The 115,343-nt window shown below is 42.7% G+C and carries 102 protein-coding genes, 1 tRNA gene and 5 pseudogenes (2 of these 108 only partly in view); 58 read left to right on the top strand and 50 right to left on the bottom strand.

What is annotated here, in order from left to right:
• Together grpE and dnaK are read left to right on the top strand one after the other, a co-directional pair.
• Nucleotides 1–404 carry the 3' portion of a nucleotide exchange factor GrpE gene (gene grpE, locus V7K84_RS23045; RefSeq protein WP_334841438.1) on the top strand. It extends 343 nt beyond the left edge of the window, so 404 of the gene's 747 nt are visible here — the last part of the coding sequence; the start codon falls outside the window, past its left edge; its stop codon occupies nucleotides 402–404.
• Between the two features lie 227 nt (nucleotides 405–631).
• The gene (gene dnaK, locus V7K84_RS23040; RefSeq protein ID WP_334841437.1) at nucleotides 632–2,590 is read left to right on the top strand and encodes a molecular chaperone DnaK; all 1,959 of its coding nucleotides are present in this window, start codon (nucleotides 632–634) and stop codon (nucleotides 2,588–2,590) included.
• Between the two features lie 250 nt (nucleotides 2,591–2,840).
• On the opposite strand, the gene V7K84_RS23035 is transcribed toward dnaK, so the two are convergent.
• Entirely contained in the window at nucleotides 2,841–3,101 is a 261-nt protein-coding gene (locus V7K84_RS23035) for a hypothetical protein (RefSeq protein ID WP_334841435.1), read from the bottom strand.
• 167 nt (nucleotides 3,102–3,268) lie between these two features.
• Here V7K84_RS23035 and dnaJ point away from each other — a divergent pair, with 167 nt between their 5' ends.
• The 6 genes and pseudogenes from dnaJ (at nucleotide 3,269) to V7K84_RS23005 (ending at nucleotide 9,041) form a co-directional block, all read left to right on the top strand.
• On the top strand, nucleotides 3,269–4,399 hold the full coding sequence (gene dnaJ / locus V7K84_RS23030) for a molecular chaperone DnaJ (RefSeq protein WP_094347888.1): 1,131 nt from the start codon (nucleotides 3,269–3,271) through the stop codon (nucleotides 4,397–4,399).
• Nucleotides 4,399–4,656 (top strand): sulfurtransferase TusA family protein, encoded by a 258-nt coding sequence (locus V7K84_RS23025; RefSeq protein ID WP_099102520.1) that lies wholly within the window; start codon nucleotides 4,399–4,401, stop codon nucleotides 4,654–4,656. Before dnaJ ends, V7K84_RS23025 begins: the two co-directional genes overlap by 1 nt.
• On the top strand, nucleotides 4,653–5,774 hold the full coding sequence (rsgA, locus tag V7K84_RS23020; protein ID WP_334841434.1) for a small ribosomal subunit biogenesis GTPase RsgA: 1,122 nt from the start codon (nucleotides 4,653–4,655) through the stop codon (nucleotides 5,772–5,774). Before V7K84_RS23025 ends, rsgA begins: the two co-directional genes overlap by 4 nt.
• A 93-nt stretch (nucleotides 5,775–5,867) precedes the next feature.
• Nucleotides 5,868–6,175 (top strand): annotated as a pseudogene (locus V7K84_RS23015) (Uma2 family endonuclease); the annotation flags it as partial.
• A 39-nt stretch (nucleotides 6,176–6,214) separates the two neighbouring features.
• Complete coding sequence (locus tag V7K84_RS23010; RefSeq protein WP_334841433.1) at nucleotides 6,215–6,784, top strand: Uma2 family endonuclease; 570 nt, start codon at nucleotides 6,215–6,217, stop codon at nucleotides 6,782–6,784.
• Between the two features lie 667 nt (nucleotides 6,785–7,451).
• Nucleotides 7,452–9,041 carry a glycoside hydrolase family 57 protein gene (locus tag V7K84_RS23005; RefSeq protein ID WP_334841432.1) on the top strand — a complete coding sequence of 530 codons (1,590 nt, stop codon included), beginning with the start codon at nucleotides 7,452–7,454 and terminating at the stop codon, nucleotides 9,039–9,041.
• A 57-nt stretch (nucleotides 9,042–9,098) separates the two neighbouring features.
• Here V7K84_RS23005 and V7K84_RS23000 read toward each other — a convergent pair whose 3' ends face one another.
• From V7K84_RS23000 to petC, 5 genes are all read right to left on the bottom strand, one after another.
• Nucleotides 9,099–9,785: a Uma2 family endonuclease gene (locus V7K84_RS23000; protein ID WP_334841431.1), complete on the bottom strand. Its 687-nt coding sequence runs from the start codon at nucleotides 9,783–9,785 to the stop codon at nucleotides 9,099–9,101.
• Between the two features lie 99 nt (nucleotides 9,786–9,884).
• The gene (locus V7K84_RS22995; RefSeq protein WP_334841429.1) at nucleotides 9,885–10,055 is read right to left on the bottom strand and encodes a hypothetical protein; all 171 of its coding nucleotides are present in this window, start codon (nucleotides 10,053–10,055) and stop codon (nucleotides 9,885–9,887) included.
• A gap of 64 nt (nucleotides 10,056–10,119) precedes the next feature.
• Entirely contained in the window at nucleotides 10,120–11,070 is a 951-nt protein-coding gene (locus V7K84_RS22990) for a pentapeptide repeat-containing protein (protein WP_334841428.1), read from the bottom strand.
• 368 nt (nucleotides 11,071–11,438) lie between these two features.
• Nucleotides 11,439–12,440 carry a cytochrome f gene (gene petA, locus V7K84_RS22985; RefSeq protein ID WP_292734102.1) on the bottom strand — a complete coding sequence of 334 codons (1,002 nt, stop codon included), beginning with the start codon at nucleotides 12,438–12,440 and terminating at the stop codon, nucleotides 11,439–11,441.
• Between the two features lie 106 nt (nucleotides 12,441–12,546).
• On the bottom strand, nucleotides 12,547–13,086 hold the full coding sequence (gene petC / locus V7K84_RS22980; protein ID WP_292774200.1) for a cytochrome b6-f complex iron-sulfur subunit: 540 nt from the start codon (nucleotides 13,084–13,086) through the stop codon (nucleotides 12,547–12,549).
• A gap of 229 nt (nucleotides 13,087–13,315) precedes the next feature.
• Here petC and V7K84_RS22975 point away from each other — a divergent pair, with 229 nt between their 5' ends.
• Both V7K84_RS22975 and V7K84_RS22970 read left to right on the top strand, forming a co-directional pair.
• Nucleotides 13,316–13,624, top strand: coding sequence for a DUF3067 family protein (locus V7K84_RS22975; protein WP_179063611.1), 309 nt, complete (start codon nucleotides 13,316–13,318; stop codon nucleotides 13,622–13,624).
• Nucleotides 13,625–13,758: 134 nt separating this feature from the next.
• Complete coding sequence (locus tag V7K84_RS22970) at nucleotides 13,759–14,316, top strand: hypothetical protein (RefSeq protein WP_334841426.1); 558 nt, start codon at nucleotides 13,759–13,761, stop codon at nucleotides 14,314–14,316.
• Between the two features lie 248 nt (nucleotides 14,317–14,564).
• On the opposite strand, the gene V7K84_RS22965 is transcribed toward V7K84_RS22970, so the two are convergent.
• The 5 genes from V7K84_RS22965 to tatC form a co-directional block, all read right to left on the bottom strand.
• A complete protein-coding gene (locus tag V7K84_RS22965) occupies nucleotides 14,565–14,891 on the bottom strand; it encodes a hypothetical protein (protein ID WP_334841425.1) in 327 nt (108 codons plus the stop codon).
• Nucleotides 14,878–15,249, bottom strand: a complete 372-nt coding sequence (locus V7K84_RS22960; RefSeq protein ID WP_334841424.1) for a hypothetical protein — start codon at nucleotides 15,247–15,249, stop codon at nucleotides 14,878–14,880. The genes V7K84_RS22965 and V7K84_RS22960 overlap by 14 nt, the downstream gene beginning before the upstream one ends.
• Before the next feature lie 46 nt (nucleotides 15,250–15,295).
• On the bottom strand, nucleotides 15,296–16,510 hold the full coding sequence (locus V7K84_RS22955; protein ID WP_334841423.1) for an Nramp family divalent metal transporter: 1,215 nt from the start codon (nucleotides 16,508–16,510) through the stop codon (nucleotides 15,296–15,298).
• The gene (locus V7K84_RS22950) at nucleotides 16,507–16,935 is read right to left on the bottom strand and encodes a hypothetical protein (protein WP_334841422.1); all 429 of its coding nucleotides are present in this window, start codon (nucleotides 16,933–16,935) and stop codon (nucleotides 16,507–16,509) included. Before V7K84_RS22950 ends, V7K84_RS22955 begins: the two co-directional genes overlap by 4 nt.
• Before the next feature lie 189 nt (nucleotides 16,936–17,124).
• Entirely contained in the window at nucleotides 17,125–17,919 is a 795-nt protein-coding gene (gene tatC / locus V7K84_RS22945) for a twin-arginine translocase subunit TatC (RefSeq protein ID WP_334841420.1), read from the bottom strand.
• Nucleotides 17,920–17,979: 60 nt separating this feature from the next.
• On the opposite strand from tatC, the gene V7K84_RS22940 reads away from it, so the two are divergent.
• The 3 genes from V7K84_RS22940 to V7K84_RS22930 all read left to right on the top strand — a co-directional run bounded on the left by V7K84_RS22940 (nucleotide 17,980) and on the right by V7K84_RS22930 (nucleotide 19,689).
• Entirely contained in the window at nucleotides 17,980–18,219 is a 240-nt protein-coding gene (locus tag V7K84_RS22940; RefSeq protein ID WP_334841418.1) for a hypothetical protein, read from the top strand.
• A gap of 331 nt (nucleotides 18,220–18,550) precedes the next feature.
• Nucleotides 18,551–18,781: a hypothetical protein gene (locus tag V7K84_RS22935; RefSeq protein WP_334841416.1), complete on the top strand. Its 231-nt coding sequence runs from the start codon at nucleotides 18,551–18,553 to the stop codon at nucleotides 18,779–18,781.
• 50 nt (nucleotides 18,782–18,831) lie between these two features.
• Entirely contained in the window at nucleotides 18,832–19,689 is an 858-nt protein-coding gene (locus V7K84_RS22930) for an SDR family NAD(P)-dependent oxidoreductase (protein WP_334841414.1), read from the top strand.
• Nucleotides 19,690–19,783: 94 nt separating this feature from the next.
• Here the strand turns inward: V7K84_RS22930 and V7K84_RS22925 are convergent, their stop codons facing one another.
• Nucleotides 19,784–20,437 carry a PEP-CTERM sorting domain-containing protein gene (locus V7K84_RS22925; RefSeq protein ID WP_334841412.1) on the bottom strand — a complete coding sequence of 218 codons (654 nt, stop codon included), beginning with the start codon at nucleotides 20,435–20,437 and terminating at the stop codon, nucleotides 19,784–19,786.
• Between the two features lie 810 nt (nucleotides 20,438–21,247).
• On the opposite strand from V7K84_RS22925, the gene V7K84_RS22920 reads away from it, so the two are divergent.
• Both V7K84_RS22920 and V7K84_RS22915 read left to right on the top strand, forming a co-directional pair.
• Nucleotides 21,248–22,579 (top strand): P-loop NTPase fold protein, encoded by a 1,332-nt coding sequence (locus tag V7K84_RS22920; RefSeq protein ID WP_334841411.1) that lies wholly within the window; start codon nucleotides 21,248–21,250, stop codon nucleotides 22,577–22,579.
• The gene (locus V7K84_RS22915; protein WP_334841409.1) at nucleotides 22,555–27,738 is read left to right on the top strand and encodes an nSTAND1 domain-containing NTPase; all 5,184 of its coding nucleotides are present in this window, start codon (nucleotides 22,555–22,557) and stop codon (nucleotides 27,736–27,738) included. Before V7K84_RS22920 ends, V7K84_RS22915 begins: the two co-directional genes overlap by 25 nt.
• A 42-nt stretch (nucleotides 27,739–27,780) precedes the next feature.
• Here the strand turns inward: V7K84_RS22915 and V7K84_RS22910 are convergent, their stop codons facing one another.
• Both V7K84_RS22910 and V7K84_RS22905 read right to left on the bottom strand, forming a co-directional pair.
• Nucleotides 27,781–29,556 carry an ABC transporter substrate-binding protein gene (locus V7K84_RS22910; protein ID WP_334841408.1) on the bottom strand — a complete coding sequence of 592 codons (1,776 nt, stop codon included), beginning with the start codon at nucleotides 29,554–29,556 and terminating at the stop codon, nucleotides 27,781–27,783.
• Between the two features lie 3 nt (nucleotides 29,557–29,559).
• Entirely contained in the window at nucleotides 29,560–30,252 is a 693-nt protein-coding gene (locus V7K84_RS22905) for a hypothetical protein (RefSeq protein WP_334841407.1), read from the bottom strand.
• A gap of 382 nt (nucleotides 30,253–30,634) precedes the next feature.
• Between V7K84_RS22905 and V7K84_RS22900 the strand changes: the two genes are divergently transcribed.
• The 5 genes from V7K84_RS22900 to psb35 all read left to right on the top strand — a co-directional run bounded on the left by V7K84_RS22900 (nucleotide 30,635) and on the right by psb35 (nucleotide 35,187).
• Nucleotides 30,635–31,258, top strand: coding sequence for a Uma2 family endonuclease (locus V7K84_RS22900; protein WP_334841405.1), 624 nt, complete (start codon nucleotides 30,635–30,637; stop codon nucleotides 31,256–31,258).
• 558 nt (nucleotides 31,259–31,816) lie between these two features.
• Entirely contained in the window at nucleotides 31,817–32,977 is a 1,161-nt protein-coding gene (locus V7K84_RS22895) for a KamA family radical SAM protein (RefSeq protein ID WP_334841404.1), read from the top strand.
• A 227-nt stretch (nucleotides 32,978–33,204) separates the two neighbouring features.
• Nucleotides 33,205–33,591: an SET domain-containing protein gene (locus V7K84_RS22890; RefSeq protein WP_334841402.1), complete on the top strand. Its 387-nt coding sequence runs from the start codon at nucleotides 33,205–33,207 to the stop codon at nucleotides 33,589–33,591.
• Between the two features lie 39 nt (nucleotides 33,592–33,630).
• On the top strand, nucleotides 33,631–34,671 hold the full coding sequence (locus V7K84_RS22885; RefSeq protein WP_334841400.1) for a D-alanine--D-alanine ligase family protein: 1,041 nt from the start codon (nucleotides 33,631–33,633) through the stop codon (nucleotides 34,669–34,671).
• A gap of 288 nt (nucleotides 34,672–34,959) precedes the next feature.
• Nucleotides 34,960–35,187 (top strand): photosystem II assembly protein Psb35, encoded by a 228-nt coding sequence (gene psb35 / locus V7K84_RS22880; protein ID WP_099102136.1) that lies wholly within the window; start codon nucleotides 34,960–34,962, stop codon nucleotides 35,185–35,187.
• Nucleotides 35,188–35,528: 341 nt separating this feature from the next.
• Here the strand turns inward: psb35 and V7K84_RS22875 are convergent, their stop codons facing one another.
• Nucleotides 35,529–35,945 carry a cyclic nucleotide-binding domain-containing protein gene (locus V7K84_RS22875; RefSeq protein ID WP_094347260.1) on the bottom strand — a complete coding sequence of 139 codons (417 nt, stop codon included), beginning with the start codon at nucleotides 35,943–35,945 and terminating at the stop codon, nucleotides 35,529–35,531.
• Between the two features lie 568 nt (nucleotides 35,946–36,513).
• Here V7K84_RS22875 and V7K84_RS22870 point away from each other — a divergent pair.
• From V7K84_RS22870 to V7K84_RS22860, 3 genes are all read left to right on the top strand, one after another.
• Nucleotides 36,514–37,188, top strand: a complete 675-nt coding sequence (locus V7K84_RS22870; protein ID WP_334841397.1) for a cadmium resistance transporter — start codon at nucleotides 36,514–36,516, stop codon at nucleotides 37,186–37,188.
• Nucleotides 37,189–37,427: 239 nt separating this feature from the next.
• Nucleotides 37,428–38,096, top strand: a complete 669-nt coding sequence (locus tag V7K84_RS22865) for a pentapeptide repeat-containing protein (protein ID WP_334841502.1) — start codon at nucleotides 37,428–37,430, stop codon at nucleotides 38,094–38,096.
• Nucleotides 38,097–38,322: 226 nt separating this feature from the next.
• Complete coding sequence (locus V7K84_RS22860; protein ID WP_334841396.1) at nucleotides 38,323–38,448, top strand: hypothetical protein; 126 nt, start codon at nucleotides 38,323–38,325, stop codon at nucleotides 38,446–38,448.
• A gap of 610 nt (nucleotides 38,449–39,058) precedes the next feature.
• Here the strand turns inward: V7K84_RS22860 and V7K84_RS22855 are convergent.
• Nucleotides 39,059–40,744, bottom strand: coding sequence for a SulP family inorganic anion transporter (locus V7K84_RS22855; protein WP_334841395.1), 1,686 nt, complete (start codon nucleotides 40,742–40,744; stop codon nucleotides 39,059–39,061).
• 228 nt (nucleotides 40,745–40,972) lie between these two features.
• On the opposite strand from V7K84_RS22855, the gene V7K84_RS22850 reads away from it, so the two are divergent.
• The 10 genes from V7K84_RS22850 to V7K84_RS22805 all read left to right on the top strand — a co-directional run bounded on the left by V7K84_RS22850 (nucleotide 40,973) and on the right by V7K84_RS22805 (nucleotide 49,686).
• A complete protein-coding gene (locus tag V7K84_RS22850; protein WP_334841393.1) occupies nucleotides 40,973–41,236 on the top strand; it encodes a type II toxin-antitoxin system HicB family antitoxin in 264 nt (87 codons plus the stop codon).
• Nucleotides 41,237–41,333: 97 nt separating this feature from the next.
• Entirely contained in the window at nucleotides 41,334–41,567 is a 234-nt protein-coding gene (locus V7K84_RS22845; protein WP_334841391.1) for a hypothetical protein, read from the top strand.
• Between the two features lie 186 nt (nucleotides 41,568–41,753).
• Complete coding sequence (locus V7K84_RS22840; RefSeq protein WP_334841390.1) at nucleotides 41,754–42,164, top strand: hypothetical protein; 411 nt, start codon at nucleotides 41,754–41,756, stop codon at nucleotides 42,162–42,164.
• A 260-nt stretch (nucleotides 42,165–42,424) separates the two neighbouring features.
• Nucleotides 42,425–42,592, top strand: coding sequence for a hypothetical protein (locus V7K84_RS22835; RefSeq protein ID WP_334841388.1), 168 nt, complete (start codon nucleotides 42,425–42,427; stop codon nucleotides 42,590–42,592).
• The gene (locus V7K84_RS22830) at nucleotides 42,580–44,172 is read left to right on the top strand and encodes a DnaJ domain-containing protein (RefSeq protein WP_334841386.1); all 1,593 of its coding nucleotides are present in this window, start codon (nucleotides 42,580–42,582) and stop codon (nucleotides 44,170–44,172) included. The genes V7K84_RS22835 and V7K84_RS22830 overlap by 13 nt, the downstream gene beginning before the upstream one ends.
• A 51-nt stretch (nucleotides 44,173–44,223) precedes the next feature.
• Nucleotides 44,224–44,841: a Uma2 family endonuclease gene (locus V7K84_RS22825; protein ID WP_334841384.1), complete on the top strand. Its 618-nt coding sequence runs from the start codon at nucleotides 44,224–44,226 to the stop codon at nucleotides 44,839–44,841.
• Nucleotides 44,842–45,507: 666 nt separating this feature from the next.
• Nucleotides 45,508–46,959, top strand: coding sequence for a glycoside hydrolase 100 family protein (locus V7K84_RS22820; RefSeq protein WP_334841500.1), 1,452 nt, complete (start codon nucleotides 45,508–45,510; stop codon nucleotides 46,957–46,959).
• Nucleotides 46,960–47,063: 104 nt separating this feature from the next.
• Nucleotides 47,064–48,500: a 16S rRNA (cytosine(967)-C(5))-methyltransferase gene (locus V7K84_RS22815; RefSeq protein ID WP_334841382.1), complete on the top strand. Its 1,437-nt coding sequence runs from the start codon at nucleotides 47,064–47,066 to the stop codon at nucleotides 48,498–48,500.
• Between the two features lie 57 nt (nucleotides 48,501–48,557).
• The gene (locus V7K84_RS22810) at nucleotides 48,558–48,980 is read left to right on the top strand and encodes a tellurite resistance TerB family protein (protein ID WP_334841380.1); all 423 of its coding nucleotides are present in this window, start codon (nucleotides 48,558–48,560) and stop codon (nucleotides 48,978–48,980) included.
• Nucleotides 48,981–49,347: 367 nt separating this feature from the next.
• Entirely contained in the window at nucleotides 49,348–49,686 is a 339-nt protein-coding gene (locus tag V7K84_RS22805; protein ID WP_334841379.1) for a hypothetical protein, read from the top strand.
• Between the two features lie 166 nt (nucleotides 49,687–49,852).
• Here V7K84_RS22805 and msrA read toward each other — a convergent pair whose 3' ends face one another.
• Entirely contained in the window at nucleotides 49,853–50,344 is a 492-nt protein-coding gene (msrA, locus tag V7K84_RS22800; protein ID WP_334841377.1) for a peptide-methionine (S)-S-oxide reductase MsrA, read from the bottom strand.
• Between the two features lie 562 nt (nucleotides 50,345–50,906).
• A complete protein-coding gene (locus tag V7K84_RS22795; protein WP_334841375.1) occupies nucleotides 50,907–52,331 on the bottom strand; it encodes a cobyrinate a,c-diamide synthase in 1,425 nt (474 codons plus the stop codon).
• Nucleotides 52,332–52,567: 236 nt separating this feature from the next.
• Here V7K84_RS22795 and V7K84_RS22790 point away from each other — a divergent pair, with 236 nt between their 5' ends.
• Nucleotides 52,568–53,203 carry a glutathione S-transferase family protein gene (locus tag V7K84_RS22790; protein ID WP_334841374.1) on the top strand — a complete coding sequence of 212 codons (636 nt, stop codon included), beginning with the start codon at nucleotides 52,568–52,570 and terminating at the stop codon, nucleotides 53,201–53,203.
• Nucleotides 53,204–53,304: 101 nt separating this feature from the next.
• Nucleotides 53,305–53,487, top strand: a complete 183-nt coding sequence (locus V7K84_RS22785) for a hypothetical protein (RefSeq protein ID WP_334841372.1) — start codon at nucleotides 53,305–53,307, stop codon at nucleotides 53,485–53,487.
• 304 nt (nucleotides 53,488–53,791) lie between these two features.
• On the opposite strand, the gene opcA is transcribed toward V7K84_RS22785, so the two are convergent.
• The 5 genes from opcA to V7K84_RS22760 all read right to left on the bottom strand — a co-directional run bounded on the left by opcA (nucleotide 53,792) and on the right by V7K84_RS22760 (nucleotide 60,261).
• Nucleotides 53,792–55,168, bottom strand: coding sequence for a glucose-6-phosphate dehydrogenase assembly protein OpcA (gene opcA / locus V7K84_RS22780; RefSeq protein ID WP_334841370.1), 1,377 nt, complete (start codon nucleotides 55,166–55,168; stop codon nucleotides 53,792–53,794).
• A 167-nt stretch (nucleotides 55,169–55,335) separates the two neighbouring features.
• Nucleotides 55,336–56,865 (bottom strand): glucose-6-phosphate dehydrogenase, encoded by a 1,530-nt coding sequence (gene zwf / locus V7K84_RS22775; RefSeq protein WP_334841368.1) that lies wholly within the window; start codon nucleotides 56,863–56,865, stop codon nucleotides 55,336–55,338.
• Nucleotides 56,866–56,992: 127 nt separating this feature from the next.
• On the bottom strand, nucleotides 56,993–58,138 hold the full coding sequence (gene tal, locus V7K84_RS22770) for a transaldolase (protein WP_334841498.1): 1,146 nt from the start codon (nucleotides 58,136–58,138) through the stop codon (nucleotides 56,993–56,995).
• 333 nt (nucleotides 58,139–58,471) lie between these two features.
• Nucleotides 58,472–59,521 carry a class 1 fructose-bisphosphatase gene (gene fbp / locus V7K84_RS22765; RefSeq protein WP_194043026.1) on the bottom strand — a complete coding sequence of 350 codons (1,050 nt, stop codon included), beginning with the start codon at nucleotides 59,519–59,521 and terminating at the stop codon, nucleotides 58,472–58,474.
• A 476-nt stretch (nucleotides 59,522–59,997) separates the two neighbouring features.
• Nucleotides 59,998–60,261: a hypothetical protein gene (locus V7K84_RS22760; RefSeq protein WP_334841366.1), complete on the bottom strand. Its 264-nt coding sequence runs from the start codon at nucleotides 60,259–60,261 to the stop codon at nucleotides 59,998–60,000.
• Between the two features lie 324 nt (nucleotides 60,262–60,585).
• On the opposite strand from V7K84_RS22760, the gene V7K84_RS22755 reads away from it, so the two are divergent.
• The 3 genes from V7K84_RS22755 to recR all read left to right on the top strand — a co-directional run bounded on the left by V7K84_RS22755 (nucleotide 60,586) and on the right by recR (nucleotide 62,324).
• Complete coding sequence (locus V7K84_RS22755) at nucleotides 60,586–61,074, top strand: DUF1499 domain-containing protein (RefSeq protein ID WP_094347241.1); 489 nt, start codon at nucleotides 60,586–60,588, stop codon at nucleotides 61,072–61,074.
• Nucleotides 61,075–61,422: 348 nt separating this feature from the next.
• Nucleotides 61,423–61,494 (top strand) — tRNA-Val (locus tag V7K84_RS22750).
• Between the two features lie 272 nt (nucleotides 61,495–61,766).
• A complete protein-coding gene (recR, locus tag V7K84_RS22745; protein WP_322638705.1) occupies nucleotides 61,767–62,324 on the top strand; it encodes a recombination mediator RecR in 558 nt (185 codons plus the stop codon).
• A gap of 32 nt (nucleotides 62,325–62,356) precedes the next feature.
• Here the strand turns inward: recR and V7K84_RS22740 are convergent, their stop codons facing one another.
• From V7K84_RS22740 to V7K84_RS22730, 3 genes are all read right to left on the bottom strand, one after another.
• A complete protein-coding gene (locus V7K84_RS22740) occupies nucleotides 62,357–62,929 on the bottom strand; it encodes a 2OG-Fe(II) oxygenase (RefSeq protein WP_334841363.1) in 573 nt (190 codons plus the stop codon).
• Between the two features lie 97 nt (nucleotides 62,930–63,026).
• The gene (locus tag V7K84_RS22735) at nucleotides 63,027–66,269 is read right to left on the bottom strand and encodes a hybrid sensor histidine kinase/response regulator (protein ID WP_334841361.1); all 3,243 of its coding nucleotides are present in this window, start codon (nucleotides 66,267–66,269) and stop codon (nucleotides 63,027–63,029) included.
• A 283-nt stretch (nucleotides 66,270–66,552) separates the two neighbouring features.
• Nucleotides 66,553–68,502, bottom strand: coding sequence for an amino acid transporter (locus V7K84_RS22730; protein ID WP_334841360.1), 1,950 nt, complete (start codon nucleotides 68,500–68,502; stop codon nucleotides 66,553–66,555).
• Nucleotides 68,503–69,021: 519 nt separating this feature from the next.
• Between V7K84_RS22730 and V7K84_RS22725 the strand changes: the two genes are divergently transcribed.
• On the top strand, nucleotides 69,022–69,807 hold the full coding sequence (locus V7K84_RS22725; RefSeq protein WP_334841358.1) for an Rpn family recombination-promoting nuclease/putative transposase: 786 nt from the start codon (nucleotides 69,022–69,024) through the stop codon (nucleotides 69,805–69,807).
• A 67-nt stretch (nucleotides 69,808–69,874) separates the two neighbouring features.
• Here the strand turns inward: V7K84_RS22725 and V7K84_RS22720 are convergent, their stop codons facing one another.
• Nucleotides 69,875–70,951: a PIN/TRAM domain-containing protein gene (locus tag V7K84_RS22720; RefSeq protein ID WP_289797317.1), complete on the bottom strand. Its 1,077-nt coding sequence runs from the start codon at nucleotides 70,949–70,951 to the stop codon at nucleotides 69,875–69,877.
• Nucleotides 70,952–71,356: 405 nt separating this feature from the next.
• Between V7K84_RS22720 and hemW the strand changes: the two genes are divergently transcribed.
• Nucleotides 71,357–72,538 (top strand): radical SAM family heme chaperone HemW, encoded by a 1,182-nt coding sequence (gene hemW, locus V7K84_RS22715; RefSeq protein ID WP_334841356.1) that lies wholly within the window; start codon nucleotides 71,357–71,359, stop codon nucleotides 72,536–72,538.
• A gap of 10 nt (nucleotides 72,539–72,548) precedes the next feature.
• Nucleotides 72,549–73,436 (top strand): UTP--glucose-1-phosphate uridylyltransferase, encoded by an 888-nt coding sequence (locus V7K84_RS22710; protein WP_334841355.1) that lies wholly within the window; start codon nucleotides 72,549–72,551, stop codon nucleotides 73,434–73,436.
• 291 nt (nucleotides 73,437–73,727) lie between these two features.
• Here V7K84_RS22710 and V7K84_RS22705 read toward each other — a convergent pair whose 3' ends face one another.
• Nucleotides 73,728–75,119: a hypothetical protein gene (locus V7K84_RS22705; protein ID WP_334841353.1), complete on the bottom strand. Its 1,392-nt coding sequence runs from the start codon at nucleotides 75,117–75,119 to the stop codon at nucleotides 73,728–73,730.
• A 274-nt stretch (nucleotides 75,120–75,393) separates the two neighbouring features.
• Here V7K84_RS22705 and V7K84_RS22700 point away from each other — a divergent pair, with 274 nt between their 5' ends.
• The 3 genes from V7K84_RS22700 (at nucleotide 75,394) to V7K84_RS22690 (ending at nucleotide 78,039) form a co-directional block, all read left to right on the top strand.
• Entirely contained in the window at nucleotides 75,394–76,518 is a 1,125-nt protein-coding gene (locus tag V7K84_RS22700) for a THUMP domain-containing class I SAM-dependent RNA methyltransferase (protein WP_334841351.1), read from the top strand.
• Between the two features lie 553 nt (nucleotides 76,519–77,071).
• A complete protein-coding gene (locus tag V7K84_RS22695; RefSeq protein ID WP_334841349.1) occupies nucleotides 77,072–77,338 on the top strand; it encodes a hypothetical protein in 267 nt (88 codons plus the stop codon).
• 434 nt (nucleotides 77,339–77,772) lie between these two features.
• The gene (locus tag V7K84_RS22690) at nucleotides 77,773–78,039 is read left to right on the top strand and encodes a hypothetical protein (RefSeq protein WP_334698352.1); all 267 of its coding nucleotides are present in this window, start codon (nucleotides 77,773–77,775) and stop codon (nucleotides 78,037–78,039) included.
• Here the strand turns inward: V7K84_RS22690 and V7K84_RS22685 are convergent.
• Nucleotides 78,025–78,246 carry a hypothetical protein gene (locus V7K84_RS22685; protein ID WP_334841348.1) on the bottom strand — a complete coding sequence of 74 codons (222 nt, stop codon included), beginning with the start codon at nucleotides 78,244–78,246 and terminating at the stop codon, nucleotides 78,025–78,027. The genes V7K84_RS22690 and V7K84_RS22685 overlap by 15 nt on opposite strands.
• A gap of 42 nt (nucleotides 78,247–78,288) precedes the next feature.
• Here V7K84_RS22685 and V7K84_RS22680 point away from each other — a divergent pair, with 42 nt between their 5' ends.
• Both V7K84_RS22680 and V7K84_RS22675 read left to right on the top strand, forming a co-directional pair.
• Nucleotides 78,289–78,552, top strand: a complete 264-nt coding sequence (locus V7K84_RS22680; protein ID WP_334841347.1) for a hypothetical protein — start codon at nucleotides 78,289–78,291, stop codon at nucleotides 78,550–78,552.
• A complete protein-coding gene (locus V7K84_RS22675; RefSeq protein WP_334841345.1) occupies nucleotides 78,513–79,610 on the top strand; it encodes an alkene reductase in 1,098 nt (365 codons plus the stop codon). Before V7K84_RS22680 ends, V7K84_RS22675 begins: the two co-directional genes overlap by 40 nt.
• 254 nt (nucleotides 79,611–79,864) lie before the next feature.
• On the opposite strand, the gene V7K84_RS22670 is transcribed toward V7K84_RS22675, so the two are convergent.
• The 8 genes from V7K84_RS22670 to V7K84_RS22635 all read right to left on the bottom strand — a co-directional run bounded on the left by V7K84_RS22670 (nucleotide 79,865) and on the right by V7K84_RS22635 (nucleotide 93,128).
• Nucleotides 79,865–81,466 (bottom strand): NAD(P)/FAD-dependent oxidoreductase, encoded by a 1,602-nt coding sequence (locus V7K84_RS22670; RefSeq protein ID WP_334841344.1) that lies wholly within the window; start codon nucleotides 81,464–81,466, stop codon nucleotides 79,865–79,867.
• 613 nt (nucleotides 81,467–82,079) lie between these two features.
• Nucleotides 82,080–83,105, bottom strand: coding sequence for a S66 peptidase family protein (locus tag V7K84_RS22665; RefSeq protein ID WP_334841342.1), 1,026 nt, complete (start codon nucleotides 83,103–83,105; stop codon nucleotides 82,080–82,082).
• Nucleotides 83,106–83,372: 267 nt separating this feature from the next.
• Nucleotides 83,373–83,753, bottom strand: a complete 381-nt coding sequence (locus tag V7K84_RS22660) for a KGK domain-containing protein (protein ID WP_334841341.1) — start codon at nucleotides 83,751–83,753, stop codon at nucleotides 83,373–83,375.
• Between the two features lie 118 nt (nucleotides 83,754–83,871).
• Entirely contained in the window at nucleotides 83,872–86,304 is a 2,433-nt protein-coding gene (locus tag V7K84_RS22655) for a dynamin-like GTPase family protein (protein WP_334841340.1), read from the bottom strand.
• A gap of 214 nt (nucleotides 86,305–86,518) precedes the next feature.
• On the bottom strand, nucleotides 86,519–87,502 hold the full coding sequence (locus V7K84_RS22650; protein ID WP_334841338.1) for a polysaccharide deacetylase family protein: 984 nt from the start codon (nucleotides 87,500–87,502) through the stop codon (nucleotides 86,519–86,521).
• Nucleotides 87,503–88,445: 943 nt separating this feature from the next.
• Entirely contained in the window at nucleotides 88,446–89,330 is an 885-nt protein-coding gene (locus V7K84_RS22645) for an aspartoacylase (RefSeq protein ID WP_334841336.1), read from the bottom strand.
• Nucleotides 89,327–90,382, bottom strand: coding sequence for a glutathione S-transferase family protein (locus V7K84_RS22640; RefSeq protein WP_334841334.1), 1,056 nt, complete (start codon nucleotides 90,380–90,382; stop codon nucleotides 89,327–89,329). Before V7K84_RS22640 ends, V7K84_RS22645 begins: the two co-directional genes overlap by 4 nt.
• 163 nt (nucleotides 90,383–90,545) lie before the next feature.
• Nucleotides 90,546–93,128, bottom strand: coding sequence for a BsuBI/PstI family type II restriction endonuclease (locus V7K84_RS22635; RefSeq protein WP_334841497.1), 2,583 nt, complete (start codon nucleotides 93,126–93,128; stop codon nucleotides 90,546–90,548).
• Nucleotides 93,129–93,246: 118 nt separating this feature from the next.
• Here V7K84_RS22635 and V7K84_RS22630 point away from each other — a divergent pair.
• Nucleotides 93,247–93,546: pseudogene (locus V7K84_RS22630) on the top strand (D-glycerate dehydrogenase); the annotation flags it as partial.
• Here V7K84_RS22630 and V7K84_RS22625 read toward each other — a convergent pair.
• Nucleotides 93,541–93,756 (bottom strand): hypothetical protein, encoded by a 216-nt coding sequence (locus V7K84_RS22625; RefSeq protein ID WP_334841332.1) that lies wholly within the window; start codon nucleotides 93,754–93,756, stop codon nucleotides 93,541–93,543. The pseudogene V7K84_RS22630 and the gene V7K84_RS22625 overlap by 6 nt on opposite strands.
• Before the next feature lie 99 nt (nucleotides 93,757–93,855).
• Here V7K84_RS22625 and V7K84_RS22620 point away from each other — a divergent pair.
• The 5 genes and pseudogenes from V7K84_RS22620 to V7K84_RS22595 form a co-directional block, all read left to right on the top strand.
• A pseudogene (locus tag V7K84_RS22620) lies at nucleotides 93,856–93,948 on the top strand (transposase family protein); the annotation flags it as partial.
• A 251-nt stretch (nucleotides 93,949–94,199) separates the two neighbouring features.
• Complete coding sequence (locus V7K84_RS22615) at nucleotides 94,200–95,240, top strand: helix-turn-helix transcriptional regulator (RefSeq protein ID WP_334841331.1); 1,041 nt, start codon at nucleotides 94,200–94,202, stop codon at nucleotides 95,238–95,240.
• Between the two features lie 104 nt (nucleotides 95,241–95,344).
• Nucleotides 95,345–98,113: a TonB-dependent siderophore receptor gene (locus V7K84_RS22610; protein WP_334841329.1), complete on the top strand. Its 2,769-nt coding sequence runs from the start codon at nucleotides 95,345–95,347 to the stop codon at nucleotides 98,111–98,113.
• 145 nt (nucleotides 98,114–98,258) lie between these two features.
• Nucleotides 98,259–99,238, top strand: a pseudogene (locus tag V7K84_RS34315) (ABC transporter substrate-binding protein).
• Nucleotides 99,239–99,405: 167 nt separating this feature from the next.
• Nucleotides 99,406–100,314 carry an ABC transporter ATP-binding protein gene (locus V7K84_RS22595; protein ID WP_334841325.1) on the top strand — a complete coding sequence of 303 codons (909 nt, stop codon included), beginning with the start codon at nucleotides 99,406–99,408 and terminating at the stop codon, nucleotides 100,312–100,314.
• Between the two features lie 219 nt (nucleotides 100,315–100,533).
• Here the strand turns inward: V7K84_RS22595 and V7K84_RS22590 are convergent, their stop codons facing one another.
• From V7K84_RS22590 to V7K84_RS22565, 6 genes and pseudogenes are all read right to left on the bottom strand, one after another.
• A complete protein-coding gene (locus tag V7K84_RS22590; protein WP_334841324.1) occupies nucleotides 100,534–100,683 on the bottom strand; it encodes a hypothetical protein in 150 nt (49 codons plus the stop codon).
• 122 nt (nucleotides 100,684–100,805) lie between these two features.
• Entirely contained in the window at nucleotides 100,806–101,813 is a 1,008-nt protein-coding gene (locus V7K84_RS22585) for an aldo/keto reductase (protein WP_334841323.1), read from the bottom strand.
• Nucleotides 101,810–103,207: a tetratricopeptide repeat protein gene (locus V7K84_RS22580; RefSeq protein WP_334841322.1), complete on the bottom strand. Its 1,398-nt coding sequence runs from the start codon at nucleotides 103,205–103,207 to the stop codon at nucleotides 101,810–101,812. The genes V7K84_RS22585 and V7K84_RS22580 overlap by 4 nt, the downstream gene beginning before the upstream one ends.
• A gap of 533 nt (nucleotides 103,208–103,740) precedes the next feature.
• The gene (locus V7K84_RS22575; RefSeq protein WP_334841321.1) at nucleotides 103,741–104,760 is read right to left on the bottom strand and encodes an isopenicillin N synthase family dioxygenase; all 1,020 of its coding nucleotides are present in this window, start codon (nucleotides 104,758–104,760) and stop codon (nucleotides 103,741–103,743) included.
• An 89-nt stretch (nucleotides 104,761–104,849) separates the two neighbouring features.
• Nucleotides 104,850–105,053, bottom strand: a pseudogene (locus tag V7K84_RS22570) (AIPR family protein); the annotation flags it as partial.
• Between the two features lie 132 nt (nucleotides 105,054–105,185).
• Entirely contained in the window at nucleotides 105,186–105,602 is a 417-nt protein-coding gene (locus V7K84_RS22565; protein WP_334841319.1) for a hypothetical protein, read from the bottom strand.
• 381 nt (nucleotides 105,603–105,983) lie between these two features.
• On the opposite strand from V7K84_RS22565, the gene V7K84_RS22560 reads away from it, so the two are divergent.
• Nucleotides 105,984–106,244, top strand: a complete 261-nt coding sequence (locus V7K84_RS22560) for an antibiotic biosynthesis monooxygenase family protein (RefSeq protein WP_334841317.1) — start codon at nucleotides 105,984–105,986, stop codon at nucleotides 106,242–106,244.
• A 237-nt stretch (nucleotides 106,245–106,481) separates the two neighbouring features.
• Here V7K84_RS22560 and V7K84_RS22555 read toward each other — a convergent pair whose 3' ends face one another.
• A complete protein-coding gene (locus V7K84_RS22555) occupies nucleotides 106,482–107,834 on the bottom strand; it encodes an energy transducer TonB (RefSeq protein ID WP_334841315.1) in 1,353 nt (450 codons plus the stop codon).
• Between the two features lie 123 nt (nucleotides 107,835–107,957).
• Between V7K84_RS22555 and V7K84_RS22550 the strand changes: the two genes are divergently transcribed.
• The 3 genes from V7K84_RS22550 to V7K84_RS22540 all read left to right on the top strand — a co-directional run bounded on the left by V7K84_RS22550 (nucleotide 107,958) and on the right by V7K84_RS22540 (nucleotide 110,001).
• Complete coding sequence (locus V7K84_RS22550) at nucleotides 107,958–108,347, top strand: VOC family protein (RefSeq protein ID WP_334841313.1); 390 nt, start codon at nucleotides 107,958–107,960, stop codon at nucleotides 108,345–108,347.
• Between the two features lie 341 nt (nucleotides 108,348–108,688).
• Complete coding sequence (locus tag V7K84_RS22545; protein WP_334841312.1) at nucleotides 108,689–109,066, top strand: VOC family protein; 378 nt, start codon at nucleotides 108,689–108,691, stop codon at nucleotides 109,064–109,066.
• Between the two features lie 551 nt (nucleotides 109,067–109,617).
• Complete coding sequence (locus tag V7K84_RS22540) at nucleotides 109,618–110,001, top strand: DUF2795 domain-containing protein (protein ID WP_334841310.1); 384 nt, start codon at nucleotides 109,618–109,620, stop codon at nucleotides 109,999–110,001.
• Nucleotides 110,002–110,264: 263 nt separating this feature from the next.
• Here V7K84_RS22540 and V7K84_RS22530 read toward each other — a convergent pair whose 3' ends face one another.
• Nucleotides 110,265–111,146, bottom strand: a complete 882-nt coding sequence (locus tag V7K84_RS22530) for an aldo/keto reductase family oxidoreductase (protein ID WP_334841309.1) — start codon at nucleotides 111,144–111,146, stop codon at nucleotides 110,265–110,267.
• Between the two features lie 130 nt (nucleotides 111,147–111,276).
• A complete protein-coding gene (locus V7K84_RS22525) occupies nucleotides 111,277–112,236 on the bottom strand; it encodes a quinone oxidoreductase family protein (RefSeq protein ID WP_334841308.1) in 960 nt (319 codons plus the stop codon).
• Between the two features lie 175 nt (nucleotides 112,237–112,411).
• Between V7K84_RS22525 and V7K84_RS22520 the strand changes: the two genes are divergently transcribed.
• Nucleotides 112,412–113,323 carry an AraC family transcriptional regulator gene (locus V7K84_RS22520; RefSeq protein WP_334841307.1) on the top strand — a complete coding sequence of 304 codons (912 nt, stop codon included), beginning with the start codon at nucleotides 112,412–112,414 and terminating at the stop codon, nucleotides 113,321–113,323.
• A gap of 173 nt (nucleotides 113,324–113,496) precedes the next feature.
• Here the strand turns inward: V7K84_RS22520 and V7K84_RS22515 are convergent, their stop codons facing one another.
• Complete coding sequence (locus V7K84_RS22515; RefSeq protein ID WP_334841305.1) at nucleotides 113,497–113,985, bottom strand: TIGR00725 family protein; 489 nt, start codon at nucleotides 113,983–113,985, stop codon at nucleotides 113,497–113,499.
• A 124-nt stretch (nucleotides 113,986–114,109) separates the two neighbouring features.
• Nucleotides 114,110–114,385, bottom strand: a complete 276-nt coding sequence (locus V7K84_RS22510; protein ID WP_084227073.1) for a UBP-type zinc finger domain-containing protein — start codon at nucleotides 114,383–114,385, stop codon at nucleotides 114,110–114,112.
• Between the two features lie 209 nt (nucleotides 114,386–114,594).
• On the opposite strand from V7K84_RS22510, the gene V7K84_RS22505 reads away from it, so the two are divergent.
• The gene (locus V7K84_RS22505; RefSeq protein ID WP_334841304.1) at nucleotides 114,595–115,119 is read left to right on the top strand and encodes a thermonuclease family protein; all 525 of its coding nucleotides are present in this window, start codon (nucleotides 114,595–114,597) and stop codon (nucleotides 115,117–115,119) included.
• 208 nt (nucleotides 115,120–115,327) lie between these two features.
• On the opposite strand, the gene V7K84_RS22500 is transcribed toward V7K84_RS22505, so the two are convergent.
• Nucleotides 115,328–115,343, bottom strand: partial view of a glutathione binding-like protein gene (locus V7K84_RS22500; protein WP_334841303.1) — the 3' portion only. Its footprint extends 587 nt past the window's final position; the window shows 16 of its 603 coding nt (coding positions 588–603); its start codon lies beyond the right edge, outside the window; its stop codon occupies nucleotides 115,328–115,330.

Here is a 115,343-nt window from a genome sequence, read left to right as displayed (position 1 = left end):
AAAAAGAAGACCTAGAGTTGCAGGTGAAGCGGAATACGATTTTGGAATTGCTGCCAATAGTCGATAATTTTGAGCGGGCGCGATCGCACCTCAAACCACAGTCTGATGGTGAAATGACCATGCACAAAAGTTACCAAGGCGTTTACAAACAATTAGTAGATAGCCTGAAGCGCTTGGGTGTATCACCAATGCGTCCCGAAGGTCAAGAATTCGATCCTAACCTGCATGAAGCAGTAATGCGGGAACCTACGGATGAACATCCTGAAGGAACAGTGTTAGAAGAGTTAGTGCGCGGATATTACTTGGGCGATCGCGTGCTACGCCATGCAATGGTCAAAGTAGCTGCTCCCAAGGAAGATACACCTTTTGCACCAGAAGATCAGTCGAGTTCAGCCAGCAGTTAAGCTGTAGTCGCTCGCCTCGCTGACCTTAAGTGCCTGGGTTATAGCAAAGACGAGCATCGCGTACCTAAAACTTGGACAAGGCTTTGGATAACTCTCTGTGTTTCAACTTCTATCTTGCTACCAGCAACAGGGGTTGCACAGACGTTATCCGCTAGCCTTTGTTCTTAACAAAAAAGTTAGTCCGCGACATATTACAGCAGAAATATTCAGTAAAAATACTGGCAAATATGGGAAAAGTTATTGGGATCGACTTAGGCACTACTAACAGTTGCGTCGCAGTTTTGGAGGGTGGTCAACCACTTGTGATCTCCAATTCTGAAGGTGGACGAACAACTCCAAGTATTGTGGGATTTGGGAAGAGTGGCGATCGCTTGGTTGGTCAATTGGCAAAGCGCCAAGCCGTAACCAATGCCGAAAACACGATTTACAGTATTAAACGATTCATCGGGCGGCGTTGGGAAGATACTGAAATAGAACGCGATCGCGTTCCCTACAACTGTGTCAAAGGTCGAGACGAGACTGTTGATGTCCAAATTCGCTCAAAAAACTACACGCCCCAAGAATTATCTGCGATGATCCTGCAAAAGCTGAAGCAGGATGCGGAAAACTTTTTGGGTGAGGAAGTCACTCAAGCAGTGATCACCGTACCAGCATATTTCACAGATGCTCAAAGACAAGCAACTAAAGATGCTGGCACAATTGCAGGTTTAGAAGTCCTAAGAATCATCAATGAACCAACAGCTGCGGCTTTAGCTTTCGGATTGGAAAAGCAAGACCAAGAGCAGCTAATTTTAGTATTTGACTTGGGAGGCGGTACCTTCGACGTATCGATCCTGCAACTTGGGGATGGCGTTTTTGAAGTTAAAGCGACTTGTGGTAACAACCACTTGGGTGGAGACGACTTTGATAATGCGATCGTCCTTTGGATGATGGAACGTTTCCAAGAACAAGAGAAAATCGACCTTTCTAAAGACAAAATGGCCCTGCAACGCCTGCGGGAAGCTGCGGAAAAGGCAAAAATTGAACTCTCCAGTATGATGAATACCTCTGTCAACTTGCCCTTTATCACAGCAGATGACACCGGGCCAAAGCATCTGGAGATGGAACTCAGCCGCTCGAAATTTGAAGAACTCGCCGCGAAATTAATTGAAGCGACCATCGAACCACTGATCCAATCGCTCAAAGATGCGGATCTCAAGCCAGAAGCCATAGATCGGATTATTTTGGTAGGTGGTTCTACCCGTATTCCCGCAGTCCAAAACGCGCTAATTAAGTTTTTCAACGGCAAAGCTCCCGATCGCTCCATCAACCCTGACGAAGCTGTAGCATTGGGAGCGGCTATTCAAGCAGGTGTGTTAGGTGGTGAAGTCGATAATCTCTTACTACTGGATGTCACCCCTCTGTCCTTGGGAATTGAAACTTTAGGTGAAGTGTTCACCAAAATCATTGAACGCAACACCACAATTCCTACGAGTCGGTCACAAGTTTTTTCCACCGCAGTTGATGGACAAACCTCAGTGGAAATTCACATCCTCCAAGGTGAACGGGCGATGTCACGAGATAACAAGAGTCTCGGCAAGTTTCTGCTAGCAGGGATTCCCCCATCTCCCCGTGGTGTCCCGCAAATTGAAGTATCCTTTGAAATCGATGTCAACGGCATCCTGAAGGTTTCTGCCCAAGATAAAGGTACAGGTAGAGAACAGAGTATCAGGATTACCAATACAGGTGGTTTGAGTAGCAACGAAGTCGAACGGATGCGCCAAGAGGCCGAACTGTTTTCCGAAGAAGATAAAAGACGTAAAGAACTGGTTGAACTCAAAAACCAAGCAGATAATTTGTTGTTCAGTTATGAATCCACCATCAAGGATAATAGCAACTTTATCGGCGACCAGATGAAAACCTTGGCCAGTGAAAAAGTTGAACAACTCCAAGCTGCAATGATTGACTCCAACATTTCCACAGTGGAATTTAAGCAGCGCTTAGACGACTTCCAACAAACCTTGTTTGCAATTGGTGCTGATGTTTACAATCGAGCTAACAGCCAAACTGATGAGATTGAGGGGGGTTCATCTGGTCACTTTACCCCAGAAGTAGACTCACCAATGAATGGGACGCTAATACCACAATTCAACTTTGATTTTGACGAAGAAAGTACCGCTCAGGCTGATTATGAGGCGATAGATTAGGGGTTGGGCATTGGGCATTGGGCACAAGAAGCAGAGGGGCAAGGGGGCAAAGGGACAGAGGGGAAAAACTTACTGCAACTTACTTCTCCTCTGCTCCCCCGCTCCCCTGCTCCCCTGCTCCCACTCCCCTAAGTTGCAAATTTTTATTAAGACATTTTAATATATCTAAATATTTAGCGAAGTTTCACAAGACCCCAGTCCTTTGCTAGATTGTAGAAGCAAATTACTTTGGGCTAGGCAATGTGCAAGTTCAGGGCCAATCCAAAGCATAAGGGTGGTTTTCCACACCTAATGGTGCGGCTAGCCCCTCTGGTTGATGGGCGAGGTTTTCCTCTCCTACGTAGCACAATTGTAAAAGAGACAGCCGACTCGGCAGTGAGAAGTCTGAGCAGAGGCTTCCCCTGTTCCTAACTTCTATAGCTTTTGTCGTCTCCCACGAGGAAAGCACCTGTTGCTCAAGATTTGTCGGTGATTTTTGTAAAAGGTAAAGGGTAAAATCAGTTATTAACAAAAATTAATTTTATCTTCTGCCTGCCTTCCGGCAAGCCGCCCTCTAAAGGATAATGTGTTGCTCTTGCATATCTGTAGGCAAAACACTTAATCCATAGGGTCGCAAGTGACCGTGAATGACGTTCTACTGACTTCTGCTTTCTTCCTTCTAACTTTTACCTTTGCTATATGGCCCGCGACTACTATGAAATCCTGGGTGTCTCTCGTGACACTGACAAAGAAGAAATCAAACAAGCCTATCGCCGTCTAGCCCGGAAGTATCACCCAGATGTGAACAAAGAACCGGGGGCGGAGGATCGCTTTAAAGAAATTAACCGCGCTTATGAGGTACTCTCAGAACCCGAAACCCGCGCTCGTTACGATCGCTTTGGCCCAGAGGGTGTATCGGGTGCTGCTGGCGCGGGCTTTCAAGATGTCGGCGATATGGGTGGTTTTGCCGATATCTTTGAAAGCATTTTTAGTGGCTTTGCTGGCGGTATGGGTAATCCCACGCAACAAAGACGGCGCAGCGGGCCTGCCAGGGGTGATGACCTGCGGCTAGACCTGAAGTTAGACTTTCGGGAAGCGATATTTGGTGGCGAAAAAGAAATTCGCATCTCCCATCTAGAAAATTGTGAAGTTTGTAGCGGTTCTGGTGCTAAACCTGGAACCCGCCCTCGGACTTGTTCGACTTGTGGCGGTTCGGCTCAAGTACGCCGTGTGACTAGAACGCCCTTTGGCAGTTTCACCCAAGTCTCAACTTGTCCCACCTGTAATGGAACAGGGATGGTAATTGAAGATAAGTGTGATGCGTGTGATGGTAAGGGCGCAAATCAAGTCACAAAGAAACTCAAAATTACCATTCCAGCGGGGGTGGATAATGGCACGCGTTTGCGGATTTCTAGTGAAGGAGATGCTGGTCAACGTAGTGGCCCTCCTGGGGATTTATACGTTTACTTGTTCGTGAATGAGGACGAGGAATTCCAACGGGATGGGATTAATATTCTCTCGGAAATCAAAGTTAGCTACCTGCAAGCGATTTTAGGTTGTCGGTTAGAGGTAGATACAGTCGATGGGCCGGTAGAACTAATCATTCCAGCTGGAACTCAGCCGAATACAGTGATGAAGTTGGAAAATCGCGGCGTACCCCGTTTGGGTAATCCCGTAAGTCGTGGGGATCACATGCTGAACGTATTAATTGATATTCCCAATAAAATCACCCCAGAGGAGAGGGAACTGCTGGAGAAGCTAGCTAAAATTAAGGGCGATCGGACTGGTAAAGGCGGTCTAGAAGGATTCTTGGGAAATTTATTTAAGTGATGATGCCCTCTTCTGTTTTAACTCCCGATGCTCAACTTGATTTACGCGGCACCCCTTGCCCGATTAATTTCGTGCGGACAAAACTACGTCTGGAGAAAATGCCATTGGGAGGTTTGCTAGAAGTCTGGTTAGACCCTGGTGAGCCGATTGAGCAGGTTCCTGATAGTTTGACAATGGCAGGTTATCAGGTGGAACAAATTACAGACTGCACTAGTTATTTTTCTCTGTTAGTGCGCCGTCCAGTTGCTAGCCAATGACAGGGGAAAATTTTGCCGCAACTGGACAGTTATTGGGTACGGTGGTGGCTGTACAGGCTAATTTTTACCGAGTACAGATGGAGCAAGAGGCAGGGGAGCAGAGGAGCGGGGGAGCAGAGGAGAAATTGGATTTAAATGCCTCTTTGCCCTCGCCTCCTCTGTTGCTTTGTACCCGAAGAACACGTCTGAAAAAAATTGGACAACAGGTGATGGTAGGCGATCGCGTTGTGGTAGAAGAGCCAGATTGGGCTGGGGGGAGGGGAGCGATCGCTGATGTTCTACCCCGTCAAAGTGAGTTAGATCGTCCGGCGATCGCCAATGTCAACCAAATCCTCTTGGTATTTGCCGTTGCCGATCCACCTTTGGAACCTTATCAACTCAGTCGGTTTCTGATTAAGGCTGAGTCTACTGATTTAGATGTGCTTTTATGCTTGAATAAAAGTGATTTAATTTCACCGCAGGAACAACAACAAGTTAGCGATCGCCTACTTGGTTGGGGCTATGAACCAATCTTTATCAGTGTTAAAGATGGTATTAATACTGAGCAAGCAGCCAAATATTTGAGCAATAAAATTACCGTCATTGCTGGGCCTTCCGGGGTTGGTAAATCCAGCCTGATTAATACGCTGATTGACTCTGCCAAGCTACGAGTCGGAGAAGTTTCTGGTAAACTGGCTCGTGGTCGTCATACCACTCGCCATATAGAATTATTTGAGTTACCTAGTGGTGGTTTACTGGCAGACACTCCCGGTTTTAATCAGCCGGATATGGATTGTATACCAGAAGAATTAATCCATTATTTCCCAGAAGCCAGAAAGCGGTTAGCAGTTGCTAGCTGTCGGTTTAGTGATTGTCTGCATCGAGACGAGCCTGAATGTGTTGTGCGGGGAGACTGGGAACGATACGAACATTATTTAGAATTTTTGGACGCTGCGATCGCTCATCAAACACAGCTACACCAACAAGCCGATCCCGAATCCACCATGAAGTTAAAAAGCAAAAGCAAAGGCAAAGGGCAGAGTCAATACGAACCCAAGCTAGAAAGTAAAAAATATCGCCGGATTTCCCGAAAGACTCAGTTACAGGACTTGCAAGAGTTATATCGGGATGAGGAATAAAAAGTGCGATGTCTATGACGGGCTGTGCTTACGCATTCATAATGCAAACGGTTGGTCACGATAGCATAGATACAAACATAAAAACTATCTTGTATGTCTCAGCCCCTTGCCAACACCCCTAGTTTACAAGCTGTCACTGAGAGTATAATTTTCCCACCGGGTGATATCTATAGTGACGAACCCCCCTTGGAATCTGACTTACACCGCGAACAAATTGATTTACTCATTCGCTTGATTAAATGGTGGTGGCGCGATCGCGAGGATTTTTATGCTGTCGACAACCTGACGATCTATTTCAGTCCCAACCAGAAAAAGTCAGAAGAATTTCGAGATCCGGATTTTTGTCGGTTTTAGATGCAGAAAAAAAAGACCGCAAAAGCTGGGTTGTATGGCAAGAAGATAGAATTTTATCTCTAAACTAGGTATAGGAAAATAATGCTATGAACCAAACAATATCCGATCGAGTCCGTTGGACAACCTCAGACTTAGAATTACTTGCAACTGACGAATGGAAGCGTTATGAGATTATTGACGGAGAACTATTTGTGACTAGAGCGCCTCACTGGAAACATCAAGGCACTGCGGGCAATATATGCTTAGAATTACAAATTTGGTCTCGCTCTAGTGGGCTAGGGGAAACCCGTCAAACTCCCGGTATAATTTTTACAGATGCCGATAATGTGATACCCGATGTAGTTTGGATTAGTCATGAGCGTTTAGCACAATTGCTAGATGATGAAGGGCATTTGAGAGGAGCGCCAGAACTCATTGTGGAAGTGCTTTCTCCTGGGACAACTAACGAACGTAGAGATCGAGAAGCGAAGCTAAAACTATACTCATCCACAGGAGTCCAAGAATATTGGATTGCAAATTGGCAATTACAGCAGCTAGAACTTTATCGCAGAGAAGTTGCCCAATTAAAACTGATCGCAACCTTGTTGGCTGATGACGAAATCACATCACCACTTTTACCAGGTTTCGGCGTTCGAGTTCAGCGTTTTTTTATATAATTCTGGCGTAGACGTAGCCCGCACTTCTCTACGAGACGCTGCGCGTAGCTTGCTTCCCCAGAGGGGTACGACTTGGCTCAGTCACCACCGTAGGCATCGCTCATCAAACTCAGCTGCACCAACAAGCTAGGCAAAGGGCAGAGTCAGTACGAACCCAAGTTAGAAAGTAAAAAATACTGCCAGATTTATCGGAAGACTCAGTTATAAATGACGTTTTTTTAAACCTAAGTAAGTCTCCCACAGAAACGCACGTTAACCCAGAATATTGCCGGGAGAAGAAGCAAACCCGCAATTGAGTAAGTCGGCGATCAAAATTCAATGTATATGAAGAAATATAAATTTGAAGTAAGGTGTGTTACGCCGTAGGCTAACGCACCTTGAATTGTTGAGGTTAGTTAGGTGAAAAATTGGCGGAACACTTACCAGCTAAAGGTCTTGAACCGGAGTAAATATTTTCAGTGTAGGATTATACAATAAACAAATAGGCAGATTTTACAACTAGTTAACAACAAAAGGCGATGGAGGTACAACAATTGTTGTGCCCTCACAAGCACTGTAATTAACTAAACTGAAAACTATTCTTACGATCCCCATAAAGTCTTAAAATATTGTTAATTTCAGGCAAACCTCTCGACCTTCAACTTACAAGTATCACCCCAAAATCACTATGGCTATCGGCTACGTCGCGCTTGTACTCCACGCACATCTACCCTTCGTTCGTCACCCGGAAAGTGACTACGTGCTGGAGGAAGAATGGCTCTATGAAGCCATCACAGAAACCTACATCCCCTTATTGAAAGTATTTGAAGGCTTAAAGCGAGACGGTATCGACTTTAAAATCACGATGAGTATGACACCCCCTTTAGTGTCGATGCTTCGCGATCCTTTGCTTCAAGAACGCTACGAAGCACACTTAGCTCAACTAGAAGAACTTATAGCACTAGAAGCAGAACATAATGTCAACAACGGGCATCTTCGTTATCTAGCCGAACATTACGTGACTGAGTTTAGCGAAGCGCGTCAGCTATGGGAACGGTACGGCGGGGACTTGGTGACAGCTTTTAAGAAGTTCCAAGACAGTAACAACCTAGAAATTATCACTTGCGGCGCTACACACGGCTATTTACCGTTGATGAAAATGTATCCGCAAGCAGTGTGGGCGCAAATTCAGGTAGCTTGCGAACATTACGAACAAACCTTTGGACAAGCACCCAGAGGCATTTGGTTGCCGGAATGTGCCTACTATGAAGGTTTAGAGCGGATGCTAGCTGATGCTGGATTACGCTACTTTCTCACTGATGGGCATGGCATTCTTTATGCCCGTCCCCGTCCGCGTTTTGGTACTTATGCGCCAATTTATACAGAAACTGGTGTTGCTGTCTTTGGTCGAGATCATGAATCTTCCCAACAGGTATGGTCTTCTGAGGTGGGCTATCCTGGGGCGGCGGAATATCGAGAATTTTACAAAGATTTGGGCTGGGAAGCAGAATATGAGTACATCAAGCCCTACATTATGCCCAATGGTCAGCGGAAAAATACGGGCATTAAGTATCACAAAATTACGGGTCGTGGCTTAGGTCTATCAGATAAGGCGCTCTACGATCCTTATTGGGCTAGAGAAAAGGCAGCAGAACACGCTGATAACTTTATGTATAACCGAGAGAGGCAATCTGAGCATCTCTATGGTATAATGCAACGCCCGCCAATTATTGTTTCGCCTTATGACGCAGAGTTATTTGGACATTGGTGGTATGAAGGCCCTTGGTTCATCGATTACCTATTCCGCAAATCGTGGTATGACCAAAAAACATATCAAATGACCCATTTAGCAGACTATTTGCGAGATCAGCCAACTCAGCAAGTGTGTCGTCCTTCGCAGTCTAGTTGGGGTTTCAAGGGTTTCCACGAATATTGGTTGAATGAAACAAATGCGTGGATTTATCCACATTTGCATAAAGCTGCTGAACGGATGATTGAAATTTCGCACCTAGAACCAGAGGATGAGTTGGGGGAAAAAGCATTGAACCAAGCAGCGCGGGAATTGTTATTAGCACAATCTTCCGACTGGGCATTTATTATGCGGACGGGAACGATGGTACCCTATGCAGTTAGACGGACGCGATCGCACCTAATGCGGTTCAATAAGCTCTACGAAGACGTTAAAATCGGCAAAATTGACAGCGGTTGGCTGGAAAAAGTCGAGTTAATGGATAATATCTTCCCTGAAATCAACTATCGCGTCTACCGTCCGCTATAGTCTCACAAAAAATAATCAACAGCAGTAGGGTGGGCATTGCTCACCCTATATTATTAGCTAAAGGCTATCTGGATCAATATTTAATTCTCGGAGTTTAGCAGCTAATCTTTGCGCTTTCTCTTCTGCGGCTTGTCGTGCAGTTGCTTCCTCTTCATGAGTTAAGAGTATTTGACCCGTAGCTGGATTGTAAAAACGCAATTTTCCCGCCTCCAAGCGTAACTCTAGCCCTAAAACTTGACTGGATAGGGAGACTGTAGCATCTGGTAGGGTATTGGTTGCCACTGGGAAATAATTTCCATCAACCAACTGTAAACCCTGAAGTTGGGGATTGAGATAATCGCCTGTGGGGTCATATTGAAAATATTCACGCACTCCCAGAAAGGCGTAAATTCCTTTCTTTGCACCTTGGTCTTTGCTGCGGGTGGTTTTTGAGGTAATTTCTAGAACAAAATCTGGCGTTTGATTATTTTCTTCCCAGGTTTTGTAAGAGCGTCTGTCACGGTTTTCCACTCCAAAGACCACAAATACATCTGGAGCGACAACCGATTCTGGATAACCTTTTTCGTAGTAAATAAATAGATTACCAGCGACGTATACATTTGGGTGATTTTGAAAATAAATCCTCAACGCATTTCTTGCATAAGTCAAATAACTGCACTGGATATCACCTTCAGCCATCGGCTTACCGTCCTCATCTGGGTACTCAATTGGGGTAACGGGGATATACTCTATTGAGACTGTCACGGGCTAATACCTCAACTCAACTAGGGCTAGGTTTAATAATATCGCTCAAAATCCTGTCGCTGGTAAATTAACTAATCTAATTAATTGATAAAAAAGCTATTAATCTATAATTACATTAGTTAGTAAATCATCCATTTCATCGCTCATTTCTTGGGTATAAGGAACAAGTTTAGAAGGGTTCTGCATAGCATCCTTTATCAGCAAGTCAAGAAAAAGGCTCATGATAATGCGTTCATCTTTATTAGCTTCGTAAACATTAGGGACTTCCATAAGTTAATATAAACATTTTTTACTAAGTACATATCCTCCCAAAGGGAATTTGGATATAAATTATCTAAGTCTCATACACAGTTTCTTCATCTTCAACCTCTTCTTCCGCACAACTATCATCGCGTATAGTCCCATCAAGCATAATGGTATTGCAAAAAATAGCCATTCTCATCTGGGCGTCAATTAGGCTAGCTTGCTCAAGGTCTGCGTTAGTCAAATCCGCATAATCTAAATCTGCACCTTCGAGATTGGCTTGAAAGAGGGACGCACCACTGAGGTCAGCACCATTCAAATTAGCCTGACTTAAGTTTGCTGTACTCAAGTCAGCATCGCTTAAATCAGTATTTCTTAGATCCAACCCTTGCAGTTGAGCGCCAGCAGCAATCTGTATAGCTCCTTGAGCTACTAGTATTGGGTAAATCTCATCGCTAGACAAAGTTCTTGGAGACTCTACTGGATTTGGTGGAAAAATACAATTGTCGAATATTGTCTCTGAGTCATAGATACACCCATTTAATCTCACATAGCTCAGATTAGCTTGAGTTAGGTCGGCTCCTCTGAGCGTAGCTCCCTCCAAAGACCCCGATGTGAGATCAATCCCCTTCATGTTCGCCCCTCGAAGGTTTGCATGACTAAAAAAAGCAGAGAAAGCTGTTGCACCTTCGAGATTGGCTTCTCTCAAATCAGCATCGTTCAAACTGGCTTCCAGTAATCCTGCACCCCTCAAATCAGCATTATATAAATTTGCTCCTGATAGAATTGTTTCATTCAAATTAACTTGAACTAAACTAGCACCCTCAAGATTAATCCCTTCTAAATCAGCGAGATCCAATCGCGCACCATCTAGAACAGCACTTTCTAAATTGGCATTCCGTAGATTGATGGTGTATAGCATAGCGTCTCTAAGAATAATTCCTGGTAAATCAGAATTTTCTAGAGCGTTTCCTTCGATCCTAATTCCTGTGAAGTCTCTTTCTCCAGCAGCATAACGTTGAATTAGTTCCTTAGCTTCCATAATTGGCAAATTACATTGACTTTTCAATAGATTTTTTTATAAAATTTATTCTTCCATAAATCCTTTTTGAAAAAGATGTCTTTTGTGTTTTAGAGCATTTACGCTCATAGTTTATTAGCAGTCAAGTTCTACATTTACAGGCTTTGTTTAACTAATATCAAGTTCCGGTGATTAATTATAATAAAATCTATCAATGTAGGTTGGGTCGAACGGCAGTGAAACCCAACATCAACAAGGATGAAATGTTGGATTTCGTTCCTCAACCCAACCTACAGATATTATAATACAAGTGTTTAATCGAACCTGATATAACATATAAAAAAGACAGGCAAGATGCCTGTCCTACAAGTAATGATTTAGCAAAGAATTTAGAAATTCATCTCAGCAGCTTGAACTTTTTCAACCTGCTTCTTCTTCAGCACAAGCATAACTTGAGCCAACATTACAAGAGCGATGAACGCAATCATCCATTTAACTCTTGATGCGTCTTGCAGTACGATTTCTGCATCTATTTGACCGAATCCACCGACGTTCGGGTTGCTGGTCAAAGCATCACCAGTCTTAACTGCTTGACCTTCGGAAACAAGTAGGTCTGGGCCTAAAGGAATCGTATCAACGACAACATCACCCGATTCAGGTTGGATGTTGACTAGATATTTAACGTTACCGTCTCCATCTTCCTCTTTGGCAATCTTGGTAATTGTGCCAGTAGCGGAAGCGTTGTAAACAGCGTTATTGCTCTTTTCGCCTGTGGGATAAACTTGTCCGCGTCCCCGATTACCACCTACGTGAACTGAATATTTACCGAAGTGGATGTTTTTGTCGGTTGCGGGGTTGGGAGAAAGAACTGGGAAGACGATTTCCTGATACTGTTCGCCAGGTAAAGGGCCGACGATGACGACGTTATCTTTGTCTTCGCTGTAGGGTTGGTAGAATGTGTCGCCAACTTCTTCTTTAAGTTCTTCGGAAAGACGGTCTTCAGGAGCAATCTTAAAGCCTTCGGGTAGCATCAGTACTGCACCGACATTCAAGCCAACCTTAGAACCATCGGCACCAACTTGCTGGGCGCTTAGATCGTAGGGGATTTTCACCACAGCTTTGAATACAGTGTCAGGTAGCACCGATTGGGGAACTTCCACTTCTGTAACCTTGGCGGCTAGGTGACAGTTGGCACAAACAATTCGCCCTGTTGGTTCGCGGGGGGTTTCGGGATAGGTTTGCTGTGCCCAAAAGGGATAGGCGGCAGCTGACTGGGGAAGTGCTAGATCGCTGGTGAAGTAAAATGTCACAGTAGCGATCGCTATGAGCAATGTTTTTACAATCGCTCTAGCACTGCGAGTTAACCTCGCTGTTAGGAAAACATTTCTCATCTCTAATAAGGGCGACGATTGAATTAGTCATTAGTCATTGGTCATTAGTCATTAGTCATTAAGCCCTGAACGAAGGACAAATGACTAAGGACTAATGACAAAATTATTAACCCCACCAAGGTGCATCACCTGTGCGGAAGTCGGTTTCAGTCCAAGGGGTTAAAACGATTTTGTCGTCGTTTACGTTGGTATGGGCTAAAGCCAGAGACAGAGGTGCTGGGCCTCGAACAACTTTACCAGTTTCGTCATACTGGGAACCATGACAAGGACACTTGAATTTGTTCTCAGCAACGTTCCAGGGGACGACACAACCTAAGTGGGTGCAGATGGCGTTAATGCCATAATCTTTGATCGCCTCTTTGCTGTCTACCACAATATAGGTAGGATCTCCTTTTAGTCCTTGGACTAGGTTGCGATCGCCTGCATTCCGGTTTTCGAGAAATTTAGTGACGCTAACATCGTTACCTAGCTCATCTTTTGCCGTTACACCGCCACCTGCGCCACCTGCTGCTGGTGGAATAAAGTACTTGACAACGGGATACAATGCACCCAGAGCTACTCCAGTGACAGTCCCAAAAGTGAGCAGATTCATGAACTGACGACGCCCCATATCGGGCACGTCTGCTGATTCAGAAAATTGAGCCATAATCTACGCGCTCTTTGTGTATTTTGTTAAGCATTTTGACAAAAGTACTAGTACTTGAGCAACTCTTGTCTAAGTCGAAATGCTAGCGCTCACAACGATGCCATAATTCTTTGTTCCAAGATATATTTAGCATCTTTTCTGTTAGCATTACATTTCTTTATATCCTTATCATACTGGAGTCACGGAACTTAACATCATAACTAAATGTAAAATCTGATTGAGAAAAGCTATGACAGGACAGGAATTACGTCAGATATTGCTTGATAAGTGGGGATATTCTTATGATGTCCAGTTTCGACGGGCACAGGGAAAGATATTTTTGCAAGTAATGTGGAAATATCTGGAGCAAGCTTCTTTTCCCTTGAGTGAGGCAGAGTACCAAGAACATCTCGATAGCATTGCCAATTATCTTCATGCCTTGGGTGGGTCAACACAGGTACAAACTTTTATTGCTCAAACACGCGATCGCCCCCGGCTCGGCAAAGCTGTTAGCATCCCTCTAGATTTGGGCGAACGTTCTTCGGAATGGATATTGTGACCGATTATTTCATTAACTTTAATCAATTTCTGAGTAATTACAGTATTTTTTATTCAAAAATACCATAACGTCCTGTATAATCCTTTTACCTGTTGGCAAGGTAAGAAAAAATACACGTTTTCAAGGAAAAATAAATGGCTTTTATCTCCACATTTGAAATTCTTCTTAAGCCTCAACTTCCAAAAAAGCTTACAGATAAAGAACCTGAACTTAGCCCACTAGCAAGAAAAGTTCTCCAAGGCTATTTCCTGACGATTGCCAATGTCACTAATGAACTCGTATTTCTCTCTCTTGTAGTTACAACTAGAACGCCTGGACTAGATCCTAAAAAAATCCTCACCGTTTTGGATACCACTGGTGTAGATGGGCCTGTAAGCAGTGTTTTTGAAGGCGCAGGAGGTATACAGAAATCACGCTTTACATTTCCTATCAATGCTAATGATACGGGCTTATTTATTCTGCAACCGGATGCTACTAATAAAAAACTTCGAGAAGAGGCAAATTTTGAGTTGCGGGGTTATGTCGAGATATCCATTAGTTCCGTATCAACTCCAAAAACAACTCAATTGCTAATCACTCCTGAGCATCGAGGTACATTTTTTGGCACAGAGAAAGCCGAGCTAGGTGAGATTGCTTATGTGTTGCCTCTTGCTAATGGAAAAAGTCTATTTGAGTTAAGTAAAGATGGTTAACTCTATTTAATAGAAACTAGTTTAGAGGTTGTTTGAAAAGGATCGGCTTGAGCCTTAAATGCAACTCAGAGAAGCGATCGCAAATCCCATAGCCCTCACGATCTCGTTCAACTGCTCGATAGCCAGAGTAGTCAATACGTTGGATTTTTATTATTAGGACTTACGCAAAAATTGCTAAAAAGCTTAATTTATCGAACCGCCAAGACGCCAAGAGCGCCGAGAATTCGTAGAGTGTGCGTAAGTCCTAATTATTTGGAAGTCTCTAATGCTTTTAAATCATCTAAGGTACAGAGCAAACGAGGCTTTTCAGGGTCAGTCAAATCTAGCTGCTCCCAAGATACTGTATAGCCATTGTGGATCTTGTGCGCCCCAAGGAAATGTAAGATCCTCAACCCAATTGCCCAAGCCGATAGTCTTTCTAACACAGCAGTGGTTCCAATCAGATATTCCTGAATAACCCATTCTTCACCTTGCTGTTGGGCATGTACTTCCTCAATGCGTCCGGCGGGTTTACCAGTTGAATCCAATACTTGTTTACCCAGTAGCAATTCTAGATGAATTTCACGAGTTGCCATGTTCTGCCCCTGGAATTCGGCTAATAATGTGTTCCCGAAGCCATTTTTCATAAGCTAATGCTGGAGTTTTGTCAGCTTCAATCTCGACTTCGACATCAATACCAACATTTCGCACTTTTGACCACGGAATTCTAAAGGGTTCACTTTGTTTAGCACCCCAGCTACTTTCAATTGCTGCTACCCACTTTTCTAAACGTGGATGAATACGTCGTGCAAGAATTGTCATACCAGTTTCGATATAAGTGAGTCGTGGCGGTTCTCCGTCGCGTAACTCTATGACAATTCCATCGACTTTACCCAGATGGCGGCGATCGCTGTCAACTAATTGGTTATCAAGTACATCTCTAATAATGTTCATTTTCTATCACTTCCAGTTGATTATTAACGGCCACGCACACCAGCAATCACCCTCCAAGAATTTCTAGGGGAATAGCAACGATCGCTAACACGAATGTCAGCACAATTGTAAAGATCGCAACACTATTACTTATCCAACCGTTGCGATACTTGCCGACATATAATTCATCGTTCATCAATACCAAAAATGGCACAATCACAGGTGGTAAAATCACTGCTGTAATCGCCATTGAAAACAAAGTTAATTGCAATGGGTCGATTCCAAATACCATTAATAAAGAAGCGAGAAAGACAAACACAGTGTAGACCAAACTAAAGCGTGCGGCATCTTTTGGTTTCAGATTTTCGCCCCAATTCCAACCAAAGGACTGAGCAACAATATAGGCTGTATCGAGAGTCACCTCAAGTGCTGCACCAAAGCAAGCAATGCCCAAGGATGCTGCAAATAGTACAAAGCCCCAGTAACCAAAAGTTTCTGTCAACATCAACGCCGCCTGTTCGTAGCTATCTACCTCAACGCCTTTGGGTTTGAGTACCAGTGCTGACACAATCAGCACCCCTAGCGATACGACACTACCAAAGCTCATCCCTAAACCGGCAACTGCGCGATTTACACCGATATACCCTTCATCCCATTTATCTTCTACTGCTCCAGATGAGTAAAAGTAAAATAAATAAGGGCTAATCAAAGCACCCAAAATCCCAACTCCAAGATATAAATAATGGGCAGTATCTTGTTGTGGCAGAGTTGGCAACAAACCACTGCCAAGTTGTGTTAGAGATGGATGCAACTTGAAAGTAGCGACGACAAAAACTAGTGTCACCAACCCTAATACGGAAATACCATTTTCAATAATCCCAAAGTTGCCGTACCAAATTAGCAACCAAATTGCAAAGGCAACGGGTAAAGCATACCATTGAAAGCTAATACCCGTTAGCAGTTGTAAGGCAATGCAAACACCACCGATTTCAGCTGCTAAAACTAGAAAATCAACTATGACTTCTGCAATCAGTGGAATAATATAAAAATTAAACCCAAAACGTTCGCGCACCGCAGCCGCTAATGTATGCTTGCTAACTGCTGCTAACCGCCCAGACATTTCTACCAAAAAAATCACACAAATTGTACCCAGGATAATCGCCCAGATTAGTTGAAAGCCGAAAATAGATCCAGCCTCTGCTGCTGTAGCGATCGCACCCACATCCAAAAAGCCACCTATACTAGTCACAATCCCCAGCGCGATTTCAAAAACTTTCTTCATGGTTTGTTCTGCTGTGGTATTTGCGAGTCTAGTTTTTGTCCTTCTAGCGATAAATCCTCAAGTCTTTGTGCCACTACAGAATAATTTTCTTGTTCAACTGCGGTTGACATTTGCTCTGTGATTTTTGCTAACCGTTTAATATGACCCAAAAGTGCTAACTTGTAAGGCTGGGGAATAGCTGTAGATGATTCTATCTGGGCTATGTTCTCGGTTTCTGTTTGGAACTCTTGCTGTGCTTTCTTCAGTGTTTGTTTGGCATAGACCTTTGGTACAGCACCTCGTACCCAAGCATCAGCAACCATTTTACTTGTAGCTGTCCATGACTTTACAGTTTTTAGTTCTTGTGTAAGCCTATCTGTGGCTGCTTTGCTACAAGCGGTTAATAACGTCAACGTTAATAAATAACCTATAAATATCCTTTTCATCAGATGTCCGTCTTCGTAGCCCTCCTTAGAACTTATTCACTGTCACCTATAGCAGTCCTAAATCATTCGTGAAAATTATATTTCTCTTTCTTCTTTCTTTCCTTTGCGTCCTTGGCGCCTTGGCGGTTCGTTTTCTAATCTATATTTTTCACAACTCAAATAGGATTGCTATATAACCTATTCCAAATGTTATTTACCTGTAAGCTTCACCAGTCCCACACCGCCGAAATAAAGCGCTAAAACTGCTCCCGCTAAAAGACTTTGAGTTAAGGGGTCAGTAGAAGGTGTCAGGACGGCTCCTAAAACCACCGATCCCATAATCACGTAACGCCAACCAGAAACCATCCGTTCTGACGAGACAATGTTCAAATTACCGAGCAACAGTTGAATAATGGGAATTTGAAATGCTAAACCAGTGCTGAATAACAATAGCAGCACAAATTCAAAATATTTATCAATTGACCAAAGTTGTTCGACTACATCTGCTCCGTAGCTAATGAAAAATTTCAATGCGGCGGGGATAAGAAGTAAATAGGCAAATACTAAACCCGCTCCAAACAGCACACTCGAACCCAAAACCACAGGCCCCAGTAAACGGCGTTCGCGGCGAGTCAGTCCTGGAATCACAAACTGGATAATCTGGTAAAGAATGAAAGGACTAGTAAGTACGAAGCCAGTGTAGGCGGCAACTTTCAGGGAGACAAAGAAATATTCTCCAGGTGCAAGTTGGAGAAATTTTACTCCTTGCGCTGGAACCTCAAGTAACTGGACAATCGGCTTAACGGCAAAGAAACAGCCAATAATGCCCACTGCTACGGCAATCAACGAATAGAAAATCCGTTGCCGCAACTCTTCTAGGTGGTCGAAAAGGGACATTTCGACTTCACCTGGCAACTCATCAAGAGGATCGGTGTCTGAGTTGCCATATCCTTCTGGGTCGAGGTTAGGAACGTTTACAGTATCTACGTCTTGTGAAGGCGTCACGTCGCTTCGCTCCGAATTCAAAATTCAAAATTCAAAATTAACAATACCCTAAATTTATTTATGGGCTTGTCTCATGACCTGGATTTCTCACAAGAGAGAAATCCAAAGGGTGTGGGAGGTGTGGGAGGTGTGGGAGGTGTGGGAGGTGTGGGAGGTGTGGGAGGTGTGGGAGGTGTGGGAGGTGTGGGAGGTGTGGGAGGTGTGGGAGGATGGAGAAGAAGTCTTACCCCCCATACTCCCCACACTCCCCACACTCCTCTTCCCCTGAAGCCTACACTATGCGTGAGAAATCCGGGATGAGTGTTTGTCGGTCATCGACCATTTCGGTGACTCAGCATTCTTCATTATTTTATCTGGGGAATGCAGCTACTAAGATATGTTTTTGGGTGCTGTGGGTTTTTTGTCCTGTTTTTTGGGTTTGCATCTGCATAAGTTAGTAGGAAGCCATCTTGTAGGCAATGCCTAACCTAAAAAAAAGGTGGAACCGATAATTTATAAATCACGTCTCTGCGGATAGTAGCGCTGCATAAATTCACACAACATCAACATTTAATACTCAGTTTTAAAAATCCGGTTCGTCAAGGTGGCATCTATACATATCGTAATCGGAAATTGTTAGCTGAGGTTGGGTATGAACCGGATAATTTGCACTGTCCTCATGGCATTGCCTGTTTATTTATACAATGTTGAGCTAGGCAATACTTCTAGTAGTGACGTGGCAATTGTTAAAAACCAGTATCCCACAATAGCTGCTCTAATTGCTTACAGTACAAATGCTCCATTACGCATTTTGCCGTGGCAAATATCGGCTAGAGATGACCAAACTGAAGATTGCCTTCGTTTTGGTACTTGCAAAGATTGATACTAATTCGTAATTCGCAATTACGGCGGCCCCATCATCAAAGAAAATTAATGGTAGTAGAATATCAACGTACAGTAGTGGTTACAGGAGCCTCAACAGGAATTGGTCAAGCCACTGCTTTGCTTTTAGACCAGTTGGGCTTCTCTGTTTTTGCTGGAGTGCGTCAAGATATTGATGCTCAGACACTTAAACAGAAAGGATCGCCAAGGCTGATTCCAATTTTTTTAGATGTTACTGACGCTGAATCGATCGCAGATGCGGTTGATATGGTAACAAATGCAGTTGGTGGTGCGGGGATTTTAGGTTTAGTGAATAATGCCGGAATTGCTGTCCCTGGGCCGTTAGAATTATTAGCGATCGCAGAATTTCAACACCAGATGCAGGTTAATGTCACTGGACAATTAGCTGTGACACAAGCATTTCTTGGTCTTTTACGCCAAAGTCGGGGTCGAATTATCAATATGGGTTCCATTGCTGGTAGGAGTCCAACGCCGTTTTTGGGGGCTTATAATGCTTCTAAATTTGCTTTGGAAGCACTCACTGATGTGATGCGGATGGAGTTACGACCTTGGGGAATCTCGGTTTCAATTATTGAACCTGGTTCTATTGCTACCCCAATCTGGGAAAAGTCTCTTAGTCAATCGGAAGTAGCACAATACGATTTACCACAATCGGCACAAAATCTCTACGGTCAAGCGATGAATATTGTCCGCAAGAAAATGCAGATTCTCGCATCTAAGGGAATTTCTGCGGATATTGTGGCTCAAGTTGTTGTCCATGCGCTGACTGCAAAACAACCCAAGACACGCTATCTCGTTGGACAAGATGCCAAACTTGGAGCGCTGATCAAGCATATTTTGCCCGATCGTTTGCATGACCGGATAATTTTATACTCAATGGGTTTGTAGATTACTTCCTGAACATTTTTAACTAATTTCAGTAGAAGTCCCACACTCCTAAAAGTGAGATGTGGGACTTCTAATGAAATTAGTTAAAGAGTTTTTATACTTTAGATGCGTAACTCCTATAGATTTTCTTTGGCTTTCTTGAGAAGAATGTAATTTTGTTGCTGCTGAGTGCTATACCCAATATACCAACTACCAGAGTTCCCAAAATATTTGTCGGTTCAGGAACCGCAGATGCTTTAATCTGATTCGTACTCGAATCGAGTAATTGACTATAGTCTGCTGTAATATTTTGGTAAAGATAAGAGGTCGCTCCCGGAGAGATGAAGATACGACCCGGAGCCTCAACATTGCTGAGAAAAACATCACCTATCCTACTACCAGTGCCAACATCAAAAGCCCCAAACAAATTGCCTGTAGTCGTGTCAAAGTTAAACTCGAAAAACTGATTGCTTGATACACTATTAACAACTTCGTCTTTAGTTGCAATCAACTGCTGTGATGGATTGAAAAAAGAAATATTGAGTGACTGCAAGGCTTTTGTAGCTCCCGCACCACTTTCGGAAATTATGGCTGGGGTAGTGGTTTCATCGTAGCTGAACGAGCCAGAAGCCGAATAACCAGCATCACCTTTCCAGTTAAATGTTAAGTCAGCAGCTTGAGCCAGATTAGTAGAAGCAACGATAGAAGTCGCACAGAGTGCCAAACTAGGCGCTACCTGCGCTGCGGCTAGGCTGAAAAAGCTTTTCATGGATTAAATAGCCTCCTATTGACAAATTACTGCAACTGAGTACAATCGCGTACCACGGCGGCAACTCGTTCTGAATCACCGGTTTTCTAAGTATCTTCTGCTGCTTGCACTTTGATGAGAGCAGCAGAAGATGTTTTGGGGTGTTTTATCCCTTCCCCTTTAACATGCAGCCTAATCTTCGCAAGCGTAATTTTGGCTTGGCAGACTACTAGTTACAACTGAGTAAACCGGAACTAAATTGCTACTAACACAATATTTGCTTTTTGATTTTTCTAAAATCTGCCTGAAGATAGATGATTTGATGCAGTATAAATTCAACGTTAATCCTTTCTAGATTTATATTCTGGTAACGTAAGGAGTTTGGATATTTTCATGCCCCATCAACGCCCGCAACTCCTCTTAAACGGCTGTACCTCTCAATAGCGACGATCGCCAGACAGTTCAGTTAAACCTTTCCAATTTTTGCGAACTGAAACATTGAGAACCGCTATATATTCAATAGCACTACAAAATTGTACTTAGCAATATCTTTTTTTGGGTTGGATATTTTTAATATTCATAATAAGAAATTATTTTATATTAAAGCTTTTGCTATTTGTACTTATATTAGTATTTCTGCTTACTTCAGCTCATATATCAGCATTACTATGTGTTATATCTAACCTCAAACATGAACAATTATTCGGAATGCTGTTAATTTAGGTAGTAGTTTGATTGAAATGCACTTAAATTAAAAGATAAATTGCCTAAAATCAATATATTTATTCAACAGATTTTGTCATCCCCATTCCTGAGTGAACTTGATTAGTTATGCTCCTAGATTTAGAAAGATTTTATCAAGCTTGCAATCCGAGCAGACCTCTAATTATAGGAAACCCTAGCGATCGCAGGTACTATATCGATTTTGCTGCGGTGCGGGGTGGCAAAATTATCGAAGCTTTGCAGCGGACGATCGCTAGAATATCGCCGGATATCCCAACCTGTCAACTATTTACCGGACATCTCGGTTGTGGAAAATCAACGGAGTTGTTGCGCCTGAAAGCTGAGTTAGAAGTGCAGCAGTTTCATGTAGTTTACTTTGAGTCTACCCATGTCTTAGAAATGGCCGATGTGGATGTGACTGATATTTTGTTGGCGATCGCTGGACAGGTGAGTGAAAGTCTAGAAGCGATGAAAATTAGGCTCAAGCCTCGTTACTTTAGCAAGTTGTTTGGTGAAGTTGTGGATTTCTTGCAGACGCCAATTGACGTTGGGGTAGAAGCAGAGTTGTCTGTAGGAATTGCCAAAATTACAGCTAAAACAAAAGAAAGTCCCCAATTGCGGCGGCGGTTAAGAGATTATCTAGAACCGCGAACCGCAAATATTTTACAGTCAATTAATCAAGAATTACTAGAACCTGCCACCAAGGAATTGAAAGCCAGGGGTAAAAAAGGATTGGTGGTAATTGTTGATAACTTGGATCGAGTCGCAATTCGACCTTTACCATCGGGGCGATCGCTGCCAGAATATTTATTTATTCAACGGGGCGAACAGTTACGCAAACTGAATTGTCATGTAGTCTACACTATTCCTTTAGCCCTGACTTTCTCCAACGATAGCGCCGAACTTCAGCATCGTTTGGGGGGTGGAGTTGCCCCAAAAATGTTACCGATGATACCTGTGCGTTTGCGCTCTGGCGAGATTTTTCCCCAAGGTCTAACAATGATGCGGCAAATGGTGCTAGCTAGAGCTTTTCCAGACATTTTACCTAGCGATCGGTTAGGCTTAATTACAGAGGTGTTTGATAGTTTAGAAACCTTAGACCGATTGTGCCTGATGAGTGGTGGTCATGTCCGCGACTTACTAGGTTTACTGTTTGACTGTCTGCGAGAACAAGATCCACCCTTTGAGCGGGAATGTGTCGAACTGGTAATTCAAAGACAGCGGGATTACCGAGCTAACGCTATCGACCCCCATGAGTGGGAACTAATCTTTCAGGTGGTGCAACAGCAACGAGTTAGAGGTGATATAGAATACCACACCCTCTTGCGAAGTCTATTTGTATTTGAATACCGCGATCATCAGGGAGCTTGGTTTGCCGTCAACCCAGTTTTAGCAGAGACGGAAAAATTTAAATCATGGTTGAACGACACGCACAAGTAGATATCAGAGCAGCTAACGAGCGGGCTTTGCGGAGTTTGGGGAGAGCAATTACCCTTTCTAGCGGTCAATTTTCTCTGGTTTTGGTGTGCTGCAATTATCGAGTTTTGCAAGAACTTATGCTGCAACGACTCGAAGAAATCTCTTCAGGAGTACACCACATTCAAAAGGTAATTCTGCCGCATAATGCCAGAAGTCTTTATACAAGTATTCATTTACAACTGCTAACCGAAGCTAATCCGCCATCGGCATTGATGATTTTGGGTTTAGAGTCAGTAGATGGACTCGACGATTTACTGAGTTCTATCAATCATATTCGGGATGAATTTCGCAAACGCCACCCATTTCCAATGATTTTGTGGGTGAATGAGGAAATTTTGCAAAAGGTAGTCCGTTTAGCACCAGATTTTGCTAGTTGGGCGGCTACACCGATTCGGTTTGAAATGACAACTCAATCACTGCTGCAATTTCTGCAACAGGAAACTGACTCTTTATTTGCCACAGTGTTAGCAAACGATGCTGCACAACACCAATCTCCTCAAGCTATAAAGCATTATTCCACTGTCGAGCAAGTCTGGGAACATAGTTATGAACTGCACTTTGCCATTAGAGAGTTGCACAATCGTGGTATTACCTTAGAGCCAGAACTACACGCTAGTTTAGAATTTGTTTTTGGTCTAGATAATTATATTAGCGATCGCATCAATACAGGTTTAAGCCATTTTCAGCAAAGCTTGCAAGTTTGGCAAAAGTTAGCAGAGAGAGAAGAAGCAGGGGAGCAGAGGGGCAGGGGAGCAGAGGGGCAGGGGAGCAGGGGAGCAGGGGAAGCAGAGGGACATCAGGGGGATAAAGAAGTATTTTCTTCTTCATCTCCTCCATCTCCGCCATCTCCCCTGCTGCTGCGACAGGGAATTTTGCTGTTTTATATTGGGTTGTGTTATTGCCGTTTTGCAGAGCAAAATCAAATAGAAAACCGCCGCCATTGGTACACTGCTAAATCTTATTTTCAGCAATGCTTGCATATCTTGCAGGTGGCTGGGCGTTTGGATATAGTTGCTGGATTTATTAATCAACTTGCGGAGGTTTTGCAATATCTGCAAGAGTGGGAAGAATTGCAGACTGTTGCTCAAAAGGCTTTGGAATTACATCAAACTTATGGTACTCAAATCCAATTAGCTTGTGATTACGGTTTTTTGGCGCAAGTAGCTGTGCAGCAGTCGCGGTGGGTACAGGCGAGTATCTTAGCACACGTATCACTGCTGAAATTAGGTGAGGCGCAAAAGCAGAACGACCCTTATAACTGCTTATTTCCATTATTATTGGCGCAAATTTACTATTTAGTGTTGGCGAAAGCACAGCGAAATGTCGGCGAACTAGAAGTTGCTCGTGAATACTTAGATAAAGCGACAAAAGAACTGCCAGCAGCCTTAGAAAGCAGTGCCCATCAATACGATGCCCATCGTTATATTCGCTTATTGCGGAGACTGCGATCGCTCTACTTTGAAGAAGGACGATATTTAGAAGCCTATTACATTCGACAGAAACGGCGTTCTGTTGAGCAGCAGTATGGTTTTCGGGCTTTTATTGGGGCTGGGCGCTTGCAACCCCAAAGACAGGCGACAAACCCAGCGTTAATGTCACCTTCTGGAAGTAGTAGCATTGCTTTAGAAATTGCCGCTTCTGGTCGAGAGCGTGATATTAATAACTTAATTGGCAGAATTAGCCGCTCCGATCAAAAATTGACGGTGATTCACGGTCAATCAGGGGTGGGTAAGAGTTCCACTGTAACAGCGGGTTTAGTTCCAGCACTGCAAACTCGAGCCATTGGCGATCAAATAGCCGTGCCTGTGGTACTGCAAGTTTATACCGATTGGGCACGGGAATTAGGAAAATCTTTAAGTGAGGCGATGTCTAGTGATGCATCTCTGGCGATTTATGCTGATATTAACTCAGAAGCAGCCATTGAATCGGACGCTTCGCCTTACTCTGACACACCGTTTAGCATCGGTGGCATTTTACAACAACTCCAAGAAAATGCCGATCGCCATTTGATCACAGTTTTAATTTTTGACCAATTTGAAGAATTTTTCTTTGGTTATAGCGATCGCAATCAAAAGCAAGAGTTTGATAAATTTATTAGCGATTGTCTGAATATACCCTTTGTCAAAGTCATCCTTTCCTTGCGAGAAGATTATTTACATCGTTTATTAGACTTTAAACATCTTTCGGCACTGGAAGCGATTAATAATAATATTCTCGACAAGCATATCCGCTATCAGTTAAATAATTTTTCGCCGGAATATGCGAAAGCAATTATCCAAAAATTGACGGAGCGATCGCAGTTTAATTTAGAACCCGCTTTAATTGATGCCTTAATCGAAGATTTATCCACAGAATTTGGAGAAGTCCGCCCCATTGAATTACAAGTTGTGGGCGCGCAAATTCAAGATGAGCGCATTACTACACTAGAAGAATATCAGCCATATAGACCGAACAAACTGATCGAGAGATATATTAAGGAACTAATTAAAGACTGCGGCCCAGAAAATGAACGAGCTGCGTTACTTGTCTTATACTTATTAACAGATGAAAGTAACAACCGACCTTTTAAAACTCGTGCTGAGTTAGCAGCGCAGCTATCAGAGTTAGAAGATGCTGACAAATTAGAGTTAGTCTTAGAAATTTTAGTTAGCTCCGGTTTAGTAGTTATCTTTCCTGATGTACCAGAACGCTATCAGCTGATTCACGATTATTTAGTAGACTTGATTCGCTACCTGCAACAACAAGAATCGAGCTTACAGGTACAACTGAATCAATTGCGCTACAAAGTAGAACAAAGTAAAGCTGAGATTGAGCGACTGAAGAGCGAACTTAGTCAAAATAAGCAGCGTTCCAAATTGGTAGCTCCTCATCCCCAGCAGGGATTAGACTTATTAACAGAATTGCGAGAATTACAAAAGCGAGAAGAATTAAGTCAGTTAGAAATTGAGCAATTACGAGCTGAACTGAAAGAAAAAGAGTTAACAGCTAAACTTGCAGAAAGTCAAAAGAAACAAAGACTTAGTGAAGCTCAATTAAATCGTTCGCTGAAAATTGCCCTCACAGCTTCCGTTCTCGCCATCTTGGGATTAAGCGTTTCCATCGTGACAGCGGTAGATAGCGAAATTAAAACCCTCAGTGCATCCAGTGAAGCCCTCTTTGCCTCGCAAAAAGGTATTGATGCCTTAAAAGAAAGTTTAAAGGCAGGGAGGAAATTACAACAAACAGTCTGGGTAGATTCCTATACAAGAGAGCAAGTACAGACGGCACTTTATCAAGCAGTTTCAGGGGTCAGAGAATATAACCGCTTGGACGGGCATATATCTGGTGTAAATAGCGCTACATTCAGCAGCGATCGCTCTTTAATTGCCTCAGCTAGTGCGGATACTACAATCAAACTCTGGCTTCCCGATGGTAGCTTAGTTAAAACCTTATCGGGGCATGAAGATGTAGTTAATAGCGTCAGTTTCAGCCCAGATAGTCAAATCGTTGCTTCCGCCAGCCAAGACAAGACGATAAAACTTTGGAGTCGAGAGGGTCAACTGCTTGCTACCTTATTAGGGCATCAGGGTGTGGTGAATAGTGTTAGTTTCAGCCCAGATGGTCAGGTTATTGCTTCGGCGAGTACAGATAAAACAGTGAAACTGTGGAATCGCGATGGTAAACTGCTCAAAACTTTGCAGGGACATAATGGTGCAATCTTGAGTGTCGCTTGGTCAAATGATGGTCAAACCTTAGCTTCTGGGAGTGCTGATAAGACGGTGAAACTGTGGAGTCGCGATGGTAAACTGCTCAAAACCTTGCAGGGACATGAGGATGCAGTCAAAAGTGTGGCTTGGTCGCAGGATGGGAAAATAATTGCTTCTGCCAGTTTAGACCAGACAATCAAGCTGTGGAATCTGGAAGGTAAACTTCTGCGAACCTTATCAGGTCATAGTGCTGGAGTTACCAGCGTCAGTTTTAGCCGCGATGGTAACACGATCGCTTCCGCCAGTACTGATGAAACAATCAAACTTTGGAGTTCTGAAGGTGTGTTGCTGGGAACCCTAAAAGGACATAATAATTGGGTTAACAGTGTCAGTTTTAGCCCAGATGGTCGCACCCTTGCTTCCGCGAGTCGGGACAAAACTATTAAACTTTGGCATTGGGACGATGTGTTACTGCGAAAGCCGAAAGCTGATAATGATGACTGGGTAACTAGCATCAGTTTTAGCCCAGGCGATCGCACCTTAGCAGCCGCAAGCCGAGACAAAACTGTAAAACTTTTCAGTCGAGATGGTAAACTACTACGTATATTGAGGGGGCATCAGGGTCAAGTTTGGGGTGTAGCTTGGTCGCCCGATGGTCAAGTAATTGCCTCGGCTAGTAAAGATAAAACAGTAAAACTTTGGAGTAGTGACGGTCAACTGCTCAACACCTTACAGAGTCATAATGATACCGTCTTGAGTGTAGCTTGGTCGCCTGATGGTCAAGTAATTGCCTCAGCTAGTAAAGATAAAACAGTAAAACTTTGGAGTAGCAACGGTAAACTACTCAACACCTTGCAGGGACATCAAGAAGCGGTTAATTGGGTAAGTTTTAGCCCTGATGGCAAGTTGCTAGCCTCAGCCAGTGATGATAAAACCGTGAAAATCTGGAGTAGAGAGGGTAAATTACTATACACATTAACTGGTCATAGCCGTCGGGTAAATGGGGTTGCTTGGTCGCCTGATGGTCAAAGCATTGCCTCAGTGAGTATTGATAGCACGGTGAAGATTTGGAATCGAGACGGTAATTTGCTAGATAATCTCACGGGCGATGGCGATAGTTTTATCAGTGTCAGTTTTAGCCCAGATGGCAAGACTCTGGCAGCTAGCAGTGATGACAAAGTGAGGATTTGGAACCGAGAAGGAACGTTGCTGATTGCTTTGAAAGGCGATAAAGATGAGTTAACCAGTGTCAGTTTCAGCCATGACGGCAAGACTCTGGCTGCGGGTAGTGGCAATGGCACAGTAATTTTCCGAGATTTAGCAGATATCCAACTGGATAAATTACTGGCGCGGGGTTGCAATTTGCTACATGATTATTTGCAGACTAATCAGAAGGTAATGAAAAGCGATCGCGCCTTATGTTCTAGTAGGTGATCAACCAGACTTGAAGTGATGATTCTTTCACTAAATAAATCATCAGTGGCAACTACTTTCTAACTGTTTTATTTGTTCTTCTTGATATTCTTCAGGAACGAAACTGTAACCAAACTCAGAACACTTGGACTTGACAATTTTAGCTAATTCAACCTTTTCTTTTTTACGATTACCATTCTCAAACTTGATTAGATTTGTCTCATCAGCCCCCTTAGCTTCAAATCTAGGATCTGCTAAGTTATCTCGTAAATTTAAACGTGTTGGCTTATCTTTTATATTTATAAATAAGGCTTGAATCAAGACTTCAGCAGCATCGTAAGCTGTCACAGCCCAGGGACTAATTTCTCTACCTTGCCATAATTCTTCGGCTTTTTTAGCAAAATTGGATTGAGAAACTGTTGTTTGTATCCACGGAGTAGTCACTACTAAACGAGTTACAATATCTTCACCTAGTAGAAGTGTTTCATCAGTGAAAAGGGGATTTGCTCCTACCATCACAAAATCATTAGGACTAGCTTTGATTAATTTGAATGCATTACGTAGGCTATAGTTAGTGGTTCCTCCATCAGGAATAATGACAAAGGCTTTAACCCCTCTAGCATTTGCTTTTTTAATAGCATTCCTTGGCTTAAAGAAAGGGTTAGATAAACTAAAATCTCTATCTTGTAAATTATTTATTATGTCTATATGATATGCAGTGAAAGTATTATTTAATTCATTCAAAAATGATTTACTAAAATCACTGGATGGATTGTAAAAAACTGCTATTTCATGAATGTTTTTATTTTCTAGATAACGTGCTACAGATATAGTGTTTATCTTAAGAGAGGGTATTGTGCGGAAGAAAAAATCATCCTTTGGACGTGGAAGTTCTGCGGAAGTACTCCCAGGAGAAACCGATACTAACTTGCCCTTTTCATAAATATCCCTCGTTTGAAGAGTAAGATCACTGGCATAATGACCTATGACTGCAAGTATATGCTTTTGTTGTACCAAAGTTTTTGCAATTTCCCTAGCTCGATTAACGTCGTTTGCATCATCCGCTATCAATACTTTAAGACCAATTTGGGGCTGATATTCTTCTTTACTCAAGAACTGTTCTTGAGCTTGAGCAACTCCCCTTAAAATTTGTAATGAAGTATAGAGGTTGTTGTTTATAGGAACTACTACAGCAATTGTATAAGCTGGTTTTTTATCTCTTTCAATTCTGGCATTATTAAGATATATCAATGTTTCAGGATCATTTGGTTCTTTTCTTCTTACAATTTCAAGTAATTTAATAGCTGTTGGATAATCATTGTTCTTATAAGCCTCTATCCCCTTGCTTTTGTCATTTAAAATAGACCCTGAAATTAGAGAGTTTTCACCACAACTTAATGATTTAACGATTGAAAAGTTTATATTACTATTTTCCTTACTGTTTGGACAAATAGTAATAGTATTTGAAGAATTTAATGTTAATTTCCATATTAATATTGTTAACAATAACCCAATTCCCATGCTTCCGATAAAAATTATTATTTTTTTAAAATGTCTTCTTATTAGATTTTGATGTCTTTTACTGTTTGTTGGAGGCTCTAATATATTACCATTACCAACAGTAATTCCAGAGTTAGTTTCTTGTGATCTGATTTCTCGCTCTATTTTTTGAATTTCATTTTGGCGCTTTTTTATTTCTTCCTTTATTCGTGTAATATTATCTGTCCACTTAAGCCGTTGACCTGGATCGTTTTCACAACGCAGGTTATTTTCTAGGTCATTCAATAGCAAAAAATCTTTTGCCAGTTGCTCTTTGAGGACTTTGATCTGATCATCCATAGTTTAGTTTCTCCGCAACTTAGCTATTAACTGTTCCCAAGCAGACTTAATGTTCAAACCACTTCCAAGCTCCAACTCACCTTCGTACTCTACAAGCATCGGCACAATCGGTAGAGTTATTTTTAATTTATGTTTGGCATCTAGCTCAGGATCTTTAATAATTTCAGCTACTGCTACACTATTGAGAGGCAAAGCAGGAATTCGTTCTTCTAATGCTGCTAACATCTGTTGCATCTGTTGCTCTGAAATCAAGTTGCCTTCTAGTGCATCTATTAGGTTCTGAATCAAAACTAATTGTGTTTGGTCTAATTGCTGAGTAATAGCGCTAATTATGGTTTGTTCGATAGCATCATAGCGGTTTAATAGAGCTTGACGCATTTGATTCTGATTTTCATAAATGGCAACTTGACCATTTAGTAAAACATTTAACTTTGCATCCATCTCCTGCAATTGGCTTTCGACCTTCTGCATCTCAGCATTTGGAGTATTTGATAATTCTTGCTCTAGTTCAGCATACTCTTGCTTGTAGCGAGCAAGTGAATCCCATTGCCGCTCAATTTCCTGGCGATACCCAGCCTTGACACGAGGGTTTGTCTCGTAGCGCAATGCTTCTTCAAACTCCTTAAGCAATTCTTGGTCTTTGCTAATGTGTGTTTCCAAATCTTGTAGTCTCTGAGAAAAGCCTGGAGAGGGCATAAGGTTAATTTTTTACTTCCTAGATAGCTAACTTTGTAAATTGCAGATAGATTCAGTAAACTCAACAACACTTGGTTTTCATTCGGAACTCAACTGAAGTGAAACCATACCGTAATTACCCTAAATCCTTTTTAGTGTAGCAATGTCTTGCAGGCGCAGGGCGCGATCGCACCCCAAAAAATCCTTAGCTGATAAATAACTTAAATAACTCAACTTAAAAGCGATAGCTCCTGACACCAACCCAAGGTGCGATCGCCTTTTGTTACCCAACCTCAAGCCGTTGCTTCAGAACTACGGCAGGAAAATCAGCCAGAACTCATAGACAAAGCTCTACATCTTGGTAGGATTGAGTGAAGTACCCGTCAGCAAGGAAGCGAGGGCGATGTACGCAACCGTCACACAACCACTGACTTTTGAAGAGTTTCTTGCCTGGGACGATGGTTCAGGCAGAGAGTTTGAGCTATCGGATGGGATTCCCGTGCCATTATCAGAACCAAATGCAAATCATGAGGATTTGATCGAGCGACTGTGTACCTACTTAGAAAACCACTGCCAAGAAAATGACCTGCCTTACGTGTCGCGCCAGTCCAAGCAGGTTCGGCTGAAAACAGCATCAGAAGAAAAGGAAAAAAGCCGGAAAGCAGATATTGTCATATTTGCAAGAGTTGAATGGCAGAGGATGAAAACTATCTCTAGTTCTGCTGCTGCATATATTCCACCACCCGGAATCATTGAGGTCGTTAGCAACAACTGGAAGGACGACTATCTGACAAAACTTGCTGAATATGAGGAGTTGGGCGTTTTCGAGTACATCATTGTAGACTATGCTGCTTTTGGTGGCATTCGGTTCATTGGTTCTCCCAAGCAGCCAACCATTACAATCTACCAACTTGAAGGTGCAGAGTATTTAGCCCCAAAGGTGTTTAGAGGGCAGGATCGAATTGATTCTAGATTGTTTCCGAACATTGCCTTAACGGCTGAACAGATTTTTGCAATGAGTCGCTGATTAGCAACGACGATTTTTAGCTACCACTAACTAACTGCTTTCTGTCTTAGCTAATGTCGGAGCCATCAGTTGAATTTCTGGCGCCTCCACATTTTCTATTATTGGGATTTCTGGAGGATCTTCTGACATCACTCAAATTCACACAATACTTCGAGCAAATGCAGCGTGCGATCGCACCCCAAAAAATCCTTACATAATTAAATATCCGACATTGGTGTATGTATTAATACGACACAACAATACAGAAAGCCGATTGCTTCAAGGTAACAAAGACACTGTAAGAGCGATCGCTACGATCGCAGCATAAGTATTTCCTGTATAGGAAAATACTTATCGTGAACCTGGAAGTAGATTTTTTTATTTTAACTAAAAATCTAAGTAAACATACTAATACACTGTGACAGAAATTTGCTTACCTTTAACAAGGGACTTGAGCAGGAGCAATTCATGAATTGCTCCTACTTGTTTGCTTGCTTAATTGAGATGGTAGCTGGATTTGCGCTGCACTCTATTAGGCTGTGATTTGTTTATTATTCTCAGCTTAATTTCCGTCTAATCATGATCAAAAACACTATTCTAAATCCTCTAGTAACTGATATTCGGTGTGAAGAAATTTGTCAGATTTTGGGAGAGACTTACAACCAAGAACGCTGGAACGATTGGCGCTGGCAAATGCGGCATCGGTTGACTAAGCTGGAACACTTTCAGAAGTTATTAAGGCTTAGTAATACCGAAGAACAGGGACTTTTAATCGCACCAGAGAAGTTTGCTGTAGCTGTAACCCCATACTTTGCATCGCTACTCGATCCAGAAGATCCGCTTTGTCCACTACGGTTACAGGTGATACCACGGCAAGAAGAACTAATAGTTAGCCCAGCAGACATGGTAGATCCATGCGGTGAGGATGGTGACACTCCAGTACCAGGACTTGTACACCGCTATCCTGACCGAGTGTTGCTGCTTGCCCTAGATAGTTGCGCCGCTTATTGTCGTTACTGCACCCGCTCTCGTTTGGTGAGCCAAGGTGAGATGTACCCAGTAACGCGACGATTGGATGCGATCGCTGCTTATTTAGAGGAACACACCGAGATCCGTGACGTGCTAATTTCCGGTGGCGATCCTCTCTTGATGGCTGATGAACCTTTAGACAATTTGCTTAGGCGATTGCGTACCATTAAGCATATTGAATTTATCCGAATTGGTTCTCGTGTGCCGAGTTTTTTACCGCAGCGAATTACACCAGAACTGGTTGCCTTGCTTCGTAAACATCGTGTGTGGCTATCTTTGCACTTTTGTCATGTGCGGGAACTTACGCCAGAAGTGGCACAAGCTTGCGATCGCCTCGCTGATGGTGGCATTCCTCTAGGCAGCCAAACCGTACTGTTAAAAGGTGTGAATGATTCTGAAAAAGCCCTGAAGAATCTGTTTCACGGTCTTCTGAAGCTGCGCGTGCGACCTTATTATCTTTATCAATGCGATCCAGTTGTTGGCACCGCACATCTGCGAACAAGTGTGCAAACTGGGCTTGATTTAATTTCTAAATTACGCGGTCATACTACTGGCTACGCTGTACCAACTTATGTAATTGATGCCCCTGGCGGTGGTGGCAAAGTCCCAATTCAAGCCGAGACTCTAGTTGCTTATGAGAATGGGACAGCTACAGTGCAAAATTGGGCGGGTAAGACGTATACATATATAGATCCAGTTGAGCAAGGGTAATATCGTGTCCGGCTAAAGACTTATCATTATAGACCGCAACAGGCAAGGGAAAGAGGCTTTTCCGATTTTTGCACAGATGCGGTCATTATAAGTGATTAACCGGACTTGATATAACACTATATATTTGTACGCGAGTCGATCGCCATCATCTAAAAGAGCCGATTGGAATGTTTCTATTGAGTTCTTGGCAAAGCAAAAAACTAAGTAATAGCAGGAGATTAGTTGGAATGTTGATTGTTGGTAATACAAACCTAAAAGGTCGAGGTGTCTTTGCACAGAAGTGCTTTTTAAAAGGAGAACTCATTGAGAGAGTGCCAGTTGTTGTTATACCCGCAGAACAGGTTGAATTCCTAGATAAAACAATTTTGGGCAACTATTACTACGATTGGGAAGATAAAGCTGCGGCGATCGCTCTAAGTTTATCTTCCTTAATCAACCATTCCTACAATCCCAATAGTTATTATGTGAAAAAATTCGCTGACCGAGAGTTGGATCTGATTGCCTACCGAGATATAGAAGCGGGAGAAGAAATTACTGCTAACTATAACGGTTCTCCTGATAATAAATCACCTATATGGTTTGAGGTTGTTGATGAGATATTTTCACTTAATTAAGGATTTAGTAATCGAAATTCTTTAATTAAGACACCTAATTTGGACATTAAAGCTAATAGAGAAAGCTTTCTCGCTGGGAATTATCGGGCTATGGGATTATTCATTGGTCTGTGTTATGACCTGAAGGTAGACTACCTTAAGGCTGGTTTCAGTGCTTCTGAGGTGATGGAGTTCGACGATGAAGAAACTATCATCGGTCTAGAAACTGCACTATTTCAGTTAGATCATCAGGTTGAACGTGTCGGTAATGGTAGAGAACTTGCTGGACGCTTGGCAAAAGGCGATCGCTGGGATTTGATTTTCAATATTGCTGAGGGTTTAAAGGGTCGCTCTCGTGAAGCTCAAGTTCCGGCAATCTGTGAATTATTCGCTCAACCTTACACCTTTTCCGATCCGCTTACCTGTGCCCTGACGTTAGACAAAGCTCTAGCTAAAAGAGTAGTGCGCGATCGTGGTTTGCCGACAGCCTCCTTTGAGGTCGTGAATACTACCGCAGAAGCAGCAGATGTGTCGCTGCCAATGCCACTTTTCCTCAAGCCTATGGCGGAAGGCAGTTCTAAAGGGGTAACTGGGCGTTCTCTTGTCAAAGAACGCGAGGAACTAGTAAATACTTATCAAGCGTTACACGAACTTTTTCAGCAACCAATACTCGTAGAAACCTTTCTTCCTGGTAGAGAAGTAACAGTAGGCATTGTTGGCAACGGTAGTAACTCACGGGTAGTAGGTGTGATGGAAGTAATTTTTACAGGGCAAGCAGAAGCCTTCGCCTATACCACCCTCAACAAGGATGAGTATCTAGAACGGGTATCTTATCGTTTACTCATAGATCCTGAACCACTGGCAGCACAGGCAAGGCAACTAGCGCTGGATGCTTACCATACTCTTGGTTGCCGTGATGCTGCTCGGGTGGATCTGCGCTGCAATGCTAGTGGTGTATTACAATTTATGGAGCTTAACCCATTGCCAGGGCTACATCATATCCGCTCAGACTTGCCAATGATGGGACGTTTGGGTGGTGTGGCATACACAGAAATCATTGCTCAAATAGTCGAGTCTGCATGGCAAAGATATAAATGCTGAACAAAAGGCAGGGGGACAGGTGTGGGAGGTGTGGGAGGTGTGGGAGGTGTGGGAGGATGGGGAAGAAGTCTTACCCCCCACACTCCCCACACTCCCCACACTCCCCACACTCCCCACACTCCCCTGCCTACACTATGCGTGAGAAATCCGGGTCAGTTACTTCCCCCTCCCCTCTGCCCTTTTTTATGCAATATGAAGTTGCTCAAACTAAACTACAGAGGGATGTTAAGTGATACGCTCATCTTATAGTGTGTTAAATAGTGTTACCTAACTGTGGAGAATATACTCATGAATTTATTATTTATGCAAACAGCAGCACCAGCTATAGATGCTGCTCCTCATTTTCCAGTTGCTTTTACCTTGGTGTATGTCGTTGGTTTTATTGCTGCTGTCACTATTGGGTCAATAGCTTGGTACAACTCAAAACGCCCCGCAGGTTGGGAAAGCAAAGAACGTCCTGATTTTGTGCCTAAAGTTGATAAAGAAGAAACTCCAGGTCTGGGTGAACCTAAGTAATAAGCAGTGATGAGTGCTGAGTTTAATAATCAAACTTACAGCAGTTTTGATTTATTTTGAACCAAATTTTACATTATCCAGAACCCTTGTAGAGACGTAGCAGTGCTACATCTCTACATTTGCCTATTAACTCTGCAAAGAAGTTACAAAAAAAGGGTTGCAGGTTCGGGTGTAGAAAAGAAGAAGCAAAAAACCTATTGTTGCTGAGTTCAAAGCTCAGTTTAAAAAAGAATTGTATCGAGACGCGTAGCGCAACTTGCATTGCGTCCAAGTTTTCAATCTCACGTTTTTAAACGTGGGTTCCCTACACCCTATCCCCTATCTCCTACACCCTCTGAAATTTATATATCGTTCAATCTGCGAATCAGACGGGATAACTCACGAATGATATTCACCGCAATTTCGGGAGTTTCTTCAATCGCATCATATAGTTGCTCTTGCGTCAGTTCTAAAAATTCACAAGGTTCCAGAGTTGTGGCAGTGGCGGAGCGAGGTTGAGTATCAAATACTGCCATCTCACCAAAGTATTTTCCCTGTTCCACTTCTGCAAGTTGTTTGTTTCCAATGTGAACTTTAACTCGACCTGACACCACAATATAGAGCGATCGCCCTTCTTCTCCCTGTCGAAAGATGGTGTAATTAGCTGGGAATGACAATTCGTTCATCACTGAAGTGAGCCGCACAATAAAATCATCCCGCAATTCCTTAAAAATCGGGACTCGCCGGACAAATAATAAACGGTCAACACTGGTTAGCATAATTACAAGTTAAAAGTCCAACATTACGGAACATCTCAAAACTGAAGTCAGAAGGCGATTAGTCATATTACCGATGTTGAATGCTAGCCGTCAAGGATATCCGAGCCTTTACCATCTGATAAGGGTTCTCTTCAATAAGAGCAATGCCTGCGGCGGTAAACTACGCGCCTAAACTTCTCAGATATTAACTCAGTATTCGGTATGACGAACTGCTACTTTTCCCTATGCGGTTTAGCCGGAAGTGTTTTCGTCACTTACAGTACATTTGTCAATCACTTTTATTTATCTTTTTAAGAAACAAGAGTATTTGATCTTATTTCCTTGAAAGTCATAATATTGACTCCATGAGCTCCCAAGGTACCTTGCTGAGAAAAAAATCACCAATTTGATTGGAGGCGTAGTTTACCGCCGTAGGCATCGCCTCTAAAAATTGGGTAATTGGCTGATTAACAACGAATATCGATCGGTTGTCGTTAAAAAAACAGTCACAAAATCTCCTAACCTGCCCTCACATCGAGAAGCAGAGAGGACTAAGACAAACAGCATTGAATTACTGTGAGCAACAATTATGGCTTGGCTAATTAGTACATTCTTGATTGGAATCTCTGTCGCTTTTGCAACTACCTTTGACGACAACTTATATTTGACAGCTTTCTTCGGCAAAGTCAATCGTAACTTTCGTCCTAAACATATTGTGATCGGTGAATTTCTGGGATTTACAGCCTTAGTGTTTGCTAGTCTCCCTGGTTTTTTCGGTGGTCTGATTATTCCAACCACCTGGATTGGTTTGCTGGGTTTGCTTCCCGTCGCCATTGGTATCAGTAATCTCATCAGTCGAGAAGAAGAGGGAGAGACAGTACAAGCTGTATCAGTTGACTTCACCTCTCCGGCAAAATCTGTACGCCAGAAGAAATCACTATTAGCAACCATCCGCGATCCGCAAACCTACCGCGTTTCCAGTGTCACCATTGCCAATGGAGGAAACAATATTGGAATTTATGTACCGTTGTTTGCCAGTAGCAATCTTCCAAGTTTGGGTGTAATTCTCTGTGTTTGCTATTTCACTGTTGGGGTGTGGTGTTTCCTCTCTTACAACCTGACTCGTAATCCTCTCATGGCTCCCGTTTTAACTCGCTACGGTCGGAAAATCTTCCCCTTTGTCTTAATTTACTTGGGACTCTCCATCTTGATTAAAAGTGAAACATATCGACTTTTACCTAGTTTGGCAATGCTTGGGAACTAAGTATGAGGCGATCGCCCCCTCCAGTGGATGCTCCACGCGATCGCAATTCTTGATGTCAGCCAAAAAATCAGCGATCGTTTCCCATCCACAAAGATTTATTAATCACTTAATTTTATCAATATGAATAACAATAATATTTGCTCTTATCAATCAACTTATCTAAAGTGAGAATAAAGCACATTATCGATGGCTCTTATAAAAGCAAGCCCACCAATAGGAATCAGATTATGAAGGAACTAATGAATCAATCAAACTCTAAAAAATTAACTCAGTGGCTCGTAACAGCAGTATTTCTGGTAGTTGTAGCGGGATTTACTCTGCTTATCCAGCCCAGCGCTAGAGCGCAAACACTAGCTCCATCCATACCTACGGAATCTGAACTAACTCCAGTTGAATTACCAATGGACTCTGTAACAGCACCAGTCATATCACCGATATCGCCAATGCAGCCTGTGACAGCACCAGTCATATCACCGATTGTATCGCCAATAGTGTCTGTAGCAGATAACGTTAGACATTTATTACAAACCAATGAATGTGTCGGCTGTAACTTGGCTGGAGCAATGTTAAAGGACGCAAACCTGCAAGCAGCAAACTTGGAAGGTGCTAACTTACAAAATGCAGACTTAGAAAGAGCTAACTTGCAGCAAACAAACTTACAAGGGGCTAACTTTCAAGGAGCAGATTTAGGCAAGGTAAACCTTTGGGGAGCAAACCTGGTCGGAGCAAACCTTTTTGATGCAGACTTAGAGAAAGCCAACCTCTTGGGAGCCAATCTGCAAACCGCTAACCTACAAAACGCAGACTTAGAAAATACAAATCTGACAAATGCAAACATCCAGGGAGCTAACCTGATGGGCGTTGATTTGGAAGATGCAATCAGACCGGAAGGATTCGCTATTCAGTGATTAAACTGAAGTTCTCCGTACAAATTTCCTAAAAAACCTTAAAAGCCTGATTCAATAATGAATACAGGCTTTATTTTAATATTTATAAGGTCGCCGCGATCGCTGCGGTTGCCACAATTTTAATGATATAAAGCGTGTTTTATATCATGTCCGGGTAATTGTTATAGCGTTTCTCTGCCCTTGTGAGGTAGAAGAACCCCACCTCTTAATCCTGGATTTCTCTCTTGTGAGAAATCCAAAGGGTGTGGGAGGTGTGGGAGGTGTGGGAGGATGGAGAAGAAGTCTTACTCCCCACACTCCCCACACTCCTCTTCCCCTGAAGCCTACACTATGCGTGAGAAATCCGGGTTAATCCCCTCCCCGCAAGCGGGGTTAATGGTGTACACACAAGTATGACCAACATAGGTTTCAACTCTTCTAGTAGTTTCGTAGGGTGCGTTATGGACACACCAAAATAACAAATGAGTACGCCGAAATAACAAATGAGTACTCTGAAATAACAAATGCGTACGCCGAAATAACAAATGAGTACGCCGAAATAACAAATGAGTACTCCGAAATAACAAATGAGTACTCCGAAATAACAAATGCGTACTCCGAAATAACAAATGAGTACGCCGAAATAACAAATGCGTACTCCGAAATAACAAATGCGTACGCCAAAATAACAAATGAGTACGCCGAAATAACAAATGAGTACGCCGAAATAACAAATGCGTAGGCGTAGCCAGGCGTAGACATCGCCATATTGCAACAATTTAGCTTTGTCACGCCAGCGTAACCCACTGCAAATCTTTGGTAGATGAAGTTTTTCTGACTTGTGTATACACCGTAGGCTCTTCGGGAGCAAAGACGAAGCGCAGCTTTGGCGGTGTGGGGTTCTTCGGGTTTAATAAGTAATCAAGCGGACATAATATTACTTCTGAATTCGACAGTTCTGACTCCTGAATTCTGCTGTATTATCAGTCAATTAATTCCAGTAATTCTTTTGTTTTCAAATCAGCTGCTACAGGTTGAGAACATGCAATCTGAGGAGAGATAGAGCAAATTGCCTCTGTGGTTGTTTCAAAACAATTTGATAACCCAATTGTATTTAACAATCCTGTACGTTCTAGTAGTTGTTGGACTTCAGGTTGTAAACCTGTGAGAATTAAGCGGCAATTGTGCCGTTCCAAGTCATGATAAATATCTTCTAAGGCTACTAATCCAGTTGTGTCCATATTTGGTACAAACCGCAACCGGAGAATTAAATACTTTACTTCCGGTTCATCGCGGAGGAAAGTAGCAAACCGTTCAGCAGCACCAAAAAATACGGGGCCATCTACCCGATAAACGGCGATTTCCTTACCTAATTCCAGAGGAGTACCAGGGGGAAACACTTCAGTTTCAGGTATTTTAACTAAGCTTAAATCGCTCATCCGTTTGATGAACAAGGCTCCGGCTGCAATCAATCCCACTTCGACAGCGAGAACTAAGTCAAACAAGATTGTCACTAGCCAGGTGAGAATCATCACCGCAAAGTCTGAGTAGGTAGCACGCATCAATAAACCAATCGCTTCCCACTCAATCATTCGCAAGCTCACCACCATCAGAATCCCAGCAAGTGCTGCTAAAGGAATCTGGGCTGCTAGGGGTGCTAAAGTTAAAACAATAATCGCTAAGGCAACACCGTGAATTACGCCAGATAGTCGGGTTTTGCCGCCAGAACGGACATTCACAGCAGTTCGAGCGATCGCACCTGTGGCAGGGATGCCCCCAAAAAATGGCACAATCATATTAGCCAAACCTTGACCAATTAATTCGCGATCGCTATTATGTTTTTCGCTGACAGTCATGCCATCAGCCACCACCGCCGATAATAAAGATTCAATACTTCCCAGTGCAGCTAAAGCCAAAGCCGGGTTAATTAGTTCTCGAATCACACTAAAATCATTCCAGTGGGGAATACCTTGAGGCATCGGTAAAGATTGAGGAATCGTGCCAATTGTTGGTACATTCAGATGGAAAGCAGAAGCGATCGCAGTTGCTAACACCAGCCCCACTAAAGAACCTGGTATTGTCGTATTGATCCTCGGCCATAAAAGATTAGTTGCAATCACCACAACTGCCAAGGCAACTGCTGCCCAGTTTAGAGCTTCTACATGAGTTAGACTTTGCCAAAGTCCCGGTAAAAAATGTTCGCTACGTGGTAATTTTAAACCAAAGAAATTATTTAACTGACCACAAAAAATAATCACGGCAATACCATTAGTAAAACCTGCCGTTACCGGATAGGGAATAAACTTTACTAACTGTCCAAGTTTGGCAACCCCCAAGGCAATTTGGATAATCCCAGCCATCACCCCAGCAATCCAAACTTTCTCAAGGCCGTACTTGGCGACAATTCCCACCAAAACTACAGCCATTGCACCTGTTGGCCCTGTAATCTGTACTGAGGAACCACCAAAAATTGCGGCGACAATTCCCGCCACAATCGCGGTGTAAAGTCCCGCTTTTGGTTCCACACCACTGGCCACCGCAAAGGCTAAAGCCAAAGGCAATGCTACCACCGCTGCTGTTAGCCCTCCCGTCAAATCGCCACGCAGTCCACCAAACAAGCTACCCAGCCGCAAAAGCTGTGGTTCTTTGAGGATATTAGATGTTGCCATATCGTCATTTTCTACTCTTGTACACAATTTGTTGAAGCACACACAAATGTTATTCCATCTTTTCGGTAGATTTCATCATGGTTGTTGATAATTCCCTGATTGCGTATGGGTTTTGGTTCAAGTTAGCCTATTTGCTGATTAATAAAAGCGCAAGTTTGCTTGACATAATGGATATGGTGTGTATATGGAGGTTGGCGATCGCTACAGAGTTCTTTAGCAGGCCGACAGATGGTAGATTTGATAGCTCTGGCTTTTTTGTTTTATCCAGGAATCGCTTGTACTAAAATATCTTCATTATCTTCACTGGCTATGAACTTCACCATAGAGATTGAACTAGAAGAGGATGGACGCTTTCTGGCTGAAGTGATTGATTTTCCTGGTGTACTGGCTTATGGGCAGACACAAGAAGAAGCAGTTGCTAGAGTTCAAGCATTAGCACTGCGTGTTTTGGCAGATAAGCTCGAATATGAGGAAGTAACGCACAGCAGCTAGCGCCAGTACAGCCCAAAATTTTGATGTTTTTAAACAAATAAGTCTATTTTTAGTATTAACTTTATAATTTATATGAGTACAAATTTGGTAAATACCAATGTTGCAATCCATTGAAGGAGTGTATAGGAACGGTAATATACAACTTTCAGAATTACCATCTGATGTATCAGAAAGCCGTGTCATTGTAACTTTTTTAGAACCCAAACAAGCTCCAATCCAAAAGCAGATAATGCAGTTTGGTATGTTTTCTGGGAATAAACAATCAGCAGAAAACGATTTTAAAATTACTGAATTTCATGGAGATACCGAAGACGGCTTAGACTGGTCATAGGTAATTATGAAGTACGTGATTGATACTCATGCTTTTATCTAAACCTCATAAATAAACTGGTGGATTTGAGGATTTTAGCTTTTTTCTGCTTTACGGAAATTTCTGATGGCGTTGTAGGTTTTGTTTCTTAAGCTGAAATAGATCGCTTCTGTGATTTATCAAAATTAAATTAAGACAAAAAATCTCATGCAACGTTTATTTCAAAGCGCTAAAAGACTAATTTCGATGTGCTTAGTTACACTGCTTATAGTAACTAGCGCTCTAACGATTTCACCAGCTCCTGCTCAGGCAGCAACAGGAAATGTGATAGTTTTCAACTGTGAGTCAGGCAGTAACTGTGGAAATCTTGCGGCGTTTGTTGCTGGGGTGGGTTCGGGCAGCGCGGTAACGCTGATTGCTACCGGGCACACAGCAGTTCTAGCAGGGGCAGGGGCTGCGGTTGGTTCAGCAGTAGCAGCAGCAGCGACTGGAACTTTAACTGCGGTTGGATCAGCCATAGCAGCTCCGGTATTACTTCCAGTAGCTGCAACAGCAGCAGTTGGCTATGTTGGATACGGCGCATGGAAAGCTTTTAACCACAAAGAGCCAAACCCTTGAATTTAGTTGATTACATAGAGTTGTGCAAGATTAAATTTAAACTTTGCACAGCACCTCTGGGACAAATATTATTTTTAGCCCTTCGGTGAACTTACCGAAGGGCTTTCACTATTTCAAAAATCTCTCTTCCTCTGCGCCTCTGCGGTTTATTTTTATTAAAAACTTACATATCCTATCAAGATTTCATAAATTTCCCTGAACTCAGAAAAATTTACCAAGTCTATGCTGTAAGGAACTTAAACTACCTATACATACAACCAGTGACACAAAACTCTAAAACAGGCGCAGCATTCATTGCAGGCGGAACCATAACAGGCGCTGGTGTTTCCGCAACAGTAGGCGGGATGGGACTAGCAGGCGGATTTGGCGCTGTTGGAATTGGTGCAACTCCTGTAGTCGGTGCTGGCGCTGTGCTGTGGCTGGTGTAGCTGCTTATGGCGCTTTTAAAGCCATAGTAGAGGGAGATGCAGCTGCGATCGCTACAATGGGAATTGGCGCAGTCGGCGGTGCTGGTGTTTATAGCATCGTTGGTGGTATGGGTTTAGTCGCACCGAAAGTAGGGCTGGCATTTGGGATTGGTGCAGTACCGATGGCAGGAATTGGTGCAGTAGTAGGACTCGCCGCCTATGGTATTGCCAAACTTTTAGACGAATCTGGAATTAGCGAAACTCCAGCACAGCTTTTTGAGCGAATGGAAGAGAAAGTTTTGCAGATGGGCTACTATTCCGAAGCAGTGATGGAATTAGAAGCATTTTTATCTGGTGAGGATCTCAACCAAAAATTTGCTGGTTTGGAAGTCGAAGATGAGTTACAAGCACTTAAGGCTGAATTCAAGAAAAAATCAGAATTTGCTACGCCTAAAGCTTCTATTCCCAATATTGAAGCAGAAAAAATATCTCTGAGAACCCAGCTACCTGAAACTTGGAGATGTGTACGCACACTCAAGAGTCACTTAGCGGCAGTTAATGCGATCGCAATCAGTCCTGATGGTACTACCTTAATTAGTGGCAGTAATGACAGACAAGTTAATTTGTGGAATTTGAAAACCGGAAAATGGCTTTACACATTCTCTGGACAAGCAGAAGCAGTTTTATCTGTTGCGATCAGCCCTGATGGAAAGCAGATTGCAAGTGGTAGTGTCGATTGCAAAATCAGCAGTTGGCAGATGGACACAAAAAAATTTATCCGCACATTCTTTTATTTAAACTCTAGTTATAGTCATAATGGTTTTGTTAACTCAGTAGCCTACAGTCCTGATGGGGCAATTCTTGCAAGTGGTGCTGCCGATAAAACGATTAGAATTTGGGGACGCTACACGGGGACAGTAAAACGCACCTTGAATGGACACTCAGGCGCAATTTTGTCTGTCACCATCAGTCCCGATGGTAAAATCCTTGCAAGTGGTAGCGCCGATAAGACAATTAGAATTTGGGATGTCAAAACTTGGGAACAACGCTATATTCTCACTGAACATTTGGGTGCAGTGAATACAGTTGCAATCAGTTTTAACAGTCAAACTCTTATTAGTGGTAGCACAGACACCACAATTAAACTGTGGAATCTCCAAACTGGAGAATTACTTTCCACTTTAACTGGACACTCAACGGCGGTTTTGTCTGTTGCTATCAGCCCCGATGGTAAAACCCTCGCCAGTGCCAGCCGAGACGGTACAATCAAACTTTGGAACCTCCACACGGGAGAAGTACTACAAAGTCTTTCTGGGTGTAATCCGGTTGCTTTCAGCCCTGATGGGAAAACGCTGGTAAGTGGCGGTAATGGCGGAAGCATCAAGATTTGGAGTCAATTTACTCTCGATGGATTATCTGGGGAATGGTGGGAAGTCTTGGGTGTAAATCAGAGCGATCGCCCCAATGTTGTTAAACTTGCCTACCTTCGATTAGCAAGATTGTATCATCCTGATGTTAATAGTTCTACAATTGCAAAAGCCTCAATGCAAACAATTAATCGAGCTTATAAAGAATTCCAACAGCAGGTAACATCAAGTTAGCAGTTTATCGATACTAGTCAAAATATGAATAATATTTGAGGAAATAGTGTTATGTTTCAACATTTAGTAGAGTCGATAAATTTTGAAGATTTTGTCGAATGGAAACCGGAGAACGGCAGATATGAATTACATAAAGGAGTAATAGTTGAAATGCAGCCGACTGGGGAACATGAGTTAGTCAGAGCATTTCTAATTAGAGAACTCAATTTTGAGATTCGGAGGTTTAACCTAGCTTATTCGATTCCTGCTCAAGCATTAATCAAATCTGTCGATCAAAAATCTGGTTATATTCCAGATGTGCTGGTATTGAATATCCCTAACTTAATTAATGAACCACTTTGGAAAAAATCATCAACAGTTACTCAAGCCGCATCAATTCCATTAGTAGTAGAAGTTGTGAGTACAAATTGGCGAGATGATTACTTTCTCAAATTTGCGGAATATGAAGAAATTGGAATTTCAGAATATTGGATTGTTGACTATGCTGCTCTTGGTGGAAAACGGTTTATCGGCAATCCGAAACAACCGACAATATCAGTTTACAGATTAGTGGAAGGTGAGTACCAAGTAACTCAGTTTTGTGGTAATGACCAAATTCAATCGCCAACTTTAATAGAGCTGAATCTAACTGCTGAACAAGTGTTTAAGGCTGCTTCGGGAGAACAGTAATGAACATAACTTTGCTAATCTCAGTACTTGTGTACTTTGTATATTCTCTGTACCTTATGGGCGGTATTTCGACTCAGTACTCTTTATTGTTTTTGGCTATACTCCCATAAACGTCCCGTTTCATCTGTCAGTAGGGTAAGATATTTAACCCTTGAGAAGTATTGACATATTAAAATATTCTAGCTTTCATCTTGCATATTCTGAAAAAACGTTATAAATTATTAGATAATAGGGGAATAATCTGACTTCTTAGTGTCAAAAACCAATCCTGCTCAAGTAAATATACTGCAACCAGTTTTAACTTCACACAAACCCTAAACAGCACTGAATATATGTTTTTGTTTGGTAAAGGGATGATTCTGGACAGACAACAGAACAATAAATAATCTAAAAGTATATCTTAGGTGACTGTTTTTAGAAATCATGTTACTACTTCTGGTGGAGAACAACAACTAGAATTCACCAAAATAGTAATAGATTACAAGCAATTAACTAACAATAAATTTGCTAACATTTATGCAAATTTATTCCTTGTTAGTTGATTATTTTTTTTGCACAATTATCTTTGCTATTCAAAGAATCGTTTTTGTTATGCTGAGAAGAGCAAAAATAATAAATGAAGACCATCTACCACAAATTCACAATCCTTATGGAGTTATTCTGGCAATGCACTTAAACGAATTGGAAAGTAGTGAAAATTTAAAAGAAGTGGAAGAAGCATGGCTAGCACTAGAAAAATCAATTCTCTATTATCAAGGTCGCCCTGTTGGGACAGTAGCCGCTTATGATGCTTCTGTAGAAGCGCTCAATTACGATCAGTGCTTTGTCCGAGATTTTGTTTCTTCAGCTCTAATTTTCTTGATTAAAGGTAGAACCGATATTGTTCGTAATTTCTTAGAAGAAACCTTAAAGTTACAGCCTAAAGAAAAGGCATTAGATGCCTATAAGCCAGGACGTGGATTAATACCAGCTAGCTTTAAAGTGGTATCAGATAATGGACAAGAATATTTAGAAGCTGACTTTGGCGAACATGCGATCGCTAGAGTTACACCTGTAGATTCTTGCTTATGGTGGATTATTTTGTTGCGCGCTTATATAGTCGCCACAAAAGATTTTTCTCTCGCCTATCAACCTGAATTCCAAAATGGAATCAGGTTAATCATGGAAATCTGCTTGGCGAATCGTTTTGATATGTACCCAACGCTATTGGTTCCAGATGGCGCTTGTATGATTGACCGTCGTATGGGCATTTATGGGCATCCTCTAGAATTGCAAGTCCTCTTTTACACGGCATTGCGTGCATCTCGTGAACTGCTAATTTGTAAAGGTAATTCTGATATTGTTGAAGCCATTGATAACCGCTTGCCTCTTTTATGCGCTCATATTCGCCAGCATTATTGGATAGATATTAATCGTCTGAATGCAATTTATCGTTTCAAAAGTGAAGAATATGGTAAGGGTGCTGTTAATCTATTCAACATATATGTAGATTCTGTTCCCTATTATGAATTAGATAAGTGGTTGCCAAAAAAAGGTGGTTATTTAGCAGGTAATGTCGGTCCATCGCAGCTAGATACTCGCTTCTTTTCCCTCGGAAACTTAATGGCAATCATTTCCGACTTAGCCACCGAAGAACAGTCACAAGCGATTATGACTCTCATTGAAGATCGATGGGATGATTTGGTGGGAGATATGCCCATGAAAATTTGTTTCCCAGCTTTGGAACATGAAGAATACAGAATTGTGACTGGATGCGACCCCAAAAATATACCTTGGTCGTATCATAATGCTGGTAGTTGGCCTGTTTTAATGTGGATGTTGGCGGCGGCGGCTGTCAAAACTAATAGAACACATCTCGCACAAAAGGCGATTGAAGTTGCCCAAGGACGCCTCAGTACAGATGAATGGCCAGAGTATTACGACGGTAAGAAAGGGCGACTGATTGGAAAACAAGCTAGAAAATATCAAACTTGGACAATTACTGGGTTCTTATTAGCAAAAGAATTGATGGCAGACCCCAGTTCTTTACCATTAATCAGCTTTGGGAAATTACCAGCAGAACAGGTTTCTAGAGCGTGTGAGTTTGAAATTGCCAGTGTAGACCCGTATATGTCTTAATAGGGAAGTTAGGAGTTAGGAGTTAGGAGTTGGGAGTTGGGAGTTGGGAGTTGGGAGTTGGGAGTTAGAATACAAAAGCCTCCTGACTCCTGAATCGTATTTTCATGACAAACCCCCGTCAATTAGCTTTTATCGCCCTGCGAGATGTTCATAAGGGGGCTTATGCTGATGTTGCCCTAGATAGAGTACTGCAAAAATTTAATTTGCCTGATTGCGATCGCCGCTTGGTGACAGAATTGGTTTATGGGAGCGTCAGAAGGCAACGCACCCTCGATACTCTCATCGATCAATTCGCCAAAAAGAAATCTCATCAACAACCACAAGACCTCCGCACCATCTTACATCTAGGCTTTTACCAACTGCGTTATCAAGAGCGTATTCCCGCCTCAGCTGCTGTTAATACTACAGTCCAACTCGCTAAAGAAAACGGTTTTGCTGGACTCACGGGTTTTGTTAACGGTCTATTACGCCAGTATCTCAGAAAAGCAGAGGGGCAGGGGGGCAGGGGGGCAGGGGAGCAGGAGAGCAGAGGGGCAGGGGAGAAAGATTCTTTGTTACTTCCCCAGTCTCCAGTTCCCCATTTTGATCCGTTAGAACTTCCAGAAAACCCAGTGGAACGCTTGGGCATTTTACACAGCTTTCCTGACTGGATTATCCAAGTTTGGTTAGAACAATTGGGTTTGAACGATACAGAAAAACTGTGTGAATGGATGAACCAATCACCAACAATCGATTTACGTATCAATCCACTTCGCACTTCCATTGAGGAAGTTGAGGCGGCTTTGCAATCTGCTGGTATTTTGGTGAGACGGATTCCTCATTTACCCCAAGCTTTACGATTTATTGGTAATACTGGGTCAATTCAAAAACTACCGGGTTTTAAAGAAGGTTGGTGGACTGTACAAGATGCCAGCGCTCAATTGGTAGGTCATTTGCTCGACCCCCAACCAGGTGAGGTGGTAATTGATGCCTGTGCTGCACCAGGGGGTAAAACAACCCACATTGCTGAATTAATGGTAGATGAGGGTAAAATTTGGGCTTGCGATCGCACTCCTTCTCGTCTTCGCAAACTCCAAGAAAATTCTCAACGGCTAAATTTACAATCTATTCAAATTTGCACTGGCGACAGCCGCCACTTCAACCAATTCCAAAACACCGCAGACCGGGTATTACTTGATGCTCCATGTTCTGGTTTGGGAACCATGCACCGTCATGCTGATGCGCGTTGGCGACAGACACCAGAATCCGTCCGAGAACTTTCGGATCTGCAACGAGAACTCTTAACACATACATCAACTTTTGTCAAAGCTGGTGGTGTACTAGTTTATGCCACCTGTACATTGCATCCAGCAGAAAATGAAGAAGTAATTTCGGCATTTTTAGCTGAGTCACCTGATTGGCAAATTGAGTTTCCCAGCGGCATTGAGTTGCCTGATTCTACCGAGAGGACACCTCAAGGTTGGTTTAAACTTTGGCCCCATCGACAGGACATGGATGGTTTTTTTATGGTGCGCTTAAGAAAAACAAATAATTCCGAGTGAATACTGTTTGGGATTGTACGATTTGGTGGAGGCCTGAATCTACCAGAGGAGGCAGCAATGGTTTCCCCTTCCAATGTAAAAAACTTAGTTAAAATCCTGATTGGAGCAGCCTGGATCGATGGCAGAATCCAGCCAGAAGAACGGCAATATCTCCGCGAAATAGCTCAAGCAAAAGGTTTGGCTAACGATCCAGAAATTAAGCCTTGGCTGTACGAATTAGTTCCTGTACAGCCAAAAGAGTGCTACGACTGGGTGCGGGAGTATCTAGGCGATCGCCCCAGTCTTGAAGATTGCGAAAATCTGATTGAAGCCATCAGTGGCTTAATTTATAGCGATGGTGAAGTTGCCGTTGAAGAAGCCAGACTCCTGACAGAATTGCAGGATATAGTGAAGCCGAATGAGTCAACTCAACCAGCTCACACTACGCTTCTCAAACAAATTCAAAAGCTTTACCGCCGTTGGGTTGAAGTCCAAAACTAACATGGAGTTATAAGTTGATCTAAGAGGAGGCGGTGAATTATCTCACTGCCTTTTTGTGTCTCTTCGTTTCTACTGGAGTTTAGACTAAAAGCGATATGAGAGAACGCAAATCAAATGGAATTAGAGATTAAAAATATTATCTTGTCAGCCTCAAAGCGTGCGCGGTCTTTGACAATTCTGTAGTATATTTGCTCCAAATAATAATACAAAAATGAAAGTCACAATCTGCTGTTAAACGTCGTTGAATTGCCCAAGTGCAATCGCTCTCCTCTAACAATGACAGCAGGCGCATCGTCTGTATGTGAGTCTTGCGTATAAAGTTATGTTAAAGTGTGTGCGAGTCTGAAGTGCGTTTTCCTAAATGCGAATGCTATTAATAGCCAATACTGTTTTTGAAATAGGAATTGGTTGTGTATTTCTCTTGTTTCCAACTTTGCTTACCCTGGATAGCCAACTGTCTATTTCTTTACTGCGGGTAATTGGATGCGGTGCTTTATCTTTAGGGACTTTGAGTTTTTTAATGCTGGATTTGACTGATAAAAAAGAACTAAAACCGGGATTAATCACTTTGTCTATTTTTCATAGTCTGGTAGCGATCGCCCAAATTTACAGTTTTGTTGGCAGCATGATTAATACACTTGTAATCATTGTACATTCAGTGTTTGCAGTGTTATTTATCAGTGTTTTCTGGCAGCGAATTAAATAATTAAAAGCGCTTCAGTTCATAGCACATCCGTGTAGAAGCGATCGCTATGTGATAGTGAATGACTTGCCGCCCTGGGCTAAACTTCAAGCAAAGTTCCCTGAAATGTATAGCAAGTAAGGGGATTTACAACATTCGACTTTTAACATCTCCTCAATCCAGTGAAAGATTAGCCTATCCTGTAAGACGCTCGTCCATGCTTCTCCAGATATTGCTGATGATACTCTTCTGCTCTGTAGAATTGCGATGCAGGTACAATCTCCGTCACAATTGGATTTTTGTGATAACGAGAACTATTTTCAAGCTGCTCCTTGGAGGCTCTTGCTAATAATTCCTGCTCTGGAGTGTGGAAAAATATCGCTGACCGATATTGATAACCAACATCTGGCCTTTGGTCGTTTGATTCTGTGGGATTGTGCTTATTCCAAAACACATTTAGCAGTTCATCATAAGATACTATTGCTGGATCGTATTCCACTTCCACTGCCTCAGCATGTCCAGTTTTACCTCTACAGACATCTTCATAGGTTGGATTCCCAAAGTGCCCGCCACTGTAACCAACTGCTGTAGAATTTACTCCCTTTACTTGACGAAATGCTGCTTCAACTCCCCAGAAACAGCCTGCTCCAAATGTCGCTTTTTGTAGATTAGCGTTTTGCATATTTTTGACAACTCTTTTGCGATTATTTTAAATGAAACTCATCAAATCAGACAGGTAATTGAAAATAAAATATTTTCTAAATCTGAATCTACTTGAATGAGCCAGCGGTTGCCTGCTCGATCATCCCAGTGAGACTCTCGACCACAAACTACTCCACTTTTCTTGCTACATAGAAGTGACGTAGAATTAACACTCTGTCTTCTACTTGAACAGCGTCTGGGCATAAGCTAATGAGCATTTAAGTTGTATAAAACCAGGGCTGAAGCCTTTAGTAGCAGCGAATCAGCTTGGAAAAATGAATGACGATTAAGGGGTATTGAATGTCTAGCTCCCCTCTCACGGATGGGAGAGGGGCTGGGGGTGAGGGCAAAACGTTGTCACTAAGCGGGTTTAGCGTTAAGTTGACACCAATAGCATCTTGCCCGCCCTGATTATGCAACTGAATACTGATTAGCTTATCCGCTTTTTCGGTCAAAATTCATTCTGACTCCTGACTCCTGAATTCTGTTCGATAAATCGCGTCTCTACATGAGGGTTTTGGGGTTATCTCAACTGTATTGGCTTAAATCCACGTTGCTGAAGATGCTACTTTTAGACATTCTTTAAGAAACTGCTGGGGAATTTCTCTACTTTCTCCCCAATGCTGATGAACATAAGAAGCATGAATATTTGCAGGTAAACCCCATCCTTCGCATCCCATATTTTCTTCGCAATCGTAGCGAGAAGTTTCAAATAGGGGCTGAGTGGGAGTTAAGGTTAAATGGGAACGATGAAACTCATGTCCGTAAACAGTTGTATTTGCCTTAACTAACAAATTATCTTGCAAAGCTACAGCACAACGATAGCCCAAAGTTAAACGCCCACCCATCACAGCAGATGTTGGTAGCACTCCCGCCATTGACCAAGATTTACCCTCAAAATCGATAATTTGCTCGCACAAATACATTAATCCGCCGCATTCGGCAATCGTAGGCATTCCTTTAAGTATTGCCGTTTTCACTGCATCACGAACGCTAGAATTTTCTGCGAGTTGCTGGGCAAAAACTTCTGGGAAACCACCGCCAAAATACATTCCCTGGATATCTTTTGGTATGTCAGCATCTTCTAACGGACTCCAGTAAACCAATTCTGCACCAAGCTGTTGCAGCAAATCGAGATTGTCTTGGTAGTAAAAATTAAAAGCGCGATCGCGGGCTACTGCAATCCTAACTGGGAATGAGGGAGATAAGGAGGATGAAGTAGGGGGAGAAAGGCTTTCTGATTTTAACAAAGGTAATAAGCGTTGCCAATCGAAGCAAGTATCTCCTAAATCGGCGAGGCGATCGATTAAAGCATTGAGTTCGGGAAGTTCGGCTGTGGGTACTAAACCCAAATGACGATCGGGAATTGTAATGTTATCTTGACGGCGCATTACGCCGAAAATGGGTAATTGTAAGGGTTTTAGGGAATCTTTGAGCAGAGAGAGATGGCGATCGCTCCCGACGCGATTTAATACTACCCCAGCTATTTTAATTCGGGGATCAAAAGATCGATAGCCGTGCGCGATCGCAGCTACAGAACCAGATAAACGACTGCAATCAATCACCAACACCACAGGTAAATCTAACAGCCGCGCAATGTGTGCCGTACTCGCAAAATCAGTTAGGCATTGAGCATTGTTCTTCTCCTCTGCTCCCCTGCTCCCCTGCTCCCCTGCTCCCTCTTTCACTCCATCAAACAACCCCATCACCCCTTCCACGAGGGCATATTCAGTCAGTTGACTATGACGGGTAAAACATTGCTGAACGTAGGCTTCAGAAGTCAATACGGGGTCTAAATTGCGACAAGCGCGACCGGTTACGTGTCGATGAAACATCGGATCGATGTAGTCTGGCCCCACCTTAAAAGATTGCACCAAGCGATCGCGACGGCGTAAAGATGCTAAAAGGGTGAGCGTGACTGTTGTCTTACCCACCCCACTACGTTCCCCGGCAATGACTAAAGCCATAAATGAAACAAATTAATAATATGCAGCAACTATTTCGATTCTTGGCTGTGTGTCTATCGTTACTTTTTGCAAAAGCAGATGCACCAGTTTCTCCAACCGACTAACTCAAACTTATACCAATTAGAAACCAGAAAACCACCCAATTAGGGGAGTTAGGCTGGAAACGTCTGTTTAATAATACACTTGGAGATTAGCTGAGATCGGATAATAATCGGCTACCACAAGAGGAACGTTTTATGATAACAGTGCATCATCTTAACAACTCGCGATCGCAGCGGGTACTGTGGCTGCTCGAAGAATTAGGTATCGAATACGAGATCGAGTTCTATGAACGCGATGCCAAGACGATGATGGCACCGGAGTCACTGCGCCAAGTTCATCCCCTCGGCAAGTCACCAGTAATCACAGATGCAGACTTAACGATCGCTGAGTCGGGTGCAATTATCGAATACCTAGTCGAGCGCTATGGTAATGGTCGGCTAGTCCCAGCCTCCGGTACGCCAGAGTATCTGCGCTATAAGTATTGGCTGCATTACGCCGAAGGCTCGGCAATGCCACCACTGGTGATGCGGCTGGTATTGAACAATTTCGGGGCAGGTGACAGCAGCGTAGTTAGCGGATTTGTTGCGCCCCAAATTAAACTTCACTTTGACTACATAGAAGACGAACTCCGTAAAAATACGTGGTTTGCAGGCAATGAATTTACCGCCGCCGATATCCAAATGAGCTTTCCTCTGGAAGTAGTCGCTGCACTCCCCGAAGAGGTCAAGAACCGGCCAAAGCTCAAAGAATTTGTCGAGCGCATTCACGAACGACCTGCTTACAAAAGCGCTCTTGAGCGTGGAGGCAAATACGACATATCCTTTCAATAGACTTCTTGCATAAATTAAAACCTTCACCCTAAATCCCTCTCCCAAGCAAGGCTACGGTGTACACAAAAGTCTTCTAAAGCTGTCCCACGTCTTGAGGTGTAATGCTAATACATCGACCTGTTATGCCAATGCATCGACCTGTTATGCCAATGCATCGACCTGCTATGCCAATGCATCGACCTGCTATGCCAATGCATCGACCTGCTATGCCAATGCATCGACCTGCTATGCCAATGCATCGACTTGCTATGCCAATGCAATACGGTTCGGTTAAGGTTTTTTGATGAAAATTATTGATCGCCAAAGACGCGATAAATCGCCGTATATACGATTGATATCATGTCTGCTAGATTACTTATTAAACCTGAAGAACCCCACCCCGCCTGCGGGGAGGGGCTGGGGTGCAATGACTGTGAAAATAACTAATTATACGGACATGATATGATTCTTGTAGAGACGGCGATTCATCGCGTCTCTTGCCTCCAAGGAAAATAGAAAAACCCTCCAGATTATTGAAATATCCAAAAATCTGAAGAGTTTGTGTTTGATTTTCGCAATTTTGGTAACTTTTATTGTTTCCAGACGAAACTAACTATTTGCTTCCAATTTGAAAATATTCGCTGTCACTCCTAGACTTTCTTCAAAAAGTGACTCGCGACCCCAACGTTGTACCTGTTGACTCAGCAATGCTTCCGCCTTTTGTTCCGAAAGTGAAGTCACCTGTTGAAACAGACCAGCAGATTGAGCGCCGCCGTGGGTTTCCATCCGCATACAACCACCAGTTTCCGAGCAAATTACTGTACCACAGTCTGCCTTCGGATTGGTCGAACTGAGGCGCAAAGCAATCAAGTCGCCAGCAATATCGCCCACATCAGCAAGAGGAACGCCCGCTAATTCGGTTTCTATTTCCCGTTGGTCTTGGGCAATAAAGTGAATGCGAATGATGTCATAATCTCCAGTTTCCTTTTGATATGAAACTGGCTGCCATGCTAGACGACTTGCCAACCAACCCAAAAACAGCAATGCTTGTGCGGGGTTGCCTTTTTCGTAATCAATAGTTACTCGGTCAACTTCCCGCAGGGCAGCCCGACGATGAGGTGAGTCGTAAGCTTCAGCTGTCAATTCCTGCCATGCTGAGAGGCGACGCCAGTTGAGGTCAGCTAGGGGAACACCACTGTCTACCAATTCTTGCAGGCGGAGTAAGTCACTTTCTGGCTCGTTAAAGCGGCAAGAATCCACAATCACATTATTGCAAACGGCTGCCAACCGCTTGAATAGACTGTTATTGGGGTCTGGTGTTGCTTTCCACCAGAGAAACTTTGGTAAACCGCCAATCAACAATGCTGGAAGCATACCACCGATGCGTTCTAAGGCAGCAGCAGTTCCACTGAGAGTGATGTATTCGCAGCAAATTAGTGTACTTGACGATTGCTTTTGGATTGGGCAATAGGCAGAAACTTGAGCTTTCACCCCTTCATCTTCGCCAGTAATGGGAAATAGCGCGATGATCCGGCAGGGGTTGCGGAGGGCGATTTCATCAGCAATTCTGGGGCTTGGGGCATTTAAGCTGGGAAGTTCAATAGAAGCATTGTCTCCCGCAGCGCCGTTTCCTTGACGTTTGATGAATTCTTCTCTCAAGATAGCCAGAGTTTCAGGTGTTGCAGTTCCAGTATCTGGTAGTGCATGTTTTCTCTGCACTTGCCGCAAGGCAGCTACCATCTGAGGCCCTAAAATCCCGTCAAGCGGGCCGTTGTAAAATCCCAAAGTAGCCAAAAGATACTGGGTTTCTTCGGGTTCGTAAACCACTAAAGTAAATGTTGTGGCGCGAGTGGCAGCAGGAAGCCCACCGTCCTCGCCAGTAATGCCGTAACTTTGCCAAATTTTATTAAGTTCCGCTTCTATTTCGTTAAGCGAAATATCTTTTGGCGCCTGAAGTGAATAAATTGTAGAAGCTTGGGGAGCCATAGTAGTTTTGAGTTGTCAGCTTTGTTTGGTGAATCAGTTAGGAGTTAAAAGTTAGAAGTTAGGAGTTAAAAGTTGGGAGTTAGGAGTTAGGAGTTAGAATAACTGAATTATTAACTCAAAAACTCATAATTTATTACTCCTAACATTAACTCATCACTCCTAACTTTCTAAAGTCTGCGCCAGCGACGGCCATCCTGGTTAATTAAGAATTCTGCTTCTGTTGGTTCCCAGGTTCCAGCTTCATACTGGGGAATAGTATTGGCGTCGGCGGGTGCATCCCAAACGGAAAGGGCTGGCGTCACTACCTGCCAAGCGGCTTCTACTTCATCCGCGCGGGTGAACAATGTTTGATCGCCCATCATACAATCAAGGAATAAGCGATCGTAGGCATCAGATGTTGCTTGGATGCCAAAGGAACCATAACTAAAGTCCATGTCAACGGAACGGGTACGGAATTCTGCCCCCGGCATTTTCACATCAAAACGCAGGGAAATACCTTCATTCGGCTGAATCCGCATTGTCAAAATATTGGCGTTTGTTTGTTGGGCGGCAGATTGGAACATCCGAGATGGAACTTCGCGGAAGTGAATGGCAATCTCACTGACTTTTTTCGGCATCCGCTTCCCGGTACGCAAGTAGAAAGGAACACCTTTCCAGCGCCAGTTATCTACCAAAAACTTCATGGCGACGTAGGTCGGTGTGGTGGAGTTAGGAGCAACGCCTGGTTCTGTCCGATACCCTGGCACTTCTTGACCCTTCATCCAGCCAGCACTATACTGACCGCGGACTGCTGACCGCGACAGATTGTGAACATCAGCTAAACGAGTAGCTCGGAGTACCTTCACTTTTTCTGTGCGGATGCTGTCGGCATCCATTGCATTGGGTGCTTCCATCGCCGTTAGGCAGTAAAGTTGCATGAGGTGATTTTGCAACATATCCCGTAGTGCGCCGGCGCTTTCATAGTAACCAGCCCGGTCTTCCACTCCCACGGTTTCTGCCACGGTAATTTGCACGTGGTCAACAAATTGACGATTCCACAAAGGTTCAAAAATCGCATTGGCAAAGCGAAACACCAACAAATTTTGGACTGTTTCTTTACCCAAGTAGTGGTCAATGCGGTAGACTTGATTTTCTTTGCAATATTTCTGTACCACTTGGTTAAGACTCTGGGCAGAAGCCAAGTCTCGACCAAAGGGTTTTTCAACTACTAGACGATGTTTGTAGGGATCTTCTAGCATCCCGGCGCTTCCTAGCTGCTTAATCGCTTCAGGGAAGAATGAGGGGGCAACCGAGAGGTAGAACATGCGATTCCCTCGCGTGCCCCGTTTTTCGTCTAATTCACTCAATAAGTTTTTTAGTTTCTGGTAGCCTTCGGGGTTGTCTATATCTCCAGGGCTGTAGAACAGACCTTGAGAGAAATCTTGCCAGAGTTCCCCTAAATCGACATCAGCATGTGCTTCTTCCATGCCCTTTTGCATTTGTTCGCGGAAGTACTCATGGCTCCATTCGCGACGTGCCACACCGACAATGGTCGTTTCTGGGGGAATACGCCGTTCTCGCCGCAATTTGTAAAGTGCTGGCACTAGTTTGCGCCAGGTGAGATCGCCAGAAGCGCCAAAAATGACTATAATCTGGGGTTCGGGCATCCCTTGTTGTTGCAGACCAACGCGCAAGGGATTTTCTAGCAGACTAACCATAACAATTTTGGGTTTTGGATTTTGGATTTTGGATTTTGGATTGGGGGAGAGGTAACAGGTGACAGGTGACAGGTGATAATCTGTACCCTGTAACCTGTACCCTATTCCCTTCTTCAATCCCCAGTCCCTACACTGGTGACAATACCTTGATCTTGTCTTCTAAAGAGTTCATCAAGGACTGGAAGGGCTGGATAAACTTGTCAATACCATCGACTAACAGTTCATCCATTACGGTATCGAGATCGATGTTGATGTCGGGATCTTTGAGGTTTTCGATCAGCGTGTAAGCTTTGTCTACATCTGTTTCTAAGTTCTCACCTACGTTACAATGATCGGCACAAGCCTTAATCGTCGCAGGTGGTACGGTGTTGACGGTATCACGGCCAATCAACTCTTCGATATACATGACATCTCTGTAGTTGGGGTCTTTGGTGCTGGTGCTAGCCCAAAGTAGCCGTTGTACTGTGGCCCCTTTTGCTGCCAACTCTTGCCAACGCTCGCTTCTAATGATTTTCTTGTATTCCTGGTACGCAATCTTAGCGTTAGCGATCGCTACTTTTCCTTTGACAGCTCTTAGCTTTGCTTCCAGAGAAATATCATCAACGCCTTTTTTCAACTTAGCATCAATCTTGCCATCAATGTTGCTATCGATCCGGCTGAGGAAGAAGCTAGCGACTGAAGCAATTTTACTGATGTCCTTACCTTCAGCCACCCGTTTTTCTAAGCCCCGAATATAAGCCATTGCTGTGTTTATATAGCTTTCTACAGAAAACAGCAATGTGATATTAACATTCATCCCTTCGGATATTACCTGTTCTACTGCTGGCAAACCAGGTTCTGTACCGGGAATTTTAATCATCAGATTTTCCCGATTAATTTCTTGGAAATAGCGGCGGGCTTCGCTTATGGTTGCTTCAGTATCATGGGCAATGGTCGGCGGGACTTCGATACTCACATAACCATCTAGTCGATTCGAGGCTTCATAGACAGGGCGTAAAATATCACAAGCATTACGGATATCTGCAAAAACTAGGGATTCGTAAATTTTGTCTATGGGTAAGCCAGCCCGAACTCCGGCTTCGATATCGGCATCATAAATAACGTTACCAGCGATCGCTTTTTCAAAGATCGCTGGGTTAGAGGTAATCCCAGAGATTCCTTGATTTTCAACCATGTCTTTGAGTTCACCTGATTGAATAATGTCACGGGTCAAATTATCCATCCAAATACTTTGACCGTATTGGTTAATTTCTAGTAGATGATTGGTAGACATAGCTCTAATTTGTTCCACTCCTGTATAGTGATGTTTCTAAGTAAGTTGGCAAAACCCATCAAAATTTGATGCTTACTTTTGAATTGTGGCGTTGCCAATCACTTATTGCATCGGCCGGCTGAGATAATCTTTAATACATCTTCAAAAAGTGCGATTCTGCATTTCCAATCCTAAATCACCATGATTAACTTTTAATTAATGCCAGATGCTAGACGCATTCTCGATCCTTTTATTACCGTCTTCTAGGCAGCATGGCAAAAATAACTATCCAGTTGAAAAGGTTTAAAAGCGTAATTTACAAGCTTTTTTTCTCCTATCTTCTGCCTTCTAACACTAGTGTCCGTTTTGAATAAAAGACTCCACCTTTGCTACATCCTCTTTGCTGCCAATAATTAAAGGCGTGCGTTGATGCAGTTTTTTGGGCACCACATCCAAAATATTTACCAGTCCTGTAGTAGCGCGACCACCTGCTTGTTCAATCAAAAACGCCAGAGGAGCCGTTTCATAAAGCAAGCGTAATTTCCCTTCAGGGTTTTGAATTGTGCCTGGGTAGAGAAAGACGCCGCCTTGAACCAAAATTCTATGGATGTCGCTCACCATTGCGCCGCTATAACGAGCGCTGTAGCCTTCTGTGCGGTGAACGTAGCGAATGTATTCTCGAATTGATTCTTCCCACTGCCAAAAGTTACCCTCGTTCACGCTGTAAACAGACCCGTGGTTAGGAATGCGGATATTTTCTTCTGTGAGAATAAACTCTCCTAAGCTGGGGTCAAGAACAAAGGAATGAACCCCCTTACCTATAGTATAAACCAGCATCGTGCAGGGTCCATACAGGATGTATCCGGCAGCGAGTTGCTTACGTCCGTTGGCGAGCAGGTCAGTTGCCTTACCATCGCTATCAGTTCCTTCTTGTTGGCGAATGGCGAAAATGGAACCTAAGCTGAGATTATTATCAGTATTAGATGAGCCATCAATTGGGTCATATAGCAAGGTATAGCGCCCAATGGGGCAATTTTCGGGGATGTAGTAAGGATTTTCCATTTCCTCTGAGGCGAGGCGACAGACTAAGCCGCTTTGCTTAAACACTGAGATAAATACATCATTGGCATAAACATCCATCTTTTTGACGGATTCGCCTTGGACATTAACTTCCCCAGTAAATCCAAGAACACCTTCCATTAAACCAGCGCGACTCATGCGACGAGCAACCAGTTTGCCGGCCAGGGCGATGCGATTCATCAGCGCACTTAAATCCTGTGCATCTGGCGAAAAACTCTGAAGTTGTTGCAGGACGTGACGAGATAAGGTTGTACAGTCACGATCTAAAGCTCTGTCTGTAGCATCGTAGGCAGATAAGTCTAAAGATTCCGGCGCTTTAGTCATTTTTATGTTCTCCGCAGCCACTAGCTGTTAATTGGGTTTTAGTCATCTATAGCAACTTATAAGTTGCTGCTTCTATCTTAGAAAGGTAATTTGATAACTTAGATGCGACTTTAGATAAACTAAAGAAATGAATTTTCTGTTACCCCTGCATCCAGAGCCTAGCTACTTCGACTTAACACGACTTCCTGAAGCGGGCGGGTATGCCTACCTGACTTTTCACGGTATGTGGAAGTGGAAAAGGAGCAAGGGTGTGGGGGTGTAGTAAGACAATATCAGTTCTATACACCCTACACCCTACACGCTACCTCCAGCCTTGATGAGGGTTTCAGTACTTCCCGTGAAAAGTCAGGTATGCCTAGGCATCCTATCAACAAACTAAAATCCCCAGATTTTCGGCAGGGACTATAGCTTTACTCTGAAACATTAATACGAAACTACTATCAGATTTGCCCAAGGCAAGCAATCTCCCTGGTTAACTAAGATACTTTTGGTTGCTGCCAGATGATGAGTTTCAATTCAGAGCAGTAGTAAGCTTCATCACTGATTTGGTGTTCGTGGTGAGCTATCCAATCATAAATTTGTGTAGCTTTTGCCAATGCCACTTTTTCTGAGCGATAAAGCTGAGGAGTAGGGCAGTAGGCTTGGCCATTGATGTGTATAGCTGCAATCTGCCAATAATCGCTTTCTGGTACAACTTCTAAAAACCCGTTACTGTAAGGCTGGATTATTCCTATGTTCATCTACAACCATCAAACTTTCTAATATTGGCCACAACAAAGCAGATACCAGCCAATTCTTCTGAGTCAAAGCTGGAATCACCAGGGAATACAGTCGCAACCCCTGCTAATGATTTTGGGTTCGTAGTCAATGGAAATCTGAATTATTCGTCACTTTTTAGGCTTGATTCCCTTATTGGCAGCAACAATAGCACAAGGGACTGGTCGGCGCGGCTACATTGTGATTGCCCAAACTCAGAGTGTGGCTGGATAGATGATAATCTGTAGAGCGAACCAGCAATTCGCAGTACTCACTCAAAATAACTGAACAAAAGGAGTAAATTTATCATGTCCCGTCTGCTAACAGCATTCCGGCAGCGATTCTTGCGGAGTATCGCTTTTGCAATACTCTTAACTTTGATTAGTAGTTTAATACTTCCTGGGGCTACTTGGGCTGCTTCTAGCTTGGGAGTTGATAATGGTCATCTTAGTTCTTGTCCAGCTTCAGACAACTGTGTTGTCAGTCAAAACGCAGATGAAAAACACGCTATCGACCCGATTCCTTATCATGTAGACCGTAATGCAGCTAGAGAAATCTTACTAAAAGTTATCGGTGTTGTTCCGCGTACAGAAATTGTAGAACAAACAGATAATTACATCCACGCTCTTTCTAAAAGCCGCATCTTCCAATTTGTTGATGATGTAGAATTTTATTTACCTCCTAATGAGTCAGTAATTCATCTGCGCTCGGCTTCTCGCGTGGGAGAATCCGATCTTGGTGTCAACCGCAGGCGAGCCGAGCAAATTCGTCTGGCTCTACGCGATTTAAACATTTGATTTTGTCGCTACTTATTCTCATTTAACTGAGAGAAGTGCGATCGCAATACCATTTAAACAATTTATACCTATATACTTAGTGGAGAAATGTCCGACTATCTGTAATGATTGTGCTTTCCATACCTTAGTAGAAGAAGCGATAAAGTGCATTCACCCTGATGAATTTGGGGTTAATTGTTCTACCGTAGTTTTCTGCAATTCATTTGAGCCAGAACTCATAATTGACAGTCCTTGCGTTACATACGGAAATGATGACGAATCATTTCAATTGCATAGGCGCAGCAAGTAAGCCTTTGGCATTTCAACTTATGTTGCTATTTAGTAAATTATGGTAATATAAAAGGTCTTGGGCGATTAGCACAGGGGTAGCGCACATCCTTCACACGGATGGGGTCACTGGTTCAAATCCAGTATCGCCCACTTATTGATAACTTGGTATTAAGAGTGATTAGTGTGACTTCAACCATAAGTTTGCCGTTGCGGCAAACTTATGGTTGAAAAAAAATAATTTCCCACCAACTTTCAATATGCTGGAAATTAGTAAAACGATAATCTGTTAAGTATTCATCGGGTCAGAATATTAAATAACCAATCTAAAAAATCTTGTAAAAATGTCATCATAGTTAAAGTGAAAACATTCTGGAGACAAGACAACGGTTTACGCACGCCCTTTAGCACGGTTAATTGAACAATTGCAACGCCTACCGGGAGTTGGCCCCAAAAGTGCCCAACGACTGGCTTTGCATATTTTGAAGCGACCAGAAGCAGAAGTAGAAGCTTTGGCGCAAGCTTTAGTTGAGGCAAAAAAACAGATAGGGTTGTGTTCTGTTTGCTTTCACTTATCTGCTGAACCTGTTTGTGAAATTTGCCGGAATGCCAACCGGGACAATAACACTATCTGTGTTGTTGCAGATCCTCGCGATGTGATTGCGCTAGAAAAAACCCGCGAATACAAAGGTAAGTATCACGTTTTGGGCGGGGTGATTTCGCCAATTGATGGAATTGGCCCAGATCAATTGAATATACTAGCTTTGCAGCGTCGGGTGAGTCAGCAAAAACCTCAAGAGGTAATTCTGGCAATTAGTCCGAGTGTAGAAGGGGAGACAACAACCCTGTATATCGGTCAGCTACTGAAACCATTTACCAAAGTGACGCGGATTGCTTTTGGTTTACCTGTGGGTGGCGATTTGGAGTACGCAGATGAAGTTACTTTGGCGAGGGCGTTGGAAGGTCGTCGGGAGTTAGATTAAATTTTGTTGATTTTGCTGGTTAATCATCTCAACTATTGACTGTACATAACATCCGATCGCAAAACGTACTTTCGCCCTTGGATAATAGTAGCGCCCTCATGTACTAGTTCGTGGACAAAACACAAAGCCATACCTATTACTGGAAGCACAGCTAGATTAGATAAATTTTCGTAGTATTCAGGAAGATAAAAGCGGGTTTCGCCGCCTTCAAACCCTTCATTCAGATAAATCATAAAAGTCAATAAACTTTCCTCACCATTGGTTCGCCGATAAGGACCATCATGGTGAGGTGCAAACCTCTGACCTGGATCGTAGCGATAGAAACGAAAACGCTCATTCAGCCCAACTGGATGCCATCTACCAATGGTCTTAGGGATATAATTTGACACACGCTGCCATAAATCAAAAGCACGCTCCCGGTCATCTAGAATAACGCGCTGATTATTGCGGATATCGGGGCGCATTTCAAAACCTCGGTGGGTAGTAATAGGAGCATCTGTATAGCCAATGTTTTCTGTTAAAGTAATATACTCAGCGCATTCTGCTGGCGAAAGAATATTTTCCAGCGTGAAAATTTGGTTGCGAAGCAAATCTTTCTTGGTCATGGTTAAGCTGATTGAGATTTAAGCCTGATGATAGTGTATTCCTTATAACTCAATACAGTTCAGTTGAGCCTAAAATCTAATGAACAGAAATAGAGTTTTAGCGATGATTTTGCCCTAGCAAATCTGCAATTGAGGTGAGTAATTCAGTTGGTTGTACTGGTTTGGCAATGTGTTTCTGAAAACCAGCTGCTAAAACTCGATCGCGATCGCTTTCTCCAGCATAGGCGGTAAGAGCGATCGCCGGAATTTCCCCGCCCTCCTCTTTGGGCATGGCTCTGAGCATCTTAATCAAGCTGTAGCCATCCATTTCTGGCATTCCTAAATCACTGATTAATAAATTAGGTACAGCCTGTGCTATAATTCTAAGCGCTTCATTTACTGATGCTGCGGCAGTTATCAACGCCCCATTCTGTTGTAGCAAGAAGTGCAGAAACTCCCGTGTGTCAACATCATCATCGACAATTAATACCCGTAGTCCACGCAGAACTGACGAGTTAAATTTCTCCTCTGCTCCTCCTGCTTTCTCTGCACCGTCACTCTCCTTCATCACGGGCAGTCTGACAGTAAAAACTGCTCCCTGTCCAATTCCTGGACTATCTGCTTTTACAGTACCACCATGCGACTCTACTAAGTGACGAACTATTGCCAATCCCAGTCCCAGTCCGCCAAATGTCCTGGTTGTGCTGCTATCAGCTTGACGAAAATATTCAAATACGTGGGGTAGAAATTCAGGGGAAATACCTTGACCTGTGTCTTTAACTTGAATTAGTGCAGAGTGGAAAGTTAATTCACGACTCAATGATAAGCTAACTTCCACTGAACCACGAGAGGGAGTAAACTTGACTGCGTTCGAGAGTAAATTCCCTACAACTTGCTGTAAGCGATTATAATCGCCTAACACTTTACCAACATTGGGGTCAATTTGTACTTTAATCTGGATAGATTTAGTTTCGGCAATTAACCGGACTGTTTGTAATGCAGCATCAATTACAGCTACTAAGTTAACAGTGGCAAAAGTCAGGTTTAACTTACCGCGAATAATTCGGGAGACATCCAGCAACTCATCAATTAATTGAATCTGCAATTGAGCATTTCTTTCGATGGTTTCTAAGGCACGATTTGTAGTCACTTCATCAAATTTGCGGCTTTTGAGTAGCGATGACCACCCTAAAATCGGGTTGAGGGGCGATCGCAATTCGTGGGAGAGAATAGCGAGAAACTCATCTTTATTCCGGTTTGCCTGTTTGAGTTCCTCTGCTTGTTGCCTGAGTGCCTTTTCTAATTGCTTTCTGGGGGTTAGGTCTAGAATAAAACAGATCCAAGATGCGGGATCTCTCTCCACCAAAGCACCACCAATTAGTATGGGAATACGGGAGCCATCCTTGCGGATGTATTCTTTTTCAAAAGGAGTAAATAGCCCAACCGTTAAAAGTTGTTCTATCACCTGCCGATCGAGAGCGTGATATTCAGGTGGGGTGATATGTTGTCTGCGTATCTTACCCGCTAAAAGTTCCTCTCGCGTATAACCCACCATTTCTAAAAAAGCCTCGTTCGCCTCAGTAATGTAATCAGGAGTGGCGAACATAATGCCAATAATGTTGGAATCAACTAACCGCCTTAATTGAGTTTCGCGCTGGCGTAAATCATTTTCTACCTGTTTGCGTTGGGTAATATCCTGGGTAGTACCCATCATTCGTACTGGCTTACCTTCGGCATCATAAAAGACGCGACCTTTAGCAGCAATCCAATGAATACTACCATCAGAACAAGGGATGCGGTATTCGATGTCACACTCAACATTTTCCTCAAGAGAGCGGGCGATCGCTTTATGAATGCACTGGCGGTCTTCTGGATGTACGCAGTTGAGGAAAATCTCAAAGTCGATTTCGGCTTCTAGGGATACTCCAAACAGCTGCCGACATTTGTCTGTCCAAATCACCTCGTTGGTACTGATATTCCAAAACCACATACCCAGTTCAGCAGCATTAGTGGCTAACCGAATCCGTTCTTCACTCTCGCGCAGATTTGTTTCAATTTTTTGACGTTCCCATAGAGCAGCTTGCTGTTCGGTAATATCAGTACTCGCACCAACTACCCTAATGACCTGAGCATTTTCATCCCGGACTGCAAACCCCCGATCTTCTACCCACAAATAGCGCCCATCCTGGTGACGCACGCGATATTCGATGCGATAACGGTTTCCATTGGCCATACTAGCCATGAATTGGTCGTTAACTCTTTGTTGGTCATCGGGATGAATGCGTTCTTGCCACCATTGGAAAGTAGGTTCGGTTTCTTGTTGGGTGTAGCCAAAAACCTGGGTTAGACCTTGAGTTCTTTCCACAGTATTTCTGCCAATCTCCCAGTCATAGATTAGGCAATTAACCGCCGCCGCTGCTAGCTCAAACCTTTCATTACTTTGCCGCAAGGAAATTTCTATGTGTCGTCGCTCTGTAATATCAAAAGCGATTCCCAAAAGATATTGCGGCAATCCATCAGCTGTTCTGCTGTACACAGTGTCATAGCTACAAAACCAGCGCCATTCTCCATTAGCGTGTAGAATTCGGTATTCAGAACTGAGAACTTCGCCCTGATGAGTAGAATTAAATTTTTCAAAATAGCTAGGGAGTCGAGCCAAATCTTCAGGGTGTAGAAGTTGGACAAATAACTCCTTTCCCATCGCCTGGATTTCTGCTGGTGTGTAGCCCCAACCTTGAGCAATTTCGTAATTAACGTAAGTATTTCGCTGCTCAATTAGGTCATAAATGTAGAGTATTCCCGGAAGAGTGCCAGCAATTTGTTGAAACAGATGTTGACTATCCCACCATGCCTGAAATTCATCTGTATCAACTTGTTGAGTATTTTGTTCGCAACTACAGTCATCCTCGAACTGGGCGTGCTTAGATGCCGTAATATCCGAAAAAGTTGTCACGATCGCATACAAATTGCTTCCTTCAGTTTGAAATAGAGGTTGGGAAGACAACAAGAGCCAGACTAGCTCACCATTTGGCTTATAAAAGCCACATATCACATTTAAGCAAGGTTTGCCTGTATTTTGGATAACACTTGTAGGGTGAGCTTTACTGAGTAAAGGAGACCCATCTTCATGAATAAATTGCCACTTGGGATCGAGCAAATTTTGCCCCACAAGCTGTTCTGCGCTCAGTCCCAAAATGCGATCGCTAGCGGCATTGCAAGCCTGGATAGTGCCATCAGGCAACTGAAGCACCATTCCTTCTTCTCCACTGGCTACTAGCGAAGAATTTGCCTTTTTACTAACTTGCCGATGCAGCAGCTTGTGATTAGCCAGCTGGTTGTGGAACTTTTCCGCGTCTGGCATTCTAAGAAGTTAATTAAATAATTTTAAAGTTAATCTCAGATTCAGCGGCTCATACTTACATAAATTCTAGGGCAATTTCTTCCAACTTGAACCAGAAGCTGCGAAACAGTGCTGAGTGCTGAGTATACGAGTGCTGAGTAAAAAAAGTAATAATCGCACTCAGCACGGGCTAAACGCCCCGCTATCGCTAACAGCACTCTTAAATCTTATAGACTTAGAGAACTTACACAGAAAATTAAACTCATTACTCATTACTCATTACTCATTACTCAGCACTCTTAAATCAACCCCCAACATGAATACCAGGTCGCATTTCGGGATTCTTTTCAGCTCGTCGCAGTACTTCACGGGTAACTACAGCAATGTCACCTTCGCCAAACAAGATAAAACGCAATAGGTATTGTATGGGATTTCCCTCAACCCAGCCGAAGTAAGCATGGGGAATCTTACCTGTTTGGTCGCGAATGTAAAGTAGTAAAGCGGCGATCGCATTTGGTACTGCTGCACTTTCAGCCCGGAGGATGCGATAATCACCAACTTGCACCCCTTTTACTACGATCGCATCTGCAAATTCCGAAGCATCGGATACATGAATTTCTAGAAACAGAATTGGATCGTTGACTGGAATATGGTTGTCTTCGCGTACCTCTTTCTCTTTCATAAAATATTCTAGGACATCGCCCGTATTCAACCGATTTGCAATCAGTCGTATTGTTCCCTGGCTATCTTCAGCAAAGAATTGGGCAGCAAGTTCGTCAACTTCAATTCGCTCTGCTCGCAGTTCCGTTGAACGCCAAACACGAGAAACCAGCGAGGTAAAAATGATCGCACCGATGAAAAACCCAGCAATCCTAATCCCTTCTGGTCTTTCGATGATATTGACAATGGTGGTATATACAAATAACAATGTAATGATACCAAAAACGAGTCTAGCCCGCTTCTGTTGGTGACGGTGGGCTGATAAGGTGACGGCAAAGGCGGCTGAGGTGATCAACACCAACACACCAGTTGCGTAAGCCCCACCTTGGGCTTCTACACTTGCTTTGAAGATAATTGTGACAACAAAAGCGATCGCTGTGTAGACTAACACTAAAGGTCGGGTTACTCGTGCCCAATTGGGTGCCATGCCATAACGTGGTAGGTAGCGAGGGACGATATTCAACAGCCCTGCCATTGCAGATGCACCTGCAAACCACAAAATAGAAATAGTACTTAAATCGTAAATTGTGCCAAAGGCATTACCTAAATACAAATGTGCTAAATAAGCAAGGGCGCGTCCGTTGGCTTTGCCCCCCGATGCAAATTCTGCGGTTGGAATCAGTAGAGTGGTTATAAAGCTGGTGGTAAGCAGAAAGAAGCTCATAATCACAGCAGCAGTGGTGAGCAACTTGCGTGTATTCCGAATCCGCCCTTTGGGATGATGCGAAGTGTTGTTGTTACTGCTACCTTTAACCAGAGGCATAACGGTAACACCAGTCTCAAAACCTGACAATCCCAGTGCGAGTTTGGGGAAGATGAGGAGAGAGATGCCGATTAGCATCAAAGGGTTAGAATGGCGTGCAAAAAGTGCAGTTTGCCAGTTAGCGATCGCTTCTGTGTGAGTTAATATCTGATACACACCGACGCTAACGACAATGAAGTTTAACAGCAGATAAGCTCCCACCAAAACTACTGCAATTCCAATGGCTTCTCGGAAACCTCTCAAGAAAACTGCACCTAGTAATGCAACTAATATCAGGGTAACTGCGATCGTCTGATTGTGAAGCCAATTTGGTGTCAGTGGATTTTCGATGATATGGGCTGTGGCATCAGCTGCTGACAAGGTAATGGTAATAATAAAGTCAGTTGCCACAAAGCCAAGTAAGCACAGTACAAGTAATTTGCCTTGCCACCAGGGAAGTAAACGCTCTAACATTGCGATCGACCCTTCACCATGAGGGCTTTCAGCAGCAATGCGCCGATAGATTGGCAACGCTCCAAAAAGCGTCAGCAAAACCAGAATCAGGGTAGCTATAGGAGAAAGAGCGCCAGCCGCCAGTGCTGCAATCCCTGGTTGATAGCCAAGGGTCGAGAAATAATCTACACCAGTCAAGCACATCACCTGCCACCAAGAATGCTGGCGATGTACTTCTTCCTTGCGGTAAGGCCCTTTTTTTTCTCGTCGGTCTTCTTCAAGCAACCAGTGGATTAACTGACTGCCGAGCCGTTTTGTTGAAACAATTGATTTAGCCATCAAATACGGTTGTGTTGCAAAAGTCGGCTTTGTGATTTTTTTAAGCCTTTGTGGTTTATTAAAATTTTTAACTACAAAGGCATAGCACTATTATTGTATGTTAAGCATCCTGTCCGATTTACAAAATATATAGTAGCTGTTCGTAGTCGTCTACCATATCAAGATCGGATGCAGGTTTTGGTATAGGAATAATCAATACTGCAACCGTATATTTTTGGATTAACGCTTTTGCACTCTTAGCACCTTTAAGCCATATAAATTCTAAAAAAACGACGCTGCTAAACAAAATATGTACGCAATCAACAAATCAGTCCTAAAATAAAAGTCACTTTTAGTTATATGATGTTTGTGTAAATGACCAAAAAATAATTAGTCAGCTAATCTATAACTCTGTTTGTGTAGCCGCAGACTTTAGTTTGATGGAATTATGGACATATAGTCGTACACAATATACAAACAATGTATTAGATAGGTTTTCAGCATCATGCAAACCCATCTGCACCAAATACACTAATTCAGATGTTTGACAATATCTGTAAGTTTTTAGTTGAGAACTTCTCCAGTGACTTTGCTACATGGTTATTAGGCGAATCTATTAATTTAACAGAACTAAGTCCAAAAGAATTATCTCTCGAACCGATTCGGGCTGATGCTCTAATTCTGTTGCAGTCGGAGCAAAGCATATTGCATTTGGAATTTCAAACCCAAGTCGATGCGGAAATTCCTTTTCGGATGATTGACTATCGATTGCGAGTATATCGCCGCTTTCCAGACAAAACAATGTATCAAGTCGTAATTTACCTTAAGCAGACAAATTCAAATTTGGTGCAACAAAATACATTTACAATTGCTGGGACACGACATGAATTTACAGTTATCAGACTTTGGGAACAACCGACAGAAGTATTTTTGAGAACACCTGGACTTTTACCCTTGGCGGTGTTAAGCAGTACAATTGCTCCAGAAGTTATACTGAATGAAGTGGCACGGGAAATTAACGGGATTACAGAATTAAGAACTCAAAGTAATATTGCTGCTTCTACAGCGATTTTAGCTGGTTTAGTATTAGATAAAGAGGTTATTAAACGAGTTTTGAGGTCAGATATTATGCGCGAGTCAGCGATTTATCAAGACATTCTACAAGAAGGTAAAGCTGAAGGCAAGGCTGAAGGTAAGGCCGAAGCGTTACTCGAAGTGGCAAGAAATCTATTTAGTACTGGTATGCCATTAGAGCAAATCGGCAGAGTCACAGGGTTATCAATTGAGCAGTTACAGTATTTACAGGTAAGTGAGTTCAATCAATAAATAATCGGTGCAGTCAACCTGCACCGATTACCAAGTGTCACTCGAATTGAACAAACATCCCATTGTTTCACGCCAATGCTGAAGCTTGGGGTTTGGCAAAAATCATTCTTCCTGCTGTAGTTTGTAAAGCACTGGTAACTACTACTCGCAGTTCACCACCCACATAGCTGCTACCTTCTTCAACGACTACCATTGTGCCGTCATCTAGGTAGCCAATGCCTTGACTGGGTTCTTTACCTTCCTTGAGGATTTTTAAATCCAGGTTGTCACCTGGTAAATAACTGGGACGGACGGCATTCACTAAATCATTCACATTCAAAACAGGTACTTTTTGAACACTGGCGACTTTAGACAAGTTGTAGTCGTTGGTTAGCAATGTACCGCTGATTTCTTGGGCGAAGCGTACTAACTTGGCATCCACTGTGGGAATATCTTCGTAGTCAACTGTATTAATTAGGATGCGATCGGGATAATCTTCCTTAATACGGTTGAGAATTTCTAGTCCTCGTCTTCCCCGTACCCGCTTTTGGTCTTTGCTAGCATCCGCGACTTGTTGGAGTTCTTGCAAGACAAACTGCGGTACGAGAATTTGCCCTTCTAAAAACCCTGTTTCTAGTAAGGCTTCAATACGACCATCAATAATACAGCTAGTATCTAGAACTTTGGTATTGGCTGGTTTTAATGTTCCTTCCACTACCATCGATTCAACGGTGTTGGGATTAATGAACCGCAATAAGCCTCGCCCGTGGGTGTCTGCCAAATTCATGCCAGTAACGGAGAGGATAATACTACCAACAACTGCCACCAATGGCTTAATAAATCCAAAATCCGCCGGGATCGGGAGCAAAAATAGTGGTGCTAGCATCAAGTTGGCTAGTAATAGCCCAATTACTAAGCCGATCGCACGAGTTAAAATCACTTCTAGAGGCATTTCTTTGACTTGCGATTCTAGGCGACGATATGTCGTCTGGAAACTCAGCCCGATCGCACCACCAATAATAGCGGCAAAGACGGCAACAACTAAGCGTAAAGCTTCTAGATTCGTTACCTGATCTAGCGCCCCATTGGGTAGTAGTTCAATGCTGTAGAACCCTATTCCCGACGCTGCTAGGATAAATGAGAAAATAATAATGGCGTCAAGCATGGTTGTCTTGTTTTCCTGCAACTGTGTTAACCGATAAAGTTAAGTATTTTTTATTTCATCGGTAAGATAAACTAATCAATATTGACTTACACTAAGGGTTTAGGCTGGCAATATCTGCAATTATTATAACTAAAGGCTTTTATCTTAATATTTTTCATTGTTTTGTTGTAAAAAGACAAAAACTTGTAAATAAACTAATTATTTTGTAAGAATTCAGAATCCAGAATCCAGAAGTCAGAATTAAGAAGACTTTGATACCTAAACTTAATAATCTTAATAAAATCAAGAAGTTATTACACGCTTGATTTGACAATTATTCTGGTTCCTGACTCCTGACGCCTTTATTCTCACCTCATTTTCATTGTCTCTAATTCGCAGTTCAATTAACTTAAAACTTTTCTCAAAATGAGTAAAAAATTTAGTACTTCTGGAATTGCGAGTTCTGCTTATGTGCATATCCCCTTTTGCAGACGGCGGTGCTTTTATTGTGATTTCCCGGTATCTGTTGTAGGCGATCGCTTGCGGGGCGAAACATCTGGTACTATCTCCCAATATGTTGAGGTGCTATGTCAAGAAATTGCCATTACACCAGCATTAGGTCAACCCCTAAAGACAATTTTTTTCGGTGGTGGTACTCCTTCGTTGCTCTCAATAGAGCAGCTACAACGGATACTGACAGAGCTACAGAAGCATTTTGGGATTGCATCTGGGGCAGAGATTTCTATGGAAATTGACCCAGGCACCTTTGATTTAGCCCACATAGCAGGCTATCGCAGTGCAGGCGTGAACCGGGTAAGTTTGGGCGTACAAGCCTTTCAAGCAGAATTATTGCAAAGGGCGGGGCGATCGCACTCAGTTGAAGATATTTTTGCAGCTGTGGAACTAATCCACCAAGTCGAGATTCCCGTATTTAGCTTAGATTTAATTTCTGGGTTGCCGCATCAGTCTTTAGATCGATGGCAGGATTCTCTAGAAAAAGCAGTGGCGATCGCACCCACTCACATTTCCATTTACGATCTTACGATCGAACCAGGTACAGCCTTTGGTCGTTACTACAAACCTGGCGATACTCCTTTACCCACGGATGAAGCCACAGTCAAAATGTACCAGATGGGTCAGCAGGTTTTAACTAGTGCTGGTTATGAGCATTATGAAATTTCCAATTATGCTCAACCCGGCCATCAATGTCGGCATAATCGAGTGTATTGGGAAAACCGCCCTTATTATGGCTTTGGCATGGGTGCGGCGAGTTATGTACAGGGGAAGCGGTTCACTCGTCCGCGTAAAACTAAGGAGTATTACCAGTGGGTACAAGCTGGCGGTGTAATTGATTGTGATGTGACTCCCCCAAAGGAAGTATTGTTAGAAACGTTAATGTTGGGGTTGCGTTTGGCGGAGGGTTTAAGTTTGGCGGCGTTGGCGGAAGCATTTGGCGAAGAAAAGGTAGAAGAAATTTGTCGGTGTTTGCAATTGTATTTTGAAAAAGGTTGGGTGGAAGTTGCAGAGGGAAGATTGCGTTTGATCGATCCCCAAGGATTTTTGTTTTCTAATGTGGTATTGGCAGAATTGTTTGAGAAGTTGGGGTGATGAACTGCTTATGCAAAAAAATAAAGTTAGAAAAGCTGTGATTCCGGTAGCTGGTTTCGGTACTCGTTTGTTTCCGGCTACCAAAGTTGTCAAAAAAGAACTTTTCCCAATTATCGATCGAGATGGTAGGGCAAAACCTGTGATTCTTGCAATTATTGAAGAGGCAATTACTGCTGGAATTACAGAAGTAGGGATTGTGGTGCAGCCAGATGACAAAGAAATATTTGCAGATTTCTTGAAAAACCCACCTAAAAAAGAACTTTTAGATAAACTTTCACCACAAAATCAAGAATATAGCCGATATCTTGAAGATTTAGGTAGCAGAATTACCATTTTGTTACAAGAGGAACAATTAGGCTATGGTCATGCGGTATTTTGTGCCAAAGATTGGGTACAAAATGAGCCGTTTTTGCTCATGTTGGGCGACCACATTTATGCATCTGACATTGAAAAATCTTGTACTAGTCAAGTTTTAGATGTTTACGAACAAGTTAATCAAAACGTTATTGGTTTAACTACTATGCCAGCAGAAATCATTCATAAAGCTGGGTGTATAACAGGAGTTTGGCAAGAGTTAAACTCGATTTTGTCAGTTACACAACTCTATGAAAAACCGACTATTGAGTATGCACAACAGCATTTACGTGTAGAGGGAATGTCAGAAAATGATTTTTTAGGTATATTTGGCTTATATTTACTAACGCCGAAAATTTTTGACTTTCTAGCAGAACATATCAAGCAAAATTTCCGAGAACGAGGTGAATTTCAGTTAACATCTTGTCTGGAAAAATTGCGTCAGGAAGAGGGAATGACAGGATATGTTGTTAAAGGCAAGTGTTTTGATACAGGTTTGCCAGATGCTTATCGTCAGACAATGATTGATTTTAGAAAACTATAGATTCATCTTGGTTCAATTCGTTTGTCTGAGAGAATCTTATACCATTTTAGATTTTGGATTGGGAATTGCCTTGGTGCATCTGGCTTGGCATGAATCCATCTGTGGCAATCATTTTTCAAATTGGGATCAATTTTTAAAATAGTTCAAATAGATTAGTAGTCTATTGAGGTAAGCAGAGGCATCTTGAAAATATACCGTTTAATTTGCTCCTGGCGATCGCCTCTTTTTTTGTTAAAGCAGTTTTCAGGTAGATGAGTTACAAAATGCAGGACTCTAAATCAGACACAAACCTTATAAAACTACCTCAAAACTAGCGGTAGTTATAGCAGGAAAAGAGGTAGCATCCAATTGTGCAAATTTACCCCCGGAATTAATCGCAGCAAAACCATCCGCCGAACCATTAGGGTTATAAAAGAGACTACCATTTGCGCTATTATAAACGATCGCTGCACTACTACTTGCAGCTAAGGTATCGTTTGTCACTGTGGCAAAGTCTGCGGAATTTAATTGAGTCGGAAAGACAGAGTTACTTAGAGCAGTAAAGGTAGATTTAGATAGTTGGATCTTGTCTTCCTCAAGAGTGAAGTCACTAATAATATCAACTCCGAGTTCCCTAATATTAAACTTCGATCCTGTTGCAAATGCAAACTTATCTGAACCAGCGCCTCCTTCTAGTAAGTCGTCCCCACTATCTCCCTGTAGGTAATCGTTGCCTGTGTTGCCGATCAGAGTATCTTTTCCACTACTGCCAAAAAGAATATCATTACCTTTGCCCCCTAGAAGGTTGTCGTCATCACTACCCCCATCTATGATGTCTGCACCAGCTCCACCAAAAAGGATGTCAGAACCTGCCCCCCCATCAATGTAATGATTACCAACAACACCAGAAAGCGAAATACTGTCATCACCATCCCCAGCAAAAATAACCTTATCGCCAGCCGAAAAATTCCCCGAACTAAAGGTATCGTCTCCCTTGGTTGTAGCGACATCAGTACTTATCGCATTTCTGGATCGAGCAACTGCCTCTTTTATGACATCAGCAAGATTCTCACTTGTAGAACCAACAGTCAGTACACCACCTCGACCAAGCTGGGTAACTAGTGTCTCGTAATTGGCTGCAACATTACTCGTAGTTAGAAAAATTGGAATAATGTTATTTGTTTCTAGCGCAGTTTTTACTTGTCCGACCTGTGGATAATCTTCAAAAGCATCAGCTATCGCATCTCCATTATTGCCAATACTATCTGGCCTAACTGCTGCGCGATCGCCGGCAACGTGATAAATACCATCGGTAGCTATTATCACAACACGAAATGAACCTACTCTGTAACCAAGACTGCCGTTATCTAAAGCTGCGAACAAGAGTGCAAATAATTGTGATTCGGGCCCATCATTGCCACCAAAAGCTTGAAAGTTAAAGATTTTATCTTTAATTGTTGTGACTTTATTTGTCAAAGCGACTTCTGCTTGATATACATAGTCAGCGTAACCGCCAAAAGGCACAAGTGGCTTATCCTTGAAAGAGGCAATACCAAATTTCAGGTCATCACCAAATATCTTTGCTAACTTCGGGTTGGTTAAGCGATTTACCGTCGCAGGAAGTACGGCTTTAAGCTGGACTACACCCTCATTAGATGACGATGTTAAGTCTTGCAGCAGAACAATATCAGATACTAAACTCATAGTTTTTCCCTCTGATTATTTTTATTGATGAGTTGTATTGCAAAGTGCCTGAATGCTATTTCAGCTTGATATTAGCAAGGTTAATTGATTTAAGATAGTACTTAAACTGAAGAAAATATAATCTCTTTCAAAAAATATTTGCTGTGTCCTGACTCCTGCCTCTACCTTACTAAGGTTATAGTTGCAGACTTAACGAGAGAGAATGTCACCAGATATGAGTTAAGCTAAAGTGCGTCAATGGGTGAGCAGTGAAGATAATGCTTTGGATTAGAGGATGAATCAGTATTTTGCAACGGTTGCTCGCGGATTAGAAACCCTCGCGGCTCAGGAGTTAGAGCAACTGGGTGCCCATTCCGTAGAGCCGGGGTTTTGCGGTGTAGCCTTTGAGGGCGATCGCACTTTACTTTATCGCGTCAATCTCTGGGCTAGGCTGCCGTTCCGAATCTTGGTGAATATCAATGAGTTTCCATGCCTTGATGCCAAGGATCTCTATCGCGGTATCCAAACTATCGATTGGCAAAACTATCTGACGCCAGACATGACGCTGGCGGTGAATGTCACGGGCAAAAACCAGCACCTCAACCACAGCCACTTCACATCTCTCCAGGTGAAAAATGCGATCGTTGACCAACAGCAAGAAAAGCTGGGCGAACGTTCAAATGTAGAGCTTCATGAACCAGATGTGCGGGTTAATGTTCATATTGAACGCGACTTTTGTACCGTTAAACTCGACAGTTCTGGAAATAGTCTGCATCGCCGAGGCTACCGTCCTGCGGTGGGAGTAGCCCCTCTGAAAGAATCTCTGGCTGCTGCCCTGATTCAACTTTCGGGTTGGCAACCAAACCAGATGTTTTACGATCCTTTGTGTGGATCTGGCACTTTACCTCTGGAAGCTAGCTTAAAGGCACTGAACATCGCACCAGGACTGTTTCGCGAAAGCTTTGGATTTGAAAATTGGCTCGATTTCGACCTGCCCCTTTTAGAAAAGCTGCTCCAAGAAGCTAAGGACAGTCAACTAGATAGCCTGACTGCACCTATTTGGGGAAGCGATCGCGATGAAAATATAATTGAGCAAGCGATTAACAATGCTCAAAACTGCGGCGTTGATAACCATGTATGGTTTTCTCAAATGGAACTTGCTGATGTTGTCGCCCCCGCAGACAATGGGATTTTATTCTGCAATCCACCTTATGGCGAACGACTGGGGCGAGATAGCGATTTAGGGGCATTTTACAAACTTTTGGGCGATGTACTGAAACAACGCTTCAAAGGCTGGACTGCATTTGTGCTGAGTGGCAACAAGGAACTGTCTCAATCGATTGGACTAAAATCATCCCAGCGAGTTGCCGTGTACAACGGAGCGCTGCCTTGTCAGTTAATGAAATATGAGTTGTATTAAGTACAGCATTTCATTAATTCGTAGCGAATTAAATTCGGCAATACCTTGCAATGTCAATGCGTCTCTCTGCAATGTCAATGCATCTCACTGCAATGCCAATGGGTCTCTCTGCAATGTCAATGCATCTCACTGCAATGCCAATGGGTCTCTCTGCAATGTCAATGCATCTCAATACAATGCCAATGCATCTCTCTGCAATGTCAATGCATCCCCCTACATTAAAAATGCTACGCTTTTACGCAAAACTGTATTAAGACAGAATCGATCGGATTTTGCTATTTCCGGTTTGCAAGCTGTCGCGCCTATAAGTTGCCTCATAATCTGTTAGGTAAAACCTGCAAACCCTCTCCTCTGCTCCTCTGCTCCTCTGCTCCTCTGCTCCTCTGCCCCTCTGCCCCTCTGCCCCTCTGCTTACCTAAATGTATCAACCTTATAGTGAAATGCTATAAGCCTATATTCTGGCAGTTAATATAACAACTGTTGAAACAAGTGGCAGTATAATCTAGTGACTGACAATCTGCAATTTATTTATCGTTAAAAGGCAAGGCTATTTATGTCAGACCAATTCACCTTTACCGTTACCAATAAAACTGAATTGGCAATTACAGAGTTGTGGGTATCTGTTGACGAGCAAGAGTGGGCCGCATTTAACTTGGGTGAATCAGGGATTCCATCAGGTGAAACAGCAACAATTGCTTGGGCTGAATATACGAATGGTTCGCCCTGTGAATGGTACATATCTGCTGTATTTGAAGATGAATCAAAAACTGAGTCAGCCCTATTTAACTTCTGTAAAGAACCAGCTTTAACAATCGGATAAATTCCCCAGTGCGATCGCCACCGGAAAGGGCGTGTACGCCATCGCGCTTGATAGATGATTGCATATCGACTTTAGACATAAAAACAAAAGCCCTAGCTAGAAAGTATCTAAGTGGGGCTTGATATTAGAATTAACATGTCCCTTTTAGAGAAGTTGCTCGAAGAAGTTAGGGACAGCCTGTGAAACGCTCTGACTGCGCTTATTTGGAGAAGCGATCGCTCTCAACTATTTCTGTTAGATCGTAGAGACGGCGATTCACCGCGTCTTACCTGTGATATTTTTAATACTCTTTAACAAATTTCAATTTAGTCAAAAAAACTTGAAACTACTTCTGAGATTATATTGTGGGAGTTATGATGACAACGTTTAAAAAAAAGTGACAGTATAATCGGTGACTGACAACCTGCAATTTATTTATAGCTAAGGGGCTATTTATGTCAGATCAATTCACGTTTACCGTTACCAATGATACCGAACAAGCAATTACAGAGTTGTGGGTATCTGTCGATGATGAAGAGTGGGCTTCATTTACCTTGAGTGATTCAGGGATTCCATCGGGTGAAACAGTAACAATTGCTTGGGCTGAATATACGAATGATTCGCCCTGTGAATGGTACATATCTGCTGTCTTTGAAGATGAATCAGAAAGTGAGTCAGCCGTATTTAACTTCTGTGAAGAACCAGCTTTAACGTTCGGCTAAATTTCTCAGTGCGATCGCCACCGGAAAGGGCGTATACGCCATCGCGCTTGATACATGATTGCATACCGATTCCAGCCATAAAAGCAAAAGCCCTACCTCGAAAGCATCTAGGTGGGGCTTGATATTAAATATTGATATTGGCAATACCAGATAATGGTGTAAGAGGCAAATGACAGGCGTTGGCTGTAATGCTCTATTTGTCGTCATCAAGAAAAAGATTATGTGCAAGCTTCCATATAATAAATAGTGATGGCGCAAGGCGATCTATGGGGGCAATTAATCAAAGCTATTTGTCAGCGTTGCGGATTCAGTTACCCTGAAGTTATCTGTAGGGCAGTATTATTGAGGTTGTCGGTGGAGCGTAGTTTACCGCCGCAGGCAGACGCTCTCTACGAGACGCTACGCGTAGCTTGCTTCTCTGTAAGAGTACGTGGACTCGCTACCGCCCTGATTCTAGAAGAGGAAAAATGCCAATGCCAGAAAAATCAGGACTGTTCGCGCCAGTTAGACTAGGTTCGCTCGATCTTCCCAACCGCATCATCATGTCTCCGATGTCCCGTCTCCGGGCAACTACTGAGTGTGTACCGACCCCCCTAATGATCGAATACTACACCCAGCGAGCTTCGGCGGGACTCATTATTACGGAAGGAACGCATCCAAGTCCAATGGGGCGAGGTTACACAACCTGTCCTGGATTGCACAACGAGGAGCAGGTTGCAGGCTGGCGAAAAGTCACAGATGCAGTTCATGCTGCTGGAGGTCGGATATTTGTGCAACTGATGCACGCTGGACGGGTGTCGCACTCCTCCCTATTACCTAACCATGCCCGACCGATCGCACCTTCGGCTGTCCCGGTGGTGTCCGAAGAAGTTCACATTTGGGATGGCAAAGTCCCTTTCGAGACACCCCGTCCGTTAGAATTGGACGAAATACCCGAAATAGTAGAGGAGTATCGCAGAGCGGCAGAACTCTCTATTGAAGCAGGTTTTGATGGTGTGGAACTTCATGCAGCAACCGGATATCTACCCAACCAGTTCCAAGTCAGCAGCTCCAACCAACGCACAGATGCCTATGGTGGCACATTGGAGAATCGAACTCGCTTCACGCTCGAAGTAGTCAATGCTCTGTGTAGCGTCCGAGGAGCGGAGCGGATTGGGGTGAAGATTGCCCCCGGCTTCACAGTCAACGACACATTTGATGACGATCCTGCCGAAACTTACACCTATGTTGCAAAAGCACTCAGTCCATTGGGTTTGGCATACTTGCACGTGGGGTATGACCGAGGTTACGCCAGAGGAACTGCACCGAAGTTTAACCCCATCGATCTCCTACGTCCCGTTTACCAAGGAACACTGATAGCTGTGGGTGGGTTCGATCGACAACGAGGTGATGAAGCAATTACAAGTGGGCGGGCTGATGCCATAGTTTTTGGGCGACTGTTCATCTCTAACCCTGACTTAGTGGATCGGCTACGGCTCAATGCCCCTCTGAGCGAAGGTGATGTCAGAACGTTCTATGGTGGTAGCGAACATGGCTACACAGACTACCAAACCCTGTCGCAACTCCATTGAGTGGCATAATAACGCCCATGCGAGAATGGCACTAAGAAAAGCGTAAATCCCTGGTATTCCTGGCTTTTGGGTGTGGGGTGTAGGGTGTGGGGAATTAAGAAGATGTTGAACTCCTTGACGTACTGGTATTCAAATTGTCTGAAACACTACACCCAACACCCTACCCCCAACACCCTGCTCTGACGAGGTTTCACCTTTTATTAGTGCTATTCGCCTATGCAAGTTCTGTTGCAAAAACTTTTCAAACTACGCAATTATTTCAAAATACTTAAAGCCACCGCCTCCGCCACCTTAATCCCATCAATACCCGCCGAAAGGATTCCCCCGGCGTATCCCGCGCCTTCACCAGCCGGATAAAGACCGACTGTATTTAAACTTTGATAATCTTCTTTGCGTTTAATCCGAATCGGCGATGACGTGCGGGTTTCCACCCCAGTCAACACGGCATCATCCATCGCAAAACCTTTAATTTGTTTATCAAAAGCGGGAAGGGCTTCGCGGATGGCGGCGATCGCATAATCTGGTAAACTCTGACTCAAATCGCCCAAATGTACCCCAGGTGTATAAGACGGTTTAACAGTGCCCAATGCTGTCGAGGGACGATGGTTAAGAAAGTCTCCCACCAACTGTCCTGGAGCTTCATAAGTTCCACCACCCAATTCAAATGCCCGTTCTTCTAAGCGCCGTTGAAAGTCAATTCCCGCCAAAGCATTTCCCGGATAATCTTCGGGGGTAATACCCACAACGATCGCACTATTGGCATTGCGCTCATTGCGAGAGTATTGGCTCATCCCATTGGTAACAAGCCGCCCCGGTTCTGATGCGGCTGCAACCACCAAGCCCCCCGGACACATACAAAAACTATAAACGGAACGACCATTTTGACAGTGGTGAACCAGTTTATAATCGGCAGCACCTAAAATTTTATGACCAGCTTGAGCGCCGAAACGACATCGATCGATGAGAGACTGGGGATGTTCAACCCGAAAGCCGATGGAAAAAGGTTTCGGCTCGATGTAAACCCCGCGTTCAAATAGCATTTGGAAGGTATCGCGGGCGCTGTGCCCTACTGCGAGAACTACATAATCGCTGGCGATATATTCCCCACTGGCGAGGGTGACTCCCCGCACCTGGCCATTTTCAATGTTGATATCTTCCACCCGACTTTCAAAGCGAATTTCACCACCGAGGGATTCGATGTTGGCGCGCATACTTTGGACGATTCCCACCAGTTTGAAGGTGCCGATGTGCGGTTTGTTGATATAGAGAATTTCCGGTGAGGCTCCCGCATTCACAAGTTCGGTTAGTACCTTGCGCCCATAATGCTGAGGATCTTTGACTTGACTGTAGAGTTTGCCGTCAGAAAATGTACCCGCACCACCTTCGCCAAACTGGGCATTGGATTCGGGATTGAAGTCTGATTTCTTCTTCCAAAAGCCAAAGGTATCAGCGGTGCGATCGCGAACTTTTTTGCCACGTTCTAAAATGATGGGGCGGAAACCCATTTGCGCCAGCATCAAACCCGCAAATAAGCCACAAGGGCCAGTACCAATCACGATGGGCCGAATCGCCAAATTGCTCGGTGCTTTTGCCACTGGGCGATAACTCATGTCTGGCGTGACCATGACATGGGGATCTTTTTTGAGGCGCTTGAGTAGATGGGTTTCCTGAGTCGTTTCTACATCCAGAATATAAACAAGAGCGATCTCTCCTTTCTTACGGGCATCGTAGCTACGCTTGAAGATGGAATAGCCGATCAAATCTTCGTCCGTGATTTGCAGCTTTTTGAGGATGGCAGTCTCGATCTCATCTTCAGGATGATCGAGCGGGAGCTTTACTTCAGTTAGTCGTAACATGGCGAGGAGAAATGCATACTGTCTATCAAAATCTTAATCAAAATTACTATGGCGCGGCTGATTTACTTTCGAGGCTTAAACGAAACCTGAGTTCAATAAACCTCTCCTTGCTTTGAACTAAAGTTCAAGTCTGTCCTCTCCGAGTCGGCTACGGTATACACACAAGTCTTTTGACCTACACCGAATGGCACGCTTGTTAATCGCAAAGCCCTGATATAACAAGATTTTTGAGTGTGGGGAGTGGGGGAAGTGGGGGAAGTGGGGGAAGTGTGGGGAGTGGGGGGAGTGGGGGGAGTGGGGGAAGTGTGGGGAGTGGGGGGAGTGGGGGAAGTGTGGGGAGAAAGAGGAGAAATTGAATAACTGCATATCAACAAATGCTGTATTGCCTCCCCATCCTCCCACACCTCCCACACCCTGCCAGCAAGGAGGTTTCAGCTTTTCAAGCGTGCCATTCTGACCTGCACCTTTGATGCATCGACCTGCAAAAATTAACCTATATTACGTTACGCAACAACTCTAAAATACTTGTGTGTACGCGGTAGGAGTCGGAGAGGGACGGTTTTGCGTAGTAAAACCTTCTTAAAAGTCTTTTTATTAGATAAGATATTTCGCGTTAAACAAGACTAACAGCCGCCTCTAACATTCGTATTGTCCCAAGTTCAGCATTTATTTCCACTTCTACACCGACTGGCAAGGTAAATTTATCCTTAATATGACCGATCGTGGAACCATACCAAGCAGGAATACCTAAAGGAAGTATGTGTTGTTGCAATACTTGCATTAACGTAAATGACGGTTCATCTCCAAGACTACATTTTGTACATTGCCCAAAGATAAAACCAGTAATTTGATTCAGTATGCCAGCAGTTTTTAACTGCGTCAGCATCCTATCTATACGATAAACATCCTCGCCAACTTCTTCCACAAACAGAATGCTTTTGTTCCAGGAAGGTAGGTAAGATGAACCTACCATTGCTGATAGTACTGATAAGTTTCCACCCACAAGTTTACCCTTTGCCTTTCCCGGTGCTATTATCTCCAATCGCACTTCGCTAGGGTTGAGATTTTGCATAGTCACCGCTTCACCATTAAATAAGATGCGCTTGAAGTAATCTACTGTAAATTGATTCCAGGTAGACGTAGCAACTGGCCCATGAAAAGTAACCATTTGACTACGGGCATTAATTGCCAACAACAGGGTAGTAATATCGCTGTACCCGATGATAATTTTTGGATGGGAACGGATCAGCGAATAGTTGAGTAAGGGTAAAATGCGATTGCAGCCCCAACCACCACGCATAGGAATAATTGCTTTTATAGTGCGATCGCTAAACATCAAGTTTACATCCTGGGCGCGATCGCTGTCTTTACCCGCTAAATAGCCGTAACGATCTAAAATATGCTTCCCCAGCTTGACTTTTAACCCTAACTGTGAAATTGATTTCTGCGCTGCTTCAATGTCTTTAGCGTCAACGATACCCGCAGGGGCGATTAACCCTACGGTATCGCCAGCTTGCAGGCGGGGCGGCTTGCGGATGTTGTTTAGAGATGGCTTACCTTGGGCGGTAAGTGTTGGTATTTGAGTGGCTAAGGTAGCCACCCCACAGGTTGCAAGAAATTCCCGACGCTTGATATTCATAACCATTGAGTTGGAGACTAGGGATTGGGATAGTAGCTGCGTAGGTTGGGTTTAGGAACAAAACCCAACATTTCCGGGGCTTTGTTGGGTTGCGCTTTGCTTAACCCAACCTACAATTTTTTCTAACCCAAGTGTATTGAGTTATAGCAAGCGTAAATCATTCGTCTACAACAAAATTCCTGGCTTATTAAATAAGTCAGGAATCTAAGCCTTTAGATTTTCACAAATCAAATAGGATTGCTATATGTAAATTTGGATTGACTAATTTTACTCATTAATCATGCGGCGAAGATCGTCAAGAGGCGACTCTGGTTCGGTGATTTCTGAATTGTTGCTGTTAGTTATTTGTAAATCTTCCTCTTCAATATAAAATTCAACGCTTATTTTAATTTTCACTTTCCCCTTTTTCCAGCTTGGAGAACCTAGTGTTAAAATTTCGCAATCTGTGCCTTTCTGAAACCAATTCCCATTCGGAGACTGTTTTCTATTTATTCCTTGCCTACTTAATTCTTGATTCAATATAGATTCTAACGTGGAGTTAAATGAGGTATCCATTGCTTGTTTAAATTTAGCAATTTTATATGTGTTGCCTCCAAAGTCCAAAACATCACCATCGTTACACTCTATTTGCTTAAATTCATCTTGCATATCAACCTCAATTTTTGAAATTTTTCTACTTTACGCAAAACTGTAGTTAGTGAATGCTAAAGCACTCACTAAAAGCTACAATTATCTCAAAGATAATTTGTGATTAGAATTAAACCTTTTATACCACATCTGAAACCAAAAACTCATTCTTAGCAAACTTGCTAACACTATCAAATGAATCACCAATGACAGGCAAAAGATGATCGTATAATTGCATCGCCTGTAAACAAGTATTAATACTAGAAGCGGCTGAATTATATGCTGCAATATTTTCTTCAACAACATTCAACAATCGGCGATTATTCGCAATTTTTTCTTCAGCTTCTTGTTGCAGTATTTTCTCTAAATAAGCACGCGCCTGTGGGTATTGCTGCAAAATTTCATCTGCTTGCTGTTCTGCCATTGGTAACAATTGAGTTTTCAGCGTTTGATTAATGGTTTGACGGAAAGATTTACGAATAGTATAAGAAACTTTTGGTTCAAAATCTAACTTCAATAACTGCCTAATCGCTGGTTCTGCTTCCACGATACTTTCAGCATCGTAACCTTGAGAAGTTTGTGATAAAGTTTGGCGAAATTGATATATAGAAAAAGTGCCTTCATCATAAAATCTAGGGCTTTCTCGCACAAAGCGATCGCACTCTACACTAGCTGCACTAACTAATGCTTGAGTAACTACTTTTTCTAAATTTCTAATCTCTTGTTCAATGCCACCATCATTATCTAATAAACGATACAGTTGACGATAATATTCTGATTTGCGAATCTTTTCAATCAACCGCTGAAAATAATTTGCAACTACTTGCTGAGAAGATTCAACCAAAATATCTTCTAATTGATTTGCTAAGTAATAAAATGCCTCTACTAAAATAGCAATTAAAGGTGCGGTAGCGTTGCGAGGATGGCTGATGGTTGCACGTTGATAAGCAGAAGCTACAGAAAAAGTATCTAGCAATTCATCTAAGCGGCGAATCATTCGTGATTGCAATTGCTTAAAATCTGCTTCAAAAGCATCACAAGAATTATTAATTACATGGTTAACTTCTTCTGTGATATGCTCGCTAAATTCTCTCCCAATTTGCTGTAGTTGCTGATTTAGGCGTTGTAACTCTTGCGCCTTCATTGTCTCAATTTCTTGGGGCTGACTATCTAAATCGCGTTGGACACTCTGATAATGTTTTTTGAGCTTAATACAAATATCTTCCAAATCATCAGCAAGATTTTTAAATAATTGGGGACGCTTTTCTTCCGTAAGATAGCGAGTAATAGCTGTGCGAAATTCTTCAGTACCACTATCTTGAATTAACTGTTCTATCAGTTCATTTCCCCACTCTCCCAGAATTCGCACATAATTTTGATTTGGAGTTTCAAAGCCGTTCACAGAGACACGGAATTTACTGGAAGATAGCTTTCCTGAATTTACACAGTAGTTGTTAAACGCATAGACAAATTGCGGTGTTTCTTCTTTACCATCTAAACCTTTAATACTTTCTGCAAAAACAGAATCTAAACCAAATCTATCTTGTGGGTTTGTCTGTTTAATCTGACTGCCATAAAATCCTAATAATCCACTGGTTTTATAAACCTTCTTGGAATTGGCAAATTGCCCACTAATTAAATCGTCTAATCGTTGCCGTAGCTGAGTATTATACCAAGTTTCATCGATCCGGTTGAAGACATAGAAAACGCGATCGCGTACTCCCCCATTCTCCCGCATTAATTCTAAAAGTTCGGTTTCTTCTTTTGTCATATCACCCGCCGAAGCAGGTTTTAGCACGCACACCACCGCCGAAGTATCAGGATGTTGAATTTTGGCATAAGTTAGTTGTGCGTCTTTCTCTACTGGCGCATCTATACCGGGCGTGTCAATAATTACATTGCCATCTTGTAGCAAAGGATGATTGCAGTAATATTCTATTCGCTTCAATACCGCACTATTACTACCACGGCGGGCATATCCAGCCGCTTCCTTGAGATTGGAAAAGTTAAATTGCTCCATTGAATATGTAGCATTATTAACCGTGTAGATGCGATCGCGGTTTGCCATATATCCCTCTAGCAACAACATTAACGCCTTCGCCTGTTTTGCACGTTCTGATTTACTCTCACCACCCTCCTGTTGAATAATCGCTTCAGAACCTTGACGTAGCAGGTTAATTACCTCAGCTTGGTTAATATTAGTGACTGTCTGAAATCCTAGTTGCTGACACAAAGAAACTGCTTGTTCGCGAATCTCTGCTTCACTTAAAAACGTCAAAACAACACGTTCTTTATCTACTTCTGCATACTCGATTTTGCATTCTGTACCTGTAGCGTGTCCCTCTGCACTGTAGAGTAATTCCCTTTCTAATAGTGCATTGATTAGCATTGATTTCCCGGCACTAAAAGCACCTGCAAATACAATTTCAAACTTGGGAGAAATCGCCTTACTTAAAGAAGTTCGTACAGGTGTAATATCTTGGGAACGTAGCGTTGGTTCTTGTTGTAAAAGTTGTAATATAGATTCAACTTGCTCTTTCAAATTTTGGCACTGAAGCAGTAAATCTGACATATTCAGCATCCTGACAATATTTCTCTATATATTAGTAAGATTTATTGTCTTGATGGTTCAGTAAATTTCCTGAGAATTATATGTGGTTTATCCCTGAAGATTTATAATATAATACGCTTTGGTTAAAGATTATTGGTGTAGATAATTTGTTTTTCAAGACGCGATTTATCGCGTCTCTACATGAGCGTTTTGTTGCTCGTTAGGAATCGTATTTTTATCTCTTTTGAGGCACTAATACAGGCAGTTTACGTCCATCGGCTGCAAATTTAGCGTGTTGTCCAACAGTTAAAACATTAAACTGATTGGATATAATTTCTAAACTTTTGTTCACTATTGCCAGCTTTTTGTAGGTTGGGACACTCATACCAGGAAAGAATGAAAGTTCTGGTACATCCTCTTGACTTACAAAGTCTGTAGGATGGAGTAGCAAAGAAGGCTGGACGCGTGTAACTTTACACAGCCACAGGGCAATTCGCAAGTAGAGTAACGCCACTTCCGAAGAAAATGTACTCAGAAACATTATATAACTGAAGTGAATTGGCACTTTAAAGATTGGCATAGTGGTAACGGGAATCTCAGTTAGCCTATCCTTATCTAGTTGCCACTTGTAAGGTTTTAGAGGCTGCAAACCCTCTTTAAAACCGCCAAACAGAGCTTCCCGTTTTTTACGTTCTTCCTTGCTTAATTTACAAGTTATTAAATAATATGCTCGTGCTATGGGGCCCAAAAATGTGGGGAAAGTGGAAGCATCATATTCGTATCCTCGTCGTGCTAAAACTTTCAATACTGCTGGAGAAAAACTGTATCCTGGTCCCCGGAAGCCGATAGGATGTTGATGAGTAACACGCTTAATATGTTCTTCGGCCAGTGCCACCTCTTCTTCAATCTCATTCTCTGAATACAGATGTAGCCAAGGATCGTGATAGAATGAATGGTTGCCAATTTCGTGACCGGCGCTAGCGATCGCTTGTATTGCTTTGGTATTCTTTTCTAGCGCTGCATCCTGACCGACAATGAATACTGTGATTGTCAAATCCCATTGCTTGAGAATATCTAAGAAACGAGGTACTGCGATATCCAGGTAAGAAGGATAAGTCTCCCAACCCGGAGCGCCCTGATTTTTTAAATAAGACCAAATATTATCCAAATCTAAAGAAAGACTGGCTATTGGTTTGTTTCCTTTTTGCTTTGTTTTCATTATGAGTTATAATTATTTGGACAATTTTAAGCGTCTATAGTCTTAGGTTCGGACTTTATTGGTCAAGTTCCATAGTTCGATGGGGGCTGATACCATTTTAGATTTTAGATTTTGGATTGGGAATTGCCTTGGTGCGTCTGGCTTGGTGTGAATCCATCTGCATTGGTGTCAACTTCAGCCAAAAAATATATCGGACAGGCGTTTTGCAAATCCTTCACGCCCTCATCCCCTAACCCCTTTTCCCAAGGGAGAAGGGCAATTGAATATCTAGCTCCCCTCCTCACGGATGGGAGAGGGCAAAACGTTGTCACCAAGAGGGTTTAGCGTTAAGTTGACACCTATGCTCCATCTATCGCAATCATTTTTCAAATTGGTATGAGTTTAAGGGAAACCTCAAGCTAGAATGTTTGCGGCTCCTAATTTTCAAAATAAAGAGTTACTTTAAGAGCAGCATTTCGTAGGCATCGCCCGTCATATCATGTCTGCTTGATTACTTATTAAACCCGAAGAACCCCACCCCCGCCAAAGCTGCGCTTTGTCTCCCCTCCCCGCTTGCGGCTATCCATTACCCGGATCTTTCTTAACATTTGCGAGAGTATTGACTCAGGTTTTTATAACCCTGATTCGTTCGTTGTTCATTCTCAATAAAAACGCAGTTTTAGCGAGAAGATTAAAAGCGAATTTGTCAAGTATACCTAAATTCTCAATGTCTAAGAAGGTTATAGAACATGGGTTTCAAGATTGTAAAGAAAGATGTGGGTAAAGCATAGCCGCTTGCGGGGAGGGGTTGGGGGTGGGGTGTAATGACTGTGGGAATCATAACTAATTATGCGGACATGATATGAGGGAATAAAAAACAGCTTTGTTTTTCGAGAGGGGTTGGGGGGATTAAAAGTCTGTGGAGCCACTCTAAAAGACTTGTGTGTACTTTGTAATCCACATCCTAGATGTTGATTTGCTGCCTCTGAGTTAAACACATGGCAATTCCCTTTTCGTAGTAAGCTGCCTCATTAATAAAAATTGGCCAAACAGTAGATGCACCTTCATAAACAATTGTTTTATCGTCAAAAGTTATAAAAATTGGATCTCCTGGGTTTAAGGCTTGATAATCCTTATCCTGAAGCTCTGGATGAATCATTCCAAAGATTGTACCATCCGGTTTTTTTGGGTAGTCTACAACTGATAGATGGTCATAGAGAATCAACGTTTCATTATTTGATGGAATTTTACCCTGGTTAAACTGTTCTAAATAGTCCAGAAGGGCGCGAATAAGTTCCTCTGTTTGTTGGAACAGCGTTGCTTTTAAAAGTCCTTGGGCAATTGGGCCAACCTCGAACGCAAAGCCTAATTCGCAGAGAGAATTTACAAATGGGTTTTCTGCAATTGATTTAAAAGAGCAGCGATAAAGCTTAACTAAAGGATTAATCTGGCTCAGATAAGCAGCCAATTTTAAATTTAAGGGATGACTGTTATCAAGAATAATTGTCAGACCCATATTAGCTGTACTGCTGTGTAAGTCTAAGATGAAATCAGCTTGTTTATCCCCATTTGATGCTAACGTATTCTGGATTAGTTTAGCTTGCAACTCTTCGTAACTATTCAGAGTCGGATCTTGTAAATCTTGCTTGAGAAAACAGCGATTTAAATCTTTCTCTACATATCGTCTCCCGGCGGCAAAAGCATGAGGATTTGCCAACAGAGTGACTGTCTCAAAACTCGGTCTAGTAATTAAATCGGGAAACTGGGCAAATTTTTGGACTAGGTAGGCTCCTGTAAATTCATTGCCATGAGTTCCACCGACAATTGCAACTCGATTAATCTGGTTCATGAAGCATTCACTTTGCCAATGCGATCGCGATCGTGTGGTTGATTAAGATAAGACATATCAGGGCCATTGGGGATAATTCCACCGGGGTTGAGTGGAAATAGGTTTCCGTAGTAGTCCCGCTTCACAGTTTCTACGTCGCAAGTGTCAGCCACACCCGGAAGCTGATACAAATCACGCAGATAAGCTCCGAGATTTTGATAGTCTCGAATTCGCTGCTTATTGCATTTAAACAGCCCATAGTAGGCACTATCAAACCGAAATAAGGTTGTGAATAACCGCACATCTGCAAGTGTCAGATGTTCACCGCAGAGATAGCGATTAGTCTGCAATGAAAGTTCAATCTCATCGAGAGTTGCGAACAGTTCGTTACAGGCTTGATTGTATGCCTCTTGAGTCTGGGCAAAACCGCAGCGATACACACCGTTATTTACCGCGTGATAAATCTTTTCATTCCACCAGTCAATTTTCTCTTTAAGTTCTTCTGGGTAAAGATTTAACGTCGGATTGTTGGCGAACTCATTAAACTCAGAGTTCAGCATGACGATAATCTCTGAACTCTCATTATTGACGATGGTTTTTGTTTGGTTATCCCATAGTACTGGAACTGTAGAGCGTCCACTGTAGCCGGGTTCTGCCTTCTGATAAAATTCAGCCAGCGTGCGACAACCTTCTTCTTCTTCGTTGAATATCCAACCGCCTTCAATGGGAGAAGGAGAGACGATACACACTGATATTACCGCGTCGAGTTTTTTGAGCGATCGCACAACCAAAGTTCGATGCGCCCAAGGACAACCCAGCCCAACATAGAGTTTGTAGCGCCCCGTTGCTGGTGGGTGGGGATTCCCTTCATCTGTGCCGATGAATTTGCGAAAGTGGCTATTAGGACGAATATATGCTCCCGACTGATTGCGAGGAGCAAGATTTGACATCATTATCTGCCACATAGTCGTCCAGACAAACTTTCCTAACCAGATAATCAGCTTGGGAGGAAGCGACTTACCTTTTTTCTTGGGGAGCTTTTTCTCGTCATCCATTGGAGTTGAGTTAGTCATGGCGACAATTTTGCTTTGGGAGCGATCGACGTACCTTCAGATTTCTTACTTTAACTCTACTACGCTTTGCATGAACTATTGGATCTATATGACAATATTGTTGATAGCGATATCGCTTTAAAGACAACTTATAAGCTAGCGATCGCTTCTTTTTAAGAATAGTTTATTTAGTTTCAGAGTCTCTATCCACTTTGTAAGCCTGTAATAAATATTCTCCATTGAAGTGAATCAGATGAGTAGAATCTTCCGCAACCCAAACATCGGTTTCCCAAGCAATTTCAGCCAAATACTCCACCATCGCTTTCCGACTTAAAAAGGTTGTTACCATTACAAGGGGAATTTTTATATCAACAAAGATAACTTCAAGTTCTTTCTTCCGTTTAGGGTTAATTGGCCCATGAGAAGTTACAGCTTCAATTAAAACTAGCCAATCATTTTTTAGATGATGGATAATCACATCAGGCATTTTACCATGAGAATCGATAGTAACACCTAAATCTCTCAATGCCACTTCATTAAAATGCGCGAATTTTTCATCTGTATCACCAACATAAATCAGTTTTCCTCCAGGTGTAAAACGTTCTGCAAAGTCTTTAATAATCTTTTCGATTAAAATATTCTGTCCACCTGGCGATAGAGTTTTCACCTCTCCTTCAATCACTATAGGAATACGCGATAGTTCCCGCTCCTGAGCATATCGTTTTTTCAAAGTTTCAACTGAAGTAAGGTAAGTATGAATACTCTTATTCCATTCAGTAGTTCCATAAGTACGTAAGAGTTCAAGCGTACTTTCTTCAATCTGATATACTGTTTTTGGACTGTTAACGGGGCGTTCAGGTGCATCTGGATTTACAATTATCAAAGCCGCATCTAAGAATTGATGGACTGTTTGGCGGCGAACAGTTTCCCGTGTATTAGGTTTATATGTTTTGCCATAGTGCAGTGCCATAAATTCCATCATTGGCGTAATTCCGATTAGGGGAGATGCAGCAGTTTCCCAAGAATCTGTTGGCTTTAAGTTAAGTATAGCCAGCAGAGTTAAGGCTGAACGTTCATTAAGTTGTGCCCGTGGAAGTCCAAGTTCAATTAGAATTTGGAGTGCTTCATCAATAGGGGTTTTAATTATTAAGGGGTTGTTTTCAGACTGATTGCTCATACTCAGTAACTCTTTTTGCAAAAGTCGATCGATTTCTTTCTGTGATGGAAAATACTCAGTAATATATAGCCCTATGGTCATTAATTGTGCTATTGTCGGATATTTTAAATTTCGTAAATCGGTTGCATTAACTTGAGTATGTCCATTAAACAACCGAAAAAATGCGTCAACGAGGCTAGAGTTCAGATAAGCAGCAAGACCACGTGCTAGGGTAAGATTAAGGCCTCTTCCGTCCTTGTGAAAATAATTCAGGTGGTTTTCAAAACCTACCCAAGAACAATTAATTTGGTTGGCATCATACACAACGGCAACAACTCGTTTTTTTTCTTCTTTGGAGGAGAATCGTTTAGTCAAAACATAATGTTCATTTGGTACTAAAAGAGATACAGTTTCTTCTGCATATACCAGAGCTTGGTGCTTTTTCGTTACCTTGGGATACTCAACATATCCATCTGAAAAATTCAATGGATAAATCAAGGGAACAGTATTTTTGTTTGGCATTAGACACAGATATTCCTTAGCACGGAAATCTACAACCCGTCCCGTTGATACAGTTAATTCTAGGTCTTTTAATGTGTAGGTAAAATTAGCCATTTTTTCAATGACCTGCTGACTTAATATATCGGGGATAATGTGGATAAATTGTTGCGAGTCGTTGGGAATAACTATCTCTGTATAAGCTAAGGAATTTGACAGAATAAAATCATCATCAGCATTTGAACTGGTACTGATGGTTACATTGTCAAATTTTGGTTTTTGTTTGACAGCATGGATGATAATCGTTTCCTGCAAAACTTCATCATCACTAAAAGCTTCCTGTCTGGAATCAAAAAGATGTATCTGGTCTAAAGCCATAATTTCCAAAAACATTCTGCGGAAGTCTCTAAAATATGGCCCATTACAGAAACTACGCGGCGAAATAGCTACAAGCTCTCCTTTTGATTCAAGAAGCTGAACTGTAGCAGCGATAAAACCTGTATATAGATTGCTGGTTTCTAATCCTATAGAACGTAACAAATCACGAACTTTGGAATGAGCATTAATTTTTAAATAGGGGGGATTGAGAATAGCGTGGGTAAATCTGCAATTGTCAGGATTATCGAACAAACTAGGGCTAATAAGTCTGACTGCATCCTCAATAAAATCCGTATTCCGAATCTCATAATTTAAAGAGATCCCAGCTGTTTGACATTCTCGATCGCATAATTTCAATGTCTGATGCAAATACCCAATCAGAAAAGGATCGATTTCATAGGCAACAATAAATAAATTTGCTGGACGTTGTTGGCTCTGACAAAGTTTAGCTACAAAGGCTGCAAGTAATGAGCCAACTCCTGCTCCAGCATCAAGTAAAGATATTTGAGGACGATCGAATTTGCCAAACATCCCAACCATTAATTCTGCGACTGGAACAGGTGTCAAAAATTGGCCCAGTTTTCCTTTTTGCTTTCGATCCTGTTTCAAGGTTGCAGCAATCCTCAGAAAGTCTACTTCACCAAGTAAGTTTCTGTCAGAACATTTTGACAAGCTTTTGAATTCTAACGGCTTGTGATGATTGTCTGTAGACTTTCTACTGCTTGATTGGAACATCACGGCTCATTTTCACAGAATAAAAACCAACTTTATCAGGTTTTGAATTTACGCCATGATATTTTAAGGAGAAACTGATGCAAGAAGCGTCCCTTTATCCAAAAATTATTTTAAAACTATGCTTCAGGCTAAAGTCTTCATTACTCGTCGCCTACCCATAGAATTAGAGCAACTGCGATCGCTTGCCATTGTCGAAGTTTGGCCAGAACGACAACCCCCTCCATACGAAATTTTACTAGAAAAAGTCAAGGAAATAGATGGATTGCTATGTCTGCTGACTGACCAAATCGATCGGCAACTCATCGAGTCAGGGAAACTCAAAGTCATCAGTCAAATGGCTGTGGGTTACGATAATATTGATATTGACGCAGCCACGGCACGAAAAATTCCCGTCGGTAATACTCCTGGGGTGTTATCGCATCATTAGAATGCGATCGCGGATCAGAGGCTGAGTCAAAATATTCCAGACAATCTGAACCGTCTGAATTACTCCTTCATCTCTCAGTACCTGAACCGGCTCAAGCAATCTCATTGCACCAATTTGCCGCTGTGTTACTGTTAGCCCTACCTGAGAGAAGGTGTTGATCCAGTCTCGTTCTGGCAGTGGTGCAGCATTCAGACGAGTCACTTGTGTCAGGTCTTGGCGAAGCGATTCTAAATGGTCTTACCAGAACGCAACTTAGAGAGTATTGAAGATTTTACGACTCGTTTTCCATCCGCTCAAGAAGTGATGATTGATGGGACAGAACGCCCGATTCAACGTCCCAAAGACAAACACAAGCAGAAAAGTCATTACTCAGGTAAAAAAAAGCGCCATACTCGCTTTCCACTTAGTGATGACAGACCAAAATAAACGGGTGGCAGTTTCAGGCTTTAATTTGAGAAGTAGGCGATCGCGTACAAATCATGGTGGATCTAAACTCTCGATTAGACATCACACTGATTTTTTGCGAACTTGACGATTTCGTTTCAAAGCATCTTAGAAGTGAGGGAGAGGTTTGGAGAAGTGTTTATAGTATACTTTGCGACTTTTCAAACATCCTCTCATTTTCAAGATAGGTCTATCAAAGCATGACAAAAGTTATTACAACTACAGACTGGAAAGAACTGTGGTCAGAAAGCGAGCAAAATGGCAAAGCTTTCCATAAATCAAAGGGTTTTGAAACTATCCACCAAGGTAATATTCTAGATGTTGGTAATAACTATGAATGCTCGACAGAGTTACGAAGTGGATTATCTCTGACGACAATTGAGCAAGAATTCATTGACGATCTGGTTTGGATTAGAGATAGTTTAGATAATTCTCAATTTGGATTGAGTTTTTTTATCTCAGGAAAAGTAAAAGTTGAACGCCACGGATTAACAGATAAGACTGACGAATCGGTAGGAAAATACTATTTAGAATGTAATAGCGACATCAAAGAAACTGAGTGGTGGAAAGCTGGAGATAAGTATTCACGAATTTATTTGAGAATCGAACCGCAGCAATTTTTTCAAAGTTTTAGCGAGGAAGAGTTAGAACAGATACCAATTTCTATACGCCAAGCTGTGATTAATAGTAAGCTACAGCCCTATTACCATCAAGGGGAAATAACACAACAAATGCGCCTGGTGTTATTTAATATCCTACAGTGTCCCTATCAAGGCTTGATGAAGCGAATGTATCTGGAAAGTAAGGCGGTGGAATTGATTATGCTTCATTTCCAGCAATTTCAGGAGCAGGATATTAACGCTCATAGCTTTCCAGCCAGGGATTTGAGCGATGTTGACAAAATTTACCAAGCCAAGGAAATTTTGCTAGGCAATCTAGAAGATCCACCCAGTTTGATCGAGTTAGCACGGCAAGTAGGACTAAATGACTTCAAATTGAAGCGTGGGTTTCGTCAAGTTTTTGGGACATCTGCGTTTAAATATTTGCACGACTATCGACTCGAAAAAGCAAGACAACTTTTAGTCTTAGGGGAAATGAAGGTTGAAGAAGTGGCATTTAGGGTAGGTTTTGATAGTCGCAGCTACTTTGCATCAGCTTTCCGCAAAAAGTTCGGCTTGAACCCCAAACAATACTTTCACATCGCGAAAAATCCCTCTAGCGTTCAGAAAAAATCCCTCTAGCGTTCAAATAAAAAATCTGAATCCCGTATTATACATACACCGCTAATTTTATTAGGAAATTTTCTTAATACTGCCAAGTGCTGTGAGGGAGTCTAGGTAAATAAATGAAGTTAGATAAATTTTTTCAAAGCTTGCTGCTGATAGGTACAGCTATTGTTTTTATTAGCAATCCTGCTAGAAGTGAGGAAGTACGAGAGGAAACTCAAGGTGAATTTTATACCACGATATTAGGAAAATCTATATTTAACGATCCGATTTTAGTTCTTGATAAGGAATTTGTAATCAGCAAATCTCCAGTATTTGCTTCCAGTAACAGGAAGCCTCGACATTTTCAGTCTCAAATTGCAAGTTCTCTGCAAAGGGGAAAGTTAAATGAATCAAGTAAAAAGATTCCTCAACAGAACCAGATTAAGCAGATTTCCCAGAGTGCAGCATTATTTGTACAGTTGCCAGCACCAAATAACCCTCACTCTGTCCCAGCGGGCGAAGTTATACAAGTAACAGGAGTCCAAGCTAATCCTACGGATAAAGGTGTAGAGGTCATTTTACAGACAACTCTTGGGCAACAGTTGCAAATCACAAATCGCAGTGCTGATAAGAACTTTATCGCTGACATTCCTAATGCTCAACTGCGTTTATCTAATGGTGATGCGTTCACATTTCGCTCTCAAAAACCAGTTGCGGGTATTACTGAAATAATAGTCACCAATCTGGATGCCAATACTATCCGGGTGACAATCACCGGTGAGGCTCTTTTGCCAACAGTTGAGTTATTTGACAGTGATGAGGGTTTAATTTTTGGGTTAACACCTGCTGCAACTGCAATGCAGCCACCACAACAGCCTAAGCCGGAGAAGCCTCTCAGTGAAACACCCCAAAAGGAACCATCAGTGCAAACTGATGAGCCGATTGAGTTGGTGGTAACGGGAGAGCAAGATGATGGATACCGCGTACCTGATGCTACCACTGGCACAAGATTAGATATTCCTCTTCTGGAAACTCCTGCTTCTATTGGGGTGATTACCAGAGAGTTGATTGAAGATATCGCTCCCAAGCGGGGAGAAGATTTGATTCCCTTTGTTCCTGGCGTTACTAGAGGAACGGGAGGAGGAGATGCCCAGGGAGGAAATATTCCCGAATTCACAATTCGTGGCTTTAGCGTTGCGCGACAAACTTACATAAATGGTTTGCGAGACAATCAACGTTTTTTGGTACGCGATTTGGCAAACATCGATCGCATTGAAATTCTCAAAGGACTCTCTTCTTTACTCTACGGCACTGGTACGCCTGGAGGATTGGTTAATTATGTCACCAAGAAACCACAAGCAATACCAAGTAACGCTATTACCTTTCAAGCAGGCAGTTTTAACTCCTATCGTGGGGAAGTCGATTTTACAGGGCCCCTTAATACTGATAAGACACTGCTTTATCGTCTGGTAGCGGCAGTACAAGATGCAGACTCTTTTTACGCAAATGTAGAAGATAATCGCATTCTTATTGCTCCTTCGATTACTTGGTTGCCTGCTAACGGTAGTTCTTTAACAGTTGAAACAGAGTATTACCAGCAACAACAAAATTTTAATTCCGGGATTAAATTCTTTAACAATGAATTTCTTTACGATCGCAGTTACGTCGATCCGCGCGATCGCGGTCAGCGCGATAATTATCGTGTGAGTGCTTACTTTGACCAGCCTTTAGGTAAGAACTGGTCGCTCAGTTTAAACGGTCAATATTTAGACACTTACAGAGACTTGTTTGTTCTTTCTGCCTTTAGATTTAACGGAAATACACTCCAGTACCTCTACAGAAATCCACTTACAGAAAGCTACACTCAACTCAACCTACGGAGTGAGGTGCGAGGCAATTTTCAAATAGGAGCATCTGACCACAAGCTATTGGCAGGTGTGGAATACAGCAGATTCCGCGCTGATTTGACTGGAAATACCAGAAATATCTTTTTCGGTAGTATTGATGTTTTTAATCCTACCTTTGGCGAACCACTGCCAACTGATTTGGCTCCTGGTAAGCAGCCTTCTAGCAACACAGATTATGGCATATACGTCCAGGATTTTATCACTCTGGGAAGGTTTCGCATTCTGGCTGGTCTACGCTACGGCTGGTTTGATGCAGAGTTTAATAATCTAAACACTCAAAATGCAACTTTCCTTTCTCCGACGCTGGGATTGGTCTATAAACTCACGGATTCTGCGTCAGTCTATGCTAGTTTTAGCCAATCGACAGAACCACAATCTGGCAGACTAGCAGGTGGTGGATTAATCGATCCCAAATCTGCCACCCAGTACGAAGTCGGTGCCAAAGCAAACTTTCTCAACAACAAACTCAGCGTGACTGCTGCCCTCTTCAACTTGACTCAAACCAATATTGCAGAAACTGACTTCAACAATCCTGATTTCAGCATTCTCCTTGGTGAGGTTCGCAGTCGCGGCTTGGAACTGCAAGTGGGAGGTAAGATGACAGATAACTTGAGCTTGATTGCTGCCTACACATTGTTAGATGCTCAGATTACGAAAAATACCACAGGGCAGGAAGGCAATACGCTTGTTAACTCTCCATCCAACAGTTTTGGCTTATATGCCAAGTATGATTTTACCAAAGGTGGTTTGAGAGGACTTAGCCTCAACAGTGGTCTAGTCTATGTGGGTGAGAGAGAGGGCGATAATGCTAATTCCTTTGATGTTCCTAGCTACGTGCGTGTAGACTTGGCAGCTTCATACAAGTTGGAAAATCTCACATTTCGCTTGGGAATTGAGAACCTATTTGACACGAGATATGTCACCTCTACGGTGAATGCTGCTAACGTGTTTCAAGGCTCACCCTTGGCGGTTACTGGTTCAATTTCATACCAGTTTTAACTTGATAATTCAGCTTTGAAGTCTAGAGTATGGAATGTGGAGAAGGACTTCTGTATTCAATCAACCTAATCATAAATCCTCTCTTTCGCAGATTCTCAAATTTCTCAAATGTACCAATGAGGATTAAAAAGATATATTCCTCCCAATGAAAATATTTTTAGGTCGCCTTATCTATCTATTGTTTTTAGGAGTATTGACGTTCGTACTTGTTTCGGCTTGTGGTAAAAACGTCAATCAGAGCGATCAAAGCTGGAAACAGTCAGTTAAAGAATGCCGAGTAGTGCTGCACGCAATGGGAAAAACTTGTGTTCCTAATAATTCTAAACGTCTTGTGGTATTAAATCCGGCTGCTTTAGGGAATGCGATTAGCCTTGGTATTCAGCCTGTTGGAAGTATTTTAGAGTACAATCATCAGTTTCCTGCTTATCTGAAAGGTAAAACACAGGGGATAGAGCCATTAGGCGACTGGTCACAGCCTAGCATAGAACGTATCGCGCTACTTAAGCCTGATGTCATTATTAGCTGGAAGCATAATCATGAATCAATTTATCCTCAGCTATCCAATATCGCTCCCACCGTTTTATATGACTGGAGAAGTAACAATAACCTGCAAGGCAATTGGAAAGAGTATTTTAATTTTATGGCTGAGGTATTAAGCAGAAAAAAATTGGGCAGCAGGTTTGGCAACACTATAATCAACGTATTGAAAAACTAAAGACTGCATTAGGCGATTACTACAAGCATAAAAAGATTTCTTTTGTCAACTTTTGTTGTGGTGGCATGAATAGCGAAGTAAAAAACTCATTCATTGGCTCTGTTTTAAGCGATGCTGGATTACAACGCCCACCATCACAAGACTTTAACCCACGAGGATTCATTAGTTTTTCTGAAGAGGAATTAGAAAAGGCAGATGGTGATGTTATGTTTGTCATTGCTTATGGAGGTAATGAAAGTGGTGAGCATAATTTAAGCATTCTTCAGAAAAAACCGCTTTGGTACAAGCTGAAAGCTGTTCAAAAAAATCGTGTTTATTATGTAGATCCGACAATCTGGAGAGCGCGAACTCCGCTTGCGGCTGATGCAATAATCGATGATTTATTTAAATACCTTGTCAACACACCTTAAGCTCAAATTTCTCACCATATTTAAAATATGAGCAATTACCTTAAATAACCGAGTGTTGTATTTTTTAACTTTTTTAAATTGCTATTTTTGCACAATTAAATTTATATTGATCGATGAAAATTTTAGCTAATTATCATTAACTATTTTCTCACAAGTTAGCATTTACCATGAAAGATTTGCAAGTATCTAAAAACCATCCATTATTACGTTTGTTACTCTATGCCAGAGACTACCACTCTCAAGTATGGAGTGCTGTAATTTTTACCATAATCAATAAAATCTTCGACCTAGCGCCATCCTATTTAATTGCCCAAACTATAGATGTCGTGGTGGAAAAAGAAAATTCCCTAATTGCCAAAATCGGCATAACCAACATCATTGGACAACTGGCAATACTATCATTATTAGCATTATTCATTTGGAGTTCGGAGTCGCTATTTGAATTTTTATATACTCGCCTGTGGCGTAATTTAGCTCAAACCATCCAGCACGAACTGCGTCTTGATGCCTATAGCCATTTACAAGAACTAGAACTGAGCTACTTTGAGGAACACTCTACAGGCACACTCCTATCAATTTTAAATGATGATATCAATCAATTAGAACGCTTTCTCGATTCTGGGGCTGCGGAAATTCTGCAATTTATCACCACAGTTTTAGTTGTCGGCGGCTCATTTACTTTTATCGCTCCTAACGGAGCGTGGTTAGCAATACTACCCATACCCTTGATTTTCTGGGGTTCATTAGCATTCCAAAAACGACTAGCTCTGCGTTATGCAGATGTCCGAGACAAAGCTGGATTCATCAATAGCCGTTTAGCTAATAACCTCTCAGGGATTGCCACAATTAAGAGTTTCACTGCTGAAACCTACGAACAAGGTCGTGTTCTCTCTGAAAGTGAAGCTTATCGTCGCAGTAATCGTGAAGCTATCACTGTTTCTGCTGCGTTTTTCCCGGTGATTCGATTCATAGTTGTACTAGGTTTCATCGCTACGGTGTTTTTTGGTGGTATTTCAGTGGCGAATAATCAGTTAACTGTAGGAAACTATAGTTTCATAGTGCTTGTATTTATGTGATGGATCGAGGTCAAATTGTCGAGCAGGGTAAACATGAGGACTTAGTAGCACTTGATGGGATTTATGCCAATCTGTGGCGCGTACAGTCTGGGATTCATTAATACTTCCTTTTAACAATACTTCGGACAGAATCAGGCAAGTATCACATCTAAAAATAGGTTCCAAGGGATGATTATCATCTACTATTACCGTTGTTTTTATACACGTTAAGCCATCCGTTCAATGAGGCGGGAATAATCCGTTCGGCGCAAGTGTTTTCGCACAGCGATCGCTAATCGTTGCAGGAGACTTAGAAATGGTCAAGGTAGAAGTAAATAAACCAGAAAGCGATCGCCAAGTCATCCGCGAATTAATTGGGCGGGATTGCAATGAGTAAACTGCACATTTTGCAATGGGGTACAACAGGCAGAGGTGCAAACGAGAAAACTTACTGCAACTTTTCCCTTGCTCCCCTGCTTTTCTTCCCCATTCCCAAATAACAGATATTGCTATCAGCGACTGGCAGAGGTGGTTGGGTACTGATGTCCTAAGATGGCATGTGGCGTGTAAGGTTCTTCCAAGAATTTACGCTCTTGATCGGAAAGTTTCAAATCTAAAGCCTCAACTGCTTCTTTGAGATGCTCTATCTTGCTAGCACCAACGATTGGAGCCGTCACGCCTGGTTGATGCAATAACCAAGCTAAGGCAATTTGTGCTGGTTTCACGCCGCGTTTTTGCGCTAATTCTACGACACGATCGACTATTTGAAAATCTGAATTTTGATAGTAGAGATTGTGGGCGAATTCGTCGGTTTTTGCGCGCACGGTTTGACCATAGTCTTCTTTGCTGCGATTTCCAGCCAGAAAACCACGCGCTAAAGGACTCCAAGGAATGATCCCAATTCCTTGATCTAGAGATAAAGGTATGATCTCTCTCTCTTCTTCTCGATAAACTAAATTGTAGTGATTTTGGATAGATATAAAGCGACTCCAACCGTGTTTGTCAGCCGTGTAAAGGGCTTTGGCAAACTGCCATGCATAAACACTGGAGATTCCTAAGTAACGAACTTTTCCTGATTTGACTACATCATGCAGCGCCTCTAGGGTTTCCTCTATGGGCGTTTCGTAGTCCCAGCGGTGAATTTGGTACAAATCGACGTAATCTGTTTGTAAACGCCGTAATGAGGCATCAATGCCATCAAAAATATGCTTACGAGACAGTCCCCGGTCATTGGGACCATCACCAATTTTATTGTATACTTTAGTAGCAATAACTACTTGATCTCTTTTGGCAAAGTCTTTGAGCGCCCGTCCCAGAATTTCTTCACTCGCACCTAATGAATAAACATCGGCGGTGTCAAAGAAGTTAATGCCCAATTCCAAAGCTAATTTAATAAACGGGCGACTTTCTTCTTCTTCTAGTACCCATTCGCGCCATTTCCGAGAACCATAAGTCATAGTACCCAGAGTCAAGCGTGATACTTTTAATCCACTTTTTCCGAGATTTACGTATGTCGTCATACTGTTTGCTCTACTTTTTGATAACGTTGTGATAGTTCTAATGCAAATTGAGAAGCTCGATCTGCTTCATCGCTGCGTCCTAGCTGGCTATAGGTATTAGCCAATTCCCTCTGAATCACTGGAATATTGCCACGAGATGCATTGCGATGCACTAGTACATTCAAGGTTTTGTGATACTGCCGATCGCGAATTAGTGCATCAAGATAAATTTGCTCAAATAAATCTCGTTGAGCATGAGATCCACCTGTGGAGTATAAATCAGGTAACACTGCCTCTAGTTGAGCGATTGCAGATTTCCAATCCCCACGAGCATGAGCAATCATCCTCTTAGCCGCTGGCACTGCAACCTCTACCCAAGTTCGCCGCGCATAGGGTAAGACGTTTTCTCCATGAGTTTGCATACTCTCTAACATCTCTACCGCCCAGTCATCTTTATCGCCCCGTACCAATGCATAGATATATTGCAAATCCAGGAAGGCAAGAGCGTGTTCGTGTATTCGTGGTTGCAGGTAAGCAGCAAGTTCCTGCCACCGCGAACCGATGTCTACACTGCGTAACTCTAGACGTAGTAACAAGGCAATCGCGTTAATCTGTTCGCGTCCATTGTCTTTTTTGGCACGTCCCCAAATGCGCCTGTCATATATCTCTAGTACTTTGGCAAAATTCTCAATATCCAAATAGTATAAAGATGTATGCCACCAAAGATGTCCATAAAAAGCCGAGCTACTATATTCCCAAGTGTCGCTCAGATTTTCCATTAAGCTAATTCCTTCTTCTAAACGTCCAAGAGTTTCTAATACATGAGCAACTGCGTGGTGTGCCCAACGGTTATCTCGTTTTAGAGCGATCGCAATTCGTCCATATTCTTCTGCTTCTGCTAAACGATGGCACTCTTCTAGCCCAAAGGCCAGCATCCCATACATATAGGGGTTGTCACGATTGGCAGCGAAAACTTTTTCAGCAATCAGTAGCATTCCCTGACTATTACCAAAATTTCGATAGTGGTATTGGGCTAGATGTACCGAGGCTAAATCGCGGGGAAAGGCAATGGCGAGCGCTTCATGATGAGCGATCGCTTGAGCAATGTCTCGGTTTGCCCATGCTTCAATTGCCGCAACGTAAAGTTTTTCGCGAACGTTCGCTCTTTTCAGGTAAGATTTTGCCACCTTGAGATGAGATTTGGCCTTGGTTAAGGCAACAGAACCACCAGCAAATAAATAAAAGGCGGCAACTTGAGCATTGGCGATCGCACAAGTCGGATCTGCCTCAACTGCTTTAAGAATCACTTGGGCATCGTTACCAACACCCAATAATTGATCGACAAAGCTATTGATGGCATCTACCACTGCTGATGAGTCGGTAGTAATTTCTAGTTCAGATGCATCTTTTACCATTGATTTTTCCAGAGCACTGCACAGCGACAAACATTACTTTGCAAAAGCTAGGCTATAAACTACTGTAACTCAATCGCGTTACTGGAGTTAATTTTGATTAGTATTAATTTTTTTCAGAAGTTGTCGAAGTAGCGCTAACGAGTGGCATCCCAACTAGGTCGACGGTCGAGAGCAGAATGGTACGAAGACTCATGTGAAACCTAATGAGGGTAAGGTATTGGGTGTTGAGTGTAGTGTTTAAGACAATTGAATGCGAGGTACCTCAACGAGTTCAACATCTTCTTAATTCCCCACACCCAAAGCTGCAACCCCACACCCAAAAACCAGGAATAACAGGGATTTACGCTTATTAAGCGTGCCATTCGGTCGAGAGCATTTGACGATACTGCAATAAGTCCGGTCTGCGATCTTTACTGTGTCCTTTGTGCAGCAACGGTGGCGGTAATGCTTGCTCAACTTGCTGACGATCCGTTTGGAGGTTAGTAACTTTTACTTAGCATTGGCTCAACGTTGTGCTATCCATGTACAGCATTTTAAAACACTGTTTGGCGCAGTTCTGGAAATACTTTGGAGACTTTCTTCAGAAGATAATCGCCATAAGTCCCGCGAAATTCGTGGACACTAGCTTTATCCCAGCGATCGCTTCGATCGTCATTCACTACTATGCCGCTGGGTTCAATAGGTTTGACTTCAATGTTGAAATTGGGATCAAAAAAGAATGGAAATGACAAGCGACTACTTGTCGATCGGTTCTGAACGCGGTGGGGTGTTGAGCGATACAGTCCTCGTGTCATACGATCGAGCATATCACCAATGTTGCATACAAATGAACCAGGAATAGGAGGTGCATCTATCCAACCAGACTTTAATTTGACTTGTAATCCACCGACATTATCTTGTTTTAGTATAGTTAATACTCCATAATCTGTATGTTCGCCAACGCCCCATTTAGATTCAGATAATGATGAATTAGGAGGGTAATTGAAAATCCGAAATAATATCAATGGGTTTTTTGTATAACGGTCTGAAAAGTAGGACTTTTCTAACCCCAAACTTAGAGCTATACCAGCCATTAGGGTGTGTCCAAGTCTGGTCATTGAGTCTATATAATCCAGCACTGTCTCCCTAAATTGGGGAATATTGGATGGAAAAAGATTTCGACCGTGCATTGGCACACCAGTTTTCACAAGTGGGTGGTCTGATTCTAGTTCTGTACCGAAGTAAATACCTTCTTTTAAGTCCGGTCTACCTGATGTCAACTCATTACCCACGGGGAAATATCCCCGCCATGCTTTACCACCAAGAGCCATACGAATCTTCAGTTTTGTTTCTACATCTTGCGCGAAAAACTGTTGGCTGAGATGTTCCAACTGCTTTTGTAGTTGTTCATCAACTCCATGCCCGACGATATAGAAGAAACCGTAATTTTGGCAAGCTTGTCTAATTTGGTCTGCAATTACATCAGAATAGTTGCTAGTTTGAGAAACCAATGGACTAATATCAATGACGGGAACTTCTGAAAACTCTTTATCCACAACTTGCAAGATTGTCATACTCTGTTTTTTTAGTCGTGCGTAGATTAATAACTAGACTACATAATAAATAGTATGTAATCGAACTGGTATGCGATATTCCGTCACAACTAACGCCCTTTTCTACCTTGTGTCACTTTCGATTCTGATTCTTGCTTACTGGAGTTAACCATTTGCATCAAGTGTTGATTGAGATAACTTTGCGCTGATATATACAAACTTTCCCAAATCTCTTGATTGCGGCTGATTTTTGTACCGACTGTATTTCCGGCTGTTTTCTCCGACACCAAGTATTTGCGGAAATAGTTAGTCCATTTTGACACTTACCTGATTGTTTGTTAGTCTTGATGCTGCCGTTTTAACGCTATCTAAATGTTCTGTGGTAGGTGGACTTGAAAGTAATATTGTATATCTGACATTCATAACTAACAGTTATCAAAATTTACTTAATCTAAGTACAATGCTGAACTTTGAAATGCCTCTTCTGGTGTTCCATAAAAAGTACCATTGTTAAATACGCTAGGTTCATATTTTTCATTACTATAGGTGTAAAAAGCCTTCGTCCATTTCTCTTCATTTCCTTTGTAGCGTAATCGACACAGATGAATTGGTATATTCTTGGCTCTCTCTATATATTCTGAGCGTGTTATTTTAAACATTGATAGGTCATAACTATCTGGTAAAAATGGTTCTTTATAAGCATCTATGTAACAGAAATATCCCTTAAAACGGACATCAATACGTGTGTATTTCCCCGCATAATGCTGCTCTGCATAGGCTAATATTCGTTGCTTTGTTCTCTGTTTGACTTGCTCAGGGATTTTTACCCCTCCTGAATGTGGATCGTTTACCCATCCTCTCATGATTCGCTCCTTGGGCAATACTGAGGCTGATGTTATACTGCAACGGCAAAGATTACAAATCTCAACTTTTTGCAATTCTTATCATTAGCTCTACTTTTCCTAGCAGATTCCACAGACTTTCCACAGCTATTTCTGCTGTTTTCCACAGTTGTTTTACAAAATAATCGGCTTCTGTTCACTCACTAATGATTTTGTCGTGACTATAGGCATAAGTCTATCTTACTGAGTTATCGTTAAGTAACGTAAAGAAAACCTACTTTTAACCCCAGCTTTCACGTAATTATTTATTTTTTATATATTTCTTTTTAACATTTTGCAACATTGACAAACTGAGCCAATCAGCACAAAATAAATCGACTAGCCTTTGCCGCCTGTTCCATTTTGAGCATCAACTGTATAAAACTTGGAATCAAAAAAATTCAATCAATTCCTGTTAATCTAGGAGCGCAAGTATTTCGTCGTACTAATGGCACAATTACAAAGTTTACTGTCATCTCTTATTGGCAGTCACGCGATGCTATTCGTGCCTTTGCTGGCAATGATATAGAACAAGTACACCCTCTGCTCAAAGATAACCAGTATCTGATTGAACCCGAAACGAAGGTTAAACATTTTGATGTTTTGCTAGATCGGCGTCAATAATTTTTAATTAGATTCTTAAATTAGCAATTTCCCGAAATCAAGTTAATTATTATGTCTTTAAAACTCAAATAAATAATTAATAATAACATTATCCATGAGTGATTTTGCCATTTTTGCCAAAATTTTTGTAGGCTCTTATTTGGACAAAGGTATTGATTATTAATATTTATTTAGCGATCCAGAGGTACAGATATACTACTCGTTCTGCCTGCCAGCGAAAACTCTGTTTGCCTGTTGTTAGCCACCATCCCTTGATAAATTTAGCTCGCCATAAACGTTGATACTAAATGTAAATTCGATATCAATGTAATTCTTGGTATATCCTGTGGGCAAAGGCGCAAAAGGTGCAGCTCGCTGTATAGCATTGAGTGCTACTTCATCAGTTACATTAAATCCAGAGGTTTGTACAATATTGAGATTGCTAACTTGACCTGAACGGTTAATAGTAAAGTTAAGCACCGTTCGCCGATTAGACTGGCTCATTCCTGGTAGCCACTGCTGTTGAACGCGTTGCTTTAGTTTATTTAAGTAAGAGGTGAGGTCTAAATCTTGACTGCTAGCATCAACACCAGAAGTCCCAATGCGATCGCGGTTGGAATTAGGCACAGATGCCAGTTGATCGCCGCGATAATTCTGACTAGATACACCCACAGTACCACCCAACAAACTTGCTGCACCTGTTTTTAGAGATGACTGAGCTTGAATCGGTGTTTGCCCACTGAATCCAACTCTCGACTGCCTTAACTTCTTCGGACTCCTGGGTACTGGTAGTGTCGTAGCTCTTTCAAGTGCTGTTTTTCCCAATTGGGCTGGCTGTGGGCTAGTCACTGGTGCTACTGCAATTTTCTTAGAATTAGGTACTTGTGCCGTGGTTGAAGGTGCTGAAGGTATTTGTTTTGGGTTGAGTACTAAAGGTGTTGTCAAAGGCGCTGTTTTCAAAAGCGGAACTGGCTGTGGTCTAGTCACTGGTGCTACTGCAATTTTCTTAGAATTAGGTACTTGCGCTGTGGTTGCAGGTACTGAAGGTATTTGCTTTGGGTTGGGTGCTGTTTTCAAAAATGGAGCTGGTAGTGGTGTGGTCATTGGTGCTACTGCAATTTTTTGAGAGTTAGGTACTTGTGTCTCGCTTGCAGATGCTGATGCCGTTTTTGGAGATTTGAGTTGCGGTTGTTGACCAGATCGATTTGGTAATTCCGTTTTCTTCTGCTGCCGTCCTGTCTGGAATACCTTGAGAGGAGATGAGGCTGTTAAGTCAAAAGAACGCTCGTTATCGGCTTTCTGTCCTGCCAGATTCCCTGACTTCACCCCCAAAACAGGTCTTTCTGGTAAAGCTTTACCACCGGCAAGAGAATTTTTGGTAGCCCGGAATGAGGAAGGAGGAGTTATGTCTGTTTTCTGAGGAGGAACTTCAACTATCTCGATTGGAATCTCTTGGCTAATTTCTTGCTTCGGCTCATGCATCAAAACTCTGTACCAATATTTGCTCCCCACTAAAAAAATAGAGTGTAGCAGGATAGAAGTAAATACACCTTGGAGCATATCGAGAGGGCGCACACTCCGATGGTAGAGAAATTTATCAGATGAAGCCATGTGATTGTACTTTCTTTAATAGCATCCTCAGCAGTCTATTTATAGAGTACAAGTTTCTGTTATTTTCGGTTCTCTATAATTCCTCGCACAAGGGCATCAAGGAGAAATTTAAGCGACTGCAATGTGTTCATATCTGTCAGTTCCCCATTTGCGTTTAGTTTTTTACCAACAAACGGGATAGTTGCTGACCCACCTTTAACAAGATTTGCGGCTAAGGGCATCGTACAAATTTATCTGGCTTTGTTGTCTGTTCTTACTCGGATCTTGCATCACAAGGATTTAGCATCATTAACTATTTTGAGATCGGCGGGAATCAAAGTCAGTCAACCCAAACGGTATCCCGAATATCATCCTGAGTATTACGCAATATTTTTTGACGATCCAGACGGAATCAGACTGGAAATCGTCGCCAAAACATCTGCTCGTCAAGCATTGGAGTTGCGGTGGGACGAATTGAAAGAATTTCTTAATCCTCTGCAAACATTGCCCAAAAGTGAGTTTCATAACGCCTAATAAAGTTTATCCCCGGCGTTGCTGACTAGATATATGAATCTTGAGACTTCTTGCAGAAGTAGGGGAAAGGGTAAGGGGTAAAGAGGAAAGGGATGGAACTACAACTGGCAACCTCCGACATCTAATAAGCTGTATGAAGTTATACAGTTTATATTTCAGTAGTGGATAACACCTTACTGTGGCTGAAGTTTTGCTGGAGTGCCTAGACGTAAAAGGGCGGCTTTTAGAGTAAAAGTACACGAGCAAAACTAAACTACTATTAATTGGTAAGTTTGCAGTATATTGCGCTAAAAAGCTTATAATAGCCATATTGCAAAAGTTCTGGATTAGCACAGTAGAATATGACATTGAAAAACACTTTTGGTGAATATAGTTTTGTCACTAAACTAGACGTTACTAATCTCGAAGCTAGTGCCGAGTGGTACAAGTCCAAGCTTGGGTTAGTTCCTGAAGAAAAATATGACACACCTAACTGGAAACAGTTTAGTTTTCCTGATATTCCACGCTTTGCAATCGGATTGAACTTGAGTGACTCAGTTGAACCAGGTAATACTGTTAGTACCTTTATTGTCAATGATATAGTTACTGCTCGTCAAAGCCTGACAGAAAAAGGAGTCTCAGTTGGGCCAATTACAGATGTCGGTCATGGAGTGCAATTATCCACTTTCAAGGATATTGACGGAAATTTGTTAGGGCTTAGGCAAAATCCGCAGTCTTAACCTGGATTTACACCTAAATCGCGGAATTAGGCAGGTATATGATTTGATTTGCAATTTAACCTAACTGTCTTAGTGGGGATCAGTCTAAAAAGCTTGTAAAACGAATCTTGACCCAAGATTGACCACCAACTCCCCACTCATGACTCCAATAGTCCACCTCAGTAGGACTTTAGGTAATCAAAGGAGGAGGTGGAATTAACAGTAACTTAATCTCCTCTTAAATTAACAATGTACTATGTAGAAGTTGCTTTTCTTGGAAAAAATTAAATTAAGAAAAACTAAAGTGGTTAAAGATTGTTTAAGGATAACTACATCAGTTATGCAGGTTAGTCACTTCTCTTCATAGAAGTGGAATTAATGGCATACTAAACCGGAAAAATCGAAGAAAGATTAATATAACTGATTGCAAATATCTAAAATACAGAATAAGGTGTGTATGGGCTACATTTTCTTCAACCTACTACTCTGCATAGTTGTGCAAGTTGACTTTTACTGATTTTTTTCACCTTCTTCACTGAATCCACAGCGTCAAGACCATAAAGAGATTTATTATGGCTAAACTGAATCCAGTACAGCTACAAAAAAATTTGAACCAAGTTAACTATCCCCTTAGCAAGAAAAACTTGGTTAAGTATGCTGAAGAAAAAGGTATTGACGAGAAAATCCTGCGAATCTTGAAGAAATTGCCTTCAAAACAATATGAAACACTGGCTGATGTAGCCAACTTAATTGATGAAATATTCATTACTAAAATCAGTCCAGTACAATTAAAGAAAAACTTGATTGCAGTTAACTATCCACTCAGCAAAAAAGACTTGGTTAAGTATGCTGAGGAAAAAGGTGTTGATGAGAAAGTCCTGCGAGCCTTGAAATGGTTGCCTTGTAAACAGTATGAAACATTAGCTGATGTAGACAATGCAATCAATCAACAGTGATTGGATCAATACTAGTAGTTCGCCAACCCAAAATTGCTGGGTGGAGGTCGGCAGAGGAGAAGGGGAGCAGGGGAGCAGAGGAGAGGCAAATACCAAGTTCTTTCCCCTCTGCCCCTCTGCCCCTCTGCTAACCACCATGCAAAGTTTCCTTGGCAGACTACTAGTAAAGTCAATACATCTGTATTGGTTAAGGTGCTACTTTCTCCCGAAACTGTTTTCCAGGGGAAAATGCAGGCACTCTGGTAGCTAGGATAGTGATTGGCTCATTCGTTAGGTACAGCGATCGAGTTAAGATCGTTGACTGTTTGAGACGGAAGTTGCAAATCTGCGGCTTTGAGATTCTCGCGCAGATGCTCAACCGATGACGTTCCGGGAATCAGCAGGATGTTAGGCGCTCGCTGAAGCAGCCATGCTAGCGCGACCTGCATTGGTGTCGCCTGAAGAGAGCTTGCAGCGGCATCGAGCTTGGACGATTGCAACGGCGTGAATCCACCGAGCGGAAAGAACGGTACATACGCCACACCGCGCTGTGCAAGGTCGTCGATCAAGGCATCATCTTCGCGATGCGCTAAGTTGTACTGGTTCTGGACACACACAATCTCAGTCATCGCCTGAGCTTCCTCGAACTGTCGGGGAGTAATGTTGCTCAGTCCGAGATGGCGGATGAGTCCCTGACGCTTCAAGTCAACTAGGGTGGTGAGTGGTTCTGCGATCGAGCCTTCGGACGGTGCTTGAGTACCTCCAACTCTGAGATTGACGATATCTAGCGCCTCAAGATCAAGATTTTGCAGGTTATCGTGAACGGCGGCGATCAGCTCTTGCCGCGAGAAGGCAGGTTGCCATGACTTATCCGCCGGACGACGCGCCCCTACCTTAGTGACAATCACCAAATTCTCAGGATAGGGGTGAAGCGCCTGACGAATAATTTGATTGGTGATGTGCGGACCATAAAAATCGCTAGTATCAATGTGATTGACACCGAGGGCGATCGCCTCACGGAGAACCGCAATGGCGGCATCCACGTCACGGGGTGGCCCAAACACTCCTGGCCCCGCGAGTTGCATTGCACCGTAACCCAGACGATTGAGAGCGATCGACGTGTTTGGCAGCGTGAAGCTGCCCCCTAGATTGGTTTGCTGAATCATATTGCTATTTCCTTCGAGTGCTAATTAGTTTTAGTAAAAAGAGTGAAGCCTATTCGATGTCAAAAGGAGGATTATTTCAGGCTGCATTTTCAGCACTCACGAAGATGCTGGTTCAGTCATGCTCGCACTCTTATTCGTCGCTCACACGCAACACGATCTTGCCCAGATAATGCTGTTTCATCGCTGATTGCGCCTGCGCCGCCGCTTCGAGGGGAAACGTCTGCGCGATGTGAACTTGAAACTGGTCGATGCCGATCAATCGGTTGAGTTGATCGAACAACATCGGGTCAGCATTTGCCTTCTTGAGTTCCACACCGTCGGGCGCTTTGGGTTCGGGCATTATGCCGTTAGGAAAAGCAATGATTCCGCCCTGACGCACCAAACTCAGTGTAGATTGAACGTTGTCACTGCCCACTAGCACCAACGCGGCATCGAAGCCATCGGGCGCAAACGCGCGGGCGCGTTGCCCAACGTCGTCGCCGTGTCCGTCCACCGCTTCATCAGCACCCAACTGCTTGACCAACTCCACGCCGTCTGCGCCCGATGCAATGGCAAAAACGCTCGCGCCCATCCGCTTGGCGAGTTGCAGCGCGACGTGACCGACGCCACCGCTCGCGCCCCACAGGATCAATTTGGTTCCGTTGCCCGTCAAGAGCGCCTTCAAATTACTTAACGCCGTCAAACCAGCAATGGGCAATCCGCCTGCCATTAGCATATCAAGACCATCGGGCATCGGCGCGACCGTTTTTTCAGATACGACGACGTATTCTGCATAGCTACCACCCTTGTCGTTCATAAAACTTTGGGCATAAACGCGATCGCCAACGGCGAAACGCTCGACCCCATCGCCGACAGCAGCGATCGTGCCTGCACATTCGCCGCCCAACACACGCGGAAAGTGAACTTCGTTATACACCAGTTCACCTTCACGCTCCATCACGTCCCAGACACCCAATCCGGCGACCTCAACGCGAATCAAAACTTCGCCCGCATCTACCGTAGGTACGGGTAAGGTGTGCAAAGTCAGCTTATCAGATCCGCCAAACTCGTCAACAGCCATTGCTTTCATCGGTTGGGAAGTGGTTTGCATTTCTTAGGTTCTCCGAATCGAACGCTTCTTTGATCGCTACGAGTTCAGCATAAGTTTGAAAAGCTTTTCTTGAAATACACAAACCTCGCTGATGATTGCCTAATTCTCCAAAGCAATCGTTTTAAGTGGTTCTATAATTGTCAAGAGTAAGGCATTGAGCGATCGAGTCCATAGCATGATTAAAATCTCTAATTCTGACGTGATTGCGAATCAGTACCAAGAACTCGCGACCTTGGTAATCAGGCACACCGAGGGTAATGGTTTGCATTCAACTGCGATCGATCAATTGAGCTTTGGGCGCTCCGATGCGATGTCTTCGACAACCTACAGTGTTGATGAACCCCGCTTCACCCTCATCGTTCAAGGCAAGAAAGAAATGTTGCTGGGTGAGGAAACATATCCATACCACGCAGGGCAATATCAAGTCCTTTCGGTTGCTCTACCGATCAGTGGATGTGTAGTTGAGGCAACACCTGACAAGCCCTGTTTAATGCTGAAGTTGAGCTTAGACTTAGTGCAACTGTGTGATTTGGTTGCCCAGATGGGTTTTAGTTCAGCCAAGCAAGAGAACTCTGTCCGAGGTCTATGGGTTAGCAACGCCGATGCTACGTTGATCGAGTGTGTCCTTCGCCTAGTCAAGCTCTTAGAAACACCGCAACACATCCCGATACTAGCACCAATGATGCTGCGTGAACTCTATTACCGTCTGCTTGTCGGCGAACAAAGTAAAGCCGTGCGCCAAATTGCCACATCCGGCAGCAGTATGCATCGCATTGCCTCAGCCATCCAACTGATCGAGGCTGAGTTTAACCAATCGCTGCGGATCGAGGATTTAGCAAACCGGGTCAAGATGTCTGCTTCGTCGTTTCACCAGCATTTTAAGCAAGTGACCTCGATGAGTCCGCTGCAATATCAAAAGCAGCTAAGACTATTGGAAGCACGTCGCCTAATGCTAACTGAAGATTTTGATGCAATTGCTGCTGCTCACCAAGTAGGATATGAAAGTCCCTCACAGTTCAGCCGTGAATATTCTCGAATGTTTGGTGCGCCGCCAATTCAGGACATTCAACGTTTACGTACAGCATAACCCTGTTTTGTCACTCTGAGAAAATAAAAATCAGAGCCGAATTTTCAACTGTATGTATAACGAGCATTTGAGCGTTTATTTTCTAATAGAATGACCCAAATAAAGCTTTTTTGTTAAAAGCCTTATGTCATAGGGATTCTAGATTATTCTCTCGTAAGAGTGATAGAAGAGGGTTAGTATAAAATTCTTTTGGCAGTAGCGATCGCCTGCTCCACACTCTCCACAATATAAACATTTTCTGGCGACAGTTTTTTAAAGAAACGTTTACTTTCTCGATCGTTATTCAACAAAATTACTTGCTTATTTGCTTTCAAAGCTAAAGCAACTTCTGAAGCGGTTCCTGCACCCATACCACAAGCGATTACCACATCACTGGTAAGAACATTAATATTGTTTCTAGAATTGCCCATATCGGTGAAAATAGCAATATCCACCCAAGAGGATATACCATCCTGATTTTCACCTGGAAGGATACCAATAGTTAAACCATCAGCAGATTTTGCACCTTTACTTACTGCATCCATTACCCCTATATTTCTACCACCAGTGAGTAAAACCCATCCTTGTTTGGCAATAAGTTGACCTAGTAGATAAGCATTTTGTAAATCATTTGCTGTCGCATTTTCTCCCCTACCCATAACCCCAATAATAATTCTTCGCATAAAATTTCAGATGACACTGGTTTTGGGCGACAAGTTAAAGCTGTCTCCCTGAAAGGGCAATTGGCTGAGGCGTTGGGAAGATAGCAATCGCGCTCTTAGGGCGGTGAAGCGCGTTTACCTCACTTTAATAGTTTTTTGCCTGCTCATCCAAAAAACACCATAACCACTGTTCTCCTAACTCAGCCGAGCTAATTACTGAATGTCCAGTTTCCTCGTAATGCCGTCGGGCATGTTGATGAACAGAAGAATCACAGCACAACATTTTTCCGCAACTTTGACAAATACGGAGATGCACCCAGCGACTGTTTATTAGGATACACTCTTCACAACGAAAGACTGGGTAGTTTGCTTTAGAAATCAGAGTTTCCGTAGTCAGATTATCTAAATGTTCGCAGCTCATAAGGATTTCAATGATAGGTTAATCAGAGTATAGATTAGTCCAGGGAAACACAGCTAATTTTGTCAGTTAAGCATTAAAGTTCATATCTAAATGACACGCTTGATAAGAGCAAGTCTATTATTTGTAAGGCTTTTGGGTACGAGGTGTAGTAAATGTTTAATGCGGAAAAGAATTGTGGTTTCTTGTATTGCAATAACAGACCTAGTAATATGAAGCCATCGTCGAGAACTAGCATAATTTTAACTGCGATCGCCGGAGCGGCGATCGCCGCTATCTTGATTTTCCAAAGAACTAACCAGCCATCGATTGCGCTTACTGAAAAATGGATAGCTATCCAAGTAGCAGATGGGGACAGCATCACAGTTCGTCAAACCGATGGAAGCCAAATGTCAGTCGAGCTTTGTGGAATTGATGCCCCAGAAGTAAAACAGGGTAAATCTCCAGAACAACCATTGGCTAATGAGGCAAAACAGAAATTGCTCAAGCTAGTCGTTGCTGCTGATAACCAACTGATGATCGTTCCAGTGGAAAAAGACAACGATGGGCGCACCGTTGCAGAAGTTATGGCTCATGGACAGGGTGAGGCTGAGATTAGTTTTCAGGAAGAACTGCTCAAGAATGGTTTGGCCAGAACGCGTGACTCTAGTGTGGAGTGTCCAAATCAGTTGGCTTTTGAACAGGCTCGGAACATAGCAAAGGCATCCAAACTGGAATATGGAACCAGTCCAATTTAGAGAGGCATTGAGACTAAATGTTTATAGTACTCCATCGCCAGCAAGCATCTCTTATTAGTCCCTAGTGTATCTGGTCAAAGCCACGGATGCCGTGCGTAATCCAGTAATACTTGGGATTGCTTTGCGGTTACTTCCGAGCGAATGATTTTACTGTTGCTGGGATGGAGTTTGGATCATCCCCATTGTTGACTCATCCTTCCTCCTGCATTTAAGGAACTTGCATT

Source organism: Nostoc sp., from assembly GCF_036917315.1.
GTDB lineage: Bacteria > Cyanobacteriota > Cyanobacteriia > Cyanobacteriales > Nostocaceae > Nostoc.
Note: the sequence above shows the minus strand (reverse complement) of the source record. Positions and strands in the feature narration are given on the sequence as shown.

What these genes read in the sequence shown, in the direction of transcription:
- dnaK (WP_334841437.1), top strand. Translation starts at nt 632, where the DNA reads ATGGGAAAAGTTATTGGGATCGACTTAGGCACTACTAACAGTTGCGTC.
- dnaJ (WP_094347888.1), top strand. Translation starts at nt 3,269, where the DNA reads ATGGCCCGCGACTACTATGAAATCCTGGGTGTCTCTCGTGACACTGAC.
- V7K84_RS23025 (WP_099102520.1), top strand. Translation starts at nt 4,399, where the DNA reads ATGATGCCCTCTTCTGTTTTAACTCCCGATGCTCAACTTGATTTACGC.
- rsgA (WP_334841434.1), top strand. Translation starts at nt 4,653, where the DNA reads ATGACAGGGGAAAATTTTGCCGCAACTGGACAGTTATTGGGTACGGTG.
- V7K84_RS23010 (WP_334841433.1), top strand. Translation starts at nt 6,215, where the DNA reads ATGAACCAAACAATATCCGATCGAGTCCGTTGGACAACCTCAGACTTA.
- V7K84_RS23005 (WP_334841432.1), top strand. Translation starts at nt 7,452, where the DNA reads ATGGCTATCGGCTACGTCGCGCTTGTACTCCACGCACATCTACCCTTC.
- V7K84_RS22995 (WP_334841429.1), bottom strand. Translation starts at nt 10,055, where the DNA reads ATGGAAGTCCCTAATGTTTACGAAGCTAATAAAGATGAACGCATTATC.
- V7K84_RS22990 (WP_334841428.1), bottom strand. Translation starts at nt 11,070, where the DNA reads ATGGAAGCTAAGGAACTAATTCAACGTTATGCTGCTGGAGAAAGAGAC.
- petA (WP_292734102.1), bottom strand. Translation starts at nt 12,440, where the DNA reads ATGAGAAATGTTTTCCTAACAGCGAGGTTAACTCGCAGTGCTAGAGCG.
- petC (WP_292774200.1), bottom strand. Translation starts at nt 13,086, where the DNA reads ATGGCTCAATTTTCTGAATCAGCAGACGTGCCCGATATGGGGCGTCGT.
- V7K84_RS22975 (WP_179063611.1), top strand. Translation starts at nt 13,316, where the DNA reads ATGACAGGACAGGAATTACGTCAGATATTGCTTGATAAGTGGGGATAT.
- V7K84_RS22970 (WP_334841426.1), top strand. Translation starts at nt 13,759, where the DNA reads ATGGCTTTTATCTCCACATTTGAAATTCTTCTTAAGCCTCAACTTCCA.
- V7K84_RS22965 (WP_334841425.1), bottom strand. Translation starts at nt 14,891, where the DNA reads ATGGCAACTCGTGAAATTCATCTAGAATTGCTACTGGGTAAACAAGTA.
- V7K84_RS22960 (WP_334841424.1), bottom strand. Translation starts at nt 15,249, where the DNA reads ATGAACATTATTAGAGATGTACTTGATAACCAATTAGTTGACAGCGAT.
- V7K84_RS22955 (WP_334841423.1), bottom strand. Translation starts at nt 16,510, where the DNA reads ATGAAGAAAGTTTTTGAAATCGCGCTGGGGATTGTGACTAGTATAGGT.
- V7K84_RS22950 (WP_334841422.1), bottom strand. Translation starts at nt 16,935, where the DNA reads ATGAAAAGGATATTTATAGGTTATTTATTAACGTTGACGTTATTAACC.
- V7K84_RS22940 (WP_334841418.1), top strand. Translation starts at nt 17,980, where the DNA reads ATGGGCTTGTCTCATGACCTGGATTTCTCACAAGAGAGAAATCCAAAG.
- V7K84_RS22935 (WP_334841416.1), top strand. Translation starts at nt 18,551, where the DNA reads ATGAACCGGATAATTTGCACTGTCCTCATGGCATTGCCTGTTTATTTA.
- V7K84_RS22930 (WP_334841414.1), top strand. Translation starts at nt 18,832, where the DNA reads ATGGTAGTAGAATATCAACGTACAGTAGTGGTTACAGGAGCCTCAACA.
- V7K84_RS22925 (WP_334841412.1), bottom strand. Translation starts at nt 20,437, where the DNA reads ATGAAAAGCTTTTTCAGCCTAGCCGCAGCGCAGGTAGCGCCTAGTTTG.
- V7K84_RS22920 (WP_334841411.1), top strand. Translation starts at nt 21,248, where the DNA reads ATGCTCCTAGATTTAGAAAGATTTTATCAAGCTTGCAATCCGAGCAGA.
- V7K84_RS22915 (WP_334841409.1), top strand. Translation starts at nt 22,555, where the DNA reads ATGGTTGAACGACACGCACAAGTAGATATCAGAGCAGCTAACGAGCGG.
- V7K84_RS22910 (WP_334841408.1), bottom strand. Translation starts at nt 29,556, where the DNA reads ATGGATGATCAGATCAAAGTCCTCAAAGAGCAACTGGCAAAAGATTTT.
- V7K84_RS22905 (WP_334841407.1), bottom strand. Translation starts at nt 30,252, where the DNA reads ATGCCCTCTCCAGGCTTTTCTCAGAGACTACAAGATTTGGAAACACAC.
- V7K84_RS22900 (WP_334841405.1), top strand. Translation starts at nt 30,635, where the DNA reads ATGTACGCAACCGTCACACAACCACTGACTTTTGAAGAGTTTCTTGCC.
- V7K84_RS22895 (WP_334841404.1), top strand. Translation starts at nt 31,817, where the DNA reads ATGATCAAAAACACTATTCTAAATCCTCTAGTAACTGATATTCGGTGT.
- V7K84_RS22890 (WP_334841402.1), top strand. Translation starts at nt 33,205, where the DNA reads ATGTTGATTGTTGGTAATACAAACCTAAAAGGTCGAGGTGTCTTTGCA.
- psb35 (WP_099102136.1), top strand. Translation starts at nt 34,960, where the DNA reads ATGAATTTATTATTTATGCAAACAGCAGCACCAGCTATAGATGCTGCT.
- V7K84_RS22875 (WP_094347260.1), bottom strand. Translation starts at nt 35,945, where the DNA reads ATGCTAACCAGTGTTGACCGTTTATTATTTGTCCGGCGAGTCCCGATT.
- V7K84_RS22870 (WP_334841397.1), top strand. Translation starts at nt 36,514, where the DNA reads ATGGCTTGGCTAATTAGTACATTCTTGATTGGAATCTCTGTCGCTTTT.
- V7K84_RS22865 (WP_334841502.1), top strand. Translation starts at nt 37,428, where the DNA reads ATGAATCAATCAAACTCTAAAAAATTAACTCAGTGGCTCGTAACAGCA.
- V7K84_RS22855 (WP_334841395.1), bottom strand. Translation starts at nt 40,744, where the DNA reads ATGGCAACATCTAATATCCTCAAAGAACCACAGCTTTTGCGGCTGGGT.
- V7K84_RS22850 (WP_334841393.1), top strand. Translation starts at nt 40,973, where the DNA reads ATGGTAGATTTGATAGCTCTGGCTTTTTTGTTTTATCCAGGAATCGCT.
- V7K84_RS22845 (WP_334841391.1), top strand. Translation starts at nt 41,334, where the DNA reads ATGTTGCAATCCATTGAAGGAGTGTATAGGAACGGTAATATACAACTT.
- V7K84_RS22840 (WP_334841390.1), top strand. Translation starts at nt 41,754, where the DNA reads ATGCAACGTTTATTTCAAAGCGCTAAAAGACTAATTTCGATGTGCTTA.
- V7K84_RS22825 (WP_334841384.1), top strand. Translation starts at nt 44,224, where the DNA reads ATGTTTCAACATTTAGTAGAGTCGATAAATTTTGAAGATTTTGTCGAA.
- V7K84_RS22820 (WP_334841500.1), top strand. Translation starts at nt 45,508, where the DNA reads ATGCACTTAAACGAATTGGAAAGTAGTGAAAATTTAAAAGAAGTGGAA.
- V7K84_RS22815 (WP_334841382.1), top strand. Translation starts at nt 47,064, where the DNA reads ATGACAAACCCCCGTCAATTAGCTTTTATCGCCCTGCGAGATGTTCAT.
- V7K84_RS22810 (WP_334841380.1), top strand. Translation starts at nt 48,558, where the DNA reads ATGGTTTCCCCTTCCAATGTAAAAAACTTAGTTAAAATCCTGATTGGA.
- V7K84_RS22805 (WP_334841379.1), top strand. Translation starts at nt 49,348, where the DNA reads ATGCTATTAATAGCCAATACTGTTTTTGAAATAGGAATTGGTTGTGTA.
- msrA (WP_334841377.1), bottom strand. Translation starts at nt 50,344, where the DNA reads ATGCAAAACGCTAATCTACAAAAAGCGACATTTGGAGCAGGCTGTTTC.
- V7K84_RS22795 (WP_334841375.1), bottom strand. Translation starts at nt 52,331, where the DNA reads ATGGCTTTAGTCATTGCCGGGGAACGTAGTGGGGTGGGTAAGACAACA.
- V7K84_RS22790 (WP_334841374.1), top strand. Translation starts at nt 52,568, where the DNA reads ATGATAACAGTGCATCATCTTAACAACTCGCGATCGCAGCGGGTACTG.
- V7K84_RS22785 (WP_334841372.1), top strand. Translation starts at nt 53,305, where the DNA reads ATGCTAATACATCGACCTGTTATGCCAATGCATCGACCTGTTATGCCA.
- opcA (WP_334841370.1), bottom strand. Translation starts at nt 55,168, where the DNA reads ATGGCTCCCCAAGCTTCTACAATTTATTCACTTCAGGCGCCAAAAGAT.
- zwf (WP_334841368.1), bottom strand. Translation starts at nt 56,865, where the DNA reads ATGGTTAGTCTGCTAGAAAATCCCTTGCGCGTTGGTCTGCAACAACAA.
- tal (WP_334841498.1), bottom strand. Translation starts at nt 58,138, where the DNA reads ATGTCTACCAATCATCTACTAGAAATTAACCAATACGGTCAAAGTATT.
- fbp (WP_194043026.1), bottom strand. Translation starts at nt 59,521, where the DNA reads ATGACTAAAGCGCCGGAATCTTTAGACTTATCTGCCTACGATGCTACA.
- V7K84_RS22760 (WP_334841366.1), bottom strand. Translation starts at nt 60,261, where the DNA reads ATGAACATAGGAATAATCCAGCCTTACAGTAACGGGTTTTTAGAAGTT.
- V7K84_RS22755 (WP_094347241.1), top strand. Translation starts at nt 60,586, where the DNA reads ATGTCCCGTCTGCTAACAGCATTCCGGCAGCGATTCTTGCGGAGTATC.
- V7K84_RS22740 (WP_334841363.1), bottom strand. Translation starts at nt 62,929, where the DNA reads ATGACCAAGAAAGATTTGCTTCGCAACCAAATTTTCACGCTGGAAAAT.
- V7K84_RS22735 (WP_334841361.1), bottom strand. Translation starts at nt 66,269, where the DNA reads ATGCCAGACGCGGAAAAGTTCCACAACCAGCTGGCTAATCACAAGCTG.
- V7K84_RS22730 (WP_334841360.1), bottom strand. Translation starts at nt 68,502, where the DNA reads ATGGCTAAATCAATTGTTTCAACAAAACGGCTCGGCAGTCAGTTAATC.
- V7K84_RS22725 (WP_334841358.1), top strand. Translation starts at nt 69,022, where the DNA reads ATGTTTGACAATATCTGTAAGTTTTTAGTTGAGAACTTCTCCAGTGAC.
- V7K84_RS22720 (WP_289797317.1), bottom strand. Translation starts at nt 70,951, where the DNA reads ATGCTTGACGCCATTATTATTTTCTCATTTATCCTAGCAGCGTCGGGA.
- hemW (WP_334841356.1), top strand. Translation starts at nt 71,357, where the DNA reads ATGAGTAAAAAATTTAGTACTTCTGGAATTGCGAGTTCTGCTTATGTG.
- V7K84_RS22710 (WP_334841355.1), top strand. Translation starts at nt 72,549, where the DNA reads ATGCAAAAAAATAAAGTTAGAAAAGCTGTGATTCCGGTAGCTGGTTTC.
- V7K84_RS22705 (WP_334841353.1), bottom strand. Translation starts at nt 75,119, where the DNA reads ATGAGTTTAGTATCTGATATTGTTCTGCTGCAAGACTTAACATCGTCA.
- V7K84_RS22700 (WP_334841351.1), top strand. Translation starts at nt 75,394, where the DNA reads ATGAATCAGTATTTTGCAACGGTTGCTCGCGGATTAGAAACCCTCGCG.
- V7K84_RS22695 (WP_334841349.1), top strand. Translation starts at nt 77,072, where the DNA reads ATGTCAGACCAATTCACCTTTACCGTTACCAATAAAACTGAATTGGCA.
- V7K84_RS22690 (WP_334698352.1), top strand. Translation starts at nt 77,773, where the DNA reads ATGTCAGATCAATTCACGTTTACCGTTACCAATGATACCGAACAAGCA.
- V7K84_RS22685 (WP_334841348.1), bottom strand. Translation starts at nt 78,246, where the DNA reads ATGACGACAAATAGAGCATTACAGCCAACGCCTGTCATTTGCCTCTTA.
- V7K84_RS22680 (WP_334841347.1), top strand. Translation starts at nt 78,289, where the DNA reads ATGGCGCAAGGCGATCTATGGGGGCAATTAATCAAAGCTATTTGTCAG.
- V7K84_RS22675 (WP_334841345.1), top strand. Translation starts at nt 78,513, where the DNA reads ATGCCAGAAAAATCAGGACTGTTCGCGCCAGTTAGACTAGGTTCGCTC.
- V7K84_RS22670 (WP_334841344.1), bottom strand. Translation starts at nt 81,466, where the DNA reads ATGTTACGACTAACTGAAGTAAAGCTCCCGCTCGATCATCCTGAAGAT.
- V7K84_RS22665 (WP_334841342.1), bottom strand. Translation starts at nt 83,105, where the DNA reads ATGAATATCAAGCGTCGGGAATTTCTTGCAACCTGTGGGGTGGCTACC.
- V7K84_RS22660 (WP_334841341.1), bottom strand. Translation starts at nt 83,753, where the DNA reads ATGCAAGATGAATTTAAGCAAATAGAGTGTAACGATGGTGATGTTTTG.
- V7K84_RS22655 (WP_334841340.1), bottom strand. Translation starts at nt 86,304, where the DNA reads ATGTCAGATTTACTGCTTCAGTGCCAAAATTTGAAAGAGCAAGTTGAA.
- V7K84_RS22650 (WP_334841338.1), bottom strand. Translation starts at nt 87,502, where the DNA reads ATGAAAACAAAGCAAAAAGGAAACAAACCAATAGCCAGTCTTTCTTTA.
- V7K84_RS22645 (WP_334841336.1), bottom strand. Translation starts at nt 89,330, where the DNA reads ATGAACCAGATTAATCGAGTTGCAATTGTCGGTGGAACTCATGGCAAT.
- V7K84_RS22640 (WP_334841334.1), bottom strand. Translation starts at nt 90,382, where the DNA reads ATGACTAACTCAACTCCAATGGATGACGAGAAAAAGCTCCCCAAGAAA.
- V7K84_RS22635 (WP_334841497.1), bottom strand. Translation starts at nt 93,128, where the DNA reads ATGTTCCAATCAAGCAGTAGAAAGTCTACAGACAATCATCACAAGCCG.
- V7K84_RS22615 (WP_334841331.1), top strand. Translation starts at nt 94,200, where the DNA reads ATGACAAAAGTTATTACAACTACAGACTGGAAAGAACTGTGGTCAGAA.
- V7K84_RS22610 (WP_334841329.1), top strand. Translation starts at nt 95,345, where the DNA reads ATGAAGTTAGATAAATTTTTTCAAAGCTTGCTGCTGATAGGTACAGCT.
- V7K84_RS22595 (WP_334841325.1), top strand. Translation starts at nt 99,406, where the DNA reads ATGAAAGATTTGCAAGTATCTAAAAACCATCCATTATTACGTTTGTTA.
- V7K84_RS22585 (WP_334841323.1), bottom strand. Translation starts at nt 101,813, where the DNA reads ATGACGACATACGTAAATCTCGGAAAAAGTGGATTAAAAGTATCACGC.
- V7K84_RS22580 (WP_334841322.1), bottom strand. Translation starts at nt 103,207, where the DNA reads ATGGTAAAAGATGCATCTGAACTAGAAATTACTACCGACTCATCAGCA.
- V7K84_RS22575 (WP_334841321.1), bottom strand. Translation starts at nt 104,760, where the DNA reads ATGACAATCTTGCAAGTTGTGGATAAAGAGTTTTCAGAAGTTCCCGTC.
- V7K84_RS22565 (WP_334841319.1), bottom strand. Translation starts at nt 105,602, where the DNA reads ATGAGAGGATGGGTAAACGATCCACATTCAGGAGGGGTAAAAATCCCT.
- V7K84_RS22555 (WP_334841315.1), bottom strand. Translation starts at nt 107,834, where the DNA reads ATGGCTTCATCTGATAAATTTCTCTACCATCGGAGTGTGCGCCCTCTC.
- V7K84_RS22545 (WP_334841312.1), top strand. Translation starts at nt 108,689, where the DNA reads ATGACATTGAAAAACACTTTTGGTGAATATAGTTTTGTCACTAAACTA.
- V7K84_RS22540 (WP_334841310.1), top strand. Translation starts at nt 109,618, where the DNA reads ATGGCTAAACTGAATCCAGTACAGCTACAAAAAAATTTGAACCAAGTT.
- V7K84_RS22530 (WP_334841309.1), bottom strand. Translation starts at nt 111,146, where the DNA reads ATGATTCAGCAAACCAATCTAGGGGGCAGCTTCACGCTGCCAAACACG.
- V7K84_RS22525 (WP_334841308.1), bottom strand. Translation starts at nt 112,236, where the DNA reads ATGCAAACCACTTCCCAACCGATGAAAGCAATGGCTGTTGACGAGTTT.
- V7K84_RS22520 (WP_334841307.1), top strand. Translation starts at nt 112,412, where the DNA reads ATGATTAAAATCTCTAATTCTGACGTGATTGCGAATCAGTACCAAGAA.
- V7K84_RS22515 (WP_334841305.1), bottom strand. Translation starts at nt 113,985, where the DNA reads ATGCGAAGAATTATTATTGGGGTTATGGGTAGGGGAGAAAATGCGACA.
- V7K84_RS22510 (WP_084227073.1), bottom strand. Translation starts at nt 114,385, where the DNA reads ATGAGCTGCGAACATTTAGATAATCTGACTACGGAAACTCTGATTTCT.
- V7K84_RS22505 (WP_334841304.1), top strand. Translation starts at nt 114,595, where the DNA reads ATGAAGCCATCGTCGAGAACTAGCATAATTTTAACTGCGATCGCCGGA.